Source organism: Pseudomonas kielensis, from assembly GCF_014236655.1.
Classification (GTDB): Bacteria; Pseudomonadota; Gammaproteobacteria; order Pseudomonadales; family Pseudomonadaceae; genus Aquipseudomonas; species Aquipseudomonas kielensis.
Genome location: NZ_JACMYG010000006.1, coordinates 115,344 through 230,686, shown reverse-complemented (window position 1 = coordinate 230,686; position 115,343 = coordinate 115,344). Strand labels below are relative to the sequence as shown.

The following is a 115,343-nucleotide window of genomic DNA, read 5'->3' as shown; positions in this document are numbered from 1 at the left end:
AGCGACCAGGCCTTGGCCGCGTGCATCTGGGCAATCTGGTCGTTGCCGGTCAGGCGCTTGTGGAAGGCCTTGAGCAGGTCGTCGCGCTCGTCCTGTGGGATAGGCGCGATGTAGTCCTGCCAGTAGTCGGGGAACAGACGGCTGGCGCCCGCCTGGTAGAACCATTCGATTTCCTGCGGGCGGCAGAGAAAAATCCCGCGCACGATCAGGCCGTGCACGCGCTCAGGGTGGGTTTGCGCGTAGGCCAGGGCCAGGGTCGAACCCCAGGAGCCCCCGAACAGCACCCATTTGTCGATGCCCAGGTGCTGGCGAATCCGCTCAAGGTCGGCGACCAGGTCCCAGGTGGTGTTGTTTTCCAGGCTGGCGTGGGGCGTGGAGCGGCCACAACCGCGCTGGTCGAAGGTGACAATGCGGTACAGGTTCGGATCGAAGTAACGTCGGCTCATCGCGTCGCAGCCCGCCCCGGGGCCACCATGAATGAACACTACCGGCAAACCTTCCGGTGATCCGCTTTCGTCGACATACAGGGTATGGGTTTCATCGACGGCCAGATCATGCCGGGCGTAGGGTTTGATCTGCGGGTACAAAGTCTGCATTGCGCGCTCCGTAAGGGGTCGAGGTCATCCCTGGGGGGACTTCTATTATTCTGCCGTTGGGCATCATAAACCCGAATAGCGCAATGAGCATGTCCCTGAAGAAAATACGGTTTTGCGGCGCCGGCGAGGGTCCTTTCCCACGCAAACTTGCAGGGCGCATGCACAATCTGCAAACACCCCGAGTCACTGTGGGAAAGCAGGCCGGCCGGTAGACCGCCTCGCCGTGCCCTGGCTCTTGATCTTGATGCACCCGCCCCATCGGCAGGCTGAGCGAAGGCATGCATCCGGGGGGAGGCGCGTAGCGCCGTGCGGCGAAGCCGCCTACATCGAGAGGAAGTGCAGCGCAGCAAACCGGAGGCGATGCCCCCGGATCGATACCGTAGCGAAGGCACCCCGAGCCTGAACGAGGGGCCGTACGTCAGGGGTAAACAACGGATAAACCCACAAACCCAGGATCAAACGATCTTGAGAGCTTCTCCTCAACCGTATCGCTGCCGACCCCAGGCCAACATCCCTTGCAGCAGTTGCTTGAGCACCACCTGGGTCGGGGCCGCCAGGTCGGGGCGGTAGCGGAACGGCTCGAACTCTTCCATATAGGTGCACTGCCCCAGCTCCAGTTGCACCGCATGGATGTTTTCGCCCGGGTTGCCGTAATGACGGGTGATGTGGCCGCCCTTGAAGCGCCCGTTCAACACGTGACTGTAATCGCTGTGACGCGCACAGATCGCTTCCAGCTCGGTGGCCAGCGTCGGATCGCAACTGGCGCCATTGAAGGTGCCGAGGTTGAAGTCCGGCAGCTTGCCCTCGAACAGGTGCGGGATCACCGAGCGGATCGAGTGCGCATCGAACAGCATGGCGTAGCCAAACTCGGCCTTGAGCCGCGCCAGCTCCTGTTGCAGCGTGCGGTGATACGGGGTCCAGACCTGCTCCAGATAGCGTGCGCGCTCCTCGGCAGACGGCTCCAGGCCTTCGCGGAACAACGGCACGCCATCAAACAACGTTGCCGGGTACAGGCCGGTGGTTGCACCGACGTACAACGGCTTGTCGTCGGACGGACGGTTGAGGTCGATGACGAACCGCGAATACTCCGCCGCCAGGGTGCTGGCGCCCAGCTCCTGGGCGAACTCGTAAAGTGTCGGAATGTGCCAGTCGGTGTCCGGCAGGCTTTGCGCGGCGGGGATCAACCCGGCCTCGACAGCCGGCGTCAGGCGCAAACCGGCATGGGGCATGCTGATCAGCAGCGGCACCCGGCCTTGTTGGAAGTTCAGAACCTTATCCACAGCTGTTCTCCTAAATCTCGACTTCAACGCCGTGACGCACGACGCGTTTTTCCAGGTCACCGCCCAACCAGTACGACAGGTCGGCCGGACGTTCGATCTGCCAGGCAACGAAGTCGGCCATTTTGCCCACTTCCAGCGAACCGTGGGTGTCGGCCATGCCCAGCGCCGTGGCGGCGTGGATGGTCGCGCCGGCCAAGGCTTCCTCTGGCGTCATGCGAAAGCAGGTGCAGGCCATGTTCAGCATCAGGCGCACCGACAGGGCCGGCGAAGTGCCGGGGTTGAGGTCGCTGGCGATGGCGATTTTCACCCCGTGCTTGCGCAGGGCATCCATCGGCGGCAACTGGGTTTCGCGCAGGAAGTAAAAGGCGCCGGGCAACAGCACCGCGACAGTACCGGACTTGGCCATGGCGATGGCGTCGTCTTCGGTCATGAACTCCAGGTGGTCGGCCGACAACGCCTGATACCGCGCCGCCAGGCTTGCGCCGTGCAACGACGACAACTGCTCGGCGTGCAGCTTCACGGGCAGGCCCAGCTTCTGCGCGGTGATGAACACCCGCTCCACCTGCGCTGGCGAAAACGCCAGGTATTCGCAGAACGCATCCACCGCATCCACCAGCCCTTCAGCCGCCAGGGCCGGGAGCATCTCGCTGCAGATGTGTTCGATGTAGTCATCGCTGCGATCGGCGTACTCCGGTGGCAAGGCGTGGGCCGCCAGGCAGGTGGTGCGCACGCTGACCGCAAACGCCTCACCGAGGCGCCGGGCGACCCGCAGCATCTTGCGCTCGCTGGCCAGGTCCAGACCATAGCCAGACTTGATCTCGATGCTGGTGACGCCGTCGCGCAGCAGGCTTTTCAGGCGTTTGGCGGCACTGGCGAACAGTTCGTCCTCCGTTGCGGCACGGGTCGCGCGCACGGTGCTGGCGATGCCACCGCCGGCGGCAGCGATCTCGGCATAGCTGACCCCTTGCAGGCGCTGTTCGAATTCGCCGCTGCGGTTGCCGCCGAACACGGTGTGCGTGTGGCAGTCGATCAGGCCCGGGGTCACCCAGGCCCCCGCGAGGTCATGGACCTCGGGGTAATAATCGGACGGCAGCTCGCCACGTGGGCCGATCCACTCAATGTGCGCACCAGACGTCACGATGGCGGCGTCCTCGATGATCGAGTACGTGCCTTGGGCCATGCTTGCAACGTGGCAGTGTTGCCAGAGCGTTTTCATCCCAGGCCTCCGTTAGGTTATCGATGGGACATGGAAGGTTCGCAGGTGACCTCGACCGCCGTTGGGGCAGCGGGCTTGACCCACAATTTATAGGCAATCACCAGCAGGACGATCCACACCGCACCGACCACCAGCGCTGCCTGGGTGTCCGGGAAGTAACCCAGCACACCAAAGACAAACAGCATGAACACAATCGCGGCCGCCGGCGCATAAGGCCAGAATGGTACCGGGAATTTCAGCTCGGCGACTTGCTCGCGGGTCATCGAACGGCGCATGGCCACCTGGGTAACCAGAATCATCAACCACACCCAGACGGTGGCGAAGGTCGCGATCGAGGCGATCACCAGGAACACATCCTTGGGAATCAGGTAGTTCAACACCACGCCGCCCAGCAACGCTGCGCCCATGACCACCACGGTCATCCACGGCACACCCTGTTTCGACAGCCGCGCAAACCCCTTGGGTGCGTGGCCCTGCTGCGCCAGGCCGTACATCATGCGCCCGGCGCCGAAGATGTCGCTGTTGATCGCCGACACGGCCGCCGAGATCACCACGATGTTGAGCACGGTCGCCGCCGCGCCGATGCCCAGGCTGTCGAAGATCTGCACGAACGGGCTGCCCTGGCTGCCAATCTGTGGCCATGGGTAGATCGCCATCAGCACAAACAGGGTCAGCACGTAGAACAGCAGGATCCGCAGGGGCACCGCATTGATCGCCCGTGGAATCACCCGTTGTGGGTCCTTGGCTTCACCGGCGGTGATGCCGATGATCTCGATGCCGCCGAACGCGAACATCACCACCGCCAGGGAGGCGATCAAACCGCCGACGCCATTGGGCATGAAACCACCGTGGGCCCACAGATTGCTCAGGCCGGGAGCCTGTTCAGTGCCGGCCGTGCCGATGCCGAAGAGCATGATGCCAAAACCGCCGAGGATCATCGCCACGATGGCGGCGACTTTCAGCAGCGACAGCCAGAACTCCATTTCGCCGAAGACCTTGACGTTGCACAGGTTCAGCCCGCCGATCAGCAGCACGATGCCCAGCACCCAGATCCAGCGTGCGACTTCCGGGAACCAGAAGCCCATGTAGATGCCGAAGGCGGTGACGTCGGCCAGGCAGACGATGATCATCTCGAAGGCGTAGGTCCAGCCGAGGATGAAGCCGGACATGGGGCCCAGGTAGGTGCTGGCGTAATGGCCAAAGGAGCCCGAGACCGGGTTGTGGACGGCCATCTCGCCGAGGGCGCGCATGACCATGAAGACGGCGGCACCACCAATCAGGTAGGCCAGCAGCACGGCGGGGCCGGCCATCTGGATGGCCGAGGCGGAACCGTAGAAAAGCCCGGTGCCGATCGCCGACCCCAGTGCCATGAAGCGAATATGTCGGGCGGATAGCCCGCGTTTCAAGCCTTTGTCTGGCTGTTGCATTGCTCGTCCCTAATTATTCTTATCGACGCAATAATCGCATCACCAACAAACCCACTCCCACAGGTTCAGCGCAATCCTTGTGGGAGTGGCGGTGCGACGATTCGATTTGCCCGTGATGGGTCCCTTACAGACTTGGCAGCAACTTGGCCGTCACCAGTTCATTCAGGCAGCGCGAAGCCAGCAGCTCGCTGGCCGCGTTGATGTCCGGCGCGAAGAAGCGGTCCTTCTCGTAGAACGGCACTTTGGCGCGCAGGATGGTGCGGGCTTGTTCCAGCTTCGACGAGGTTTTCAGGCCGTCGCGCAGGTCCAGGCCCTGGCAGCCAGCCAGCCACTCGACTGCGAGAACACCACGGGTGTTTTCAGCCATTTCCCACAGGCGCTTACCTGCCGCTGGGGCCATGGACACGTGGTCTTCCTGGTTGGCCGACGTCGGCAGGCTGTCTACCGAGTGCGGGTGGGCCAAGGCCTTGTTCTCGCTGGCCAGGGCCGCTGCCGTCACCTGGGCAATCATGAAGCCGGAGTTGACGCCACCGTTGGCCACCAGGAACGGCGGCAGCTGCGACATGTGCTTGTCCATCATCAACGAAATGCGGCGCTCGCTCAGGGAGCCGATTTCCGCGATGGCCAGGGCCATGTTGTCGGCGGCCATGGCCACTGGCTCGGCGTGGAAGTTACCGCCGGAGATCACATCGCCTTCGCTGGCGAAGACCAGCGGGTTATCGGACACGGCGTTGGCTTCGACGGCCAGCACTTCTGCGGCCTGACGGAACTGAGTCAGGCAGGCGCCCATGACTTGTGGCTGGCAGCGCAGGGAGTACGGGTCCTGGACCTTGTCGCAGTTCTGGTGCGAATCAGACACTTCACTGCGCTCGCCCAGCAGGTCGCGGTAGGCCGCGGCCGCGTCGATCTGGCCTTTCTGGCCACGGGCTGCGTGGATGCGCGCGTCGAACGGCGAGCGCGAACCCAGCACCGCTTCCACGGTCAGGCCGCCCAGGGCCAGGGCACCGGCGAACAGGTCTTCACCTTCAAACAGGCCACGCAGGGCGTAGGCCGTCGAGACCTGGGTGCCGTTCAGCAGCGCCAGGCCTTCTTTGGCGGCCAGGGTCAGCGGCGCCAGGCCGGCGACTTTCAACGCCTCGGTGGCTTCCAGCCATTCACCTTTGTAGCGGGCCTTGCCTTCGCCCAGCAGGACCAGCGACATGTGGGCCAGGGGCGCGAGGTCACCGGATGCACCAACCGAACCTTTGAGCGGGATGTGCGGGTACACCTCGGCATTGATCAGGGCGATCAAGGCGTCGATCACGACCCGGCGAATGCCAGAGAAACCACGGCTCAGGCTGTTGACCTTGAGCACCATGATCAGGCGCACCAGCGCATCGCTGATCGGCTCGCCGACACCGGCGGCGTGGGACAGCACCAGGGAGCGCTGCAGGTTTTCCAGGTCTTCGCTGGCAATACGGGTCGAGGCCAGCAGGCCGAAACCGGTGTTGATGCCGTAGGCGGTGCGGTTTTCCGCGAGGATCTGTTCCACGCAGGCCACGCTGGCGTCGATCTGTGCCGAGGCACTGTCGTCCAGGGTCACACGCACCGGCTGTTGATACACGGCACGCAGTTGGGCAAGGCTCAGTTGGCCTGGGATAAGGTTCAGCGCAGTCACATTCATTCTCCTTTTGAGAGTTTTATTAACCAGACGCTCCGGAAGTGTCCGTTGTCCGTCGCTTCCCGCTTTTGAGGGGTGGCGCCTTGGCACGCTGGCTTTGTTAGAAATCAGTACAAATCGGCAAATGTCTTTTGCAGTAAATCCGGGTCTTTCAACAGCGCGGCGGCACTGGCAATGTCCGGCGCCAACCAACGGTCCTGGTCGTAGGCGGCAACCCGCTCGCGCAACAGGCGCCAGGCGGTATCGGTGCCAACGCCGAAGCCCTGGTCCTTGAGGAATTCAAACGCCTGGGCCGCCAGCAGGTACTCGATGGCCAGGATCTGTGTGCAGTTCTCCAGCACCCCGTGCAGTTTCAGCGCAGCGTTGGTGCCCAGGCTCAGGTGGTCTTCCTGCAGGCCCGAAGTCACGTAGTTGTCCAGTACCGCCGGTTGCGCCAACTGACGGTTTTGCGCGCAGAGCGAAGCCGCGACGTACTGCACGATCATCATCCCCGAGTTCACCCCGGGGTTGGCCACCAGGAACGCCGGCAGGCCACTGACGTGCGGGTTGATCAGGCGGTCGAGACGGCGCTCGGCAATCGAGCCGATCTCCGCCATGGCAATCGCCAGCAGGTCGGCCGCCAGGGCCACCGACTGGCCGTGGGGGTTGGCCTGGGAAACCACGCGGTAATTGTCCGCGGTGCCCAGCACCAGCGGGTTGTCGGTGGCGCCGTTGAGTTCGGTTTCGATCTGTTTGATCGCGTGCACCAGTTGATCGCGCGCAGCACCGTGCACCTGCGGGATCGAGCGGATGCTCAGGGCATCCTGGGTGCGAATGCCTTTGCTCTGGGCGATCACTTCGCTGCCGTCGAGCAAGGCCCGCAAGTTGATCCCGACTTGCTGCATGCCCGGGTGCGACTTGAGCGCGATGATTTCTGCGTCGAATGCATCGATCTGCCCTCGCTGGGCTTCGAAGCTCATGGCGCCGATCACGTCGGCCCATTCCAGCAGGCGCGTGGCATCGGCAATCGCCAGGCAGCTCAGGCCGCTCATGCACGGCGTGCCGTTGACCAGGCACAAGCCGTCCTTGGCCCCGAGCTTGACGGGTTGCAGGCCTTCTTCGGCCAGCGCTTGCTGCGCGGAAACGATCTGCCCGCGATAGCTGACATTGCCCACGCCCAGCAGCGCGATGCCGATGTGTGCCATGTGAGTCAGGTAGCCCACGGAACCTTGTGACGGCACTTGCGGGGTGATGCCCCGGTTGAGCAGCGCCAGCAGCGCTTCGACGACCTGACGGTGCAGGCCGGATTTGCCGTGGCTGTAGTTGACGATGGCCGCGCACATGATCGAGCGGGTCTGCTCGTTCGTCAGCGGCGCACCCACGCCGCAAGCGTGGCTGAGCAAGGTGTTGCGCGACAACTGGCTGAGCTGTTCGTCTTGCAGCGATACGTTGCACAGCGCGCCCAGGCCGGTGTTGATACCGTAGGCACGTTCGCCGCTGGTGACGATGCGCTGGACGATGGCCTGCGCGTTTTCGATGCGCGCCCAGATCGACGCCGACAGCTCGAGCTGTGCACCATCACGGGCGACAGCGACGACGTCCTGCCAAGTTACCTGCGCTTCGGTGATAACGATTTTTTCAGCCTGGGACATCTTCAACCTCGCGTGTACAACCTGAATATTGATGCAGCCCTGCCGACCCCATCGCGAGCAAGCTCGCTCCCACATTTGAAATGCATTCCCCTGTGGGAGCGAGCTTGCTCGCGATGAGACCGGCACAGTCGCCACAAACCTCTTAAACCACCGCCGCCCGCCGCTGCACGAAGCGGTCGACATACTCGTCGGCCGGCGAGTGCAGGATCTCTTTCGGCGTGCCGACCTGGATCAGGCGGCCGTCCTTGAGGATCGCGATGCGGTTGCCGATGCGCACGGCTTCGTCGAGGTCGTGGGTGATGAACACGATGGTCTTGTGCAGCGTCTTTTGCAGCTCGAGCAACTGGTCCTGCATTTCAGCGCGGATCAGCGGGTCGAGGGCACTGAAGGCTTCGTCCATCAGAATGATGTCGGTGTCTGCCGCCAGGGCACGGGCCAGGCCCACCCGCTGACGCATGCCGCCGGACAACTGGTGCGGGTATTTGTTTTCGTACCCCTTCAGGCCCACGGTGTTGATCCAGTGCAGCGCACGCTCGGAGCACATGGCTTTGCTTTCGCCACGGATTTTCAAGCCGTAGGCGACGTTGTCCAGCACGCTCTTGTGTGGCAACAGGCCGAAGCTCTGGAACACCATGCTGATCTTGCGCCGACGAAATTCGCGCAGCGCGTCCATGTCGTATTGCAGGATGTCCACGCCGTCCACCAGGATCGCGCCGCTGGTCGGGTCGATCAGGCGGTTGAAGTGGCGGACCAGGGTCGACTTGCCGGAACCCGACAGGCCCATGATCACGAAGATCTCACCGCTGCCGATACTCAGCGACAGGTCGTTGACCCCGACCACGCAGCCGGTTTCGGCCAGTACCTGGTCCTTGCTCTTGTTCTGGCGAATCATGTTCAGCGCATCGGCGGAACGATTGCCGAAAATCTTGAAGACGTTTTTGACTTCGATCTTGGCTGCGTTGCTCATTTGCTCACCTCATGCCGTGGCCGGCCGTAGGCCTGGGTAATGCGGTCGATGACCACAGCGAGAATCACGATCGCCAGACCGGCTTCAAGGCCCCGCCCAACGTTGAGAGTCTGGATACCCACCAGCACGTCCTCACCCAGGCCACGGGCACCGATCATCGAGGCGATCACCACCATCGACAGGGCCATCATGGTGGTCTGGTTGATCCCAGCCATGATGCTCGGCAGGGCCAGTGGCAGTTGCACACCAAACAGTTGTTGCCAGCGGTTGGCACCGAAGGCGTTGATGGCTTCCATAACCTCGCCGTCAACCTGGCGAATACCCAGGTCGGTCAGGCGGATCAGTGGCGGCGCGGCGTAGATCACGGTGGCGAAAATCGCCGGCACCTTGCCCAGGCCGAACAGCATCAGCACCGGGATCAGGTACACGAAGCTGGGCATGGTCTGCATGATGTCCAGCAGCGGCATCAACACCGAACGCAGGCGGTTGCTGCGCGCCGAGAGAATCCCCAGCGGAATGCCGATCAGCACCGAAATGACCGTGGCCACCATCATCAGCGCCAGGGTCTGCATCAGCTTGTCCCACAGGCCAACGGCACCGACCAGGAACAGCAGGCCGACGATCACGCTCGTGGTCAGCACTTTGCGGGTGGCGTGCCAGGCCACGCCCGCGACGATGGCCAGCATCAGCCACCAGGGCGCCGCACGCAGCAGGCCTTCGAGGTTGACGATGGCCCAGAGCAGGGTGTCGGAGATGTGCCGGAACACATCGCCGTAGTTGGTCACCAGCGAATCGACCCAACTGTTGACCCAGTCGGCGATGGAAAAGGTAAAGCTTTCAGGAAACATAGGAGACTCTCAATCAAGGGGTTGTGATCAAGCGTCCGACGGCCCTTGCAGACCGCCGGAAAGGCTCGAACTACAAGGCCGCGTCGATTTTCTTGGCAGCGTCTTCACTGACCCAGGCGCGCCAGACTTCAGGATGTTCCTTGAGGAAGATCTTCGCCAGTTTTGGCGACTCGATCCGCTCTTTGGTCATGCGGGCCAGGTTCTGGTTCAGCAGGTCGATCGGCAGATTGACCTTCTCCAGCACGGCCACCAGTTCGGGTGCTTGTTCGTGGAAGGTCTTGGAAAGGCCGACCTTGATGTCCACGCTCTTGTCCACACCGGGCTTCTCTTCCAGTTTCACCAGGTCGACCTGGCCCATCAGCGGGGTTGGCGACCAGTAGTAGAACAGGATCGGCTCGCCACGCTTGTAGCTCGACAGCACCGCGGCATCCAGCGCCGGGCCGGTGCCTGGGCGGAAGTTGGTGTAGCTGCTTTCCAGGCCGTAGCTCTTGAGCATCTCGCTGTTGTCCAGCTCGCAGGTCCAGCCGGCCGGGCAGTTGTAGAAACGGCCTTTGCTCGGCTCTTCCTGATCCTTGAACACGCTGGCGTACTTGGCCAGGTCAGCGATGGCCTTGAGGTCCGGCGCCTTGGCTTCCAGCTTGCGCTTGGCATCGCCTTCGATCACGTAGCGCGGCACGTACCAGCCTTCAACGGCGCCGACCACCGGGGCGCCGACACCGACGACCTTGCCGGCCTTCTCGGCCTTGTTCCAGACTTCGCTGCGGCCAACCCACTCCTCAGCGAAGACTTGAATATCGTTGCTGCTCAGGGCGTTTTCCATGGTGATGGAATTGCCTGGCAGGCTGTCTGTCTTGCAGTCGTAACCTTTCTCCAGCACCACCTGCATCACGTCGGTCAGCAGCATGCCGCTTTCCCAGTTCAGCCCGGCGAATTTCACTGGTTTGCCTGATTCACACCAGCCGGCCGCCTGGGAGGCGCCAGCATTGGCCAACAGGCCTACAGCAATCAAAGTGCCCAGCAGAGTCTTGTTGATTTTCATTGTATGACGCTCCTATTCAGGAATTGGCTTACGGCAGTCAAGAGGCATCCAGGCCTGTCCACTTCCAATTGAGCTTCACTGCTGTCATGCGGTGGGCTCCACTCAGCTTTTTATTCGATGACCGCGTAAGTCCACGGTTTCAGCCTGCACAAGCAATCTCTGCCGACATAACTGATGTAGGAGCTGGCTTGCCCGCCGGCTCCTACAGGGAGTGCGTTACTGGCCGGTGATCATCGGCAGGTTCAGGCCCTGCTCTTTGGCGCAGTCGATCGCGATCTGGTAACCGGCGTCGGCGTGGCGCATGACGCCAGTGGCCGGGTCGTTGTGCAGGACACGGGCGATACGCTCAGCCGCTTCGTCGGTACCGTCGCAGACAATCACCATGCCCGAGTGCTGGGAGAAGCCCATGCCGACGCCGCCGCCATGGTGCAGGGAAACCCAGGTCGCGCCGCTCGCGGTGTTGAGCAGAGCGTTGAGCAGTGGCCAGTCGGACACGGCATCGGAACCGTCCTGCATCGATTCGGTTTCGCGGTTCGGGCTCGATACCGAACCGGAGTCCAGGTGGTCGCGGCCGATCACGATCGGTGCCGACAGCTCGCCGCTGCGCACCATTTCGTTGAACGCCAGGCCCAGCTTGGCGCGCAGGCCCAGGCCCACCCAGCAGATACGGGCCGGCAGACCCTGGAAGCTGATGCGCTCGCGCGCCATGTCCAGCCAGTTGTGCAGGTGAGCGTCGTCCGGGATCAGTTCCTTGACCTTGGCGTCGGTCTTGTAGATGTCTTCGGCATTGCCCGACAGCGCAGCCCAACGGAACGGGCCGATGCCACGGCAGAACAGTGGACGGATGTAGGCCGGTACGAAGCCTGGGAAGTCGAAGGCGTTTTCCACGCCTTCTTCCTGCGCCATCTGACGGATGTTGTTGCCGTAGTCGAAGGTCGGAATTCCCATTTTCTGGAAGTCGAGCATCGCCTTGACGTGCACGGCCATCGATTGCTTGGCGGCTTTGATCACAGCGGCGGGCTCAGTCTTGGCACGTTCGCGGTACTGATCCCAGGTCCAGCCGGCGGGCAGGTAGCCGTTGAGCGGGTCGTGGGCGCTGGTCTGGTCGGTGACCATGTCCGGGCGCACACCACGACGGACCAGTTCCGGCAGGATTTCCGCCGCGTTGCCCAGCAGGGCGATGGAGATCGCTTTGCCTTCGCTGGTGTACTTGGCAATACGGGCCAGCGCGTCGTCGAGGTCTTTGGCTTGCTCGTCGACGTAGCGGCTTTTCAGGCGGAAATCGATACTCACTTGCTGGCATTCGATGTTCAGCGAGCAGGCGCCGGCCAGGGTTGCAGCCAGAGGCTGGGCGCCACCCATGCCGCCCAGGCCTGCGGTCAGCACCCAACGACCTTTGAGGTCATCGTTGTAGTGCTGGCGACCGGCTTCGACGAAGGTTTCGTAGGTGCCTTGGACGATGCCCTGGCTGCCGATGTAGATCCAGCTGCCGGCGGTCATCTGGCCGTACATGGCCAGGCCCTTGGCATCCAGTTCGTTGAAGTGTTCCCAGCTGGCCCAGTGTGGCACCAGGTTGGAGTTGGCGATCAGTACGCGCGGGGCGTTGGTGTGGGTCTTGAACACGCCGACAGGCTTGCCGGATTGCACCAGCAGGGTCTCGTCGTCATTCAGGTTGGTCAGGCTTTCGACGATCTTGTCGTAGCATTCCCAGTTACGCGCTGCGCGACCGATACCGCCGTAAACCACCAGTTCTTTAGGGTTCTCGGCAACTTCCGGGTCGAGGTTGTTCATCAACATGCGCAGCGGCGCTTCGGTCAGCCAGCTCTTGGCGGTGAGCTTGTTACCGCGGGCAGCGCGGATTTCAACGTCACGGTATTTCGTAGGCTTATTCTCGGTCACGAACAGAACTCCTCAGCAATCAATCCAAACCAACCCAGGCGGCGGGCGAGCAAGCCGGCGAACAACGATGCGCACCAGCGAATCAGTGGACGATGGTCGAGTCTCCGTGACTCATACGCATACGTCTTTACTTGTACATACAAGCATATGCAATCGAGCGGCCAACTTGCCGGGCAGGCATTCAAGAAAAACGCTGAAAGGGCTGGAGGGCGCCTGAATCAAGGGTTCTTGCGTGGATGATTTTTTTCGCGGGGACGTTTTCGAGGGCATGCCCGTTGTTACTGCAACGTGGTTTTGCGCCACGTTGGGGCGTTCGGTAACACGCACTGCTCAATTCAGCGCACTCCAGAAACACCCTACAACCTCATTAGAAGCGTCCGACTCTACTGCCACCGATCCTCGCCGACTTCATAACCACCCCCCCTTGAAGTCACGCCTGCGAGGAACCCGCAATGAAACAGTGGAAAGTCAGAACCCATCTCCTGCTGCTTGCCGGCACCCTGCTGACCAGCTTGATGTGCATCGGCGCACTCGGGTTGTACGGGATGCGCTCCACGGTCCAGGGACTGGAGACGGTATACCTCGACCGGGTCATCCCGCTGCAGGACTTGAAGAGAATTTCCGAGCTGTATTCCGTCCAGATCGTCGACGCCACACACAAGGCCCGGGACGGCATCTACACCGCCGCACAAGCCGCTGAACAGATCAGCCTCGCGTTACCGGAGATCGAACAACGCTGGCTCAGCTACCTGTCGACGCACTTGATTGCCGACGAAGTGCAACTGATCGGCGAAATCGCCCCGCTGATGCAGGCAACCGAAGCGCCGCTACGGCACTTGCAGGCGCTACTCAACCGCAGCGCTCCTTCAGACCCGAGCCTGGAGCACTTCGCCGCCCGACAGCTCTACCCCTTGATCGACCCGTTGACCTCGCTGTTTTCGCAACTGACCGACGTTCAACTGCAAGAGGCCCGAAAACAGTACGAGCTCAGCCAAGCTCGCTACGAGTTCTACAGGAAGCTGGAGGTCATTGTCCTGGCGCTGACGCTGCTGTTCGCCAGCCTCTACGCCGCGATTTTCTGCGCCAGACTGGTGCGCTACCTCGGTGCCGAACCCCACGAGTTGGCCGCGATCAGCACACACATCGCCCAGGGCCAACTCTTCGAACCGCCCACCTTCAGCGCAACCACTACGGGAGTCATGCAATCCGTCGAGGCGATGCGCCGCAGCCTGCGCAGCATGATCGGCAAAATCCGCGAGGCCTCGCGGCACATCGAGGCCTCGACCAGACGCCTGGGTACCTCGTCCGAGCAAGGCCTGAAACAGGCCGCCGAACAGACCAGTGCCGCGTCTTCCATCGCCGCGGCCGCTGAACAGATGTCGGCCAACATCACCCACATCGCCGAGAGTGCCGTGCAAGCACGCGATACCACGCAAAAAGCCGAACAGATCACCGTCCAGGGCATGACCGCCATGGACCGATCCATCATTGAAATGCAGCAAATCGCGCAGTTGGTGACCCAGACCTCGAGCGATCTCGATCAACTGACCGTGCACTCCAATTCCATCGGGAAAATCGTCGACGTGATCCACAGTATCGCCGAACAAACCAACCTGCTCGCGCTCAACGCCGCCATCGAGGCCGCCCGGGCCGGGGAGCAAGGCCGCGGGTTTGCCGTAGTTGCCGAAGAAGTACGGGAGCTGGCGATCCGCACGACCCGCTCCACTGCCGAGATCGTAAAGCTGGTGAGTACGATCCAGGGCGGCATGCGCAAAGCGAACAACAGCATGAGCGCCGGTCGTGAGCGGGTGCTTCAGGGCCAGCAACTGATCGACAGTGCCGGCGCATCGATGAGTGATGTAAAAAACGCGCTGGATCAGTCACTCGACGCGGTCAGGCAGATTTCCCACGCCTTGCAGGAGCAACGTGTGGCCAGTGAGGACGTCGCGCGCAATGTCGAAACCGTCGCACAGCGTGTGGAGGAAAATGTCGCGGCACAACAGGACGTCGTGACCACCACGCACGCGCTCAAGCGAATGTCGAGTGAACTGGAGGAGACCGTTCGAGGCTTCATCCTCGAACGGGAATAACCGGCATTAGCGCTGCGGCGTCAACTCGATCACGCAGCACGGGCCACTGACGGAGATTTCCAGCAAACCGCGGTTACCGTCCAGTTGCAGGCAATCATGGCGACCCAGTTGCTGGGCACCTTCACTGAGCTTCACTGCAAGCTGTTCGGTGACACTGAACACCAACACAGTGCCCGCTGAAGTAAAGAAACGCTGCTCGCCGTCCAGCCACTGCAACCGCGCGCTGTAACGCTGCGGCGCATAAATCAGGTTGAAGTCACGAATCGCCCCACCCAGCAGTGTGCACGACACCTGGCTCTCGCCGCTGAAGGCAAAGGGGTCCAGCGGTAACAGTGGACGCGTGTCCTGACCATCGACGGTCAAGCGCATGCCGGCGCCTTGCAGCACGGTGATCACCCGCTGATAACCGGCGAAGGTGGAGAACCCGCCCGACTCGCCGATATCGGCAATCGACAGGCGCCAGCCGAAACCGTCCAGGCCGGTGCCGGCATCGCGGGTAATTTCTTCAGTGCTACCGCCGCCATTCTTCCACGGCATGCGCGGATAGTCGGCCGCGCGCAAGACCTTCAACTGACTCATGGGTGCCTCGTGTCTTATTTATGAAACCGCCCTTCCAGGCGATGACGGGAACCGGGGTGGATCAGGCGTGCAGCCGTCACCGGCTGGCGGCCCGACCAGGTGCGCCGACGAATCAGCAGGCACGGCTCGCCCTTTTCGATTTGCAGCAACTTGCACTCGCTGGACTCGGCCAGGATCGCCTCGACCACGTGCTCGCCCTCGGTCAGGGGCGCCACCTGGTTCAGATAGGCGTACGGCGTTTGTTGGGTGAAGTCTTGCTTGAGGTAATCCGGCGCCACCAGGGCGTTCACAAAACGATCCTCGATCTGCACCGGAATATCGTTCTCGAAATGCACGATCAGCGAATGGAAGACCTTCTGCCCTTCGCGCATGTCCAGCGCCAGCGCACGCTCGGAACCGGCAGCCTCTTCTTCCAGGGTGATCACCTTGCAAGTGTGGCGGTGGCCACGGGAGGCGATCTCATCGGCAATGTTGTGCACTTCAAACAGCGCGGACTGGCTCTTGGGTTCGGCGACAAAGGTTCCGACGCCCTGCATGCGCACCAACAGGCCGTCGGCCGTCATCTCGCGCAGGGCGCGGTTGATGGTCATGCGGCTGAAACCCAACTGGCTGACCAGCTCGCTTTCCGACGGCACACGGTAGTGCGGCGGCCAGTTTCCACTGTCGATCTGCTGGGTGATCATCTGTTTGACGCGTGCGTACAAGGGCGCCGGACTGTCGCCCAGGTTGGCACTCAGCGTCGATACTGCAGGCGGAGTCGGCACAGGAAATCCTTGTTGATGGATGAAAGTCACTAGCTTGCCGGAGTTTACCGAGCAGGCAAACGTCTGTATATGTATATACAAATAACACACGATGGGGTGCTGAACCATGTCCGCCTTCTTTGCCGAACGCGCGCTACTGCCTGACGGATGGGCCAACAATGTACGTCTTGAGGTCGGTGCCGATGGCCTGCTGACCCACATCCAGGTCGATGCCAGCGCGCAAGGCGCGGAACGGCTGAGTGGTCCGTTGCTGCCGGGCATGCCCAACCTGCACTCCCATGCGTTCCAGCGGGCGATGGCCGGCCTGGCGGAAGTGGCAGGCAATCCGAACGACAGTTTCTGGACCTGGCGCGACCTGATGTATCGCCTCGTCGGAAAAATCAGCCCGCATCAGTTGGGCGTGATTGCCCGCCAGCTGTACATCGAAATGCTCAAGTGCGGCTACACCTCGGTCGCCGAATTCCACTATGTGCACCACGATCACAATGGCCAGGCGTATGCCGACCCCGCCGAGCTGTCGCTGCAGATCAGCCACGCCGCCAGCGCCGCCGGTATCGGCCTGACCCTGCTGCCGGTGCTGTACAGCCATTCCGGTTTTGGTGGCCTGGCGCCGAACGATGGCCAGCGCCGCTTTATCAACAGCACGCAAAACTACCTCGACTTGCAGGCGCGTTTGCAGCCGATCCTGGCGCAACAGCCGGCACAGCGCCTGGGCTTGTGTTTCCACTCGTTGCGCGCGGTGACACCGCAGCAGATCAGCGACGTGCTGGCCGCCAGCGACCCGCAGTGCCCGGTGCATATCCACATCGCCGAACAGCAGAAGGAAGTCGACGACTGCCTGGCCTGGAGCGGTCGCCGGCCATTGCAGTGGCTGTATGAAAACACCGAAGTCGATCAGCGCTGGTGCCTGGTGCACGCGACCCACGCCAATCCGGAAGAAGTCAGTTTGATGGCCAGAAGCCGAGCCATCGCCGGCCTGTGCCTGACCACCGAAGCCAACCTGGGCGACGGGATTTTCCCGGCCGTGGACTTCCTCGCCCAAGGCGGGCGCATGGGGATCGGCTCCGACAGCCATGTGTCGCTGAGTGTGGTCGAGGAATTACGCTGGCTGGAATACGGCCAGCGCCTGCGCGATCAACGCCGCAACCGCCTGTATGGCGCCGAGCAACCGATGGTCGGTCGCACCCTGTACGACGCCGCGCTTGATGGCGGCGCGCAGGCGCTGGGCCAGCCGATAGGCGCACTGGCAGTGGGCAAGCGCGCCGATTGGTTGGTGCTCGATGGCAATGATCCTTACCTGGCGACCGCCAGTGGCGACGCCATTCTCAACCGCTGGCTGTTTGCCGGCGGCGACCGTCAGGTCCGCGACGTGCTGGTCAACGGCAAGTGGGTGGTGCGTGACGGCCATCATGCTGGCGAGGAAGAGAGCAGCCGGGCGTTCACCCAGGTGTTGCGCGACCTGCTGGGCTGATCGCTGCACAGGTGGGAGCAAGGCTTGCCGGCGATGGCGTCGATACATTCGCCAGCGCCGGCAAGCCTTGGGTCTGCGGTTACTTCGAGGTCTTGGCCATCCGCTCATCCGACACACGCCAGATCAGGCGAGTGGTGTCGTAGCCCTGCTGACGCGCCCTGCTCAGCAGTTCTTCACGGGTCTCGGCGTTGACTTGCGGCTTGCGCGACAACAGCCAGAGGTAGCGGCGGTTGGGGTTGCCGACGATCGCGGTCTGGTAGTCATCGCTGACGTACAGCACCCAGTAGTCGCCCTTGACCACACCTGGCAACAGGCGGGTAAACCAGTTATCGAAATTCACCCACAGCTTGTCGGTCTTGCCCGGCACCTGCGGCGTCGCCGTGCCCCGGGCTTCTTCCCAGGTCCACTCTGGCGTCAGGCAACGGTTGAGCACGCCCATGTCGCCGTCGGGCTTGAGGGCGTAGTGGGCTTCGGACTGGGCGCAGTTGCGCTGGAAGTACATGGGCATGCGCGCCAACTCGTACCATTTACCCTGGTAACGCTTGAGGTCGACGTTATTGGCCGTTTTGGGTGCCAGCGAATCATCGCCAGAGGTGGCACAGCCGGCCAAGAACAGACCGGCTAAAAGAACGAGTACAAACCGCATCATTATTTTTCTCCCGTGGGCGCTTGGCCCCGGTTTACTTCAGGCCTTGCCCGGAAAACATCAACACTTTGTCACCGGCAAATTGCACGCTGATAAAGCTGTTCTTGTCGCCCCAGGTGCAGCTGGACATGCCCAATGCGCCGGAACAATCCGCAGGTTTGCCCAACAGGGTTTCGACCTCGGCCTTGGGCATGCCCGCCGAGAGTTTCGAGTAGTTTTCCTGGTTGACCTTGCTGCATGCGGCCAACAGCACGCAAAACGACAGCAAGGCGATAGATCGCAGCGACATGGTGAAACTCCTGGGAAGAGACGCTGGCATGGCTGCCAATCAGAAGCTTAGAAGAGAAAACCCCCATCTGGTTCCCAGCGCAGGCGGGTATTTCTTGAACGGTCAGATCGGCGCCCAAGGCTTGAATCGGACACTGTTTTGCGCCGTACGACATTTCGTCGTTTTTTGCCAAACCCGTCTCATCTTTGCCGCCGCCCTGTCGACATAGAAGCATCGCCAAGCCCTGCTGTGGCAATTTGACGCCCCCCTCGTTGACCCGTCCTCCCGCGGTAGCTCTCTTAATGACCAGAAACATGAAGTTCAGCCACAAGATCCTGCTCGCCGCTGCCCTGGTGGTGGCCGTTGCATTCGCCTGTTTCATCCTGTTCAACGACTATCGCCAGCGTCAGACCCTGCGTGCCAGCACTGAAGCCTCGATGCAGGAGCTCGGCAGCCTGACCACCAGCAACATCCAGACCTGGCTGGAAAGCCGTATCCAGCTCCTGCAATCGCTGGCCCAGCAGGTCGCGATCGATGGCCCGGCGCCGGCCACGCTCAAGCGCACGGTCGGCCTGCCGGTGTACACCAGCAACTTTCAGCTGAGCTACTTCGGTGGCACCGACGGCCTGATGTTCTCGGTACCGGCCGGCAATCGCGCCGCAGACTACGACCCCCGCAGCCGTGGCTGGTACAAGGCCGCCAACAGCGCCCAGCAGACCATCGTCACCGAACCCTACATCGCGGCGTCCTCGGGCAAACCGGTGATCACCGTGGCCACCCCGGTGCAGCACCAGAACCAGTTGATCGGCGTGGCCGGGGCAGACATCGACCTGGCCAACGTCAGCGCCATCATCAACTCCCTGGACTTCGACGGGCACGGGCACGCCTTCATTGTCAGCGGCGCCGGCAAAATCCTGATTCACCCGGACAGCAAGCTGGTGCTCAAGAGCCTGGCCGAGGCCTACCCCGCCGGAGCACCCAGCGTCAGCGCCGGAATGAAGGAAGTCGAGGTCAACGGCAAGCGCCAGTTCATCTCCTTCACCCACGTCAACGGCGTGCCCTCGGCCGACTGGTACGTCGCCCTGGTGCTCGACCAGGACACCGCGTTCGCGATGCTCAGCGAGTTTCGCACCTCGGCGATCATTGCCATGCTGATTGCCGTGGTGATCATCATCGCGCTGCTGGGCATGTTGATCCGTGTCCTGATGCAGCCGCTGCTGGACATGGGCCGGGCGATGCATGACATCGCCGAGGGCGAAGGCGACCTGACCAAGCGCCTGACCATTCACGGCCATGACGAGTTCGGCGCCCTGGGTGTCTCGTTCAACCGTTTTGTCGAGCGTATCCACAGCTCGATCCGCGAAGTGTCCTCGGCCACCGGGCACGTCAACGAAGTCGCGATGCGAGTGGTCAGCGCTTCCAACTCGTCGATGTTCAACTCCGACCAGCAAGCCTCGCGCACCAGCAGTGTCGCAGCGGCGATCAACCAGCTCGGGGCCGCCGCCCAGGAAATCGCCCAGAACGCCGCCCTCGCCTCGCAGCACTCCAGTGATGCCCGTGGCCTGGCCGAGGAAGGTCAACAGGTGGTGGATAAAACCATCGCGGCGATGCAGCAGCTGTCGGCGAAAATCAGCGACTCGTGCGGCAATATCGAAACCCTGAACAGCAACACGGTGAACATCGGGCAGATTCTGGAGGTGATCACCAGCATCTCCCAGCAGACCAACCTGCTGGCGCTCAACGCCGCCATCGAGGCAGCGCGGGCCGGTGAAGCCGGACGGGGATTTGCCGTGGTCGCCGACGAAGTGCGCAACCTGGCCCACCGCACCCAGGATTCGGCGCAGCAAGTGCAAAAGATGATCGAAGAGCTACAGATCGGCGCCCGCGAAGCGGTGAGCATCATGACCGACAGCCAGCGCCAGAGCGAAAGCAGCGTCGGCATCGCCAACCAGGCCGGCGAACGGCTGGGCAGCGTGACCCAGCGCATAGGTGAAATCGACGGCATGAACCAGTCGGTGGCGACTGCGACCGAAGAGCAGACGGCGGTGGTCGAGTCGATCAACGTCGACATCACCGAAATCAACACCTTGAACCAGGAAGGGGTGGAAAACCTGCAGTCGACCTTGCGTGCCTGCGCCGACCTGGAACAGCAGGCAGCGCGGTTGCAGCAGTTGGTGGGGAGTTTCCGGATCTAGGGCGCTCTCACCGAGCTCATCGCGGGCAAGCCGCAAGCGGGCGCCCGCGATGGCGGCATCAGCAACAACAAGCTAGAACCGCGACCCCGGCTCACGCAAAAACGCGACTTCCTCTGGCGTACTCTCACGCCCCAGGATCGCATTGCGATGGGGAAAGCGGCCAAACCGCGCGATGATCTTCTGATGCCGTTCGGCGTAATCGAGGTTATCGGCAAACACCCCGCGCTGTGCCTGGGGCTGCTCGGCCAGCAAGTCGGCAAAACGCGAAACCGCCTCGTTCTGCACCGCCAGGTGCTCGCAGTGCTCGAACACCAGGTAGATAAAGACGCGCTGGATCGCTGGCAACTGGCGATCGAAATCCGCGGCTATGCCTTGCGCCACAAGCGTTTGGGCACGCGGGTCACCGGAAAATGCAGCGGGGGTATCGCGATAGATCATGCGCGGCAGTTGATCGAGCAACAACACCAGGGCCAGCCAACCTTCGGGACGTTGCGTCCACTCGGTCAATCCGCCGGCCAGTGCCTGGTCCACCAGGTCCGCAAAACGCTCGCGCGCTTCACGGTCCTGGCTGTCACGCTTGCCGAACCACAGACCGCCCTGCTGCGCCGCCACTTCGTTGGGGTTATCGGCTGTACCGAACCACCATTGAAGCAACGGCAACCAGGGCGCGGTCATGGTTTATTCCTTGTGGTAAGCCGTGGCGCGTTCGACTTCTTCTTTCGAGCCGAGGAACACCGCTACGCGCTGGTGCAGGCCTTCTGGCTGGATGTCGAGGATGCGCTGGTGACCGTCGGTGGACGCGCCGCCAGCCTGCTCCACCAGGAACGACATCGGGTTGGCTTCGTACATCAGGCGCAGCTTGCCTGGCTTGGACGGCTCGCGGCTGTCGCGCGGGTACATGAACAGACCGCCACGGGTCAGGATGCGGTGTACGTCAGCGACCATCGCGGCCACCCAACGCATGTTGTAGTTCTTTTTCAGCGGGCCTTCTTCGCCAGCCAGCAACTCGTCCACGTAGCGTTGTACCGGAGCTTCCCAGTGACGCTGGTTGGACATGTTGATGGCGAATTCCTGGGTGGCCGCAGGAATGGTGATGTCTTCGTGGGTCAGCACGAAGCTGCCCATTTCACGGTCCAGGGTGAAGCCCTTGACGCCGTGGCCCAGGGTCAGCACCAGCATGGTCTGTGGACCATAGATGGCATAACCGGCAGCAACCTGCTGGGTGCCTGGCTGCAGGAAGGCTTTTTCGTTCAGGGGTTCGTTCTGGGTCAGGTACTCGTTCGGGCAACGCAGTACCGAGAAGATGGTGCCGACCGGGGCATTGATATCGATGTTCGACGAACCGTCCAGTGGGTCGAATACCAGCAGGTATGCACCTTTCGGGTATTTGCCCGGGATCTGGTAGGCGTTGTCCATTTCTTCGGACGCCATGCCGGCCAGGTGACCGCCCCATTCGTTGGCTTCGAGCAGGATCTCGTTGGAGATCACGTCGAGCTTCTTCTGCACTTCGCCTTGCACGTTTTCAGTGCCCATGCTGCCCAGAACACCGCCCAGGGCGCCTTTAGAGACGGCGTGGCTGATTTCCTTGCAAGCTCGCGCCACTACTTCGATCAGGAAACGCAGATCGGCAGGAGTGTTGTTGCTACGGGTCTGCTCGATCAAATAGCGACTCAGGGTAACGCGGGACATGTAAGGCTCCGGAGAAGTGGGGGCTAAAAACCCGCGCAGTTTAACGCGAGTCGTTACGCAATTGCTCTTATCAGACGAGATTCGCCTGACAGAGTTCATGCGCCGGGATGAGCGTAGTCGCAAAACCGCAGATTCGGATCACGGCTTGACCGCCGGTTTGCGCAACAAACTGAAGGCCATGGCCGCCAGGAACAGCACGCTGAGCAACAGTACAGCCCACAGGCCAAGCCTCTTCCAGTCGGTCCCCTGATTCAGCGGCAGCGGCGTCTGGACCGGTGAAACCACCAGCGTGCCCTCCTCGACCCGGGCCTGGCCAAGGCTCTCCAGGCGCTTGGGGCTGATGTCCGGGATCAGGGTGGCCAACGGCAGGCTCGCGGTTTTTTCGCTGCTGCTGCCCAGCGCCAGGCGGTACGGCCCGGCACCCCGGGCGAGGAATACCAACTGGGTCGCGCGCACCGCATAACGCACGCTGGGCACCTCGGCGCCCAGGCCGCCACCGCGATCATCGACCGTCAACTTCAACTGCTGCACCACCTGCCCCGGCAACTGCAGCTGGTCCTGCACCACGTCCTGGCCATTCTGGGTCAGGCGGTAGAGCAATCCGCTGCTCACGGTCTGCCAGGGCAGGCTGCTGTCGCGACGTCCGGCAAGCGTCACCGGCGCCAGGCTGTTGGCTTCGGTCAATTGCACCTGCAGGCGCTCGACACGCAAGCCCATCGGCAACTGCCAGGTGTACTCACCGGCCTGGGTACGGTTGCCGGCCACCGGCTCGGACCACACCAGGGGCTGCACCGGGCTGCTGGTGGTCAGGCTCTGCAACTGCGCCGAGGTCAGCACCGGGGCCGCCTGCGGGGTTTGCCACAGCAGGCGCAGGTAACGCGCACGCTGGCCGGGCAGTGCGACTTCATGCTGCTCGACCCGCTCGTCGGCAAACGACAGGCGCGCCACTTGCCCTTCCCCCCAGGCCTGCCAATGCTGCAAGTCGTCACTGGCTTCGATGCTGAATCGCTGGAAACCGTCCTGCTCGCTGGACCAGTCGAGGATCAACTGCTGCAACGGCGCCTTGATTGCACTGGCGTCCAGCAGCCAGCCACGGCGCACTTCCTCCCCGGCCTCCAACTGGCTGGACGGTTGCACCTGCACCAGGGTGCCGGCGGCATTGGACTGAACACGCACGTTCGGCACCGCCGAGCCGGCATCGGCCGAGTCGTACAGCGGGAACCACTTGACCTCATGCAGCTGCAGACGCTCACCACTGGGCGCTTGCTCGCGCGTCAGCGAATAGGCCTGCGCTTCACCGGCGGCATTGAACACCCGCACATCCGCCAGGTCGGCCTGCCGGGCATGCAGTTGCACCGCCAGGGGCAAATCGAGGCGGTACCAGGGGCCTTCGCCGCTGAGGGTCAGCGGCACTTGGGTGGCGAAGTTCGCCACGCTTTCCCCGGCCTGCGCCGACAGCACCAGGCAGCATCCAAGCACCGCCAGCCAGCGAGGGCTCACCATCATGTTCAAGAGGACACTCCTTCAGATTCATTGGCCGCTTCATGCGGCTCAGGCGCAGCTTCGACACGTTTGGGCGGCAGCGGCGCGAAGTAGCCGACCACCAGCAGCAATACACCGACGCCGATGAACGACACGATGCGCGCCAACCCACCACGGTTGCTCAGCTCGACAAAGACCAGCTTGGCCACCACCAGCGCGATCAGCGCCGCCCCCACCAGCCAGACTTCCCGACGTTTGCGCAGATGCCCGCCGATCATCAGGCTGAGGGCGATCAGGGTCCAGACCAACGACAGGCTGGCCTGCACCAGCATCGACCCGAGCAATGCATCCAGCTCGTATGGCACGCCGCCCCAATGGTGGGCACTGCGCATCACCACGGCGGTGAAGAACGCGAACAACGACAGCCCAACCACCGCTTCGCTGGCGAGCCCGGCGTGCTCGAAGCGAATCGCCAACTGGCCCTGGGCACTGCGCGACCACGCATAGACGCCAAACAAGGCAAACAGCAGGCCGATATCCAAGGGGTTGAGCAGTGGCAGGTACGGCAACGGCTCGGCGTTGCCCGCGCTGACCGTGTTGGCCAACCAGAACCAGCACAGCATCAGCACCGCCAAGGGCAGCGCGGCGTACAACCGGTACTCGCGGGCATAGGCCGAGACCGGCCACGGCCAGGCACGTGGCGCGGCCATCAGCACCAGGTACAGGCTCGGCAGAATCGCCCAGCCCAGCCAGCGCCAGGCGTTGTACTGCTCGGACAACACCAGCAGGCCATAGCGCAATTCCAGCGCCAACACGCCGATCAACAGCCAGCAGCCCAGCACATGGGCCACGCTCGCCACCGGTGGCGCGAGCATCGGCGCCAGGCGTCGCAACGAGACGAAATGCACGACGAACACCGCCGCCCACGCCAGCCAGCCAAAATCCGCCGCCGGGTGATAACGCCCATGGGACGCCGACCACAGCAACAGGCCGGCCGCCGGGATCAACAGGGTGCACAGGATGCCCAGGGCGGGCCAGTTCAGACGCAAGGCCAGCCACGTCCACAGCGCCACACTCACCGCTGCGCAGCCCAGCAACAGCGCGCCAGACAACGACACTGGCGCAAAACGCAGCACCTCGGTCAGCAGGGCCAATGCCCACCAGGCCGCGCCCCACGCCAGCAGCAATTCGGACAGGCGCCGCAGGCTCAAGGCACCGAACGCACTGGCAGGGTTGCCCAGCTGCAAGCGCCAGGCCCCGACCATGGCCGCCAGCCCCAGCACCATCGGCGTCCAGAACCCGCCATGGGCCAGCGGTCGCAAGCCTTCGTGATCCAGAGGCCCCAACAGGTCCGGGCCGGCAATCAGGAACGCCGCGCCGCCGATCACCTGCAACACCAGGCCAAACACAAAACTCAGACGCTGCTGCAGGTACAGGCTCAACCAGATGATCAACACCCCGCTGGCGGCCCACACCGCGCTCGCGGTTTGCCAGGGCAGAACAAACAGCACCGCCAGGTTGATCAGTGCCAGCCCCGCCAACAACACCAGCGACAAGCCGCGCAGCAAGCGCAGATCACTGCGTACCATGCTGTCGCGGGCGGCGAACAGCATCCCGCCGATCAGCGCCAGGCCAATCAAGGATGCGGCCAACAGACCGCTCCAGCCGGCGCTGAACACTGCCGTCGAATCACTGCTGGCACCTTGCAGGCGCAGCAGGAACAGCACGCCCCCGAGCAGTTGCACGGCAAACGCGGTGAACAGGAAGGTGCGTGACTGCAGACGCAGGCCGACGAACAACGTTGCCAATCCCGCCAGGGCCCAACTGATTGCCGTGCCCTGGGTGAAGAAGAACAGCGGTGCCAGCAAATAAAGGAACGCCAGACCGGCGCAGGCCAGTACCGGCAAGCCTTGGCGTTCCCAGGCTTGGGTGTGCCCAGGCGCTGCAGCGCGCAGTTGATAGAAGGTGAACAGCAACGCCAGGCCGAGCATCAAGGCGCCCAGCGGCGCACCCTCGATCAGGCTGCTGACGCCGACATCCAGCTCGCTGAGGAACGCCAGCGCCGAGCCCAGTTGCAGCAGCAACGCAAAGGCCCGTGCCAGCGGCCGCTGCTGGCGCAAGCCGAGCCAGTAGATACCCGCGCCTTCAACGGCCCAGGCAGCGGCCGTCCAGCGTGCATCCAGGCCCAGGGGAATGGCCAGGCTGGCAAAGATCACCCCCAGCGCCAGGCACGTCTCACCCAGCAACAGCGAGCGACCGCCACTGAGCACGCGGGCCAGGCCCATGTAGATAAAGCCCAGCAGCAGCGCACTGAAGGCCGCCGCGAACTCCAGGTGATGCACCAGCGCGAACTGCAAGCCAAAGCCCACCAACGGCGGGCCGAACAGCAGGGTGCCGTCGACGTAGTCACCCTTGCGCGCCGACCAGTGCAGCAGTGCTTCACGATTGCCGTCCACCGGGGCGTCGCTCATTTCCAGCAGTTTGCGCCGGGCGAACAACAGGCCGATGGCCAGGTACATCAGGAAGAACAGAATCAGGAACGGCTCAGTGCTCCACAGCAGCTGCGGGGTATAGGCGCGCAAGCCCCAGGCCAGGCCAATGCCAAAGGTGCCGACGAAGCCGATCAGGTTCAGCAGGCGCCAGGCCTTGAACCAGGCGATACCGAGGATGCCGGCGTTGAGCAGGGCGAAGTAGCTGAACAGGGCGACGTGGTTACCCGCGCCAGTGGAGGTCAGGATGGGCGCGGCGAATCCGCCCAATGCCGCGGCGCAGGCCAGGGCCAGGGAGTCCTGGGTGATCGCCAGGATCGCCGAAAACACCGTCACCGCCACCAGCAGGCCGAGGGCCGCCGTCGGATCGAGCAATGGGTGCAAGCGCATGGCGGCGAACACGGTCAGGTACAACACGGCAATCCCGGTGCCCTGCAGGATCAACGCGTACTGGGTGTTGCGCAGCCGCAGCCACCACCCCAGACCCAGCAAGACCAGGGCCGCCGCCGCAACGCCGGCATAGCGCAACTCGATCGGCACCACCATGCCCTCGGTGGCGTAACGCAGCAGAAACGCCAGGCCGAAGAACAACAGCACCACGCCCACCCGCAGCACCGTGTTGCCGCCAAACAGCCAGTCACGCGCACCGGCGATGGTGCGGTCGAACAGGTTGGGGGCGCGAGGGGGCTGGGGAACGGCGGATGGCTCAGGTTGGGGCGTCCACAGGTCGACCGGTGCCGGTTCGACACGGGCTTGGGCCATGCTGATCTCAGGCGGTAGCTCCCAGACCAGCTCGGACACGGCAGGCAGCGCCACAGGCGCTGGCGCCTGCGCCGGGACACTCTCGGCATGGGGGAGTGGATCGGCAGCAACGCCGCCCCCCTCCAGCAAGGCCAGGCGCTGCTCAACCGCACCCAGGGCCGTCTGGGCCAGCTTCAATTCGCGCCCCTGCTGAAATGCTTGCGCATTCAAGCGCTGCAGCACAAACGCCTGGCCGGCACCCAACCCGATCAGCGCACCGATCAAGGCGTCGCTGAACGACTCATCGAGCAGCCAGCCGAGCACCAGCCCAATCAGCATGAACATCCATTGCATGGTCGATATCCCTTCGCGTAGGCACTGCCGCAGGCTGCGATTGGCCCGCTATGCCAGTATATCGATCCCCCCCACATGAACGACGAGACTTTTCTTGAAGGCTCCCTACTCCAGTGCCTTCCAGATATCCGTGGCGTACTCACGAATGGTCCGGTCCGAGGAGAACCAGCCCATCCGCGCGCTGTTGAGCACCGCTGAACGCCACCACTCATTGGAGTCGTGCCACAGGGCATCGACGCGCATCTGCGCGGCCCAATAGGCGTCAAAGTCGGCACAGACCAGGAAGCGGTCGTACTCGATCAAGGAGTCGATCAGGCCGGTATAGCGCGCCGGATCATCCGGCGAGAACACCCCGCTGCGAATCGCTTGCAACACGTCGTTGAGCCGGTGGGACGCGGCGATATCCGGGGCGGCGTGGAACTCGTGGTTCTGCTTGCGCGCCTCGACCTGCTGGGCACTCAGGCCAAAGATGAACATGTGCTCGGCACCGATACGCTCGCACATTTCCACGTTGGCACCGTCCAGGGTGCCGATGGTCAGGGCGCCATTGAGGCCGAATTTCATGTTGCTGGTGCCGGACGCCTCGAAGCCGGCGGTGGAGATCTGCTCCGACAGGTCGGCCGCCGGAATGATGCTCTCGGCCAGGCTGACGTTGTAGTTGGGCAGGAACACCACTTTCAGCAGGCCGCGCACAGTCGGGTCGTTGTTCACCGTGCGGGCGATGTCGTTGGTCAGTTTGATGATCAGCTTGGCCTGGTGATAACTGGCCGCCGCCTTGCCGGCGAAGATCTTCACCCGCGGCACCCAGTCGGTCTCAGGCTCGGCGCGAATCGCCTGGTACAGCGCCACGGTGTGCAGCAGGTTGAGCAGTTGGCGCTTGTACTCGTGGATCCGCTTGACCTGCACGTCGAACAGCGCCGCCGGGTTGACCGCAATCCCCAGGCGCTCGTGAATCAGATAGGCCAGGGCCTTCTTGCTGTGCAGGCGCTGCTCGGCGAACTGCTTGCGAAATGACGCTTTCTCGGCAAACGGCTCCAGGCCCTGCAACAGCTGTTCGGGGTTGTCCAGCAGCTCCGGCCCCAGGGCATCGACCATCATCGAGGTCAATTCCGGGTTGGCCTGGTACAGCCAGCGGCGGAAGGTGATGCCGTTGGTCTTGTTGTTGATCCGCTCGGGGTACAGCTTGTGCAGTTCGGAAAATACCGTGCTGCGCATCAGTTGCGTGTGCAGGCCGGACACGCCATTGACACTGTGGGAGCCGAGGAACGCCAGGTTGCCCATGCGCACCCGACGGCCGTTGTCTTCCTCGATCAGCGACACCGCGCGCAGCACGTCGAAGTCGTGGATGCCCTTGGCCCGCAACGAGTCGATGTGCTGGGCGTTGATCAGGTAGATGATCTGCATGTGCCGCGGCAGCATCCGTTCCATCAGCCCTACCGGCCAGGTTTCCAGCGCTTCGGGCAACAGCGTGTGGTTGGTGTAGGACAGGGTGTCGACCGTGACCTGCCAGGCCGCGTCCCACTCCACGTCGTAGATGTCGACCAGTTGGCGCATCAGCTCGGCCACGGCAATCGAGGGGTGCGTGTCGTTGAGCTGGATCGCCGCGTGATCACCCAGGGTCAGCACCGAGCTGTGCATGTTGCGGTGGCGCCGGAGCAGGTCCTGCAGGGACGCGGCGACAAAGAAGTACTCCTGGCGCAGGCGCAGTTCCTGCCCCGCTTCGGTGCTGTCGGCCGGGTAAAGCACCCGAGAGATGCTTTCGGCCCGGGCCACTTCGGCCACTGCGCCCAAGTGATCACCGGCGTTGAAACGCTCCAGGTGCAGGTCTTCCATGGCCCGTGCCCGCCACAGGCGCAAGGTGTTGACGCTGGCTCCGCGCCAGCCGACCACCGGCGTGTCGTACGCCACCGCGCGCACCGTTTCCGAAGGCGACCAGACTTGCTTGCTCTTGCCGCCGGCATCGATGACGGTCTCGACACTGCCGCCAAAACCGATCGGGTAAATCACCTCCGGCCGCTCGAACTCCCAGGGGTTGCCGAAATCCAGCCAGTGCTCGGTCTGCTCCTGCTGCCAGCCGTCGACAATCGCCTGACGGAACAGGCCGTGCTCATAGCGAATGCCGTAGCCATGCCCGGCGATCCCCAGGGTCGACATGCTTTCCATGAAGCACGCGGCCAGGCGGCCGAGGCCACCGTTGCCCAAGGCGGCGTCCGGCTCCAGCAGGCGGATACGCTCCAGGTCGACCCCCAGCTCAGTCAGGGCCTCGCGGGCCACGTCGAGCAGGCCCAGGTTGCTCAGGCTGTCGTAGAGCAGGCGGCCGATGAGGAACTCCAATGACAGGTAGTACACCCGTTTCTGGCCTTTGCGGTAGATCTGCCGGGTATGGTCCATCCAGTGCTCGACCATGTGATCGCGCGCGGCGAGCGCAATGGCTTCGAACCAGTCGTGGTCGAAGGCGTGATCCGGATCCTTGCCGACGGCGTAGGTGAGTTTGGTCAGGACGGCTTCGCGAAATGCGGCCACCTCAGCTTCGCGAACAAGTGGTTCTTGAGTCATCGATAGGGCCTCGGGCGAGCAGGGAATTGACTGAGCCTAGACGGTCTGACAAACGGTGCAGCCGCTCGTTCGGGTGTCTTGCACAATCACCTGAATTGAACGTCTCAGGGACAAAAGGATGCAGGGGGCGTGCCGGAACCTTGAAAAAGTTGTTCAAAAAACCACCAATCCCGTATCATCCCGCGCCCGGATACAACGCTACCCCTTGGAACCCTGATGAAGCCTCAACTGATCGCCGCCGCGGAACTCGACCGTCTCGAGACCTGGCAGAAATACTCCAGCCATATGTGCGGCGGCTGCGTGTCCAGCTGCTGCACACTGCCAGTGGAGGTCAAGATCAAGGATCTGATCCGCATCGGCATCGTCGATGAGTTCGAACGCGGTGATCCGCCGAAGAACATCGCCAAGCGTCTGCAAAAGGAAGGGATCGTCGAGCGTTACAACCAGAAATCGGAAATCTTCACCCTCCAGCGCATGAGCAATAACGATTGCCTGTACCTGGATCGTAAGAGCCGTTTCTGCACTATTTATGACAAGCGCCCGGATACCTGCCGCAACCACCCCAAGATCGGCCCACGGCCGGGCTACTGCGCCTACAAACCCAAGGAAGTGGTGCGCGATACCCAACGGCGGACGCTGGACAAGTTCTGATCTGGATTTTGTATGGCTCCAAAGGCCCTCATCGCGGGCAAGCCCGGCTCCCACAGGGGCCGAGCTGCCTGGCTGAACGCGGTAAATTGTGGGAGCTGGCTTGCTGGCGATAAGGCCCACACAGTCATCACATAATCCCAGACAAACAAAAACGCCCCCGACCTTGCGGTCGGGGGCGTTTTTTTGCCCGCTAACTAAGTGACTTAGTTATTGGACTTCTTGGCAGCGCGGGTACGCTCGCTTTCGCCCAGGATCTTCTTACGAAGACGGATGGACTTAGGCGTAACTTCACACAGCTCGTCTTCTTGTACGAATTCCAGAGCTTGCTCCAGAGTGAAACGTACAGGCGGAACCAGAGCGATGGTTTCGTCTTTACCCGAAGCACGCATGTTGTCGAGCTTCTTGCCTTTAGTCGGGTTAACACCCAGGTCGTTGTCGCGGCTGTTCAAGCCAACGATTTGACCTTCGTAGATGTCCTGGCCGTGTTCGATGAACAGCTTGCCACGCGACTGCAGGGTTTCCAGCGAGTAGGTCAGCGCCTTACCGGTAGCAACCGATACCAGCACGCCGTTCTGACGGCCGGACATGTCGCCGGACTTCATCACGTCGTAACGGTCGAAGATCGAGGTCAGGATGCCTGCACCGGAGGTCAGGGTCAGGAACTCGTTACGGAAACCGATCAGGCCACGGGCCGGGATGTTGTACTCAAGGCGCACACGGCCCTTGCCATCCGGAACCATGTTGGTCAGGTCGCCCTTACGGATACCGATCTGTTCCATGATCGAACCTTGCGATTCTTCTGGCAGGTCGATGGTCACGTTTTCGTACGGTTCGTGCTTGACGCCGTCAACCATGCGGATGATCACTTCCGGACGACCAACACCCATTTCGAAGCCTTCGCGACGCATGGTTTCGATCAGTACCGAGAGGTGCAGCTCACCACGGCCGGAGACTTTGAACTTGTCAGCCGAGTCGCCTTCTTCAACGCGCAGAGCAACGTTGTAGAGCAGCTCTTTGTCCAGACGTTCCTTGATGTTACGGCTGGTCACGAACTTGCCTTCTTTACCGCAGAAAGGCGAGTCGTTTACCTGGAAGGTCATGGAAACGGTTGGTTCGTCAACGGTCAGCGGAGTCATCGCTTCGACGTTCAGTGGGTCGCACAGAGTGTCGGAGATGAACAGCTGGTCGAAGCCGCTGATGCAGACGATGTCGCCGGCAGCTGCTTCTTCAACGTCGATGCGGTGCAGACCGTGGTGACCCATCAGCTTGAGGATACGACCGTTACGCTTCTTGCCGTCGGCGTCGATAGCCACGACCGGAGTGTTCGGCTTGACGCGACCACGAGCGATACGGCCAACACCGATAACACCCAGGAAGCTGTTGTAGTCCAGAGCGGAGATCTGCATCTGGAACGGACCGTCACGGTCGACTTTCGGCGCAGGTACGTTGTCGACGATCGACTGGTACAGCGGGGTCATGTCTTCAGCCATGTCGGTATGGTCCAGACCTGCAATGCCGTTCAGGGCAGAGGCGTAAACCACTTTGAAGTCCAGCTGTTCTTCGGTAGCACCCAGGTTGTCGAACAGGTCGAAGATCTGGTCCAGAACCCAGTCCGGACGCGCGCCTGGACGGTCAACCTTGTTGATCACCACGATTGGACGCAGGCCGGCTTCGAAAGCCTTCTTGGTCACGAAACGGGTTTGCGGCATAGGGCCGTCTTGAGCGTCAACCAGCAGCAGAACGGAGTCAACCATCGACATTACACGTTCAACTTCGCCGCCGAAGTCGGCGTGGCCCGGGGTGTCCACGATGTTGATGTGGTAGCCGTTCCAGTTGATGGCGGTGTTTTTCGCCAGAATGGTAATACCGCGCTCTTTCTCCTGGTCGTTGGAGTCCATCACGCGCTCGTCGTTGAGCTCGTTGCGCTCCAGGGTGCCGGATTGACGCAAGAGTTTGTCTACCAGGGTGGTCTTACCATGGTCAACGTGAGCAATGATGGCGATGTTGCGTAGATTTTCGATCACTTGTGTATCTCGATCAGAGGATTCGGTGTGCTGACAGGTCGTGGCAGCGATTTACAGTAGAGTCAGGCCTTGCCGTTACAGCTTGACGGCAGAGTCGGGGGGCCGGTGACGCAGGCCACAGGCAAACAGCCCCGGGCTCTTAGCTCGGTCGATAAACGCGCACATTGGCATGCCCCTCACTGAGCAAATGGTGGGCATGCAGGCGACTCATCACGCCTTTGTCGCAATACAGCAGGTACTGGCGAGTAGGGTCCAGTTCCTTGAAACGAGCGTTCAGTGCATAAAACGGCATCGTTTGTACCTCGACGCCAGCCAGGGCGAGCGGGTCGTCTTCAGCGGCATCCGGGTGACGGATGTCGATGACGATCTGACCTGCCAGCGCTTCGCTGACTTCTTCAATTTGCACGTCCTGGCCCAACTCGTCGATGACCCGATCGATCGGCACCAGTTTGGCGTTCTCGAGCGCACGCTCAAGGACGGCCATGTCGAATTCTTTCTCTTCATGCTCCACGCGCGGACGCTTGGCGTGGGTCTTGGGGTTCACCGAGATGACCCCACAGTACTCCGGCATGTGCTTGGCGAAGTCGGCGGTGCCGATTTCGTTGGCCAGGTCGATGATGTCCTGCTTGTGACTGGCAATCAGCGGGCGCAACACCAGCTTCTCGGTCACGCAGTCGATCACCGACAGGTTCGGCAGCGTCTGGCTGGAAACCTGGGAGATCGCCTCACCCGTCACCAGCGCCTCGATCTCCAGTCGATCGGCGATTCTCGACGCAGCGCGCAACATCATACGCTTCAATACGACGCCCATATGACTGTTATCGACTTTGCCGAGAATTTCTCCCAGCACTTCCTCGAACGGCACACTGACAAATAGCACGCGTTGCGAGCTGCCGTACTTCTTCCAGATGAAGTGCGCCACTTCCATCACGCCCAATTCGTGGGCACGCCCGCCGAGATTGAAGAAGCAGAAGTGCGCCATCAGCCCGCGGCGCATGATCTGGTAGGCCGCCACCGTGGAATCGAAACCGCCGGACATCAGTACCAGGGTCTGTTCCAGGGCGCCCAGCGGGTAACCGCCGATGCTGTTGTGCTGGTTGTGGATCACAAACAACCGTTTGTCGCGAATTTCGATGCGGACTTCGATTTGCGGGTCTTTCAGGGAAATTCCGGCGGCGCCGCACTGGCGACGCAGTTGGCTGCCGACGTATTTCTCGACATCCATGGAGCTGAATTCGTGCTTGCCGGCCCGCTTGCAGCGCACCGAAAAAATCTTCCCGGCCAGCGCCTCGCCAAAGTGCAGCTTGCACTTGGCGACCACGTCGTCGAAGTCACCCAACGGGTACTCGTCGACCTGCAGGAAATGCGCGATGCCCGGCATGCAGCTCAGGCGCTCGGTCATGTCCTTCAAGGCTTTGGGGTCAGTCAGCTGCGTTTCCAGCTCGAGATTGTCCCACACGCCGTTCACCACCACAGCCGGGTCCAGATCGCGGAGCACGGCACGGATGTTCTTGGCCAACTGACGGATGAAACGCATCCGTACCGGGCGGCTTTTGATGGTGATCTCGGGGAAGACTTTTACGATTAGTTTCATGAAAACAGCGCGCGCTGGGCCAGCCGAAAAAGGGGGGCGCGGATTATAGCGGAAATTGCTCAAGGTTTAACCAGTTAATGTGCAGAAGGTTTTCAATGCACCAAAACAGGTCATTTATGCATTTGAGCGCTACATTAGGGGGCGCGATTTTGCCCTTTTCAGCGCTTTGCACCTTTATAAGCGTGATATTGGGGCGAAAAACCCAACTCGGGGCACTGGCATGCAATTTGCTCCCTTGTGAGGCAGGTTGCCTTGGCAGAGTATTCGCGCCGGCATCACCCACATTCTAAGGGCATCCACTACCCAAGCCCGAAGCCACCCGGAGGACACTATGTCGAAGTCGGTTCAACTCATCAAAGATCATGACGTCAAATGGATTGATCTGCGCTTCACAGATACCAAGGGCACTCAGCACCACGTGACCATGCCGGCTCGCGACGCGCTGGATGAAGCTTTCTTCGAAGAAGGCAAAATGTTCGACGGTTCCTCCATCGCTGGCTGGAAAGGCATCGAAGCTTCCGACATGATCCTGATGCCGGATGACAGCACTGCTGTCCTCGATCCGTTCACCGAAGACCCAACCCTGATCATCGTCTGCAACGTGATCGACCCTTCGACCATGCAAGGCTACGACCGCGACCCACGTGCGATCGCCAAGCGTGCCGAGGACTACCTGAAGTCCACCGCTATCGGTGACACCGTATTCGTCGGTCCAGAGCCTGAGTTCTTCATCTTCGACCAGGTCAAGTTCAAGTCCGATATCTCCGGTTCGATGTTCAAGATCTACTCCGAACAAGGTTCGTGGATGTCCGACCAGGACGTGGAAGGCGGCAACCATGGCCACCGTCCAGGGATCAAAGGCGGCTACTTCCCGGTTCCACCGTTCGACCACGACCACGAAATCCGTACCTCCATGTGCAACGCCATGGAAGAGATGGGCCTGACCATCGAAGTTCACCACCACGAAGTGGCGACTGCCGGCCAGAACGAAATCGGTGTGAAGTTCAACACCCTGGTTGCCAAGGCTGACGAAGTTCAGACCCTCAAGTACTGCGTACACAACGTGGCCGTGGCTTTCGGCCGCACCGCTACCTTCATGCCTAAGCCTCTGTACGGCGACAACGGTTCGGGTATGCACGTTCACCTGTCCATCGCCAAAGATGGCAAGAACACCTTCGCTGGCGAAGGTTATGCCGGCCTGTCCGACACTGCCCTGTACTTCATCGGCGGTATCATCAAGCACGGTAAGGCCCTGAACGGCTTCACCAACCCGGCGACCAACTCCTACAAGCGTCTGGTACCAGGTTTCGAAGCACCAGTGATGCTGGCCTACTCGGCTCGCAACCGCTCCGCCTCGATCCGTATTCCTTACGTGTCCAGCCCGCGCGCTCGCCGTATCGAAGCCCGTTTCCCGGATCCGGCTGCCAACCCATACCTGTGCTTCGCCGCACTGCTGATGGCTGGCCTGGACGGCATCCAGAACAAGATCCACCCTGGCGATGCAGCTGACAAAAACCTGTACGACCTGCCGCCTGAAGAGGCGAAAGAGATCCCACAAGTTTGCGGCAGCCTGAAAGAAGCCCTGGAAGAGCTGGACAAAGGTCGTGCGTTCCTGACCAAAGGCGGCGTTTTCAGCGACGACTTCATCGACGCTTACATCGCTCTGAAAAGCGAAGAAGAAATCAAGGTTCGTACCTTCGTGCACCCACTGGAATACGAGCTGTACTACAGCTGCTAATCCGGTAGCGCTTGCGCAAGCAGCGTGATTCGAAAGAGGCCTCCTTCGGGAGGCCTTTTTTTATGGAAAATTCCGACACCACAAAACATCGACTGCTCGCTGATTCAGCGTCGCGACTGACATCCAGTCCAGGCCCTGGCATCTAGCCTTTCACAAGGCCGCACCGCAACACCCCTGCTGGCCTGGCTCATCGCCCTTGCCCTTACATCAAAAAGGAACCTGCCATGCGCTCATTGAGGTGGTGCCTGCTCATATGGCTCGCCCTGTCTGCCGCCGCGCTGAGCGCACCGCGCCCCACCTACCGCGTACTGAGCCTCAGCGAGTTGACCGACGGCCAGGCCCTGCGCGCCAATAACGGCTCATTCAGCGTCGGCGTACAGATTCAGCCACCTCTGCAGGCCACTCATCGCTTGCGCCTGCTGCTCGATGGCCAACCCTACGGCCCAGCGAGCAACACCACGCAACTGCACCTGCTAAACGTCGATCGCGGCGAGCATAGCCTCGCCGTGCAGGTGCTGGTTAGAGACGAGGTGATCCAACAGAGCCCGACCCTCAGGTTCAATGTGCTGCGAGTCCGCAAGCGCTAGGGCAGGCAAACTCATTTTGCAGTGTTTGAGGCGCTGTTCAGGTTTGCGCACTATATTGGTGCGATTGGTTGCACTCTTGTCATACAGCGACACATTTTGGTTCGAAAATACCCGTAGAAGCTGGCAAAACGCCACGCAACCGAACTTAAAACGCCCGTTCCAGGGGTTTATTGCTTCTTTTCGGAGCCTTGGTTTGGTTTTTGCATTTTCCTCGCAACAGCGCCTCCTTCTCGCGCGCGCCTGCTCCAAAAGAGGTCCTAATGACCATCAGCGACGCACTGCACCGCTTGCTACTCGACAACCTGACGACGGCCACCATTCTGCTCAATGCCGAACTGCGCCTTGAGTACATGAACCCGGCAGCCGAAATGCTCCTGGCCATCAGCGGCCAGCGCAGCCATGGGCAATTCATCAGCGAGCTGTTCACCGAGTCGACCGAAGCCCTGAACTCCTTGCGTCAGGCGGTCGAACAGGCCCACCCCTTTACCAAGCGCGAGGCGATGCTCACCGCCCTGACCGGCCAGACCCTGACCGTCGACTACGCGGTGACGCCGATCCTGAGCAACGGCGCCACCCTGCTGCTGCTTGAGGTGCACCCGCGCGACCGCCTGCTGCGCATTACCAAGGAAGAAGCGCAGTTGTCCAAGCAGGAAACCAGCAAGATGCTGGTGCGCGGCCTGGCCCACGAGATCAAGAATCCCCTGGGCGGGATTCGCGGCGCGGCCCAGTTGCTGGCCCGCGAGCTGCCGGAAGAAAGCCTCAAGGACTACACCAATGTGATCATCGAGGAAGCGGACCGTCTGCGTAACCTGGTAGATCGCATGCTCGGCTCGAACAAACTGCCATCGCTGGCCATGTGCAACATCCACGAAGTGCTGGAGCGCGTGTGCAGCCTGGTGGAAGCCGAAAGCCAAGGCTGCATCACCCTGGTACGCGACTACGACCCGAGCATTCCAGACGTGTTGATCGACCGCGAGCAGATGATCCAGGCCGTCCTCAACATCGTGCGCAACGCCATGCAGGCCATCAGCAGCCAGAACGAGCTGCGCCTGGGCCGCATCACCCTGCGCTCGCGGGCCATGCGCCAGTTCACCATCGGCCATGTGCGCCATCGCCTGGTGACCAAGATCGAGATCATCGACAACGGCCCCGGGATTCCCGCGGACCTGCAGGAAACCATCTTCTTTCCCATGGTCAGCGGCCGTCCGGACGGTACCGGGCTGGGCCTGGCCATTACCCAGAACATCATCAGCCAGCACCAGGGCCTGATCGAATGTGACAGCCACCCAGGCCACACCACCTTCTCGATCTTTCTGCCACTGGAACAAGGAGCCACATCGACATGAGCCGTAGTGAAACCGTGTGGATCGTCGATGACGACCGTTCTATCCGTTGGGTCCTGGAAAAAGCCTTGCAGCAGGAAGGCATGACCACGCAAAGCTTCGACAGCGCCGATGGGGTGATGAGCCGCCTGGCGCGCCAGCAACCGGACGTGATCATCTCTGACATCCGCATGCCGGGTGCCAGTGGCCTGGACCTGCTGGCACGGATTCGCGAACAGCACCCACGCTTGCCAGTGATCATCATGACTGCGCACTCCGACCTGGACAGCGCTGTCGCGTCCTATCAAGGCGGCGCGTTCGAGTACCTGCCCAAGCCGTTTGACGTTGACGAGGCGGTGTCACTGGTCAAGCGCGCCAACCAGCACGCCCAGGAACAACAGGGCCTGGAAGTGCCCGTCGCCCTGACCCGCACCCCGGAAATCATCGGCGAAGCGCCGGCGATGCAGGAAGTGTTTCGCGCCATCGGGCGCTTGAGCCATTCCAACATCACCGTGCTGATCAATGGCGAGTCCGGGACCGGTAAAGAGCTGGTGGCCCACGCCCTGCACCGCCACAGCCCACGGGCGGCCTCGCCGTTCATCGCCCTGAACATGGCGGCGATCCCCAAGGACTTGATGGAGTCCGAGCTGTTCGGCCACGAGAAAGGGGCATTTACCGGCGCCGCCAACCTGCGCCGCGGACGTTTTGAGCAAGCCGATGGCGGCACGCTGTTTCTCGATGAGATCGGCGACATGCCGGCCGACACCCAGACCCGCCTGCTGCGGGTCCTGGCCGATGGCGAGTTTTACCGGGTCGGCGGCCATGTGCCGGTCAAGGTCGACGTGCGCATCATCGCCGCGACCCACCAGAACCTGGAAACCCTGGTCCACGCCGGCAAGTTCCGTGAGGACTTGTTCCACCGCTTGAACGTGATCCGCATCCACATCCCACGCCTGTCGGACCGTCGCGAAGACATTCCGACCCTGGCCAAGCACTTCCTGGCCCGCGCCGCACAAGAGCTGGCGGTGGAGCCAAAGCTGCTGAAAAGCGAAACCGAGGAATACCTGAAGAACCTGCCGTGGCCGGGCAACGTGCGCCAGCTGGAGAACACTTGCCGCTGGATCACGGTGATGGCCTCGGGGCGCGAAGTGCACATCGGCGACCTGCCGCCGGAGCTGCTGAGCCTGCCGCAGGACTCGGCACCGGTGACCAACTGGGAACAGGCCCTGCGCCAATGGGCCGACCAGGCGCTGGCTCGCGGCCAGTCAAGCCTGCTGGACAGCGCAGTGCCGGCGTTCGAGCGCATCATGATCGAAACCGCCCTCAAGCACACCGCCGGCCGCCGCCGCGACGCCGCCGTGCTCCTGGGCTGGGGCCGCAACACCTTGACCCGCAAGATCAAGGAGCTGGGGATGAAGGTCGATGGCGGGGACGATGATGAAGGGGATGAGGGCTAAATCCTTCACCGACTTGTAGATCCATTCGCGGGCAAGCCCGCTCCCACTGGTTTTGCACAATGCCGTGGGAGCGGGCTTGCCCGCGATGCTTTCAGGGCCATCGTGCACCGACTGAATGCACCGTGAACCGCGATCGCGCACGGCAACAGATCCGAAATCCCACCTGCGCTCGCAATCAAACCTCTATCGAAAAAACACCAAAGCCCCGGAATACGGGGCTTTCGACGTTTCAACACAACATTTTGCTTCAACCTATTAAAACCTGGCACGCCCCCTGCAATAGTCCATTCAGTGATTCAGTTCACTACCCGGTTTCGGGGACCTTGGTACAGGCAGGCCGGGGATTCCCCTCTTTACATCGGGCTCACACCGCACAAGCGACGAGCCCAAGCAGTTTTGGGGCCCTTGATACAGGCAGGTCAGGGGTTCCTTCTTTACACCGGGCTCACGACGCAACGCGTGAGCCCATCCCGTTTTGGGGTCCTTGGTACAGGCAGGCCGGGGATTCCTCTTTTATTGCTCCTGGAGATGGATCTCCAACCGCCAGCGATCGCCCACCTCGCTGCCGGCCCAATCGCCCTTCAGCGGCCGGGCCGCCACCAGTGTCAGCAACAATCCCTTGTCACTCAAACGTACCCGCCAGTTCACGTCCTTACCGTTGAGCTTGAGCTGGCCTTTCTGCGCCTGCCCCTGGGCCTCGAACAGCAGCGCGAGGCTGCCGTCGATCAGTTCGCCATGGGTCTTGGGCGCGTTGTTGAACCACACCACCAGACCATCACCGGTGACCTCGACCTGCTGCAACTCGGACGGCTCGGGGGTGGTCAGGCGACCGATCATCAATCCCACCATCAGGCCGACAATCGCCAGCGAGCCCATTACCCGCGGCAATAGCTTCGATCGCCGGTCCACTTCCGGCGTAGAATGCCGTCCATCTTTACCTTCGGAGCCGTGCATGTTTCACGTCATCCTTTTTCAACCAGAAATTCCGCCGAATACCGGCAACGTTATCAGGCTGTGCGCCAACAGCGGCTGCCACCTGCACTTGATCGAGCCACTGGGCTTCGAGATGGATGACAAGCGCCTGCGTCGGGCCGGCCTCGACTACCACGAGTATGCCACCTTGCAGCGGCATGCCGACCTTGCCAGCTGCCTGGAAAGCCTTGGCCATCCGCGCCTGTTTGCGTTCACCACCAAAGGTTCGCGGCCGTTTCACGACGCCAGTTTCGCCGAGGGCGATGCGTTCCTGTTCGGCCCGGAAAGCCGCGGCCTACCGGCCGAGGTGCTGGACGCCCTGCCCGATGGCCAGCGCCTGCGCCTGCCGATGCGCGAAGGCTGCCGCAGCCTGAACCTGTCCAATACCGTGGCGGTGGCCGTGTACGAAGGCTGGCGGCAGTTGGGTTTCAAATAACCCACCGGCGATTTTTCGCCTGGCCAAAACAATCGCGGGCAAGCCCGCTCCCACAGGTTTTGCACAATCCTGTGGGAGCGGGCTTGCCCGCGATGTTGTCAGCCGCGCTGCTTACTGAACGGTCTGAGCGCCGTCCTGCTGCATGCGTTGCACTTCTTGCGCGTACAGCGCATCGAAGTTGACCGGGGCCAGCATCAGGGCCGGGAACGAACCACGGGTCACCAGGCTGTCCAGGGCTTCGCGAGCGTACGGGAACAGGATGTTCGGGCAGAACGCGCCCAGTGTGTGGCTCATCGAACCTTCGTCAAGATTCTTGATCAGGAAGATACCGGCCTGCTGGACTTCGGCGATGAAGGCCACTTCGTCACCGTTCTTCACGGTCACCGACAGGGTCAGCACGACTTCGTGGAAGTTGTCTTCCAGGACTTTCTGACGGGTATTGAGGTCCAGACCGACACTCGGCTCCCACTGCTGGCGGAAGATCGCCGGGCTTTTCGGGGCTTCGAAAGACAGGTCACGCACGTAGATGCGCTGCAAGGAGAATTGCGGTGCGGTTTCTTCTTCGCTAGCTGCAGTGTTCTGTTGGTCAGTCATCTCAGATCCTTTCTGATCTTGGGTCTTATAGGGAAGGAATTAGGCCTTGAGCAGCGCGTCGAGCTTGCCAGCGCGGTCCAGGGCAAACAAGTCATCACAACCACCGACATGGGTGCTGCCGATCCAGATCTGCGGCACGGACGTACGCCCGGCCTTGCTGGCCATTTCGGCACGCACCTGCGGCTTGCCATCGACCTTGATTTCTTCGAAGGCTACACCTTTGTTTTCGAGCAGGTACTTGGCGCGCGAGCAATAAGGGCAGTAATCGCTGGAGTAGACGACGACGCGGGCCATATCACTTCACCAGCGGCAGGTTATCGCCTTTCCAGCTGGAGATCCCGCCGGACAGCTTGGCGGCGGTGTAGCCGGCCTTGAGCAGTTCACGCGCGTGGGTACCGGCTGTCTGGCCCATGGCATCGACCAGGATGATGGTCTTGGCCTTGTGTTTTTCCAGCTCGCCGACGCGGGCAGCCAGTTTGTCGTGTGGAATGTTCAGCGCACCAACGATGTGGCCGGCGGCGAAATCCTTGGTCGAACGGATGTCGATCACCACGCCGGCGTCCTTGTTGACCAGTGCGGTCAGTTCACCGGTGCTCAGGCTGCGACCGCCGCCCTGCATTTGATAAGCGATCAGCAACGCCAGCAGTACGACGAAGATACCGACGAGCAGATAGTGGTTAGTGGCAAATTCAATCAGGTGAGCAACCATCGAAGGAGGTTCCAGGGCGTTAAAATGTCGGCCAGTATACACAGCCACTATGGTGGGCCAAACCCCGTCCGGCGGTGACGCCGCCGGAACTTCGCTTTAAACTGCCACTCCCTTTTTCCATCGCCCCTTTTTTAACTCAGCCACGAGTGGAATCTATGACTACCACGCCTAAACCTTTGGTCCTGATGATTCTCGACGGCTTCGGTCACAGTGAGAGCGAAGAATCCAACGCCGTGTTCGCGGCCCGCAAGCCTGTCCTCGACCGGTTGTGCGCCACCTTACCGAACGGCCTGATCTCGGGTTCGGGCATGGACGTCGGCCTGCCGGACGGCCAGATGGGCAACTCGGAAGTCGGCCACATGAACCTCGGCGCCGGCCGCGTGGTGTATCAGGACTTCACCCGCGTGACCAAAGCGATCCGCGACGGTGAGTTCTTCGAGAACCCGACCATCTGCGCCGCGGTGGACAAAGCCGTTGCCGCTGGCAAGGCCGTGCACTTCATGGGCCTGCTGTCCGAGGGTGGCGTACACAGCCACCAGGACCACCTGATCGCCATGGCCGAACTGGCCTTCAAGCGCGGCGCCGAGAAGATCTACCTGCACGCCTTCCTCGACGGCCGCGACACGCCGCCCAAAAGCGCCCAGTCGTCGATCGAACTGCTGGATGAAGCCTTCAAGACCCTGGGCAAAGGCCGGATCGCCAGCCTCATCGGCCGCTACTTCGCCATGGACCGCGACAACCGCTGGGATCGCGTCTCCCAGGCCTACAACCTGATCGTGGATGGCCACGGCGAGTTCAACGCCGCTACCGCCCAGGAAGGCCTGCAAGCCGCCTACGAGCGTGGCGAGAGCGACGAATTCGTCAAGGCCACCACCATTGGCGAGCCGGTCAAGGTCGAAGACGGCGATGCCATGGTGTTCATGAACTTCCGTGCCGACCGTGCGCGCGAGCTGAGCCGCGTGTTCGTCGAGGACAATTTCAGCGAGTTCGAACGTGCCCGTCAGCCGAAACTGGCCGGTTTTGTCATGCTCACCCAATACGCCGCCAGCATCCCTGCCCCGTCGGCCTTCGCCCCGGGCAGCCTGGAAAACGTGCTGGGCGACTACCTGGCGAAAAACGGCAAGACCCAACTGCGGATCGCTGAAACCGAAAAATACGCCCACGTGACCTTCTTCTTCTCCGGCGGCCGTGAAGAACCGTTCCCGGGTGAAGAGCGCATCCTGATCCCTTCGCCAAAAGTCGCCACCTACGACTTGCAGCCAGAGATGAGCGCGCCGGAAGTGACCGACCGCATCGTCGAGGCCATCGAGAACCAGCGTTACGACGTGATCGTGGTCAACTACGCCAACGGCGACATGGTCGGCCACAGCGGCGTGTTTGCCGCAGCGGTCAAAGCGGTTGAGTGCCTGGACCTGTGCGTCGGCCGGATTGTCGAAGCCCTGGAAAAAGTCGGTGGCGAAGCGCTGATCACCGCCGACCACGGCAACGTCGAGCAGATGTCCGACGAATCCACCGGCCAGGCCCACACCGCCCACACCACCGAGCCGGTACCGTTCATCTATGTCGGCAAGCGTGATTTCAAGGTCCGCGAAGGCGGGGTCCTGGCCGACGTGGCGCCGACCATGCTCAAGCTGCTGGGGCTGGAGCAACCGCCCGAAATGACCGGCACTTCGATTCTGGTGTAAGCAGCCTCTTCAAACACCGCCAAACCCTGTGGGAGCGAGCCTGCTCGCGATAGCAATCTGACAGCCAACATCTTTGTTGAATGTACTGATGCCATCGCGAGCAGGCTCGCTCCCACATTGGTTTGCGGTGTTTTTCAGCCCGGTTATCACACCGCCCTAATTGGGCGTTTTTTTTGCAACGCTTGGCGGGCATACTAGGCTGTCTTTTTTCCCCCGGTGTCGCCCACCTTTATGCTCCGCGTCCTGATAGCCCTAGCTCTGACCTGCCTGCTCCAACCGGCCTTTGCTGACGAGCGCGCGCAAACCCAACAACAGTTGGACGCCACGCGTCAGGATATTGCCGAGCTGAAAAAGCTGCTGGGCAAGCTGCAGGAAGAAAAGTCCGGGGTGCAGAAAGACCTCAAGGGCACCGAGACCGAGATGGGCAAGCTCGAGAAGCAGGTCGATGCCCTGCAAAAAGAGCTGAAGAAAAGCGAATCCGAGCTGCAGCGACTCGATGCCGAGAAAAAAAAACTCCAGAGCGCGCGCACTGAACAGCAACAACTGATCGCCACCCAGGCCCGCGCGGCCTATCAGAACGGCCGCCAGGAATATCTCAAGCTGCTGCTCAACCAGCAGAACCCGGAGAAATTCGCCCGCACCCTGACCTATTACGACTACCTGAGCCAAGCTCGCATGGAGCAGCTGAAGAATTTCAACGAAACCCTGCGCCAACTGGCCAATGTCGAGCAGGACATCGCCCAGCAGCAAGCCCAACTGCTGGTGCAAAAAAGCAGCCTCGACAGCCAGCGCGACGAACTGGACAAGGTCCGCAAGGAGCGCCAGCAAGTCCTGGCCAAGCTCAACACCGACTTCAAGGACCGCGACCAGAAGCTGCAGGCCCGCGAGCAGGATCAGGCCGACCTGTCCAAAGTTCTGAAAACCATTGAGGAAACCCTGGCACGCCAGGCCCGGGAGGCAGAAGAAGCGCGGCAAAAAGCGCTGATCGCCCAGCAGGAAGCGGAAAAAAAGCGTTTACGTGAGGCACAGGCCGCGGCAGATGCCCCGACCGATGCCCCACGTAAAATCGCCAAACCGACACCCGGCGCCCTGGTCTCCAGCGCTGGCGAAACCTTCGGCGGTGCCTTTTCTGCAACACGGGGAAAACTTCCTTGGCCGGTCGATGGTCGATTGCTTGCCCGCTTTGGCGAAAGCCGCGGCGACGACGCCCGCACCAAGTGGGACGGCGTGATGATCAGCGCCTCCGCCGGCAGCCAGGTACATGCCGTGCACGGCGGACGCGTGGTGTTTGCCGACTGGTTGCGTGGCGCCGGCTTGCTGGTGATTCTCGACCACGGTAACGGTTTCTTGAGCCTGTACGGCCACAATCAGACGCTGCTCAAGTCGGCGGGCGACGTGGTCAAGGCCGGCGAGTCCATCTCCACTGTCGGTAACAGTGGCGGCCAGGACACGCCAGCGCTGTATTTCGCTATTCGTCAGCAGGGTCACCCGAGTGATCCAGCACAATGGTGCCGTGCGCAAGGATAAGCGCACCATCTAACTCAGGAGTTCGTTCGACATGCTGCATTTGTCCCGCCTCACTTCGCTGGCCCTGACGATCGCCCTGGTGATCGGTGCGCCCCTGGCGTTTGCCGCTGAACCGGCCTCGTCGACCTCGGCTGCGACCACCAAGGCGCCATTGCCGCTGGATGAGTTGCGCACCTTTGCCGAGGTCATGGACCGGATCAAGGCCGCGTATGTCGAGCCGGTGGACGACAAGACCCTGCTGGAAAACGCCATCAAGGGCATGCTCAGCAACCTCGACCCACACTCCGCCTACCTGGGGCCGGAAGACTTCGCCGAGCTGCAGGAAAGCACCAGCGGCGAGTTTGGTGGCCTGGGCATCGAAGTCGGCTCCGAAGACGGCTTCATCAAAGTGGTGTCGCCGATCGACGACACCCCTGCCTCCAAGGCAGGCATCCAGGCTGGCGACTTCATCGTCAAGATCAACGGCCAACCGACCCGAGGCCAGAGCCTGACCGAAGCCGTGGACCGCATGCGCGGCAAGATCGGCGAGAAGATCACCCTGACCCTGGTCCGCGACGGCGGCACCCCGTTCGACGTGACGCTGGCCCGTGCGACCATCCAGGTCAAGAGCGTGAAGGCGCAGTTGCTGGAGTCGGGCTACGGCTACATCCGCATCACCCAGTTCCAGGTCAAGACCGGCGAAGAGGTCTCCCAGGCCCTGGCCAAGCTGCGCAAGGAAAACGGCAAGAAGCTCAGCGGCATCGTGCTCGACCTGCGCAACAACCCGGGCGGCGTCCTGCAATCGGCGGTGGAAGTGGTCGACCACTTCATCACCAAGGGCCTGATCGTCTACACCAAGGGCCGGATCGCCAACTCCGAACTGCGCTTCTCGGCCACCGGCAAGGATGAAAGCGAAGCAGTGCCGATGGTGGTGCTGATCAACGGCGGCAGCGCCTCGGCCTCGGAAATTGTCGCCGGCGCCCTGCAGGACCAGAAACGTGCAGTCGTCATGGGCACCACCAGCTTCGGCAAGGGCTCGGTGCAAACCGTGCTGCCGCTGAACAACGACCGCGCGCTGAAGATCACCACCGCACTGTACTTCACCCCGAACGGGCGCTCGATCCAGGCCCAGGGCATCGTTCCGGACATCGAAGTGCGTCGGGCCAAGATCACCAACGAGCAGGACAGCGAGTACTTCAAGGAAGCTGACCTGCAAGGCCACCTGGGCAATGGCAACGGCGGCGCCGACAAGCCAAGCGGCTCCGGCGGCAAGGCCAAGCCGATGCCACAGGACGACGACTACCAACTGGCCCAGGCGCTGAGCCTGCTCAAGGGCCTGAGCATTACCCGCGGCCGCTGAGATGCGCCTGCGGTGGTTCCTCGGCCTGCTGTGCTGCCTGGCCGGCGTTGCCCATGCGACGCCCGGGCAGGCGCCACCCCACAAGGCCTACCTGAGCCTGATCATCGATGACCTGGGGCAGAACCTGCCCCGGGATCGCCGCGTCCTGGCGCTGCCCGGGCCGGTCACCGCGGCGATCATGCCCGACACCCCCCATGCCACCGAATTTGCCCGCGAGGCCCACCGCGCAGGCAAGATCGTCATCCTGCACATGCCCATGGACCCGGCCACCGGCCCGTTCGCCTGGCACCCCGAGCTGCCCATCGAAGAGCTGCGCAAGCGCCTGGACGCCGCGTTCAAGGCCGTCCCCTACACCGCCGGCATCAACAATCACATGGGCAGCCGCATGACCGCCCAGCAGCCGGCCATGGCCTGGTTGATGGCCGAGTTGCAACGCCGGCACAAGCTTTTCGTCGACAGCCGCACCAGCGCCCAGACCGTCGCCGCCGCCGAGGCGCAGAAGATCGGCCTGGCCAGCGTTTCACGGGATGTGTTTCTCGATGACGAACGCAATGAAGCCGCGATCTACAACCAACTGCAGAGCGCCATCAGCCTGGCGCGCAAACAGGGTTCGGCGGTGATGATCGGCCATCCCTACCCCCAGACCCTGGCGGTGCTCGAGCGCGAACTGCCCAAGCTCAAGGCCCAGGGCATCGACTGGATCAACATCCGGCAGATGATCAGCGTGCGCAGCAATCGCGCCATGGCCGCCCATGGCAAAGACGGGACTTATCGCCAGTAAGCAGCAGCGGGCCACTACATAGTTACCGCCAGCCGCCTCATCCAATTCTGGATATTGAAATCCGCAACCCGATCGGGTTGCCTTTCAATGACCAGGAATGACCATGAACCCACATGACGATGACGCGGCACTCGCAAGGCCAATGGAATCAATAAAAGTTGAAAACCTGCTGATCAACTTTACGACCGAGTTTCACCGGATCTGGGATAACAAAGGCTCACGCTCCAAACCCGGTGGTTTTTGGCGTCCCAGCCCCGCCCCTGATTTGCTGCCGGGCTTTTTCCCACTCGGCGACCTCGCCGTCTCCGGTCACGACAACATCAACCATCGAAGAGTGGTGGCCGTGGTTTGCGAAGGCGAGCTGCCCAGTACGGCCGCCAACCCAGGCAAGGCCCTGAGCAAGCCCGATGACTTTGAACAGGTCTGGAAAGACAAGGGTTCAGGCGCCAACACCGACTGTTCGATCTGGCGTCCCATTGCACCTGATGGCTACGTGGCACTTGGCCTGGTGTGCGCTGACGGTCTCGACAAACCTTCGGTCAACTCCGTGCGGTGCGTGCGGGCGGACCTGGTCGTGGCGTCATCCATCGACAACATGATCTGGAGCGACAAGGGCAGTCGTGCCAAGCAGGACTTCAGCGTCTGGAGCGTCCGCCCACCTGCCGCAGCGGCGGGAGAGATTCATTTTGCGCCGGGCACATTCGTGGGCGTCAACAGCTATACCAAACCCGTGATGCACACCGGCGCGTACTGCCTGCGAATGCGGCTTTCGCTCAAAGCCGAACCTGCGCCACTGCCTCCGTCCCTCACCGGATACGAACCACCCGCCTCAACGCAACCGGCCACCGTCACCCTAACGGCACGGCTCCCCTGGTTCGCAATCAAAGATCCCGACCTGAGTGCGTTCGAGCAGTTTCGTACGAGCCCCTACTACCACGTGCTAAAAAAAGAGCAGTACGTGCTGATCGGTTACGGCCATAACACCAGCTCCGCAGGGCAAACCTTCAAATGGTTTGACGAGGTACAAAATGCCGATAGCCTCGCAACATTCTCTCGCCTGACCTCTGTCGAGGTGGGCGCCGAATGGAACTCCAGGTTGCCGGAGTTTTCCATCTCGCTGCCTCCAACCTTCTCTGTCGCATTCTCGGCGAAACTGGGCAGCAGCTTCTCCCCCCTCGACGCCGACACTCAGCGCAGCAGGTTGGTCGCTCCCCTGTCGGCTCACGTCGTCACCATCGTGGCGAAGAAGCGCATCGTGGCGGTTTACCGCACACAGTTCGACTACCAATTGCTACGCAGCAACGGCACACAAGTGGCACACGAGGGCAGCTACTCCGACTACGACAAACTGCATGTGAGCGAATATCCGCCGGAGCAATAGCGGATCGTCAAAAACCTACAGGTACCGCCCCATGATCTCGTCGACCCCGCCTTCCTTGCGCAACTGATCGAGCGCTGCCTGCAATTTGGCGACGGTTTCGTCAGGCACCTCGCGGTTCAACGCCAGATACAGTTGCGCACTGTTGAAACGCAGGACCGTCTTCAAGCCGGTGACCCCCTCCTGGCGCGCCAGATAGCGCCCGGCTGGGTCGCCGGTGGCCCACAGATCGATCTGGCCATTGAGCAGCTTTTTCGCGTTGTCCTGATCGCGCAGTACCACGACCGGCTTGAGCCCCTGCTTGGCCAAGGTCTCGGCAATGGCGTCGCCCTTGTAGGCGCCGATCTTGTATTGGCGCGCGTCTTCCAGGGACTGCAGGGTGATTTTGCTGTCAGCCTTGGCCAGCATGATCCAGTCGTCCGGACCAATGGGGCCGACCCACTTGAAGAGTTTTTCGCGGTCGGGCAGGCGCGCCATGACGAACACCCCGTAACCGGGATTTTCCAGGGCGAGTTTGTAGACGCGCTCCCAGGGGAAACGCAGGGTCAGGCTGTAGGTGATGTTGGCCCGCTTTGATATCTCGCGGACGATGTCCACGGCGATGCCATTGATGTTCTCGTCCTGAGCGAAGTTCTTGCCGTTCTTCGCCATGTTGTAGGGCGGGAAGTTTTCCGTCAGCAAGACCAGGTCGATATCGGTTTTTTCAGCGGCACGTAGCACGCCGCTGAACAGTAACGAAGCACTGGCAAGAACGAGGAATAGGCGTCTGAGCATGTCGGCTACCGCAGTCCATTGGCGTGCCCAAGCTTGCCTTGAGCCCGCCATGCTGTCCACTGGCCTTTATCGAACCACGATACCGCGTGCTGCCATGTAGGCCTTCGCTTCCGGCACGGTGTACTCGCCGAAGTGAAAGATACTGGCCGCCAGCACTGCGCTGGCGTGACCGTCGAGGATACCGTCCGCCAGGTGCTGCAGATTGCCGACGCCGCCGGAAGCGATCACCGGGATCCCCAGGGCATCGCTGATGGCGCGGGTCACGCCCAGGTCGAAGCCGTTTTTCATGCCGTCCTGGTCCATGCTGGTCAGGAGGATTTCCCCTGCCCCCAGGCCTTCCATCTTCTTCGCCCACTCCACCGCATCCAGCCCGGTGGGTTTGCGCCCGCCGTGGGTGAAGATTTCCCAGCGCGGGGTTTCGCCCGGCAGGGAGACTTTCTTGGCGTCGATGGCCACGACGATGCACTGCGAGCCGAAATGCTGCGCGGCTTCGCCGACGAACTCCGGGTTGAACACCGCCGCGGTGTTGATCGAGACCTTGTCCGCACCGGCATTGAGCAGGTTGCGAATGTCTTGCACGGTGCGCACACCACCGCCCACGGTCAGCGGGATGAACACCTGGCTGGCCATGCGCTCGACGGTATGCAAGGTGGTGTCGCGGCCATCGACGCTGGCGGTGATGTCGAGAAAGGTAATCTCGTCGGCACCCTGCTCGTCGTAGCGACGGGCAATTTCCACCGGGTCGCCGGCGTCACGGATGTTCTCGAACTTCACACCTTTGACGACCCGGCCGTTGTCCACGTCCAGGCAAGGGATGATGCGTTTGGCCAGCGCCATGGTCAGTCCTCAGCCTTGGTACGAGTCGCAGAAGGCTTGCGCCTCGGCGACGTCGAGGGTGCCTTCGTAGATCGCCCGGCCGGTGATGGCGCCGATGATGCCCGGTGCGCGAGCGTCGAGCAGCGACTTGATGTCACCCAGGTTGTGGATGCCACCGGAGGCAATCACCGGGATCCGGGTGGCCGCCGCCAGGGCCGCGGTGTACGACACGTTGCAACCCTGCATCATGCCGTCTTTGGCGATGTCGGTATAAACGATGGCAGACACGCCATCGGATTCGAATTGCTTGGCCAGGTCGATGACGTTCACGGTGCTGATTTCGGCCCAGCCGTCAGTGGCGACAAAACCGTCCTTGGCGTCCAGGCCAACAATCACCTTGCCCGGGAACGCGCGGCAGGCTTCGGCAACGAACGCCGGATCCTTCACGGCCTTGGTGCCGATGATCACGTAGCTCACGCCCGCCTTGACGTAGTGCTCGATGGTTTCCAGCGAGCGGATACCACCGCCAATCTGGATCGGCAGGTTCGGGTAGCGCTTGGCGATCGCGGTCACCACTTCGCCGTTGACCGGCTGGCCTTCGAACGCGCCGTTCAGGTCGACCAGATGCAGACGACGGCAACCGCCCTCTACCCACTTGGCAGCCATGCTCACCGGGTCATCGGAGAACACTGTGGAATCTTCCATGCGGCCCTGGCGCAGACGTACACAGGCACCGTCTTTGAGATCGATAGCGGGAATAATCAGCATCTGGCAAACCTTCAAATTCGATTTTTCAGCATTGCTCGGAAATCAGTTTTTCTCGAGCGCCCACAGGTCGCTTTCGATGCTTTCAAACCTCTCTTTGAGGTGTGTCTGCACATCGAAAATCGCCCTGTTGTAATAGTGCGGAGCAATTTCGCGGGTAAACAGCTCAAGGATTTCGGCCGCTTCGAAGGAACCCAGGTCCAGTTCGAAGCGGTCCTCCATGAAGCGCTTGATCTTGTGATTGGCCTCGTTCTCCTGTTCAGGAGTGAGGGTCAGGATCGGTGGCTTCTTCTTGACGGCCATTTACCAGCGACCATCCCACGCCGCGAAGTTCTGCAGCAATTGCAGGCCATGGGTATGGCTCTTCTCGGGGTGGAACTGCACCGCGAAACGCGAGCCTTCGGCCAGCGCAGCGGCGAAGTCGACGCCGTAGTGACCGCCACCGACCACCTGCCGCGGGTTACCGGCGGCGATGTAGTAGCTGTGCACAAAATAGAAGCGCGCCAGGTCCGGAATGTTGTGCCACAGCGGGTGATCCACCACCTGCTTGACCTCGTTCCAGCCCATGTGCGGGACTTTCAGGTGTTCGCCGTCTTCATGCAGGCCCTTGCCGAAGAACTTCACCGCGCCCGGAAACAGGCCGATGCAGTCCACGCCGTCATTCTCTTCACTGTGTTCGAGCAAGGCTTGCATGCCAACACAGATGCCGAGGAACGGACGGTCCTGGCTGACTTCGCGCACCAGCGAGTCGAAGCCCAGGCGACGGATCTCGGCCATGCAATCGCGAATCGCACCGACCCCGGGGAAAACCACCCGGTCGGCTTCGCGAATCACATTGGCATCGCTGGTGATCAGCACCTTGCCGGCACCTACGTGTTCGAGGGCCTTGGCCACCGAATGCAGGTTACCCATGCCGTAATCGATAACCGCGACCGTCTGCATTACAGGACGCCCTTGGTCGAAGGCATTTGCCCGGCCATGCGCTCATCGAGCTCGACGGCCATGCGCAGGGCGCGGCCGAAAGCCTTGAACACGGTTTCGATCTGGTGGTGGGTGTTGGTGCCACGCAGGTTGTCGATGTGCAGGCTGACGTTGGCGTGGTTGACGAAGCCCTGGAAAAATTCCTGGAACAGGTCAACGTCAAACCCACCCACGGTAGCGCGGGTATAGGGAACATGCATCTGCAGGCCAGGACGGCCGGAGAAGTCGATCACCACGCGCGACAGCGCTTCATCGAGCGGCACATAGGCGTGGCCGTAGCGACGGATGCCTTTCTTGTCGCCGATGGCTTTGCTGAAGGCTTGCCCCAGGGTGATACCGACGTCCTCCACGGTGTGGTGGTCGTCGATATGCAGGTCGCCCTTGCACTCGATATCCAGGTCGATCAGCCCGTGACGGGCGATCTGGTCCAGCATGTGCTCAAGAAAAGGTACACCGATATTAAATCGGGCCTTTCCGGTGCCATCCAGGTTGATCGAGGCTTTGATCTGGGTTTCCAGAGTGTCGCGCTCGACGGACGCCATACGTTCGGCCATCACCAGCTCCGCAAAATCATTGGGCGAAAAAGGCATCCATTATAGGCACGGCTGCGGCAAACAGAAACACGCCAAGTGATATCCCTGACGGGTTGAAGCCAACGTGGCCGGGGATATACCTGTCATGACATGTAGGAACCTGGGTGCAACCGAGCCCCTGTTGGCACGGGCTTGCCCGTGAACGCGGTGCAACCGGCACACCGCGCGAACACGATGAATCAGTGGAACAACACGGCCGTCTTCTGCAGCGTCACCCACACGCCCCACGCCAGCGGAATCCCCACCACCAGCCAGGCCGCCACGGCCAACGGCACACTGGCCGACGACGCCTTCCACTCCAGCACCGTGGTGCTGTTGGCGCCCTTGTCGTGACCCAGGGCCTGTTCTGCCGCCAGCTCGGCATCGGTCATGAAGTACTTGTCTGCCACTGGACGCACCAGCAGGTTGCAGAGGAACCCCAGCACCAACAGGCCGGCGAGAATGTACAAGGTGATGTCATAGGCCGCTGCGCGCTCGACGCCGATGCTCAGCTGATACTCACGCAGGTAGTTGACCAGCACCGGGCCGAGCACCCCCGCCGCCGCCCAGGCCGTCAGCAGGCGACCGTGAATCGCCCCGACCATCTGCGTACCGAACAGGTCGGCCAGGTAAGCCGGCACCGTGGCGAAACCGCCGCCGTACATCGAAAGGATGATGCAGAAGGCCGCGACGAACAGCGAGACATTGCCCAGATGCCCGAGGTTCGGGATCAGCGCATACAGGGCAAACCCCAGGGCGAAGAACACAAAGTAAGTATTTTTGCGCCCCAGATAGTCGGAGAACGACGCCCAGAAGAACCGCCCGCCAATGTTGAACAGACTCAGCAACCCGGTAAAACCGGCGGCAATGGCCGCAATCGAAGCCAGTTGCCCGGCATCCAACTGACCGAATGCCAGCTCGTTACCCAGCAACTTGCCGCCAAACACTTCCTGCAGCAGCGGCGAAGCCATGCCCAGAATGCCGATCCCGGCCGATACGTTGAGGCACAACACCAGCCACACCAGGCGGAACTGCGGGGTTTTCCACGCCACATTCACGTGCACGTGACGATGGGTAATCATCGCGTTGGCCAGTTTTTTCGCCGGCGGGGTCCAGCCCTCAGGCTTCCAGCCGGTCGGCGGCACGCGGTACGACAGCGCCCCGCCGATCATGAACACAAAGTAAATCGCCGCCATCACCAGGAAGCTCTGCCACACACCGACTCCGTCTGGCGAGGCGAAATGCCCCATCAACGCGGCCGCCAGTGGCGCGCCCACCATGGCCCCACCACCAAAGCCCATGATTGCCATGCCCGTGGCCATGCCGCGCTTATCCGGGAACCACTTGATCAGGGTCGACACCGGGGAGATGTAGCCCAGGCCCAGGCCGATCCCGCCGATCACCCCGGAGCCGAGCCACATCAGCCAGATCTGGTGGGTATAGATGCCCAGTGCGGAAATCAACAACCCCCCGCACCAGCACAGTGCCGACACCACGCCGGCCTTGCGCGGCCCGGCATGCTCCAGCCAGCCGCCCCAGATCGCCGCCGAGCAACCGAGGAAGATGAAAAACAGGGTGTAGATCCAGCCGAGCATCGAGATGGGCCAGTCGCACTGGGACGAGAACACCTGAGCGATAAAGCCCATGTCTGGCGCGCACGCCACGGGCGCGGTCACACCCAGGGCCTTGGACAGCGGCAACCAGAACACCGAAAAGCCATAGGCCATGCCGATGCACAGGTGGATGGCCAGTGCGGCCGGCGGCACCAGCCAGCGGTTGAAGCCGGGCCTGGCGATGATGCGCTCCTTGGACAGGAACGTCGGCGGTGGCGCAAAAATGCCCGCCTCGGTGCTCGTGCTCATGTGTTTCCCCCAATTATTAGTATGGTTCGCCCGCCCCCCGTCACCCACAGCCTCAACTGCGCGTTGGCATGGCTGTTTTATCGAGTGAAGTTCCATTTAGCGCGACAACCGGTCGCAGCACGGCAGGCGGACGGGCGAAGATTACCATTTGCCCATAATAGAAAAACCAGTCTGATCTGGCGTTTTGCAGGCGATCTGCTCCGATCAGGCGGCCAACGGGCTTTTGATCACTGGCCGTTTCGCTGACCGCTGCTCGGCGCAAGCCACCCACCCAGGCACCGCCAACCAAGCCGAAACCGCCACGGGACATAACCTGAAGCGATCGCTGACCAGTCGTCAGTTTCGGAGCGCTATACTCCCCGGCTAAATTTCGAATTTGACTCTCTACAAGGACTCGCCCCATGAAAGCGTTCGGCAAAATCCTGGGTCTGGTACTTCTCGGGCTGTTACTGGTCATCGTGGCCCTGGGCTTTGCCCTGACCCACTTCTTTGATCCCAATGACTACAAAGACGAGATTCGCCAGATTGCCCGCGACAAGGCCCACATTGAGCTGACGCTCAATGGCGACATCGGCTGGAGCCTGTTCCCCTGGCTCGGCCTGGAACTGCACGAAGCCAGTGTCGCGACCCTGAGCAACCCCAAGGCGCCGTTCGCCGACCTGCAAATGCTCGGCCTTTCAGTGCGAGTCCTGCCGCTGCTGCGCCGCGAAGTGCAGATGAGCGACGTCCGGGTCGAAGGCCTGAACCTGCGCCTCAACCGCGACAAGGACGGCCACGGCAACTGGGAAGACATCGGCAAGGCCGTGCCGGTCGCGGGCCAGCCCGAAGTACCGGCGACTACCCGCGACACCGATGGCAGCGCTCCTGCCCCGACAGAGAAACCCGCCCAGCCGATTCGCCTCGACATCGACAGCCTGACCGTCAATAACGCCCGGGTGGAGTACACCGACGAGCGCACCGGCAAACAATTCAGCGCCGAAAGCATCCAACTGAGCACCGGTCCCGTACACGATGCGACCAATATCGACGTCAAGTTGACCGCGTTCCTCTCCAGCAACCAGCCGGTGCTGCGAGTGCGTACCGAGCTCAATGGCGAACTGCGCTTCGAACGCGCGCTGCAGCGCTATAAGTTCGAAGACATGAAGCTGTCAGGCGAACTGACCGGCGAACCGCTGCAAGGCAAGGCCGTGACCTTTGCCGCCCAAGGGCAGGTATTCCTCGATAAAGCGGCGAACGTCGCCGAATGGACCGGCATCAAGCTGTCCATCAATCAATTGCGCGCCCTCGGCGAACTGAAAGCCAATGACCTCGACAAGACCCCGCAAATCAGCGGCGCCCTGTCGATCGCCCAGTTTGACCTGGCCAAGTTTGTCGACAGCATCGGCCAGAAACTCCCGGCCATGGCCGAGGGCAGCCTGAGCAAAGTCGAATTGGCCAGCCGCCTGGCCGCGACCCCCACCAGCCTGTCGCTGGACAACATCAACCTGAAACTCGACGACAGCACCATCAGCGGCCGCATCGCCATCGAGGACTTCGCCAAGCAGGCCCTGCGCGTGCAGCTCAAGGCCGACACCTTCAACGCTGATCGCTACCTGCCGCCCAAGTCCGCCGACGCCAACAGCGCAGCGGTGGCCCGCCAGGCGGAAGTCAGCAGCACCGAAGCCGACGCCCTGGCTGGTGCCGGCAGCACGCCCCTGCCCAACGCCCCGACCAAGGGCGCGTGGAGCAACGACAAGCTGATCCCGGCCGAACGCCTGAGCAAGCTCGACCTCGACGCCGACCTGAGCTTCGGCCAACTGACCCTCAGCAAACTGCCCATTCACAACGCGGCCCTCAAGGCCACTGGCCAGGGCGGCTTGCTGACCCTGCAAAACCTCAGTGGCGAGCTGTACAACGGCACCTTCAACACCAAGGGCACCCTCGATGTGCGCCAGCCAGTACCGGCCTTGAGCATGCAGACGGCGATCAACCGGGTGCCCGCGGAAAAAATCCTCGAGAGCCAAGGTAAAAACCCACCGGTCAAAGGCCTGATCACGCTCAACAGTCAGCTCACCGCCAGCGGCAACAGCCAGAAAACCCTGATCGACAGCCTCAACGGCAACGCCAGCTTCGTGATCAACAATGGCGTGTTGCTCAACGCCAACCTCGAACAGCAGCTGTGCAAAGGCATCGCCACCCTCAACCGCAAGACCCTCAGCGGCGAGCCTCGAGGCAAGGACACCCCGTTCCAGGAGCTCAAGGGCAACCTGACCCTGCGTAACGGCGTCGCCAGCAATCCGGACCTGAAAGTGCGCATCCCGGGGATGACCATCAACGGCAACGGCGACGTCGACCTGCGCGTACTGGGCATGGACTACCGCGTCGGCATCATCGTCGAAGGCGACCAGCGCGACATACCGGACCCGGCCTGCCAGGTGGGCGAGAAATTCGTCGGTATCGAATGGCCACTGCGCTGCCGCGGCCCGCTGGAACTCGGCGCCAAGGCCTGCCGCCTGGACAACGAGCGCCTCGGCCAGGTCGCCAGCAAACTGGCCGGCGACAAGCTCAGCGAGAAAATCGATGAAAAACTCGGCGACAAAGTCAGCCCGGAACTGAAGAACGCGCTCAAGGGGCTGTTCAAGCGATGAAAGCCGAGCAATTTTCAACGGCGGTGCTGGACTGGTACGACCGCCACGGCCGCCACGACCTGCCCTGGCAACAGGGCATCACCCCCTATCGGGTGTGGGTCTCGGAAATCATGTTGCAGCAGACTCAGGTCAGCACCGTGCTGAACTACTTCGACCGCTTCATGGCGTCATTGCCGACGGTCCAGGCCCTGGCCGCCGCGCCGGAAGACGAAGTGCTGCACCTGTGGACCGGGCTGGGCTACTACACCCGCGCGCGCAATCTGCAAAAGACCGCGAAGATCGTGGTTGAGCAGTACGGCGGCGAATTTCCCCAAGACGTGGAAAAACTCACCGATCTGCCGGGCATTGGCCTGTCCACCGCGGGCGCCATCGCCAGCCTGAGCATGGGCCTGCGGGCGCCGATCCTCGATGGCAACGTCAAACGGGTGCTGGCGCGCTTTACCGCGCAAGAGGGCTACCCGGGCGAGCCCAAGGTCGCCAAACAGCTGTGGGCCACCGCCGAGCGCTTCACCCCCCACGACCGCGTCAACGCCTACACCCAGGCGATGATGGACATGGGCGCCACGCTTTGCACCCGCAGCAAGCCAAGCTGCCTGCTGTGCCCGCTGGAAAAGGGCTGTGAAGCTCACATGCTGGGCCTGGAAACCCGCTACCCGATTCCCAAGCCGCGCAAAGCCGTGCCCCAGAAGCGCACACTGATGCCGCTGCTGGCCAACCGCGACGGCGCCATCCTGCTTTACCGACGCCCCTCCACGGGCCTGTGGGGCGGTTTATGGAGCCTGCCGGAGCTGGATGACCTCGGCGACCTGGAGCACCTGGCCCTGCAACACTCGCTGCAACTGGGCACCCAGACCGAGCTGCCGAACCTGATCCACACCTTCAGCCATTTCCAGTTGGCCATCGAACCCTGGCTGGTCAGGGTCCAGGAGGCCGGCCATCACGTGGCCGAGGCCGACTGGCTCTGGTATAACCTCGCCACCCCGCCGCGCCTGGGCCTCGCCGCCCCGGTGAAAAAACTGCTCAAGCGCGCGGCCGACGTATTAAACGCAGGAGAGTCGTCATGACCCGCACCATCATGTGCCGCAAGTACAACGAAGAACTGCCGGGCCTGGAGCGCGCTCCCTTCCCGGGCGCCAAAGGCCAGGACATTTTTGACCACGTTTCGCAAAAGGCCTGGGGCGACTGGCAAAAACACCAGACCCTGCTGATCAACGAAAAACGCTTGAACATGATGAACGCCGAAGACCGCAAATATCTTCAGGGCGAGATGGACAAGTTCTTCTCCGGCGAGGATTACGCCAAGGCCGAAGGCTACGTGCCGCCGGCTGAGTAATCCCTTGGATACGGGGGTTGGATCGTAAGCGACGGTAATAATTAAATATTTTTTGATAACTTGCTTGACGACCCCCTGAAAAACCAGTTTAATGCGCCCCGTTGCCCAGATAGCTCAGTCGGTAGAGCAGGGGATTGAAAATCCCCGTGTCGGCGGTTCGATTCCGTCTCTGGGCACCAAATACCGAAAACCCTGAATCGCAAGATTCAGGGTTTTTTTATGCCCGCAGGAAACCGCGGGATGCCCGAACAGCACCGCAGCTACTGGGCATCATTCCAGTGGAAGACCAGATTGCTTGCGCCGCCACTGCCGATATCCGCAACATCACGCCGCTCCTCGCCATGGCGCGTGGCGATGACCGAATACTTGCCGGCGGGCAGTTTCATGTAGACCAGGGGGCCGGCGTTATCCAGCGTCAGCAAGGCCTGTCCTGGCGCCTTTTGCACCACGACATCGACGTCGGCCGTGTATTGATTCTGTGGGCCTACGGCAAAGGTCATGTGCAGGTTGTAGCCCTGGGCTTGCTCAATGGTTCGGGACTCGTCGAGGCCGATACCGCCTGACAGGTAGGTAATCCCGTTTTGCTGCTGTGGCTGGGCTTGCACCCCGGCGCTATCGATCGGCTCATAACTGGCGGCTGGCACCAGCGTTGGGAACAGCAACAAGCCGACCGCCGCGAGGGGCAACAGGAACAAACGAACAGGTTTCATGATGACAACTCCCGGGCTCTGTCGAACCCAATCGTTACCCTCTTTGGATTTCAGCCGACACCGCCAAGTTTCAGACCGATTTGAGCTTGAGCCCACCACGAAAAGGACTACAGGACTCACCGGCAGGGCATCGCCCCTTCTGGCTGGATTCCAGCGCACCCACAGGTCTTTCCTGCAGACTTCCAGGCCCCGCCCTGCATCCAGCCCCACCCCACTGCTGAGAAGCTCTCCCGCCTGTTCTTCCCAACGCGGAAACCCTCATGAGCGTCATCGAACCCCAGGCTACTGAGCCACAACTTGCCTCACTGCTGGGCAACCTTGGCGACTTGATCCGCGAGGCGCGGCGCAAGGTGTTGCGCGCAGTCGATACCACCCAGGTGCAGACCTGCTGGCAGATCGGGCAGCATATCGTCGAGTACGAGCAGCAGGGCGCCAGGCGGGCGGGGTATGGCAAGCAACTGTTGGCGACGCTGGCGAGCGTGCTGACGGCAGAGTTTGGCAAAGGCTTCGACAGCTCAAACCTTCGCTACATGCGCCTGTTCTACCAGGCATTCCCAATATGTGACGCACTGCGTCACGAATTGAGCTGGACCCATTACCGCGCCTTACTACGCGTCGAAAACGACCACGCCCGCCATTGGTACATGAACGAATCCGCCACCCAGAACTGGTCGACCCGCGCCCTGGAACGCCAGATCAGCACGCTCTACTACGAACGCCTGCTGGCCAGCCGCGATCGCTTGACCGTGAAGCAGGAAGCCACGACCCATATCCAGCAACTGCCGACCTCCCCCCGGGACTTCATCCGCGACCCGGTGGTGCTGGAGTTTCTTGGCCTGCCCAATGCCGGCTCGGTACTGGAAACCGATCTGGAACAAGCCTTGATCAACCAACTGCAAGGCTTCCTGCTCGAACTGGGCAAGGGTTTCGCCTTTATTGCCCGCCAGCAACGCATCAGCACCGACAGCAAAGATTTCTACATCGACCTGGTGTTCTACAACTACCTGCTCAAGTGCTTCGTTATCTTCGACATCAAGCGCGGCGAACTGACCCACCAGGATGTGGGCCAGATGGACATGTACGTGCGCATGTACGACGACCTCAAGCGCGGTCCGGAAGACAGCCCCACCGTGGGCATCATCCTCTGCGCACAACGGGATGAGTCGGTGGTCCGCTATTCCATGCTGCAAGGTCACGAACAGCTCTTCGCCAGCAAGTACAAACTGGTGCTGCCCAGCGAGGAGGAACTGCGTGCGGAACTGGATCGCGAACGGGTCATGCTGGAGCAACGGCCGATCAACCAAGGCCACTGACCACCGGGGCGGATTGTCGACCCGCCCCAGGCAGACTATGGTTGGCAGCTATCCGCAAAGGTTGCGCGCCAATGAATTTGCAGGAAAGCCCTTCACTGACACCGACTCAAATCGAGCTGGAACTGCCGGCCAAGCCGCTGATGACGCCCTTCCGGGAGCCTGCCGCCGACGGTTTTGCCCTGGGCGGTTTCACCTGGCGGCACGCCACTGCCGACCGGTCCCGGGCCGTGGTGATCATCAACGCCGCCACGTCGGTGCGCTGCCGCCACTATTCACGCTTTGCCGAATACCTGTGCGCCCATGGCTTCGACGTCATCACCTATGACTACCGGGGCATCGGCGAGTCGCGACCGACCTCGATGAAAAACCTCGACGCCAGCTGGTCGGACTGGGGCTACCTGGATTTCGAGGCCATGCTCAAGCGCGCCCAGCGCGAGTTTCCCGGCCAGCCCATCGATGTCGTCGGCCATAGCTTTGGCGGCTGCGCCGCGGGACTGGCGAGTTCGGGGCCGCTGATTCGACGCCTGGTGACCGTCGGTGCGCAGTTCGCTTACTGGCGCGACTACACCCCCGACCTGCGCTGGCGGATGTTCGGCAAGTGGCATGTGGTGATGCCGCTGGTGACCTGGTTCTGCGGTTATTTCCCCGGCAAACGCCTGGGCTGGCTGGAAGACACCCCGGCCGGCGTCGTCCGTGACTGGAGCCGATCCGCGCCGCGCTTCGAGCAATGCCCCAGCGGCCGCGTGCTGGCCGCCAAGGTCGGCCAGCTACCTTTCGCCATCGTTACCGCGAAAACCCTGGCAATCAGCCTCAGCGACGATCCCTACGGCACCGTTGCTGCCATCGAGCGCCTGCTGAGCTACTTCAGCCGCAGTGCCAACACCCACCTGCGAATCGACCCGCAAGACATCGGCGAGCAACAAGTCGGACATTTCGGCTTTTTTCGCAGCCCATACCAAGCCACACTATGGCCCATTGCATTGTCCTGGCTGCAACATGGCGAACTGACCCCCGATCATCCCGGGCGGCAAGTCCCCCGAAGCTGACCGGCCTGCACCCTCTCGACGAAATACGGAACGACGCCCATGGCATCCGCGAACAAGCAGCAAAAACGCGCCACCCGCGCCAAAGCCAAGGCCAAGCAGAACCGCACCCAACGCGCAGCCGCGCCGGTGGAGCTGGACCCGAACGACGATCGCATCGACTTCGAGTCAGTGGACCTGACCGAGCTGTTCAAGAAAATGATCGACGCCGAAAAGACCAGCCAGCAAGCCATGTGCAGCGCCTTCCTCGAAGACCCGCTGCTGGAACTGGTGTACGAGCAGGAAGGCGAAGAAGGCGCCATGGACTTCATCCTGGCGGCCCTGATCGAATATCGCCAATGGTCCACCGAGACCGACGAAGCCGGCGCCCTGGCGTGGATCGAATCGCCAGCCTTCCAGGCTGACTACGTGGCGGCGTCCGACGCCATCGCGGCCAACACTCAACACAAAGCGAACTGAATTACATGGCATCCCCGAACAAACAGCAAAAACGCGCCAAACGCGCCAAGGCCAAGGCCAAGCAGATCCGCATGGTTGGCCGCAAGCCGCTGGCCCTGGACGACGAGACAGGCCACCTGGACGCGCCGATCCCCGAGTACACCCTGGCAATGTTCAGCAAGATGCACGCCGCTGAGGCCATCAGCCGCAACGACATGCTGCTGACCCTGCTGTCGAACCTCAGCGAGATCATCAACGAGCACCCAGACCTGCTGGACATGGAAAACGCCGAGAACGAAGCCATGGCCGCCACCCACCTGGCCGCCGACATGCTGATCGACTACCGCATGTGGGCCGACGGCATGGACCGCGAAACCGCCCAGGCCTGGCTCACCGAACCGCAGTTCATCAGCGACTTCGGCAACGCCCTGGACAGCTACCGCGAATCCCTGGGTGAACCGGACGACAAGGCCGAGTAAGCCGCGCAGTGCGCCAAGCAAAACGGCCGCTCGTCATCCCTGACAGCGGCCGTTTTTCATTCTCCCGGATCGACTCAATGCCATTGCCGGGCGGCGCTTCTCACGAAACCAACCTGTCGCGTCTAATTCCGCACGAAACAATTGCGCCAAAATGTTTCACCCCCCACTTTCCACGGCCTGCACAAAGACCGAGCCTCAATCCTAAGTCATTGAAATCAATGGCACTTCGCCAGCGCATGAGCGTACCCCCCAGTCACCGGACGAGTCGGCGCACCAAAAACACACAGAAAAAACCACTGGTGCACAATAAACGTGCCGATCTGGTACGAATGTCCGCTTTGCGCTTCCAACACCCGGCCAAAGCTGGCACCATCGCGCCTTTTTTTACGCTCCCCCCACGCAAACATGGCTTCAAACAGATGTTCGGTTGTTGATAGCGCGACAGTCTGCTGCGTCGATGCGACAACCGCGCACCACTTCCCGTGTGCACCCCGTGGGGCTGTTGGCCGCCGTTCCAACGCTATGCTAGCTTGGCGCCTCGCCAGGTAGGCTGCCCAACAGCACAGGCACAACCGAACACAATGAGGACCGTACATGGCTGAGGCCACGCCCGCGCTTGAAATCCGCAACTTGCACAAACGCTACGGCCAGCTGGAGGTGCTCAAGGGCGTCTCGCTGACCGCACGCGACGGCGACGTGATCTCGATCCTGGGTTCCTCCGGTTCCGGCAAGTCCACGTTCCTGCGCTGCATCAACCTCCTGGAGAACCCCAACCAGGGGCAAATCCTGGTGGCTGGCGAAGAGCTCAAGCTCAAGCCGGCAAAAAACGGTGAACTGGTGGCCGCCGACGGTCGGCAGATCAACCGCCTGCGCAGCGAAATCGGTTTTGTGTTTCAAAACTTCAACCTGTGGCCGCACATGAGCGTGCTCGATAACATCATCGAAGCGCCGCGCCGCGTGCTGGGGCAGAGCAAAGCCGAGGCCATCGAAGTCGCCGAAGCCCTGCTGGCCAAGGTCGGCATCGCCGATAAACGCCACGCGTACCCGGCGCAGCTGTCCGGCGGCCAGCAACAACGCGCGGCCATTGCCCGCACCCTGGCGATGCAGCCCAAAGTGATTCTGTTCGATGAGCCCACTTCGGCACTTGACCCGGAAATGGTTCAGGAAGTACTAAACGTGATCCGCGCCCTGGCCGAAGAAGGCCGCACCATGCTGCTGGTCACCCATGAAATGGGCTTCGCCCGCCAGGTCTCCAGTGAAGTCGTGTTCCTTCACCAGGGCTTGGTAGAAGAGCAAGGATCGCCACAGCAGGTGTTTGAAAACCCGCTTTCGGCGCGCTGCAAACAATTCATGTCCAGCAACCGCTAACGGAGCTACCCGCATGCAGAACTACAAGAAATTCATCCTGGCCGCGGCCGCCACCCTGGTGTTCTCGGCCAACGCAATGGCTGCCGAAAAACTCAAAATGGGCATCGAGGCGGCCTACCCGCCGTTCAACAACAAGGATGCCAGCGGCCAGGTAGTCGGTTTCGACAAAGACATCGGCGACGCCCTGTGCGCCAAGATGAAAGTCGAGTGCGAAGTCGTCACCTCCGACTGGGACGGCATCATCCCGGCCCTCAACGCCAAGAAGTTCGACTTCCTGGTGTCTTCGCTGTCGATCACCGACGAGCGCAAGCAGGCCGTGGACTTCACTGACCGCTACTACTCCAACAAGCTGCAGTTCATCGCACCGAAAAACGTCGACTTCAAGACCGACAAGGCCTACCTCAAGGGCAAGACCATCGGTACCCAGCGCGCGACCCTGGCCGGCACCTGGCTGGAAGACACCTACGGTGACGACATCAAGGTCAGCCTCTACGACACTCAGGAAAACGCCTACCTGGACCTGACCTCCGGTCGCGTCGACGGCATCCTGGCCGACAAGTACGCCAACTACGACTGGCTGAAAAGCGATGCCGGCAAGAACTACGAGTTCAAAGGCGACCCCGTGGTGGAAAGCGACGAAATCGGCATCGCCGTGCGCAAGGGTGACAACGAGCTGCGCAACAAGCTGAACGCCGCCATCAAGGAAATCGTCGCTGACGGCACCTACAAGAAGATCAACGACAAGTACTTCCCGTTCAGCATCTACTGATCCTGACGTGCCTGACCGGCGCGCCCACCCCGGCGCGCCGGTCTTTAGCAAAGCCTGCTGCAACTTGAATAGACCTCCATGATTATCGAACTCCAAGGATTCGGCCCGGCGCTCGCCGCTGGCGCGCTGATGACCGTCAAACTGGCTCTCACGGCCTTAAGCCTGGGACTGGTGCTCGGCCTGCTCGGCGCCTTGGCCAAGACTTCCCCGTACAAGTCACTGCAGTGGCTTGGCGGCACCTACTCGACCCTGGTGCGCGGCATCCCGGAACTGCTGTGGGTGCTGCTGATCTACTTCGGCACCGTCAACCTGATGCGGGCCCTGGGCGAGTTTTTCGGCAAGCCTGACCTGGCGCTCAATGCCTTTGCCGCCGGCGTGATTGCCCTCGGCCTGTGCTTCGGCGCCTATGCCACGGAAGTGTTCCGTGGCGCGATCCTGGCCATTCCCAAGGGTCACCGCGAAGCGGGTATGGCCCTGGGCCTGTCGAAATGGCGGATCTTCACCCGGCTGATCATGCCGCAGATGTGGCGCATCGCCCTGCCGGGGCTGGGCAACCTGTTCATGATCCTGATGAAGGACACCGCCCTGGTCTCGGTGATCGGCCTGGAAGAAATCATGCGTCACGCGCAAAACGGCGTGACCATGACCAAGCAGCCCTTCACCTTCTACATGGTCGCCGCCTTCATGTACCTGGGGCTGACCATCATCGCCATGATCGGCATGCACCTGCTGGAAAAACGCGCCGCTCGCGGCTTTGCCCGGAGCACCCAATGAACTGGGAAGTGATCATCAAGTGGCTGCCGAAACTGGCCCAGGGCGCCACCCTGACCCTGGAACTGGTGGCCATCGCGGTCATCCTCGGCCTGCTGCTCGCCATTCCGCTGGGCATCGCCCGCTCGTCCAAACTCTGGTACGTGCGCGCCCTGCCCTACGCCTACATCTTCTTCTTCCGCGGCACCCCCCTGCTGGTGCAACTGTTCCTGGTCTACTACGGCCTGGCGCAGTTCGATGCGGTGCGCAACAGCGCGATGTGGCCGTACCTGCGCGATCCGTTCTGGTGCGCCACCGCCACCATGACCCTGCACACGGCCGCCTACATCGCCGAGATCCTGCGCGGCGCGATCCAGGCCATCCCACCGGGTGAAATCGAAGCCGCCCGGGCGCTGGGCATGTCGCGGCCCAAGGCGCTGTTCTACATCATCCTGCCGCGTGCCGCGCGCATCGGCCTGCCGGCCTACAGCAACGAAGTGATCCTGATGCTCAAGGCCAGCGCCCTGGCCAGTACCGTGACCTTGCTCGAACTGACCGGCATGGCACGCACCATCATTGCCCGCACTTACTTGCCCGTGGAGATCTTCTTCGCCGCCGGCATGTTCTACCTGCTGATGGCCTACGTCCTGGTCCGCGGTTTCAAGTTGCTGGAGCGCTGGTTGCGCGTCGATGCCTGCCAGGGACGCTGAGCCGTCGGTGCTGACGGGCGAGCACCTGCTCGCCCGCTTCAACGCCCTCGACGCCTTCCTCAGCGAGCACCAGGCACTCTGGCGCCCGCGCCCGTTTACCCAACGCCAGTTGTCGTGGGAAACCGACCACCCGCAACTGGCCCAGTGGCTACGCCAGCGCTCGCTGCAACACGCCGAAGACAGCCACAACCACCCTGAACAGCTACTCGCCCCGGCGCCCTTCCCGGCGCTGGCGGCGCAGTCCGCGGCCCTCAGCGCACTCGCACAGCTCCCTGCCCACGCCATCGATCCCGCCGCGCCGCGCCTGAACGTCGACGTTCCGGGGCGCAAATGGCAGCAGATCGAAGCCTTTGCCGCCTGCCTGCAGTTCGCCAACCACCCCCGGCACTGGCTGGACTGGTGCGCGGGCAAGGGCCACCTGGGCCGCCGCCTGCTGCAAGCCGGCCAGCACCTGACCTGCCTGGAACATGACCCGGCGTTGATCGCCAGCGGCCAGGCCCTGAGTCAGCACCATCGGTTGCCGGCCCGGCATCTGCAGCAAGACGTCCTGGCGGCCGATGCGGTGGCCCAAGTCAGCGCCGACCTGACGCCAGTGGCCTTGCACGCCTGTGGCGACCTGCACGTGCGCCTGTTGCAACTGGCCAGCGCCGCCGGCTGCCCACAACTGGCCATCGCCCCGTGCTGCTACAACCGCACCCACGCCAGCCACTACCAAGCCCTGTCCAGCGCCGGCAAAGCCTCCAGCCTGCAACTGTCCCTCGACGACCTGGCCCTGCCGCTCAGCGAGACCGTGACCGCCGGCGCCCGGGTTCGACGCCAGCGCGACAGCTCCATGGCCCGCCGCCTGGGGTTCGACCTGCTGCAACGGCAACTGCGCGGGCTGGATCAGTACCTGCCGACACCGTCACTGCCCAGCGCCTGGCTGGACAAACCCTTCGCCGACTACTGCCGCGACCTGGCCGCGCTCAAAGACTTATCCACCGTCGGCACCCAGGACTGGCCGGCACTGGAAGCCGCCGGCTGGCAACGCCTGGCCGAGGTGCGCAACCTGGAATTGGTGCGCGGCCTTTTCCGCCGCCCCCTGGAACTGTGGCTGGTCCTCGACCGCGCCCTGTTCCTCGAATCCCAGGGCTACCAGGTTCGCCTCGGCACCTTCTGCGAAAGCACGCTGACACCGCGCAACCTACTGCTACTAGCCGAGCGCCATTAAGGGGCGTTTTGTCGCACCACAGCCTGTGGATAACTCTGTTGATGAAAATCCATCACAGCCTTTGGATCCAAGGCTTTTAGGGCTAAAAGTCTCTTGGTCATTTTTTGTTCACATTAAAAAACGAACGAAAAAACAGCCAGTTGCGATTTGTTGAGAATTCCTGCAAAAAATCCGTCATCCAGACCGCCAAACAACTGCCCGTTGTGCATAAGCGTTAAAACCAAAGGACATAACTGCCGAATCCCGGCACCCAACCGGCCAACAATTGCGCACATCAGGCGCAGTTGCTATACACAGTCATCGGGCGCCCAGCGGGTGCCATGGATCGCCGTAGCCGACTGACAGGAAGCGCCCGTGACGTTCATTTCTTATGCACAGAACTTCGAAGACATTCGCCTGTGGCGCGCCCTGAAGCACTTCGAGAACGGCTTCTACATCGACGTCGGTGCCAATCAGCCCACCGTGGACTCGGTCACCAAGGCGTTTTATGAGCGCGGCTGGACCGGCATCAACATCGAGCCGGTGCAGGTCTACCACGACGCCCTGTGCCAGGAGCGGCCCAAAGACATCAACCTGCAATGCGTGGCCGGCGACAACGCCGAGGCCCTGACCTTCTACGCCATCGCCGACACCGGCCTGTCGACCGTGGAAGCCAGCGTCGCCAAACAGCACCGCGACGCCGGCATGGACGTGCGCAGCCACACCGTCCACTCCCGCACCCTGACCTCGATCTGCGAAGAACACGTCAAAGGCCCGATCCACTTCCTCAAGATCGACGTCGAAGGCCACGAAGAAACCGTGCTGCGCGGCATGGACTTCAGCCAATGGCGCCCCTGGATCATCCTCATCGAAACCCCCTGGACCCGCGACCAGACCTGGGAACAACTGCTGCTCGACGCCGGCTACCACTCGGTGTTGTTCGACGGCCTCAACACCTTCTACCTCGCCGAAGAACACCTGCACTTCAAGGGCGCCTTCGAACTGGCCCCCTGCAACCTCGACGAATTCCAGTTCTGCTACGGCCACAGCTTCAGCTACCCCCTGACCGACCTGGAAACCGCTCTGCACCACGAACGCCAACGCGCCGACCGCGCCGAAGCCGAACTCCACGCCCTGCGCAACAGCCGCTCCTGGCGAGCGGTCGAAACGCTCAAGAAAGTGCTGCGCAGGGCCTGACCCTGAGCGCTACGCAAAAATAGTCAGAATTCAGGGGTTTACAGACGCAAAGCAATCGCTATAATCGTCGCCCAACACGCCGGTATAGCTCAGTTGGTAGAGCAACTGACTTGTAATCAGTAGGTCCCGGGTTCGACTCCTGGTGCCGGCACCATACGCAGTACCAAAAAAGGCTCACCGAAAGGTGGGCCTTTTTTGTTTCCGTGATTTGGAACACATCCCCTGCCCGTTACATTTGCATGCCAGCGCGCCGTTGACGGGCTTTTGTACCTACCTATAATGCCCCCCAACACACCCGCCAAGCCTAGGTTGACCCCGTCAGCAAGCTCAAATCGTGCGGGTTTTTTTTGCCTGGAGAAAACTACATGAGGCCCTTCGACAAGCCGGCTCTCAGCGTAGAACAGCAATTGGAACTGCTAAAGCAACGCGGCCTGCAAGTCAGTAACGACGACCATGCCATGCGTTTCCTCGAGGTGGTCACGCTGTTTCGCCTGAGCCCCTACATGCGCCCGTTCCAGGAGCAAGGGCCTGAACACACATTCAAACCCGGCAGCACACTGAAGGCCGTCGTCGACATCTACCGCTTCGACAGCTCGCTGCGACACATAATCATGGAGGCCATCGAACGTGTTGAAGTCGCCACACGAGCGACTATCAGCAATCACATGTGCCCAAAATACGGGCCTGATTGGATAGCTGACGCATCCGTCTTCTCCTCGTCGTATGCACATGACCATCTACTGCGCCCCCTGCGAGATCAGTTGGACAAGGAACGGAAAAAACTTCGACGTGAAATTGAGCGCATACAAACAAGCAGCCAGTTTGATGAGGTCCAGCAACACCGCATTGAAAATCGCATGCGCGACAACTACTTCCGATTCTACGGAGCGACTTACACCCACCCTGAGTTTCCACCCGCCTGGGCTGTCCTGGAAGAACTCAGCCTTGGAGCGGTATCCACGCTCTTCAATGCCATAGGCAAAAGCGCCGACAAAAAAGCGATAGCCAGCCGATTGAATTTGCCCTTCGAGGTATTGGCCTCCTGGCTCCACACCCTGACCTTCATCCGCAACTGTTGCGCCCACCACTCCCGGTTATGGAACCGAGAACTCTCGATTCGACCCACCCTGCCAAAAGATTGGATCGTCGCGAATGCGCCCGCCGACCGTCCTCAGCCTAAGCAACGCCTGTACATCGTATTGACGATGTTGGCTTACCTAACCGACCTAATCAGCCCAGAGAGTCAATGGAAGCTTCGCCTGACCGAAATCATGGATCATCTGGACCCGGGGTACTTTAGGCTGATGGGATTTCCAGATGACTGGAAACGTCATCGGCAGTGGTATTTGGGAGGAAATTGGCGCCTTGATCAGAATTATCCACAGGCGTAGAGGAAATCGGGCAAAGCGCTGTCGTTGACAGCAGCCCAGGTAGCCAGAACCTTTAAGGCTACGCCACACCGTGGTGGTTCTCCCAAAGTGCGATTAGCGTCCGGTGGCTCGCACGATCACTCACTGAGTGATGGATGCCCACTCCAGATCATTGCCATTGCGGCATACATCCCCCTACCCAACTGCCCTGCAGCAACCTATCCGCGTGGCCATTTCATTGCGCCAACCTGCGCCCGTCTCTTTCTCCCGGAAAGAGACGGACGCTCCTACCACTGCTGCCGCCCAACTCGTACAAGGCATTGCGGCATTTCCCCTCGTGACAATCGGCGTGACAAACACCGAAATCACCAGCAACAGCGATCCAGATGATGGTGCCGCAGCCCACGGAATGGACTGCACCTGACTGACAGTCAGGCATGCCCCAGTCATCGCATCCCTGCCCTCACCCGACTCAGGATCTCGCGGCGCCGGACTCGTCAGCCAGCGCAGCCTCCACCCGCCCACTTCCTCGGAAGTGCTCAGGAGGCCAGATCATGAGATGCCCAAGCTCTTGGCCGTAAGGAGCCGCCAGTCCCGCGTTAGTGGACAACCCTCACAGGTCGCAGGGGCCTTGATCCCTGATAGCACTCAACATCCATGGCGGGATGACGTGGGGAAGTTTTTAAAAGTTTGGCTTCGAGAGGAGTTTGATCATGGCATTGGTCGGTAGACGGGACGGGCGAAATTTTGGATGGGGCCGGCAACTGAGTTATGCCGGACCACAAGCATTGCGCGATATGTTTGGCGGCGGGCATTACGGGACCGTCAAGGCACACAGTGACCGCTGGCAGGCTTTCGTGCGGTGGTGTCGGTCGGAGGATGGGCCGGGCTTTAACGATGCACGAAAAATTGATCGGCAGACCTTGCTGGACTACGCCGGACATCTGCGCCTGCAAGTTGATCAAGGGGCTATCTGCATCGCCACCGCGCAAAACCGGTTATCCAGCGTGAACCGGACCATGGCCGCGCTTCGCGGTGATCAGTATGTGACAGTGCCGAGTCCGAGCAAGACGCTAGGGATGCAGCGCACCAGTGTTCATCGCTCGGTACCGCAAGGCCAAGACCGCGAACATGTGAAGCAGATCGTCGACGTGCTCTGCGACCACCAAATGCCGCGCACCGCGGCCATCGCGCAGTTGGCGCGAGCCACCGGCATGCGCTTACGCGAGGCCATTTTGGCCGACCTACCACGTCTAAAACGTGAGGCCGAACAATACGGCAAGATCAACATCCAGGACGGCACCAAAGGTGGCCGCTCCGGTGCGTCGGCACCTCGCTGGATTTGGGTGGATGATCATATTCGCGAGGCGCTCAGGTACGCCGAACAGGTCTCTCCCGACGGTAGCCGCAACCTGCTGGCACCGAACGAAAGCTACCTTGATTTCCAACGGATAATCGTCCGACCCGCCCGACACCTCCTCCATCAGCACAACCTTAAAGGCTTGCACGAACTGCGCGCGGCCTATGCGTGCGAACGTTATGAGCAGATTACCCATCATCCCGCCCCCATCAACGGTGGCGGGTGCCGGCGGCTAAATCCACGCCTTGATCGAGAGGCACGCTTACAAATCAGCTATGAGCTGGGACACGCTCGAATCGACGTGGTATCGGCGTACATCGGTGGTCGGGTATGAATAAACCATTCGATATGGAGATCTTCTTGGCTGGAGCACTGACTGGAGCACATGCCACACGCGAACGTCACATCCACCAAGCCAAGACTATTCAAGCAGCCATTTTTGAACGCTGGAACCGAGATAATCCATGGACATGGCACAGAAAACATCTCGCTTGGTTTTTAAACCACCACATGAACTCTAGCTCGAAATCGACGCGCTACTACTACCTGCTGACCACAAACCTTATCACTCTGCGCCTAGGAAAATTTTGGAGTTTTCAACGCTAGCCAAATCTGCACAATAAATACCCTACTGCACGCCTACATACGGCGGAGCTTAACGCCTTTTCCACCGGAATACAGCTGCTAGGCTTATTCACATCTGCTGATGTAAAAATCAGAAATCCGCCATGGATAAATTTCCAGTCGAATCAGTTTTCATTCAGCACCAACACTGAAAATTTATCTTTATAGATTGATCGCCAAGAAACGACAAGCAAATATCACCCACCATAAAATAAAAATCCCGTAACGCAAAAAGCAATACGGGATTTTATTTTATGTTTGATACTAGAGCCGGTAAAAACTTTCAGATTTTCCAATCCTATATAAATCTTCGATTTTATAGTGCAACTTAAAGCCCGATTTTCTTAAAAGAGGAAATAACTCAGCTTCCCGCTCTTCAGACACGGAAATCATCATCTCACGACCATTATCTAAAAATGAAATCGACCTATCAATTAAGTCCTTACCTATATCGTTATCGCGAAAGGAAGGGAACACGTAGAAAGTACAAATTTTATTCTCAACACTTGTACGCTTCAACAGCGCCAAGCCAGCGATTTCATTACCGCTATAGGCGACTATAACTTCACGAACGCCCCGTGCAAACTCAGGCTTAAATGTAAAGTAAAGCCACTCTTTAAATCCTGGATAAAGACCTGCGACTGCCGAGAGGTGCTTTGCAAGAAATATGAAATCCACACTCATCTCGCTAAATAGCTTATAGCGTATGGCCGGCTTCATTATAATTGCAATCATTTCCCTATCCCCTAACATAATACCTCTATTCGTGCATTTTAGCATTTTCAGTGGTTTTTGCAAGAATTTTAAACAAGCAAGGTTATTTGCTTACATGAAGCCCATAGAAATAACTAACGTAATTTAAAAAAGCTCCACCAGCATCACGTACAAAATTATAAAGGACATTCCCCATCGCACCAGACACGGCTCCTATGAGCAGAGCAAACATCACAAACAATAAAAGATTTTTATAAGTTACAGTTATCTTGCTAAACTTAGCAAAAGCTGTAAACTTTTCTATAGATGCATAAGCCTCTTTAGGGGCAGGCTTCTTTTTCCTACTTGCAATTTCCAGCTTTTTGCCTGATTCCTTCCAGTGGTAAATTAACATTTGTTTAGGAGCCATATTCTCCTTGAGATCTAGACTTAGATACTCATTCCACAATTCCTTTTCCAACAATCTGCATCTATGAAAATTAGCATGTGCTTGTTTATATTCAGAATCGACCTCCCTAATCAAAAAGAAATGAATATTCTTTATACCCGCTCCGATTAGATCTTTGGACTGAATTATCCCAGGCAAATCTCTAACTTCGTTCAATCGAAAATCTACAATTTCAGTAGACTCAAGCCGACTGAGTATAATGCTATCGGTATGCTTATAGCTTTGCGATATAACTTTAGTTTCATTCGAATTTAGTTTAATCCTGAATCTAATATAGCCTGGAAGAGACTCAGATTCTGAACCAAAATTAGTAGCAACCTTCCTGGTCGTGTTGAATAACTTGAGAGGGAATAGCAGAGTAGATCCCTCATCCGTATCTACTATTCTCACACCACCATTTTCTGGACTGCATGAGATTTGAGTAAAGACGCGTAAAACGCCCTCTTTTTCGCTCTCGAATTCAATATCAACTGAGGTATTTGAGCTGTTTACTGTAGATTTGTGTCGAGAATTAAATATTGTCTGGATCAAGTCCGTCCGCGAACACACGAGCTCTCCCAAATTGGGATAGTAATTTTCTTTATTGACTTTAAAAGGGAAATATATATTTATCGAGCCTTTGTCTTTCCCTCGAACATCATGCAACCCCTGAAATTTCACCCCAATATCTAAATAACTTAGCTCACGATCAGTATTCTGATGCAGCAACCAATAATTTACATGCAAATCGATATCGGGTTTAGCCCCCTTGATTCCTTCAAGCCAAAACGCTAGGCTTTTAGCCATACACCCTATTCCTTAAAGACAAGAATTGCCATGAGAGAAATCATTATAAGCATCAAACCTCATTATAGCTCATTAATTTTTAGCGGAGCTAAAACAGTAGAGCTTCGCAAAAAAATTGGATCCGAGTTTAGGACTGGTAAACAAATATATATCTACTCTAGCTCTCCCGTAAAAATGCTATCAGGGGAAGCTACAATAGCATTTACCCAAACTGGCAGTCCAACTGAAATAAAAGCCTTAGCTATAGAAAAAGCGTGTATTTCAGAAGAAGATTATGATGCTTATTTCTCACACCACAAAAAGGCTTATGCAATCCACCTAACTGATGTGATTGAATATGAAAGAAAAATCCCTTTGCTGAGCTTACGCAAAGCAGGCATCACGCCACCTCAATCATATTGCTATGCGGAACGAAGAACCATTCTTAACTTGTTTGACTGAGAGAGTGATATGCATATTGCAATTTTTGGATTATCCGGCTCCGGAAAAACCTCACTCACTAACCAGCTAACATCTCTTCACCCAAAATATTATGGCACTTCGGCCTCTAAACTACTAAAAGAGGAAGGGCGCCCCGTCGAACTGAATTCATTAGAAACAAAAGGTCTTTCACAAAACCAAGATCTATTGATAATGGCTTACGAAAAGTTAAAAGCAAAACACACAAATACCATAGTTGAATTTCACGCCGTGATAGAAACTAACACTTCGGAATTTTGGGTCGAGACAACGCTACTGAAACAAATAAAAGCTGACGTAATATTTTTTATCCATGCATGCCCCTCTGAGATTTTGCGGAGACGAATGAACGATAAGTCAAAACAACGTAAAATCACCACAACAGAAAAAATATCTGAACTACAAACGAAAGCAGTCGACCATCTAATTGAAGCATACGGGAAGGAGCATGTAATAATTTTAGATGAGCAATACGCCGCCGAATCAATCACCAGTAAAATATTATGACGTAAGGAAAATCTTAGATAACCGCAAACTTTCCGCGCGAGCCCTGCCACCTTACAAATTATGATGGCCATGTTTGCTTACGAAAATATTACCGTAAAATTCACGCTCATTTGACCTGCTCGACCCACTACTACTCAAACAACGAATAATAATAAACACACCCCTCTCTGCTGAGTCAACGCCCCGTATATCAGCAGAAACTGCCCACACCTATTTAGCCAAGGGCTCATCCTCTCATATCCCTTACAGTCTTTTATCAGAGTCAGCTTGCTTATACTTATAAATAAAATCAACAAAATTACTCAATTAAGTAGTAACTCTAGCAACCTATAAATATCCAGTTATGCCGCAGAAATATTATTCCACACCAAACAAGCAACATATTAAATTGGGGCACGCCCTCGACATTGTACTTGAGTACTGCTACTTTTGGGGAGCAGTATTCCACTGCCACCTCATTCAGACAACGCAAGCCAGGCAAACGACAACGGAGGTTGTTATGTCAGATCACCAAATCATGTGCATCAGGAAATCAGACCGTATGAGCGCTCACGAGCGCATCACATCAGTAGGCGGTTTGAATGCAGATGGTACACGCTGGAGAATCACTCTTAACGTGGCAATAGATGGCATAGAGTCTCGAAAATGGCGATTCTATGTCAGTGCCGGAGGAAAATCAGTTTGGGTTACCATTGCGACCAGTGCTGCCGGCCATAAATATCTAAAAACTGAAAATGATGGGGAGCAACCAAACAATTTGCTAAGTTTGCCTGAGTGTCCGTGACTCGAAGGGGCTGTTTGGGGGGCGACCATATCCAGCCTAAAGCTTCAGCTTTGATTGTGGAGCCTACGATGCAGTTATTGAGTTTGTTAACTACGAGTTTTGCCCTTAAGGATACCCCAAGGGATAGTAATATAACCTGCAAAAATCAAATTCAACCGATATCAAATAGTTAGACTCTTATTCGACTCTTGGTGCCGCACCATACAAGGCTCCAGAGAAGGCTTTCAAAATCTCTGCCCCCCCCTGCGCCCTCGCCCCCCAACCCAAAAAGCCTGTCAAAAGTCAGATTTGTCGTTTTTCAACATATCACAATGCCACTATTGTTCATTTTCCCACTATCATGTGCCCATTACCCTCGATCCCATGGCTGACGGCCCTGGTGTGCTAGATTTGTCGCCTCACAGCGGCACCTACGAACACGGACGTCCCGGCCTTTAACGCCTGGCACTTATACGGATATTCCCCTCCATGGGCTTTTGCCTGGGTCACTGCATCACCTGTTTGCCTGGAGTCCTGCGCACTGCACGCGGCTCGGGCTTTTGCGCGCCTGTCGTTTGTGGCCGCAGGTTTTCGAGAACGCGCACTGCGATCGATCAACAAGCCCCGCGGCGATTTTCAGTTGCCTGCGGGGCGTCACTCATTCAGCTGCTGGGCTGACAAGAATTTCCGTCTGATGGGCGGGTTAAGGAATGGGGAAAAGGACATTGGCATGCGTGTAAATGGAAGAGTGAAACCTACGGCCCTTGCGGTGGCGGTAGCGGTCGGCCTGAGTGGTTGTGCGCAGATCGACAATTACATGGGCGAGTCGTCGGGAACCACTGCCTGTATGACGGGCGCCGCCGTGGGTGCGTTGGTGGGTGTGGCTGTCGTGGTACTGACCAAAGGCGACGGCAAGGACATGGTGGTCGCCGGGACCGCTGGCGCAGGTGCCGGTTGTGGTGTGGCCCTGCTGTACCGCGACCGGGTGCAGAAACTGCAGGCCGTGGCCAAGCAGGAAGGCCTGGTGATGCAGGTCAATGAGTTGAACGCCAATGTCGCCGCCACGCCGAGCGCCGCGCCGAAGTTGCAAGCCGTTGGGGTTGAAGCCCAGGTCCAGTCCTCGGAGATGTTTGCCGTGGGTTCGGCAGAGCTGACCCCGGCCGGTCGTCGCCAACTGACGTCGCTGGCGACGGCACTGACAGACAAGCAAGCGGACAAGGCGCCGGCCACGAAGAAAATCCTGGTGGTCGGGCATACCGATGCCACGGGCTCGGCTGATTTTAATCAGAAGCTGTCGGAGCAACGCGCGCGCGCCGTAGGCCAGATCCTTGCCGATGTCGGTATTCCCCGTCAGAACATTTACTACCAGGGCGCCGGTGCATCGCGTCCGCTGGCCAACAACGCCACCGAGCAAGGGCGCACCGAGAACCGCCGTGTCGAGTTCGTCGAAGTGCAGAGCGAGCAGTTGCTGGTGGAGCGCGTGCGCAATGAGCGCAGCAACGCCAAGTACCTCGCCCACGGCACCGCGCCTGCAACTACCGCCAAGCCGGCGACTACCAAGCCTTCGAGCAAGCCTGCGGTCGTGGCCAGCAAACCTGCGAGCAAGGCCCCCGCGCCAGTTGCAACGCCTGAGGTGAAGGCGCCTGTGGTTGTCGACAGCTCGCCGAATGTGCCGCTCAGCGGCAAGGGTGGCGTCGACTTCGGTGGCCGTCCAGTGACCGATACCCGCTCGCAGTTGGCCATGGGCATCACGCCGAAAAGCTCGCCGTTCGCCATCATCGGCACCGCCAACGCGGCGGCCCCGCTCAGCTCCTGCGTGGCCGACCTGCCGCGTGTCGAGGGTCAGGTCAAGAGTCTGGCGGACGACAAGCCGCTGAAGGAATTCGCCACCACCGAGTTTTTCCCAGGCCTGAACGGCAAGCCGTGGGCCACTGCGGTGAATGGTCACTCCGTGGCCGTGGGCCCCATTGCCGTGCTGCGTGACGGCGCCAAAGTGGCCCAGGCACCGAAGATGCAATTGATCACCGACTTTGCCGGCGCCCAGAAAAAGCAGAGCCCGAGCTACGCCTCGGTGGCCAACACCTACGAAGGCGAGAGCCAGATTCTGTACCGCGTGTTCGCACTCGATCAGCAAAAAGCCCCGTTGAGCTGCATCGACATCGTGTTCGACAAACGCGCCGGCAATGCGGTCGCCGGTGAAATCTATTACCCGAAACAGGGTGACGCTTACGTCGCTCAGTTCACTCCCAAGCGTCGATAAGTAGAAAGGAACCCACCCATGCTCGAGATTTTCCGCGCGTTTTTTACCGCGTACTGGTATGTGATCATACCGGTCGTGTTCACCACGCTGATGGCCATTCCGGTCATTGTTTACTGGTCTTCCTTCAAATACTGGTGGATGAACCTGCGCATTCGCATGCCGGGTTTTGGCCGGATTCGCCACTGGGTCAAGAACCCAGGTGAAAAAGAAAAGGCCAGCGAAACCAACCTCAAACCCCTCGGCTTCCTGTCGTCTGAGAGGGAGTTGTGTGGGTTCTACGAGGCCTACTATCGTCAACACCAACCGTCGGAAGCCGCCTTCCGCCGCAACCAGGACTACCTGGGCAAGATCCACGAAGACGGTCGTCGCGAGAAAGGGATTGGCCTGTGGACCTTGATCGTGGTGCTGATGCTGATCGAAGCCACGGCCTTCGGTTTCGCCCTGGCGCCATTTGCCCTGACTCTTGCCACGCCTAACACGGCACTGGCCGGCGCATTCGCCATCGGCCTGGTGATTTCGATTATCGGTTTGTTCCTGTCCGAGTTTGCCGGCCGCGCGCTGTACAAAAACCGCGTCGTTGACCACATCATGTCCTACGAGAACCTACGTCGCAGCGGTGCCGGTGGCGACATGATGAGCACTGCTGTCATCACACTCGACAACACCAACATCGATGACGCAGACGCGCAATATCAACAAATGCTCAACCGGGTCAAAGTGGACAAGGACGGCGACAAGCCGGCCAAGCGCTACACCATGCTGATCGGTTATGGGATTTTCATCCTCGGCCTGGCCATTGCTGCGTTCTGGGTCCGTACTGAAACCCTCAATGCCCAGGAAACCGACCTGATCGCCAACCCGCCAGCCGTGAGCCAGTCGGCCGACGACTTCCCGGCCAACGATGGCGTTCCGCTGCCGGACGACATGCAGGCACTGTCCGATAACGCCGCTGGCAAATCGGCGCAGGATCAGATCGATGCCTTGCACCGTGCATCCCTGGTGACCTTTGCCGTCTTGAGCGGGCTGTTCATCTTCATTCAGGCGAGCTCCACTTACCTGGCGTTCATCTTCGGCTTTGCCGGCACGCATTCGCGCAAGGCCTGGGAGCTGACCCACAAGTTCTCCAGCGCCAATGACTACATGCGTTATCACGCCAACAAAGCCCGCTGTGTCGCCAACGACGCGCAAGCTTCGCTGGGTACGCTGCAAGGCCTGCAATTGAAAGTGTTCCGTGTCAGCGGCACCGACCAGGAAAAACTGCGCTCCGATCTGCTGAATCGCACCTTCGAGTCTTACATCCACCAAGAAGACGAAAAGGCGGCGACCAAGGAAAAAACAGACGCCAAAAAAGAAACCGACAAGCAGAATCGGCAGGTCATCGTCGACTACATGTCCAAGATCGTTAAGGAACTCAAGGCCGCCATTGATGCGGGTGACGATGACAAAATCAACGACTTGATTGCCAGGGCCAACCCGCGCTTCGAACAGATCAATGACAACGATCCGGAACTGAGCGACTACAAAAAGAGCTTCGCCGCCTTGAAGATCTTCTACGTTGCTCCCGCTCCGGCACCAGTCGCCGCTCCAGCACCCGCCCCTGCCCCTGTCGTCGCCCAGGTCGTGGCCGCAACCGTGGAAGCCGCCCCGGCCCCCGAGCCAGCGCCTGCCCCCGTCGCCGCACCAGCACCAGCAGCACCTGCTCCATCGGCCACCGGCTTCGACCACAATGCCTTCGGCGACCTGACCGCCTTCGATGAAGACGACATCGATTACGTGGCCAACAAAAAAGGCGTGGACGCCGCCACTATCCGTCGTGCGCGCAAGCTGCAAATGCTCGACAAGCAGGAGGTCTGATGAAGTTCAAGAGCCTGTTGCTGGCTCTGGCATTCGTGCCCGCTGCCCTGGTGGCAGCGGAGCGCAATGATGTGCCGAGCTGCTACGCCCAAACCAAGATCGAGCAGTTTCGCAGTGCGCCTTCCGGGCGCATGTTGACGGTGGTGGTCGACCAGACCACACCGCTGACCCAGGACCTGCAGAAAACCGCCTGGGGCCACATCAAGCGTTTCCTGCAGCCGGGCGACAAGCTGCGCCTGTACTCGTTCAGCGCCTACCTCGACGGCCATTACACGCGCCTGCAGTTTGCCGGCGAGCTGGAAAAGCCGATCGACCCGGCCGTGCTCGGCGATGTGCCGATGATGGCCAGCCGCAAGTTCGACAGCTGCATGAAGGGTCAATCGAGCGCCTTCTATCAGCGCTTCGGCAAGGCTTTCGCCAACGCCATGGGCAAGTCCAGCTCGGACATCCCGCGCAGTGAAATCCTGTTCAGCCTGAAGTCCATCAGCGACGACCTCAAGAGCGCCGAAGGGGTCAATGAGAACGTCATCCTGTTGATGTCCGACATGCTCGAGTACAGCGACTTCGGCAGCTTCTACAGCAACAACGGGATCCGCGAGATCAACCCGCAGGTGGAACTGGCGAAGGTCGAAAAGCAGAACCTGCTGGCTGACTTTGGCGGGGCCCGGGTCTATGTGCATGGGGCGGCCTTCGTGCCCACCCAGATCAAGAACGGCTACCGCAGCGGCAAGATGATCCAGAACCTCGAAGGCTTCTGGAGCCAGTACTTCGCCAAGTCCAACGCAGCACTCAAAGGCTTCGGTAACCCCGAGCTGACGAGCGCTGTCGAGTGATTGATCGGCCGCCTGCAACGGGAAAACCGTGCACGATCGCAGGCGGCCTTTTCATAGGTAACGGATGAGGAATGACGCATGAGCCTGTGGAACGACCTCAAGCAGAAAGCGATCGATGCCAACCCTGAGCTGGCGGCCAAGGCCACTCAAGCCCTGAGCAAGGCCAAGGACCTGGCCGTCGAGGCTGGGCACAAAGCCGCGCCGGTGCTCAAGGAGGCGACCGAAAAGGCCGCCGCCTATGCCCAGGAAAAGACCCCGATCGTCAAGGCGCAAGCCCTCAAGGCCATCGACGACGCCAGGATTCGCCGGGCCGAACTGCAACTGCGGGCGAAAAACGACAAGGCGGCGCGGGATGAAATGATCCGCACCATGTATGACATCAGCCTGACGCCCGAAGACGATCTGTTCATCGACGAACCGTTCAACCACTACGAGCGCTCGTTCAACTTCTTCGTGGTCAGCGGCGAAGTGCTGGACAGCCAGAAACGCAACCAACTGCACCTGCAGGCCGGTCACTCCCACAGCTCGGGCGGTGGCTACATCAGCAATGGCAGTGGCTACGTCGGCGGCGGTTCGTCATCGTCCTACGTCAGCAGCCGCAACGTTCACGAGCACGAGTTCTGGGTGAAATTGCGCGACGGCAAGGAAGCCTGCTTCCAGTTGGCCGACAAGAACGTGCGGATCCGCGAAGGCCAGTCCATCAGCATGCTGTTCATGCACCCGGCCGACACCACCACCGGGGAAATGGTCGCGCTGTACAACCACAGCTCCGCGCAGAACTGCATCATCTGCTCACCGGCGCAGATCAACCGAATGTTCAACCTCTACACCGTGGAGCCGGGCTTCTTCAACAAGAGCGAAGTACAGGCCACCCGCAATCGCCTGTTGCTGGCGTTGGAGCAGCGCCTTGAGCAACTGGCAGCCTATATGGACCGGCAGGGTCGGCCTGTGGCCATGATCGAGGCGATAGAAGGCCAGCGACACGACTAGCCCTCACCGCCCATGAAAAAGCCCCGAACCAGTCGGGGCTTTTTTGTCAGCCTGGTATCAGGCCGCGATCACGCACGCTGTATCAGAACACGTTGATCGGGTAATCCACGTACACCCGCAGCTCGTTGCCGCTGACGTTGTATTCGCTGGATTTCTGCGACACACGCAGGATCGAGCTACGCAGCTTCACGCTCAGGTCTTTGGCCGGGCCGCTCTGGACCACGTACTTGAACTGGTTGAAGATTTCGCGCTCGGTGCCACCGGTGCTGGTGGAGGTGGTGATGTTGTCGCCACGCACGTAAGCCACGTTGTAGGTCAGGCCAGGCACGCCGAAAGCGCCGAAGTCGAGGCCGTAGCCCAACTGCCAGCTGCGCTCGTCTTCAGCGTTGAAGTCGGACCAGTAGGAGTTGGCCAGGTAGATGGTGTTGCCACCGTCACCGACACGACCCTGGTCTTTCTGGTAGCCGCCGTAGGCGTAGCCCAGGTTGCTGTCACCGGTGCTGCGCTGGTGCGCCAGGGTGAACGAGTGCGGGCCGGTGGCGAAGGTGGCGGCCAGGCTCCAGATCTTGTTATCGTCGCCTGTGGCGCCGCTTTCACGAACGTAGGAATCTTCCAGCTTGGTGCGGTAGCCGTTCAGGTCCAGGGTCAGGGACTGATCGCTGGCCAGCGGGAACACGTAGTTCAGGTTGATGTACTGCTTCTTCAGCACGTCTTCGACGTCGGAAGCGTACAGCGCGCCCTTGAACTGCTCGGTGAACTGGTAGCTACCGCCCAACACGTTGATCGACTTCAGACCACCGCTGTCACGGCCTTCCGCGCTTTTACGCGACTCGGCAGTGAAACGACCGGCGTTCAGTTCCAGGCCTTCGATATCTTTGGAAGTGATCAGGGTACCGGTGTAGCTTTCCGGCAGCAGGCGGGAGTTGTCGTAGTTCAGCACCGGCAGGGCCGGCATCTGGTCACCGTAGGTCAGCACGGTGCTCGACAGACGGAATTTCACCGCCGCGCCAGCCTTGGACAGGTCGTTGGCCGCAGCGCCGCTGTCGCCTTGCTTGAAGAAGTCGATACCACCGGCACCGCTACGGCCTTTGCCGCCGTCCAGGCGCAGAGCGTACAGACCGAAAGCGTCCACGCCGACACCTACGGTGCCCTGGGTGAAGCCCGAGGAGAAGGTGCCAATGGCAGCCTGGCCCCATTCGGCCTTGTCGTCGTTACCATCCTTGTAATCGCGATTGATGTAAGCGTTGCGCAGCAGCACTTTCAGGCTGCTGTCTTCAACAAAACCCTTGGACTCAGCTTGGTCATTGGCCATTGCTTGAGTCGCGCTCAACATCCCCAGTGCGATCAGACTAATACGCTTATTCAACATGTTATTTTCCTTATTACGGGTTGATACGCGCTGTGACCGCTGGCTGAAATGGCTGCTTTTGCGCTCTTTTTTCATCCCTAAACAAAAGGGCCCGCCCACACAAAAGCGTGGCGGGCCCTTTTTATTGTTTTGAGTCGTGGCTACGTGCCACAGGCGTTGGCGCGAATCCTAGCCGCGCATGTAACAGTGTGTCAATTTCGTGAATCGTCTGTAATAAGACGAAAATTGTCTAAGAAATCAGTTGCCAAGCGCACTCGCAGGCCCTCCGACGAACGGCCGAGCCCACTCGATCAATGACTACAGCCGTCCAGCCCGCAGGCCGGACCCGCCGCCGCACGATCACCTTCAGGCTGTTTCAGCGACTGGCCCAGCCATTGGGCAAAGGCTTCGGGTTGGCCCAGCCAAGGGCCGATATCGATCAGGGAAAACTGGCCATCGTGCTCCAGCACCAGCGTCGGAAACCCCTGCCCGCCGACCTCTGCCAGCAGCGACCGGCTGTGCTTGAAGTGGACCTGCAACTCGTTGGCCACCACCTGCTTGAACTCGGCGTCAAAGGCCTCGGCGTCCAGCCCAATAGCGGCGGCCAGTTCCCGCAGCACCGCCGCGTCGGCAATGCGCCGGCCGTGCACATAGTGCGCGCTCTGCAGGCACCCGAGCAGTTCCAGGCCCCGACCACCCAGACGCTGCGCCGCCAGCACCGCCGCGGTCGGTGGCGCAGAATCGAAGACTGCCGAGTGATCGCGCAGCAGCCCATCGAAATACGCCTGGCCAAACGGCTGCCCGCTGTACTCGGCAATTCGCCGGTCGTGGGGCATCACGTAGTCGCGCAGTTGCGCACTCACCGGCTGCCGGTTGGCGCCGGTCATCATGCCGCCGCCGTGCAGCAACACCGGCAAAACCGCCTGAGCGGCCTGCACCAGGGGTTTGGCGCCATAGCACCAGCCACACAAGGGATCGTAAATGTAGTGAAGGGTCGGGCCAGACATGCAGGGCTCCAGCAAAGGCTCAGAATGGGAGGGCAGCAGGTTATGCCTGGCGCATGCCTGGAAAAACCTCACCCCGCGATTTGGTGTGTTGCGCAGAGCGGTCGAATCCCTAAGAAATAATTAGAAACAATCAATCCGTGTAACGCTTCAGGAATAATTAACGGAAGTAAATAGCAAGCATTACCATTCGCACCCTCGAATGACCCACCCCTTCGGATGCGTTTCAAATGCCTGCCCCCTTTCGTCTTACGTCCGTCACCCTGGGCCTGTGCGCCTCGTTGACCGGCGGTTTTACCTGCGCTGCCACCACTGAATTGCCCGCCACCTCGATCAGCGCCGAAGTGGGCGAAGTCGACGATCCACGGGTCAAGGAAGTCAGCACCGCGACCCGCACCGCCACCCCGGTGCGCTACGTCCCGCAGGCCATCGACTCGATCAAGACCGCCAACCTCTCCGACTACGGCACCAACGACCTGGGCACGGCCCTGGGCGGCATCCCCAACGTCAGCAGCGGCGCCGACACGCGCTTCGACAGCTTGCGCATCCGCGGCTTCGACGCCAGCAACGACTTCTACCTCGACGGCATCCGCGACGACAGCCAGTACGTGCGCGACCTGCACAACATCGAGCGCATCGAAGTGCTCAAAGGCCCGGCCGCGGTGCTGTACGGCCGTGGCAGCCAAGGCGGGATCGTCAATCGGGTAAGCAAGTTGCCAGAATTCGGCCGCCGCTCGACCATCGAAGCCCAGGGCGGCAGCGAGGACATGCGCAGCCTGTATGCCGACCTGAGCACCGACCCGAGCGAAAACCTCAGCCTGCGCCTGAACATGGGCAACCTGGATGAAAACAGCTTTCGTGACGGCGTCAGTGGCAGCCGCCAACTGTTCGCACCGTCGATGAGCTGGCAACTGACACCGGACCTGAACTGGTTGGTGCAATACGAATACAGCCGCTACAACCGCACGCCCGATCGTGGCATCCCGGCCATCAACGGACGGCCCGCCGACGTCGGCCGCGATACCACCTACGGCACCGATAACGACTTCATCGATGACAAGTCGCAGTCCCTGCGCTCGAAACTCAGTTACGAGCTTGCCGACAACTGGCAACTGCGCCACACCCTGGGGGTGTTCAAGCTCAACAGTGATTTCGACAACACCTACGTCACCAATGTGAACACCACGACCAACCAGGTGGTTCGCCAGCATTGGCAGCAGGACCTGACCACCCGCAATGTGTTCAACAACCTGGAACTGGAAGGCGGCTTCAGCACCTTCGGCCTCGAGCATCGCCTGCTCAGCGGGCTGGAGCTGGGCAGCCAGCGCCGGGATCCGAAGCTGTACAACGCGGCCACCACACCACCGGGCAACAGCCCGGTGCCAGGCCTGGACCTGTACAACCCGGACCGGAATATCGTGCACACCGGGCGCATGCAGGTCTTCAGCGACTCCCACACCGAAGTCGAAAGCCGCGCCATTTACCTGCAGGACCAACTGCGCCTCAACGATCAATGGCAACTGCTGGCCGGCGTGCGGTATGACACCTTCGATGTCGACTCGACCAACCAGCTCAAGAACCTCTCCGAAGACCGCGACAGCCACAGCACCAGCCCACGGCTCGGCGTGGTCTGGACCCCGCTGCAGAACCACTCGTTCTACGCCTCCTGGAGCAAGACCTTCTCGCCCGTCGGCGGCGGCCTGATCGGCATCACCCCGGGCCTGACCACCAACGTCAACGACCTGAGCCCCGAGCTGACCAAGCAAAAGGAAATCGGCGTGAAGAGTGACTGGCTCGATGACCGCCTGAGCACGACCCTGGCGATCTACGAGCTTGAGCTCTACAACCGTCGCACCAGCGATCCCAACGATCCGACCGTGACCCTGCTGACCGGCATGCAACGCTCGCGCGGCATCGAACTGACCGGCGCCGGGAAAATCACCGGCAACTGGTATCTGCGAGGGGGCATGGGCTTTCAGGACGCCACCGTCGAGAAGGACAACAACGGCTTTGAAGGCAAGCGCATCAGCAACGTCGCCAAGCGCAACGGCAGCCTGTTCATCACCTGGAAACCGGAGATGGGCTGGTACGCCGAGACTGGCCTGACCCTGGTGGGCGATCGTTACGCCGACAACCTCAACACCACGGTCCTGCCCGGTTACGGCCGCTGGGACGCCCTGGCCGGTTTCCGCCAGAAAGACTGGGACCTGCGCGCGGCGCTGAACAACATCAGCGACAAGACTTACTACGAGTCGTCGACCAGCGCCTACCAGATCCAGCCAGGGGCACCCCGCAGCCTGGTCGTCACCGGGACCTACAGTTTCTAAAGGGCAAAAAAAAGCGCTGCCATCCCGGCAGCGCTTTACCAATCCCTTGTTGTCTATCCTTGCATCACATCCCACAGCGCTTCGAGTTCCGCCTCGCTGAACAAACCAGCGGGGTATCGCTCGATCATCATCCTGCGCGGGTCAGAGTCTCTGACCTGTCGCGTTCCATTAGACTTCAACCATTGCGCCAGCACCTGCAGCGACTCGCCATTCAGTGCCAAGGGATGCGCTGGCTGCTCGCTGACCCTGTTCATTGCAGCGCTCTCTCCCGGTTCTTGAGCGGCCAACTTATCCAAGGTTTATGACAGAACAACGCCGTTCTACATTCCCGAGAATTACTCACGGGCATATACAAGAGCTATGCCAAGGCGACTGGCAGCCCGACGTGCGGCAATAAAAAGCCCGCAGGCCTTCCGGGCTGCGGGCTTGCTGGGCATGACTCGATGTCGTGGGCTAAAAAACCCGGTCATCGCTCGCCACAGGCTGTTACATCTTCACTCAACCTTTGTGCGGTGCAGGCTGCTGTTGGGTCAGGCAATGAATGTTGCCGCCACCCAGTAACAGTTCACGCCCCGGCACCATCACCACTTCATGCTGCGGGAACAGGTTCTGCAGGATTTCCTTGGCCGGGCCATCCAGCGGATCGTCGAAGCTCGGGGCAATGATGCCGCCGTTGACGATCAGGAAGTTCACGTAGGAACCGGCCAGGCGCACCGTAGGATTACGCTCCTGGGTGCCGTCTACCGGATCAACCCCGGCACACTCTTCCTCCGTGGCATACAGCGGCCCCGGAATCGGCATCTTGTGTACGACAAACGGGCGACCCTTGGCGTCGGTGCTGTTTTCCAGGACCTTCATGGCCGCCTGGCAACGTGGGTAGTTCGGGTCCTGCGGGTCGTCGGTCCAGGCCAGCAGCACTTCACCGGGACGCACGTAGCAGCAGAAGTTATCCACATGGCCATCGGTTTCGTCGTTGTACAGACCGTCCGGCAGCCAGATGATCTTATCCACAGCCAGTTGCGCGCTGAGCACCGCTTCAATTTCGCTGCGGCTCAGGTGCGCGTTGCGATTGCGGTTGAGCAGGCATTCTTCGGTGGTGATCAGCGTGCCTTCGCCGTCGACGTGGATCGAACCGCCTTCGAGCACGAAGCCCTCGGTGCGGTAACGCGGACTGCGCTCGATCTCGAGGATCTTGCCGGCAACTTGTGCGTCACGGTTCCACGGCGAGTACAGGCCGCCGTCGAAACCGCCCCAGGCATTGAAGTCCCAGTGCACTCCGCGTACTTCACCGCTGTTGTTGATGACGAACGTCGGGCCGGTGTCCCGCACCCAGGCGTCATCGCTGGACATCTCGACCAGGCGAATATTCGGTACGTCGAGGCGGGCCCGGGCGTTTTCGTATTGGCCGGCGGACACGGCAACGGTCACCGGTTCGAAGCGGGCAATGGCCTTGGCCACCGCCACGTGGGCCGCTTGAGCGGGCTTGCCGCCCAGGCGCCAGTTGTCCGGGCGCTCGGGCCAGACCATCCAGGCCTGGGTCTGGGGGGCCCATTCAGCCGGCATGTAGAAACCGTCGGCGCGGGGGGTGCTGTGCAAAGTGGTCATAACAATCAGGACTCCAGGGAACCGTCTAGGGTTTTCAGCGGGCCATACAGGTTCGGACGCCGATCACGGAACGAACCCCAGGCGCTGCGGATGTGCTCCAGCTCATCCAGATCAAAACTGTGCACCAGTATGCCTTCTTCGGTCTGGTTGAGCTCCTCGACCTTCTCGCCGAACTGGTTGGCGATGAACGAAGAACCGTAGAAGGTGATGTCGTAGCCGTCCTGCTCTTCGTTGCCGATGCGGTTGCTGGCGATCAACGGCATCAGGTTGGCGCCGGCATGGCCCTGTTGCACGCGCTGCCAGTGGTCGCGCGAGGAGATGCTCTTGTCGTGCGGTTCGCTGCCGATGGCCGTCGGGTAGAACAGGATCTCGGCGCCGAGCAGCGCCATGCTGCGGGCGCACTCCGGGAACCACTGGTCCCAGCAGATGCCCACGCCGATTTTCGCGTAGCGGGTGTTCCACACCTTGAAGCCGGTGTCGCCCGGGTTGAAGTAATACTTTTCGTGGTAGCCCGGGCCATCGGGGATGTGGCTCTTGCGATAAATCCCCAGGTTGCTGCCATCGGCATCGATGATCGCGATGCTGTTGAAGCGCGCCCGGCCCGCCAGCTCGTAGAAGCTGATCGGCAGGACCACCTGCAACTCCCTGGCGACTTTCTGGAAGTGCTTGATGGCCACGTTGTCTTCAACGCGGCTCGCCAGTTGCAGGTAGTCCGGGTTCGGCTTCTGGCAGAAGTACGGGGCTTCGAACAGCTCCTGGATCAGGATGATCTGCGCGCCCTTGCCCGCGGCCTCACGGACCAGCTTCTCGGCGGTCTCAATGTTGGCTTCAAGGTCCCAGGAACAGGCCATCTGGGTAGCGGCGACAGTAACGATACGACTCATGAATCATCTCCCGGGCGGGTGCAGGGGGCCGAGCGTGGCATCGACCGATGACAGAAAGAGGTTCGGCCGGGCGCAGAAATCCACAGCGCGGCGTCAGGCGACTTTATAACCGATAAAAATCGGCTTTTAAAGGGCCTGATATGCGCATTTATATTTTTCTAGCTGTTAATGCCGATAATAATCGATATTTATGGAGGGTTTACTGGCCCTATCGCGGGCAAGCCCGCTCCCACGGAGCTCATAGGTTTTGCAGACACCCATCAAACCTGTGGGAGCTGGCCTGCCAGCGATGGCGGCCGAACGGCCACCCTCGCCAGCGCGGGCTTACAACCCTTCGTCCAGCACCTTCGCCAGCATGTCGACAAAAAAGTCGACACTCTGGCGCGACGTCACCATCGGCGGCTTGATCTTGAGGACGTTGAGGTAGTCTCCGGTCGGTTGCATGAAGATCCCCAGCTCGCGCAGACGGTCGCACAGCCGGGCGGTTTCTTCGGTGGCCGGCTCCAGCGTCTCGCGGTTGCGGACCAGTTCGACCCCCAGGTAAAAACCGGAGCCGTGCACGGCACCGACCAACGGATGATGCTCGATCAAGGCTTCCAGACGCTCCTTGAAATGACCGCCAACGACCTGGGCGTTTTCCCACAGCTTTTCTTCTTGCATCACATCCAGCACCGCCATGCCGATGCGGCAACTCACCGGACTGCCACCGGCCGAAGAGAAGAAATACCCTTCAGCTTCCAGCGCTTCGGCAATTTCCCGCCGGGTAATCACCGCCCCCAACGGCTGGCCATTGCCCATGCCCTTGGCCATGGTGATGATGTCCGGGACCACACCCTGCTCCTCGAAGCCCCAGAAAAACTTGCCCATGCGCCCATAACCCACCTGCACCTCATCGGCGATGCACACCCCGCCGCGGGCGCGGACCAGCCCATAGACCTGCTGCAGATACCCCGCTGGCAACGAGATGCCACCGGCATTGCCATACACCGGCTCGCAGATAAAGCCCGCCAACGGGCGCTTCTGCTCGTCCAGCCGAGCCAGGTGGTGCTCGACACTGCGCACGTAATCCGGCGCACTGTCGGGCCCACGGAACTCACCCCGGTAGGTGTTGGGTGCGGTAACCGGGTGCACCCAGTCCGGGCGGCTGCTGAGTGCTTTGGGGTTGTCGGCGATCGAGGTCGACACCGCGTCCGCCCCCACCGTCCAGCCGTGATACGCCTCCAACACACTGAGCATGTCGCGCGCGCCGCTGTAGGCCCACGCCAGGCGGATCGCCAGATCGTTGGCCTCGCTGCCGCTGTTGACCAGGAACACCCGGTCCATCGAGTCCGGCGCCAGCGCCAGCAAGCGCTCGGAGAACTCGGCGATGGCCGCATAGTGAAAGCGTGAGTTGGTGTTGAGCAGCGACCACTGCCGGCTGGCCTCGGCAGCCATGCGCGGGTGACCGTGGCCGAGCACCGCGACGTTGTTGAGCATGTCCAGGTAGGAGCGGCCCTGCATGTCGATCAGGTGGTTGCGCCAGCCCCGCTCGATGCGTGGCGGATCGACGTAATAGTGCTTTTGCGAACGGGCGAAGCTGGCATCCCGGCGGGCCAGCAACGTGCGTGGATCAAGCTCGGCCTCAGCATCGCAGGCCAACCCCAGCAACGCCGCCGGCGACGGGCACAACGCCTGCCAGGCCGGGGCCCGGGACGGCGTGCAGAACAGCGGCGGATCAAGTTCGGCGCCACGACACAATTGCACCCGCAATGCGCCGCTGGCCTCCCCCAGCACCTGGCCCTTGATCACCGCGGCACCGCTGTGCAGCAACGGGCTGACGCCCCACAGGCGCACGCTCAACTGGGCACTGTCGAGTTGCAGGCGGCCATCGGTGCTCAGGTGGACGACACCGGCAAACGGCGCCTCGACCGCAGTGCCCGCCGGCACCTGCAAGTCAACGTGCAGCGGGTAAGTGTCCGGTTCCTGCGCACTGTCCGGGCGGGTCCGGGACAAGCGGTACTGCCCGTAGCGACTGGCCGCCAGGCCGTGGGCTGACGCCGCTTCCAGCAGCAGACGCTGATCGATCCCCTCCTGCTCCCAGTTGCCGGCTTCGAAATGGGCACTCAGCACGCCCAGGTCGATCAGGGCGAACTCGCGTCCCACCAGGCTCGGCAGCAAGGGGGCAAATCCCTGGCTGGCGATCACTGGCAGCGACTCGCCGGCCGTCACCAGGATCGCCGCCTCCATCAGCTCGAACGGCACCGAGGTGGCAACACGGAAGATCTCCCACTCGTGGCTCAGGTTGTCGCGGCTGTACTGGTTCTGCGGATCGATGCTCACCTGCTGCTCACCGCTGAGCACCAGCACCGCGGCCCGCGCCACAATTAGCGGCCACAGTGCCTGCAACTCTTCACGCTGCAGCGGATTGACCGCGTGGTAGGCGTGCACCGCCGGCAGGATCACCATCGGGTCGCCATCGGCATGGTGCAGCAGCGCCGCGCAGGTCACCGACAGATCGGTGATGCGCCAGGTGCGGATCAGGTCGCCGAAGTCGATGACTCCCTGCATCTGCCAATGGCGTTGCGCGTCCCGCGTCCAGACCACGTTGTCGTCGGTGATGTCCATGTGGATCGCCTGCACCGGCAGCTTCGCCTGCAGGGGCAACAAGCGTCGCTCGGCGTGCAAGGCGGCGGCGCTGATCAGCTCGCGCTGTTGCGGGTCGCCGATCACCGGCAGCAGGTGTTCGATCAATGCGCTGGCATGCCGGGCATCCCACTGCAACGTGCGCTCCAGCCCCGGGTGGGTGAAGCCGGCGAGGGCCAGGTCCATTTCGCCGCAGAGCCGACCGAAACCGGCCACCACTTCATGGCCCAGGTGATCGAGGTGGGTCAGGGATTGTCCGTCGATGTAGTCGAGCACGCGCACGTGCAGGGACTGGCCGGCCAGCTCCAGGGTCAGCAGGTCGGCACCGTTCTTCGCCGCGATGACCCGCGGGACATGCAACCCGGGACGTGCCGCCAGGTGTTTGAGCGCGGCGTGCTGGGCCTCGAGCTCCAACGCGGCGTAGTCGCCCCGGCAGATTTTCAGGACGAAGCGCCCCTGATCACTGTCGAGCCGATAGTTGAGATCCTGCTGGCTGCCCAGTGACTGCAGCGTCCCGCTCAGCCCGTAGTGTTCACGCAGCAGCTCCAGTGCTTGCTCTGCGGTGACTTGCGGACTGGCCAGACTGGCGCGGTGAATCAACGTGGCGAGCAACATACAACAACCCCTGGCATTTTTATAAGACGTCTATATCGCCACTGCGCAGGGCGATACGCAACCCCCGGCAGCGGTCAGTGATCGGCCAGCGTGACGTAACGCGTTGCGCGAGTGTCTCGCCGCGCAAGCCTAGGCATAATGCAGTGGTACCCCCAGGCGATCCCCGATGCCCATGACTCCAGCCCTCCCCCGCAGACCCCGTTGGCGCAGCCTGGCCCTGCTTGCCCTGTGCCTGGCACCCTTGTTGTGGCCGCTGGAGCACCTGGCCGAGCGTTATTACCGCAGCGAACTGGCCGGCCAGAACCGCCAGACCCTGGACCTGTACGTCGCCAACCTGCTGGGTACCCTGCACCGCTACGAGGTGTTGCCGCAGATCCTCGGCGACCTGCCCGCCTTGCGCGCCGTCCTCGGGGCGCCGGACGATGGCGTGACCCAGGGCAACGCCAACCGCTTCCTGAAAAACATCAGCGCCCAGACCGGGGCCGAGGTCATGTACCTGATGGACGTGCGCGGCAACACCCTGGCCACGTCGAACTGGGACAAGCAGGACAGCTTCATCGGCCGCAACTTCGCCTTCCGCCCCTACTTCAGCGAAGCGATGCAGGGTCGCCTCGGGCGCTTTTTCGGCCTGGGCACCACCTCCACCAAACGTGGCTATTACTTCGCTGCCGCCGTGCGCGAAGGCGAACAGATACTCGGTGTGCTGGTGATCAAGGTCGACCTGGACCACACCGAAAGCCTGTGGGGCAAAACCCCGGAACAACTGCTGGTGACCGATCACAACGGCGTGGTCATCCTCACCTCGCGGGCGGACTGGCGCTTCCGTGCAAGCCGGCCACTGACGGAGGATGAGCGCACCGCCATCGCCGCCGTGCAGCCCTACCCGACCCTCGATCCACGGCCCTTGCAGATCGACCAGAATGCCTGGTTGACCCAGACCCAGCAGATCGACGAGACCGGCTGGCGCGTCAGCATCCTTGCGCCCAGGACCCTGATCGACCGCCCCGTGCGCACCGTGGTGGCCACCGGCGGTGCGACGCTGCTGGTGCTGATGTTGCTGCTGGGGCTGATGATGCAGCGCCGCCGCCACTACCTGCAGCGCATCGACTTCGAAGCCAGGACCCGGCGTGAACTGGAAGTCCGGGTGGCTGAGCGGACCAGTGACCTGGAAGGCCTCAACCGCCGGCTCCGGGAAGAAGTGCTGGAGCGTGAGCAGGCGCAACAGGAGCTGGTACGCGCCCAGGACGACCTGGTCCAGGCCGGTAAACTCTCGGCGCTGGGCACTATGTCGGCGAGCATCAGCCACGAACTCAATCAACCGCTGGCGGCCATCCGCAGCTACGCCGAGAACGCCGAGGTGCTGCTCGATCATCAACGCACCGACGATGCCCGTGGCAACCTCAAGCTGATCAGCGAACTGACCGGGCGCATGGCCTCGATCATCGCCCATCTGCGCGCCTTTGCCCGGCGCGACCGCCACGCCCCGGAAAGCGTCGCCCTGCAACCGGCGCTGGACGACGCCCTGGCGTTGCTGGCCAAGCGTCGCCGCAGCATGGAAGTGGAACTGATCCGCGACCTGCCAGCCGCCGCGCTGTGGGTCGAGGCCGGCGAAACCCGGCTGCGCCAGGTGCTGGGCAACCTGCTGGCCAACGCCCTCGATGCCCTCACCGAAAAAGGTCCGCCGCGCAAACTCTGGTTGAGTGCCGAAACCACCGCCGAGGGCGTCAATCTGTACATTCGCGATAACGGCCCGGGGTTCTGCATGGAAGCCCTGAGCCGCGCCAGCGAGCCGTTCTACACCACCAAGACCCGCACCCAGGGCCTTGGCCTGGGGCTGGCCATCTGCGAAACCCTGATGCGCGCCTTCGGCGGTGAACTGTCGTTCGCCAACCACAAGGAAGGCGGCGCCCTGATCACCCTGCGGCTGCGCGCTGGCGCACCCGGTGTAAGCCTGCAACCGTCCGAGGACCGCAGTGAATGAGCAACCTGATCGACAATCGGATTGAAGTGGTACTGATCGACGACGATCCGCACCTGCGCCAGGCCCTGAGCCAGACGCTGGACCTGGCCGGGCTGAAGATCCTGCCGCTGGCGCAAGCCCAGGGCCTGGCCGCGCGGCTGGAGCGCGACTGGCCCGGCGTGGTGGTCAGCGACATTCGCATGCCCGGCATGGACGGTCTGGAGTTGCTGGCCGAACTGCACGGCCAGGACCCGGAGCTGCCGGTCTTGCTGATTACCGGTCACGGTGACGTTCCGTTGGCGGTGCAGGCGATGCGCGCCGGGGCCTATGACTTCCTCGAAAAACCCTTCGCCAGCGATGCCCTGCTCGACAGCGTGCGCCGGGCCCTGGCCCTGCGCCGCCTGGTCCTGGAAAACCGCAGCCTGCGCCTGGCCCTGAGCGATCGCAATGAACTGAGTACGCGGCTGATCGGCCAGTCGCCGTCGATGCTGCGCCTGCGCGAGCAGATCGGCGCGCTGGCCCCGACCAAGGCCGACGTGCTGGTCCTCGGTGAGACCGGCGCCGGCAAGGAAGTGGTGGCCCGCGCCCTGCACGACTTGTCGAACCGCCGCAACGGCCCCTTCGTCGCGATCAACGCCGGGGCGTTGGCCGAGTCGGTGGTCGAGAGCGAGCTGTTTGGTCACGAACCGGGGGCGTTCACCGGGGCGCAGAAGCGGCGCATCGGCAAGTTCGAATTTGCCAATGGCGGCACGCTGTTCCTCGATGAAATCGAAAGCATGAGCCTGGACGTGCAGGTCAAGCTCCTGCGTCTGCTGCAAGAGCGGGTGGTGGAACGGCTGGGGGGCAATCAGTTGATCCCGCTGGACATCCGCATCATTGCCGCCACCAAGGAAGACTTGCGTCAGTCCGCCGACCAGGGGCGTTTTCGCGCCGACCTCTACTACCGCCTGAACGTCGCGCCGCTGCGCATTCCGCCACTGCGCGAACGCGGCGAAGATGCCCTGATGATGTTCCAGCACTTTGCCGATGAAGCCAGCGAACGCCATGGCCTGGCGCCCCACGAACTGCTCCCGGGGCAACGGGCGCTGCTGCTGCGCCATCGCTGGCCGGGTAATGTGCGCGAGCTGCAGAATGCCGCCGAGCGTTTTGCCCTCGGCCTGGAACTGGCGCTCGACCCCACGGCCGCCGATGGCAGTCCCGCGCCGCTGAGTGCCGAACCCAGCGGCAACCTCAGCGAGCAAGTGGAAAACTTCGAGAAAAACCTGATCGCCGCCGAACTGGCGCGCTCCCACAGTTCCCTGCGCAGCGTCGCCGAAGCCCTCGGGGTACCGCGCAAGACCCTGCATGACAAGCTGCGCAAACACGGCCTGAATTTCGCCGACGCCGCCGGCGCCCACAACAGCGCCGAGGAACTCGATTGAGCCGCATATCGCCATCTGTCATCCCGGCAACCCACCCTGAGGTCCGCGCATGAACCACGACAGTCGTTACCTGGAATCAATCCTGCACCACGACATCCCCCTGACGCAGGAGATGGGCCTCAAGGTGCTCGACTGGCAGTCCGGGCAATTACGCCTGCAGCTACCGTTGGCAGCCAACGTCAACCACAAGAGCACCATGTTCGGCGGCAGCCTGTACTGCGCCGCCGTGCTGGCGGGCTGGGGCTGGTTGCACCTGCGCCTGCGTGAAGCCGGCATCGAGGACGGGCACATCGTGATCCAGGAAGGGCACATCAGCTACCCGCTGCCGGTGACCACCGACGGGATTGCCCTCTGTGAAGCTCCGAGTGCGGCGGTGTGGAAGAAATTCCTGACGATGTACGAACGCTACGGCCGGGCACGATTGACGCTGCATGCGCGGATTGTGAATGCCGGGAGTGATGAGGATGCGGTGACGTTTACCGGGCAGTATGTGCTGCATCGCTAGCACTGGCTGGCTATCAAACCTGACGATGACGCGACTGCCCTCGGCGTCATCGTTCCTGCCAACCCCCGCACTAAACGACAGCGACGATCAGTCAGACTTTGGAAGTTTGTCGTACGTCACCACCACATTTGCCGAACCGTCGGCAACGAGTTGCTTGTTCGACTTAAATTCTCCATTGCGACAGGTCACAGACTGATAACCAACCAGTTCAATCGTGACGCTATAACCCTGGGTACTTTCACTCGAACGACAAAGAGTATCGTTGCTGTGCAGTTGAGTGGTGGTGTTGGGGCGATGATCGACTGACGCCATACCTATTATGTGCGGCGTGCCGTCCACCTCGATTTGCGGTGAGATATTGACCTCGACTTGGGTCTGCGAAGTTAATACCAAGTCCTTGTCGCCATGCTTTACAACCCCGCTTGTCGTCAACAACGTCAAGCCCTCTGGCGGGGACTTGATCGTGACAGTCCCGGCGGACGCGCTCCCGAAATAAAGTGAAAGTCCAACCAATAAAAGCACTTTATCGATTTTCATTTGAACCTCAGCCCCATCAGCCACCTACCATCATCAGGTGTGTTGGATGCTAGCACTCAGCCCCCTACTTGAAACCTGTCATATCTGACAGTGTGCAAACATACAGTGATCAAACAGGGGATGACTTTACAGGCTGACTGTTCAGTTTGAACTCAAGCTCAATAACTTCTCTCGCCATGACACGCCCGCAGGCAATGCCAAAAAGTAGTTGTTAAGCAGCGACTCCCGCGCAGGATAGCTGAAGCGTTCGCCACTCAACTCCAGCACTTCGCCGCCCGCGCCTTCGAGTACGCCTTGGGCTGCCGCGGTATCCCACTGGGAAGTCGGCGCCAACCGCGGATAACAATCCGCCGCACCTTCGGCCAACAGGCAGAACTTCAACGAGCTGCCGATGTTCGCCAGCTGCAACTCACCCAGGCTGGCACTCAAGCCCGCCAGCAAGCGCTCTTGTTCCGGGCTGGAATGGCGGCGGCTGGCAACCACGGTAAAGGCTTCGCCTGCGGCCGGCGCCAGGCGGACCTGGATCGGTTGCGCGGCGCTGTCTTGGTCGGCGCGCCAGGCGCCGAGCCCGTCACCGCCGAAATAGCAGCGACCGTTGGTGGGCATCGACACCACCCCAAACACCACGCGCCCCTGCTCGATCAACGCGATGTTGACGGTGAATTCTTCACTGCCGGCGATGAACTCCTTGGTGCCATCCAGCGGATCCACCAGCCACCAGCGCTGCCAGCCGGCGCGCACGGCTTGAGGGATATTGGCGTCTTCTTCCGAGAGCACCGGGATGCTCGGATCAAGCGCCGTCAGGCCCGCGAGAATCACATGGTGTGCAGCCAGGTCGGCGGCGGTGACCGGCGAATCGTCGGTCTTGGTCATCACCTCGGTTGCGGTGCGCCAGAACGGCAGGATCGCCTCGCCAGCCTGCAGCGCCAGCTCGACCACCGGCGCCAGCAACGGGTGTGCCTGGGGAAAATCCTTCATGGCTGGAACGCTCCGCGCTGGGTCAGCAGGTCACGGGCCAGGTACAGCGCCGCCAAGGCACGGCCTTCGGTGAACTGCGGGTTTTGCGCCAGCGCCGACAGTTCGCGCAGATTGACCCGATCAACCCGCATCGGCTCCGGCTCGTCCCCTTCCAGGCGCTCTTCGTAAAGCTCGGTGGCCAGCACCACCTGGATTTTCTGGCTCATGTAACCGGGCGACAGCGACAGCTCGGTCAGGTGCTCCAGTTGCCGCGCGCCAAAACCAGCCTCTTCCTTGAGCTCGCGCTCGGCGGCGGCCAGCACATCCTCGCCCGGCTCGATCAGGCCCTTGGGCAATGACATTTCATAGGCGTCGGTGCCACCGCAGTACTCTTCGACCAGCACCGCGTGGTCGGCATCGAGCATCGCCACAATCATCACTGCGCCATACCCGGCGCCCTTGCCGACCAATCGCTCGTAGGTGCGCTCCACGCCATTGGAGAAGCGCAGTTGCACCTCTTCCACGCAAAACAGGCGGCTGGTGGCGACGATCTCGCGGGCTAGGACTTCGGGTTTTTGGCGCATAGCGGCTCCTTGGCGTGAACGGGTTACTATACCCGGCCTTTCCTGATTGTTTATGCCGGATATCTGTTTCCCGCTGGAGAAGCCTGCAATGCCCACACTGCCCTGGCGCGACATCGATACCGTTCTGTTGGATATGGACGGCACCCTGCTGGACCTGCACTACGACAACCATTTCTGGATGGAGCACCTGCCCCAGCGCTATGCCGAATTGCACGGCATCAGCCGGGCCATGGCCGAGCTGGAAATGCAGCCGTTGTTCGAGCGCAACGCCGGACAGTTGCAATGGTATTGCCTGGATTTCTGGAGCAGCGAACTGCGTTTACCCGTGCGCGAACTGAAGCTGGAAACCGCCCACCTGATCGCCCTGCGCCCGGATGCCGATACCTTTCTGGCGGCGATCAAACAGGCCGGCAAACGGGTCATCCTGATTACCAACGCGCATCGCGATTCGTTGTCGTTGAAACTGGAAAGGATCGAGCTGGCGCCCTACTTCGAGCGCTTGATCAGCTCCCACGACTATGGCTTTCCCAAGGAGAGCCGACAGTTCTGGGATGCGTTGCAGGCCGACATCGGCTTCGACCCAGGCCGCAGCCTGTTCATCGATGACACCTTGCCGATCCTGCGCAGTGCGCGGGAGTTTGGTGTGGGGCATTTGCTGGCTGTCAGCGTGCCGGATAGCCGCAAGGGGCCTAAGGACACCGCCGAGTTTGCCGCGGTGGGGGACTATCAAGCGCTTATTGCAGGACTGTAGACCTGGTCGCCTGCATCGCGATGCAGGCTCGCTCCCACGGGGTTGATGCGACCCTGGTGGGAGCGAGCCTGAGCGTTACTCAGGAATGCGCAGCGTCTGGCCCGGATAGATTTTGTCCGGGTGCGACAACATTGGCTTGTTGGCCTCGAAGATTTTGTTGTACTGGTTGGCAGAGCCATACACCGCCAGGGAAATCGCGCTGAGGGTGTCGCCTTTCTTCACCACTACAAAACGTGCAGCAGCCACCACTGGCCCGCTCACCGTGATCTGGTCATCGACACTGCCGACGCCGGCAATGTTACCCACCGCCAGGAGGATCTTCTCTTTCTCTTCCTGACTGCTGACTTCACCCGTCACAGTTACCTTGTCGCCCTCCACCGTGGCCTGCACATTCGGGTTGCCCAGGCCGACCTTCGCGATGTGATCCTTCAACTGCTCGCTCGCATTGGCGTTACCCGGTGTCAGCAGATCCAGCAGTTTTTCGCCTGCTTCTTTGACAAAGCTCAAAAGACTCATGGTGCACTCTCCTTGGGTTTAATAGGTCCGGTCGCGAAAGACTAGACCAACTCTGCGCAATGCGGTTCCCAACCGACCAATGACGCAGGTCAACCCAACCGCTAGAATTCGCTCCTCACCGCGCCCAGGAATGAAGATGGACATCAAACAGCTGAAATTCCTCATCGCCCTCGACGAAACCCGCCATTTCGGCCAGGCCGCCGCGCGCTGTCACATCACCCAGCCCACCCTGTCGATGCGCTTGCGCAGCCTGGAAGAAGAACTGGACCTGCCGCTGGTCAATCGCGGCCAGCGCTTTGAAGGGTTTACCGCCCCCGGTGAGCGGGTGCTGGCCTGGGCGCGCACCGTGCTGGCGGCCTATGACGGCCTGTATGCCGAAGCCGCAGCCTGTCGCGGCAACCTGGTCGGCACACTGCGCCTGGGGGTGGTGCCGCTGTCGAGCTTCGATCCGCTGCCTTTGTTGCACCAGTTGCACGGCGAACACCCGAACCTGCGCTTCGAGCTGTCGGCCCTGAGCTCCGAGCAGATCCTCGAACAACTGGCGAACAACCGCCTGGATCTGGGCGTGTCCTACCTCGAGCGCCTGGATGGCGAGCGCTTCGACTCTCTGGCCTTCAGCGAAACCCGCATGGGCCTGCTGTATGACCAGCGTTTCTTCAGTTTCGGCGAGACACCCTTGAGCTGGGAGGCGCTGATCGAGTTGCCACTGGGCATGCTCACCAGCGGCATGCACTTTCGCCAGTCCATTGACCACAACTTCCACAGCCGGGGCCTCAACCCGCAACCGCTGCTGCAGACGGACGCCGTTCATCAATTGCTGCAGGCGGTCCATGGTGGCCTGTGCTGCGCCATCATGCCCCTGGAAGGTGGCCTGGAAGCCCTGACCGAACACCTGCGCCTGCAGCCGATTGAAAACGCGCAAACCCTCGGCCGCCTGGGGCTGATCATGCGCCGCAGCGCACCGCGCTCGGCATTGGCGGAAGCCTGTTTTGCGATTTATCAGAGATCACAGACCGGCTCTTGATCGACGCCATCTATCGGTAGATCAGTATTAGCGATTAGACGCGACACTTTGCCGCGCCTAGGCTTAAAGCTGGATAACCCGCCGGTACAGCCCCATGAACGCCAAGCGCCCGACCTGCGCGGCGCCCGCCCTCGACACGCCCGCGCCCGCCGCCAGTCAGAGCTATCAGTATTGCAACCTCGACCTCAGCGCCAGCGCCAGCACCGCGCTCGCCGAAGAGGTCGCGCTGGCGATTGCCTACAACGGCATCAGCCAGGCAGTGATGCTGGTAACCCCTACCGATCTTGAAGACTTCATCGTCGGCTTCAGCCTGGGCAGCGGGATCGTCAGTGAGCGCAGCGATATCTACGACCTGCAGCTCAGCGGCTCGGGTTCTGCGATGTACGCCCAGGTCAACATCGCCAGCCGTGCGTTCTGGAACCTCAAGCAGCAGCGTCGGCAACTGGCCGGTACCAGCGGCTGCGGCTTGTGTGGCGTCGAAGCCGTGGAGCAGGCCTTGCCGCAACTGCCCGTCTTGCCGGGAGCGCCCCTGCCGCCGGCCGAATGGCTGGACGGCCTGCGCCAACGCATCAATGCCTTCCAACCCCTGGGCCAGCACTGCGGTGCGGTGCACGCGGCGGTGTTCATGAATAACCAGGGCGAGTTGCTGCTGGGCCGCGAAGACATCGGCCGGCACAACGCCCTCGACAAGCTGATCGGCGCCCTGGTCCGGCAGGACATCCCGACAGCGGGCGGGGTGGCGATTGTCACCAGTCGCTGCAGCCTGGAACTGATCCAGAAAGCCCTGCGCGCCGGGATCCAGACCCTGGTCAGCCTGTCGTCGCCCACCGGCCTTGCCCTGCAGTGGGCGCGCCGACACAACCTCAATCTCATCCACCTGCCGCACAAAAGTGCGCCGCGGGTGTATAGCCCTGCGATGGAGAATCAAGCGTGAGCACTCATCATCAAGCCGACCAGACACCCACCCCACGCTACAAGCCCTACAAGGGCCCGGCCGGTGGCTGGGGCGCGCTGATCAGTGTCGCCCAGGCGTGGTTGACCAGCGACAACGCGCTGAAGAACATCCGCATGATGCTCAAGACCAACCAGAACGGCGGGTTCGACTGCCCGGGCTGTGCCTGGGGCGATTCGCCGGAAAGCGGCATGGTCAAGTTCTGCGAAAACGGCGCCAAGGCGGTCAACTGGGAAGCCACCAAACGCCGTGTCGACGCGGCATTTTTCGCCAAGCACAGCGTCAGCGCGTTGCTGGAGCAGAGCGACTACTGGCTCGAGTACCAGGGCCGCCTGACTGAACCGATGAGCTACAACGCCGAGACCGACCGTTACCAGCCCATCAGCTGGGAGGCCGCGTTCACGCTGATCGGCCAACACCTGCGAAACCTGGCGAGCCCTGACCAGGCCGAGTTCTACACCTCGGGCCGCGCCAGCAATGAAGCGGCCTATCTGTACCAGTTGTTTGTCCGCGCGTTTGGCACCAACAACTTCCCGGATTGCTCGAACATGTGCCACGAAGCCAGTGGCGTGGCCCTGGCGCAGAGCGTCGGGGTCGGCAAAGGCACCGTGACCTTCGATGACTTCGAACATGCCGACGCGATTTTCGTCTGGGGCCAGAACCCCGGGACCAATCATCCGCGGATGCTTGAGCCGCTGCGTGAAGCGGTAAAACGTGGTGCGCAGGTGGTCTGTATCAACCCGCTCAAGGAGCGTGGCCTGGAGCGTTTCCAGCACCCGCAGCATCCGATCGAAATGCTCACCAACGGCGACAAGCCGACCAACACCGCCTATCTGCGCCCCGCGCTGGGTGGCGACATGGCGTTGTTGCGCGGCATGGCCAAATTCCTCCTGCAGTGGGAACGCGAGGCGCAGGGCAGCGGCGCGCCTTCGGTGTTCGACCATGAGTTCCTCAACGAGCACACGGTCAACCTCCACGACTACCTGAGCCAGATCGACGACACCCCGTGGGCGCAGATCGTCGAGCAGTCCGGGCTGAGCCTGGAAGACGTCGAGCAAGCCGCGCGCATGTACGCGGCCGGCAAGAACGTGATCATGTGCTGGGCCATGGGCATCACCCAGCACCGCCACTCGGTGCCGACCATCCAGGAAATCGCCAACCTGATGCTGCTGCGCGGCAACATCGGCCGTCCGGGCGCGGGCCTGTGCCCGGTGCGTGGCCACAGTAACGTGCAAGGCGACCGGACCATGGGCATCAACGAACGGCCACCCGTGGCGTTCCTCGATGCGCTGGAGCGGCGCTTCCAGTTCAAGGTGCCGCGCGACAATGGCCACAACGTGGTCGAAGCCATCCACGCGATGCTCGAAGGTCGCTCCAAAGTCTTTATCGGCCTGGGCGGCAACTTTGCCCAAGCCACACCGGACAGCCCACGGACCTTCCAGGCCCTGAGCAACTGCGACCTCACCGTGCAGATCAGCACCAAGCTCAACCGCAGCCACCTGGCCCACGGTAAAGCCGCCTTGATCCTGCCGTGCCTGGGCCGTACCGACATCGACCTGCAAACCGAAGGGGCGCAAGCGGTGACCGTGGAGGATTCGTTCAGCATGGTCCACGCCTCCAATGGCCAGTTGAACCCGCTGTCCAGGCTGATGCGCTCCGAGCCTTCGATCATCGCCGGCATCGCCGCGGCCACCCTGGGCAGCACCCCCGTGGACTGGAGCTGGCTGGTGGCCGATTACCGACGCATTCGCGAGTTGATCGCCGACACCATTCCAGGCTTCAAGGACTTCAACCAGAAGATCGAGCACCCGGGCGGTTTCTACCTGGGCAACAGTGCCGGCGAACGGCGCTGGAACACCCCGTCAGGTCGCGCCAACTTCCGCGCCAATACCTTGCCCCTCGACCTGGTTCACGAACGTACCCGGGCCACCGGGCAGTTGCCGGACCTGATCATGCAGTCCATGCGCTCCCACGATCAGTACAACACCACCATCTACGGTCTTGATGACCGTTATCGTGGGGTCAAGGGCCAGCGGGATGTGCTGTTCGTCAACGAAGCCGACATCATCCGCCTGGGCTTCAAGCCCGGGCAGAAGGCTGACATTGTGTCGATCTGGGATGATGGCCGGGAGCGTCGGGTGAAGGGCTTCACCCTGCTGGCGTTCGATATTCCGGCGGGACAAGCGGCGGCGTACTACCCGGAAGTCAACCCGTTGGTGCCGCTGGAAAGCACCGGGGATGGCAGCCACACGCCGACGTCCAAATTTGTCGCGATCCGCCTGGAAGCGGCGAGTGCAAGCGGGCTGATCAAGGCCAGGTCGGCCTGAAGCCTGGCGTCGAATTTTCGCTCGCCTGCGCTTAACCAACGCCCACAAAAAAGGCCGCTTTGTTAGCAAAGCGGCCTGTCCCAAGTAGTTAAAGACCTGCAAAAATCAATTAAGTTCCGTAGTAAAAACAACAACTTAGCAAAATGTGAGAAGGTCGTGTTACTCGTCGGATTTCGATTGTAACCATCCCGTCACAGCCTCAGGATCGCGGCGTCATCCCTCTGAGGCTCCTCTATGAAGTTCTCCTCGATTCTCTTGTTGTCCCTTGGCCTGATCAGTGGCGTCGCGTCAGCTGGAGGCACCACCGAAGCCGGTGTGGGCGGCGCATTGGGCGGGGTTCTTGGCTCGGTCGTCGGTCAGTCACTGGGCGGCAGCACTGGCTCAACCATTGGTGCCGCACTGGGCGGTGCGGGTGGTAGTGCGGTGGGCGCCGACAAACGCAGCCGTGGCGAAGCCGCGATCGGTGGTGCGCTGGGCGCAGCCGGCGGCAACGTGGTCGGTCGCAGCGTCGGCGGTACCTCGGGCAGCCTGATCGGCGCAGCAGCCGGCGGCGGTGCCGGTGGTGCGCTGGGTAACTACATGGGTAATAAAAGCTATGACGACGACCGTGACGATCGTGATGATCGTCGCTACCGCGGTGGTCGCGATGACCGTCGCTACTACCGTCACGGCCACCCGGGCCGTGGCCATGCCTATGGGCATCGCAAGCACAAGCATTATCGCGACTGACCCCGTCGCCTCACGCAAATCCCGCGTAAAGAATCGCAGCCCTCGGGCTGCGATTTTTCGTTTCAGGCCAGCAATCGCTCCAGCGCCTCACGCAGCCCGGCAGGAATGGTCACCGGCTGGTTCGAGGCCCGATCGACAAACACGTGGACAAAGCGCCCCGCCGCACAGGCGTCCTCCTCACCGGCCTTGAACACGGCCAGTTCGTACTGCACCGAACTGTTGCCCAGCTTGCCGACTCGCAGGCCAATCTCGATGCGCTCGGGGAACGCGATCGAGGCGAAGTAATCGCACGCCGAGCTCACCACAAACCCGACCACTTCGCCGTCATGGATATCCAGGCCACCCACTTCGATCAGGTAGGTGTTCACCGCCGTGTCGAAGAAGCTGTAGTAGGTCACATTGTTCACATGGCCATACACATCGTTGTCGTGCCAGCGGGTAATGATCGGCTGGAAATGCCGGTAGTCGGCACGTTGGGGCATGCGGTCAGTCATGGGGTTTCTCGTGCAAAGGGGCTGGCAGTGTAGTGGCTGCGCGGCGTTCAGTCAGCCTGGTACCGCGCCAGCTGTGCGCCGCTGGCGGCCAGTTCGCGGATGATCCCGGCAGGTTTCCACAAGGCGCCCTGCTCGGCCTCAAGACGCAACAGTCGCGCCTCGATAGCGGCCAGCCCTTGCTGGTCAGCCCATGCCATCGGCCCGCCCTTGTCCGCCGGGAACCCGTAACCGTTCAGGTAAACCAGGTCGATGTCCCGCGCAGATTCGGCGATGCCTTCCTGGAGAATCTTGGCCCCCTCGTTGACCAGTGCCAGCAGGCAGCGCTCAAGGATCTCTTCGGCGCCGATCTCGCGGCGTTGATACCCGAGCTGCTCACTGACCCGCAGGACCAGCGCGTCTACCTGCGGATCGTGCTCAGCCTGACGGCTGCCCGGTTCGTAGTGGTAGTAGCCATTGCCGCTCTTCTGCCCGAAACGTCCTTGCTCGCACAGGCGGTTATCCACCTGGATTTCATCCTCATCCTGGCCGACACCGGCCAACTCGCGGGCGCGCCAGCCAAGGTCGATGCCGACCACGTCGTACATGCGAAACGGCCCCATGGCAAACCCGAAACCTTGCAACGCGGCATCGACCTGGTAGGGAAACGCGCCCTCGAGCAACATTTTGCGTGCCTCGAGCACGTAGGTATTAAGCATCCGGTTGCCGATAAAGCCGAAGCAGTTACCCGCCACCACACTGACCTTGCCCATGCGGTCGCCCAGGGCCTTGGCGGCTTGCAGCACCGCCGGGGCGGTTTGTGCACCACGGACGATTTCCAGCAGTTTCATGATGTGCGCCGGGCTGAAGAAGTGCAGGCCCAGTACCTGTTGCGGGCGCTGGGTGACCGCGGCAATGGCGTCGATATCCAGGGCCGAGGTATTACTGGCCAGGATTGCCTGGGGCTTGAGCAGACCGTCGAGCTGGCGAAAGATCTGCTGCTTGAGTTCGAGGTTTTCGTAGACCGCCTCGATCACCAGGTCCACCTCGCTGATCGCCGCGTAGTCCGCAGCGGCCGTGACCCTGGCGATGCGCGCGTCCGCCTCGGCCTGGTCGATGCGGCCCTGACGCACGTTGTGCGCCCAGGTCTGGGCGATGGCCGTCAGCGCCTGGTCGAGCATCTGCGGATTGTTGTCGACCCACTGCACCGGCACCCCGGCATTGGCCAGGCACATGACGATGCCACGGCCCATGGTGCCGGCGCCGATCACGGCGGCACGCTGAATCTGGAGTGGCGTCTGGCTCATTGTTTGCTCTCTTGTTGGTGAACCTTGGACAGCGATCACCATAGTCAGCTGAGCAGGCTTTTTGAAGCCTATTGCGCTGATGGGCGACATTCAGTAAATGGATGTTCCTGCGGGCAGATGGTGCTCGATCCAACTGCGCACCTCGGCGTAGGGGTAATCCTCCAGCGCCGCAAACCCCGGAATGGCCCGGGCCTTGAGCTTGGTAAACAGCGGTACGCTGATGCCACACAAAAACCGCGTCAGCCGTTCCGCGCTCGGCACCTGAGCGTTGAAACCCTGGTGCCTGCGGATGAAGTCGCCGCACAGGGCCTCGAAGTCTTTATCCGCCAGCGCCGGCAATTCGGGGGGAGCCGGCAGGCGGGCAACCTGGCCATGGCACACCGAGCAATGCCCACATTGCTGCGGCGCCTGGTTGTCACCGAAGTACTGCGCCAGGCGATAACCCAGGCAATGTTCAGTGGCGAACAACTCGAGCATGGCGTGGATCCGCGCAACTTCCGTACGTTCGTGCCGGGTGAAATAGCCATGCAGTTCCAGGCTCAGCGCCTGCGCATCGAAATCGTTCTGGAGCAGGCTGTAGACCTCGGTCGTCTGCTTGCTTTCCAGCTCGATCCAGCCTTGCTCCTGGCAATAATCCAGGGCCTTGACCACCCGGTTGCGCTCCGCCTGGTGCTGCAGGTACAGCGCGTCGAAATTGACCGTGACCCAGGTTCGCGCGCGGCTTGAGGTCTGGATGATGGCGTCGACAAAGTCTCGGCGCTCGCCGGTAAACCGCGCCAGCAGCGCCTCGGGCTCCAGTACAAACTTGAACCGGTACTCGGCAAAGTAGGCATAACGCGCAGCGATCAGGCGCTTGAGTTCCAGTTGAACCAGCAAGGTCTTGAGCGGCAACTGGCGGATGTTGCTGTGATCGGCCAGCGGCCCCAGCAAAAACTCCCATTGCCCGTCCGGCGCGCAGGCTTGCAGTTCATCGAGCACACAGCGGATGCCATCGAGTTCCGGGGTGTCGCCATAGACGAAGTTTTCCAGCACGTTGAGGCTGTCTCGATTGGCCAGCACCAGGCAATCGGAGGGCTCGCCGTCACGTCCGGCCCGACCGATTTCCTGGCTGTAGTTTTCGATGGATTTGGGCAGGTCGAAATGCACCACGTTGCGGATGTCGCTCTTGTCGATCCCCATGCCGAACGCGATGGTGGCGACAATGCAATTGGACTGGCCAGCCATGAACCGGCGTTGTATCGCTTCGCGCTGATCATGGGGTAACCCGGCGTGATAGGCCTCGGCCGCGAGCCCGTGCTGGCTCAGGTGCTGGGCGATCTGTTCGGCGGTTTTCTGCAAGGTCACGTAGACGATGCTGGGCTGCCCGGCCCGCTCGCCCAACCACTGCACCAGACGCCGCCGCTTGTCCTGGCCACGCACCGGCTCCACCAGCAGATTGAGGTTGGCCCGGTAGAAGCCGGTGGTGACCACATCGTCGGCAGCAATGGCAAACCTGGCCTGCATGTCGGCGATGACCTTGGGCGTGGCGGTAGCCGTCAGCAACAGGGCCTGGGGGATATTGAACTGGCGCTGGTAGTCCGGCAGCTTCAGGTAGTCGGGGCGAAAGTTATGACCCCACTCGGAAATGCAGTGCGCCTCGTCCACCACCAGCAGCGAGATCGGCACCTGCTGCAGGAAATTGCGAAACCGCTCGTTCTTCAGGCGCTCCACGGAAATCATCAGGATCTTCAACTCGCCACTGCGCGCCCGCGCCATCACGTCGCTGGCGTCATCACGGCTCTGTGCCGAATCGATACTGGCGGCGGCAATGCCGTGGCGTTGCAGGAATGCCAGTTGATCCTGCATCAGCGCCAGCAGCGGCGAGACCACCAGTGTCAGGTGGGGCAACAGCAGGGCCGGCAACTGATAACACAAGGACTTGCCGGAACCGGTGGGGAAAATCGCCGCCGCCGAGCGCCCGGCCAGCACCGCGCTGACCGCCGCCTCCTGGCCGGGACGAAACTGTGGATAACCGAAGACCTGTTCGAGGGTGTTGTGCATGAGCGGTCACTCCATTGACGGCTGCAGTGCCAAAAGCCTAGCGGGCGAGCGCAGCACGTCGAGAAAAGGTCGGGGATAAAAAGATACGGAATGATACAGGGAGAACGTCCCACTTCCCGCGACGCTGCAACTCTCACGAGTCACGCATTTCAATGCGAAACATCCTACTCAACTTTGTCGAGCTGACGCCGTCACACCAGGCTTCAATCCTGCCCGACACGTGGGAAACCCGAGTCGTGGCCAACCGCCCAAAAAAACCGCGAAACGCCTGTAGGCCGGCGTCCGATCGTCGTGTAAATCCCCTACAACAGCCGTCCATGCAGGCCATCTTGCTGCGCCTTGCCAGCACTCCCTATAGTTTGCTGCACGGCACAACCGCCCCTTGCCGCGCGATGTCGCAAATGCCTACCGGAACCGAGCCCATGAGCACCTTAACTCCGTCTTTCGAGCGCTATCGTCAGCTGAGCTCTACCGCCGGCGATACCCCGGTCCTGGTCATCGACACCCAGGCCACTCCCCAGGCCCTGCTTGAGGCCGCTCAACAACGCATCCGCGCGGCCAGCAACTTGCTGGAAACTTTTTACTGCCTGTGTTTCAACCAGGCGGACGTCAAGGATATTCCGCATATCGTGAACGCGTTATACCTGTTGATTCAAGACGGCAGTGACGTGCTTGAAGTTTTGCAACAACGCCTGCCAAAACAAAACTGAAGTTATCCACAACACACTAAAAATCCAGCAACACTAAGCACCTTCCATGCTGAGTTGTTCAAACTTAATCTGCCCATTCATTAAATAGATGAAGGCAACTTCCAATGACTACATTGACCGTATATTTCTGCGGTACCGGCTCGACTAAATTTGACGCTACGAATACTACGTACTGGAATGGCGAACTTGTTTCCACCCTCGCCAACCACGAGCGTGGCCGTGAGTTTGCCGAATGGGCGGTGATCGACGGCCCCGGCACCAGCAACTTGCAAGCCGATGAAATGTTTTACAAGTCCGAAGAGTACGGCATCTCCGGAAGTCTGTTCGGCAGTGGCTGGGAAGAAAACGTCAAGCACGCCCTGCAACTCATCAAGGGCAAGACTTCCTGGCAACGACTTGAACTAACCAAAGAAGAATACGACCGTCTGAAAGCTGCCGGCATTCCCATTGAAGACGTTGAAACCGTCGGCTCATGGTTCTGGCGCAAGTACAACTACGGCGAACGGACTGTCACCCAACAGGCGTTACAGGAGCAGATCATCAAGTTGTTCCGCAAGGACGGCATTATCCCCACTTGCGTCAATCTTGTTGGCTGGAGTCGCGGCGCAGTAAGTTGTCACATGCTGGCCAACATGATGCTCAATGATCCTGAACTGAAACAGGTGCCGGTCAATATATTCGCCGTCGACCCCGTACCCGGCCCCATGAACTTTCAGCCTGAACGAGTGACACTTGGCGCCAACGTCAAAGAGTATGTGGGGTTCTTTGCCCGCGACGAACGCTCCAAAGGGTTTTCCTGCGTCGTCCCCCTCACACACAGCAACACCAGGACCCATGTCTACCCCATGGCCGGTCGCCACGGAACATTGGTCGGGAACGCTTCCCTCAAGGGCACCTCTGGCCCGAAACAATTACCGGAGCCAGGCCTGATCGTGCGCCACTTCGCCGAGCGCTGCCTGACCCGCTGGGGCGTGAAGCTCGACAAGATGCTTAACCTTACGACTGCCGATCTGCAGAACCACCACAACGCCATCAGCCAAGCCGACGCCCATTACGTGCTGATGCGCCAAGAGTCCTACACCTACTTCACCGAACAGGAACAAGGCGAGCGTTACGTCTCCCATGGCAGCAACGGCACTGCCTTCTCGTCGGTCCAGGGCGCGCCCCTGCAGCCAACGGCAGGGCTGGGTGCGAAACTGACATTCGAGCAGTCCAGCTACCTGGATATCCGCTGAGTGTGCAGCGCTTCGATCACAGGCACAAAAAAGCCGCCCCCTAGGGGCGGCTTTTTTTGCATCAGACCAACACTTACAACTTAGGACCTGCAGCCTTGATGGCGTCGCTCACGTCGAACTTCTTGAAGTTCTCGATGAACAGGCCGGCCAGGGCCTTGGCAGCTTCGTCGTAGGCGGCTACGTCAGCCCAGGTGTTGCGTGGGTTCAGCAGGCCAGTCTCAACGCCCGGTACGGCCACTGGCACGTCGAGGTTGATGGTATCCAGGTGCTCGGTCTCGGTACCGATCAGAGCGCCGCTCTGGATCGCTGCGATCACCGCACGGGTAGTCGGGATGTTGAAACGCTTGCCGACGCCATAGCCACCGCCGGTCCAGCCGGTGTTGACCAGGTAGACCTTGGAGCCGAAGCCGCGGATGCGCTTGATCAGCAGCTCGGCGTATTCGCCAGCCGGACGCGGGAAGAACGGTGCGCCGAAGCAGGTGGAGAAGGTCGACTTGATGCCGCTGCCCGAACCCATTTCAGTCGAGCCCACCAGAGCGGTGTAGCCGGACAGGAAGTGGTAGGCCGCTTGTTCTTCGTTGAGGATCGAGACTGGCGGCAGGACGCCGGTCAGGTCGCAAGTCAGGAAGATCACAGCGTTTGGCTCGCCACCCAGGTTCTGCTCGGAACGCTTGGCAACGTGCTCCAGCGGGTACGCGGCGCGGCTGTTCTGGGTCAGGCTGACATCGGCGTAGTCGGCGTGCTTGGCGTCGTCGATCACGACGTTTTCCAGGACTGCACCGTGCTTGATGGCTTTCCAGATAACCGGCTCGTTCTTCTCGGACAGGTCGATGCACTTGGCATAGCAACCGCCTTCGATGTTGAACACCACGCCTTCGCCCCAGCCGTGCTCGTCGTCACCGATCAGGTAACGGCTTTCATCGGCCGACAGGGTGGTTTTACCGGTGCCCGACAGACCGAAGAACAGGGTCACGTCGCCTGCTTCGCCGATGTTGGCGGCGCAGTGCATTGGCAGCACGTCAGCGGCTGGCAGCAGGAAGTTCTGTACCGAGAACATGGCTTTTTTCATTTCACCGGCGTAACGCATGCCGGCGATCAGCACTTTCTTCTGGGCGAAGTTGATGATCACGCAACCATCGGAGTTGGTGCCGTCACGCTCTGGCACGCACTCGAAGTTGGCCACGTTGAGCACTTGCCACTCATCACGACCGGCCGGGTTGTACTGCTCCGGGTTGATGAACAGGCAACGACCGAACAGGTTCTGCCAGGCAGTCTGGGTGGTCATCTTCACGGCCAGGTAGTGGTCTTGGGCAGCACCAACGTGGACGTGGGAAACGAAATGCTCTTGCGCGTTGTTGAATGCCTCAACGCGAGCCCACAGGGCATCGAACTTGTCGGCCGGGAACTTGCGGTTGATGGGGCCCCAGGCAATGGCATCCTGGGTGGTTGGCTCTTCCACGATGAAACGGTCAACTGGCGAACGGCCGGTACGGTGACCAGTACGAACTACCAGCGCGCCGGTATCGGCAAGCTCGCCTTCACCGCGACTCAAGGCTTCTTTAACCAGATCATCAACACTCAGATCGGTGTACACGGCGTTATTGGCTTGCGTCATGAGGTTCCCCGTCGGCCAGTGGCCGAGTGCTCCAAACGTTTTGTAGTAGAAAGTCCTGCACTACTACCGCGAAAAAAGTGGGCCGGATTATGCCAGAAAAGCCTGAAAAGAGTAGGGTCCTCCCGTCAGTACGGCGTTAATCCGGCACAAAGCAGTGAATTCACCTGCGCTGAAACGTTTTAGTGGCGAGTATCTGACGGTGTATCCACGCCCGCACCGGCGAACAATTGACCGATATCCGCCGAGTCAAACAGGTAGCGTTCGTTGCAGAACTGGCAATCGATCTCGATATTGCCGCCGTGTTCGACGACCAACGCCTGGGCATCTTCCAGGCCGAGGCTGACCAGCGCATTGCCGGAACGCTCGCGGGAACAGCTGCAACGAAAGCGCAATTTCTGCACATCAAACAGGCGCACCTGCTCTTCGTGGTAGAGACGGTGCAGCACGGTTTCGTTGTCCAGGCTGAGCAGTTCATCAGCGGTCAGGGTGCCGCCCAGCGCCGTGATGTGCTGCCAGCTGGCGGCCCGCTCTTCCTCGTCTTTCAGGCGGTCGGCCGGCAGTTGCTGCAGCAGCAGGCCACGGGCGCGACGGCCATCGGCATGCAGCCAGAAGCGGGTGCCGACCTGCTGGGACATGACGAAGTAATTGGTGAAGCATTCCGACAGGGTCGCGCCATCGAGGTCGACGATGCCCTGATAGCGCTGGCCCTGGGTCGGGTCGACGGTCAATGCCAGGACGCCGTTGGGCATCATGTCTGCCAGGGTCGCGTCAGGGGCGATCTGGTCGGCTTCATAACGCGCCAGGCCACGGATTTCCCGCTCGCTCGAGCACTCGATCATCAACAGCGGCACCGGGCCTTCGGAACGCGCCTGAAGGATCAGCAAACCATCGAACTTCAAGGTGCCGACCAGCAACGCCGCCGCCGCCATCAGCTCGCCAAGCATCTGCGCCACCGGCTCCGGATAGGGGTGTTTAGCGAGGACTTCGGCATAGCTGCGCTCCAGCGCAACCAGTTCGCCACGGGTATCGCTGTCATCAAAGATGAAGCGCTGGGTGTAGTCGGTATCCGGTAGATCAGTCATAGGTCTGGGTATCTGAAGTGATGACAAAATGTGTGCAAGGGCCGAAAATCAGTCCTTCGCACTATTTTGGTGCGTGATTTATCGCCATGGGAGGCATTTTATGAACAATCCGAGTCTGTTCCAAGCAAGGTGGGACCTCGGCCGATTGACGCTGTGTAATTTAGTCCCGTTGGCCCTGCTGGGTTTCTGGTTATGGCCTGCGGGACAGATGCTGTGTGTGATTTTCGACGAGTGGCTTTTTCATTTACTCAATGACCCCCTGGCAACCAGCCCAACCTGGTTGCACATCTGGGCGGTCGCCAGCCTCAGACCCTTTGACGCAGTGGTCGGGATCATCCTGCTGGCACTGTTGATTCGCGGCAACTGGGTGTTCAAGGCCGGCGATGTGCGCCGTGCTTTTTTCGGCTTCTTCGCCATTCTGCTGCTGATGCTGGTGATCCGTACCCTGTTCTCCAAAGTCGCCGCGCACCTGGGCTGGCAACACCAGAGCCCATCGATGGTGATCACCGGCGCGGTGCAAATGAGCGACTACTTCCCGGGCCTGGAAAAGACCTGGGAGCTCAAGGACCGTTCCAGCCAGAGCTTTCCCGGGGACCATGCCTCGGTGCTGATTATCTGGGCACTGTTCATGAGCCTGTTCAGCCGGACTCTGGGGCAATGGCTGACGATCTGGAGCCTGGCCCTGCTGTTCATGCTGCCGCGCCTGGTAGCTGGCGCCCACTGGGGCCAGGACGATTACATCGGCGGTATGCTGCTGGCGGTCTGGGCATTGGGCTGGGGTTACTACACGCCATTCGCTGCCAGGGCGTCCGAGTTCTTTATGCGGCTGACCGCGCCACTTTTCAAGTTGCTGGGCCAGTTGCCGGTGATTTCGCGGATGAGCGTGGTGCGAAACGTTCCTGCCGGCTGAATGAATGATCACTGCAAGGATCGCCACCTGCTGGTGGCAATCCTTGGTTCACTATTCGTGGCTACTGCCATGAAACTTGAACAGGTCACGACGCTGTTTCTTGCTCGGCTTGCCGTCGGTGGTGACACTCAGGGCGCCGGCCTTGCGCAGTGCCGCGGCATTCTCGCGCTTGGTGATGCTGGCGTCGGTCTCTGCGTACAAGGCCTGGGCCTGCGGGGCACCACGCCGAACGATCGATAGTGCCTGCACCACCACCGTGCGCTCTTCAAACCCGACGCGGATCTGCAATTCGTCACCGATGCGTGGCTCCTTGCCCGGCTTGCAGCGCTCCCCTCGACAATGCACCTTGCCACTCTCGATGGCGGCCTTGGCCAGCGCGCGGGTTTTGTAAAAGCGCGCCGCCCACAACCACTTATCGAGACGGACTTTGTCGTCCTCTTCGCTTTTTTGTGCCATGGGTTTTCCTCATTCTGAAATATTTCTGAACTGTACTACCGTTTCTGTCATGCCATGAATTTCACCGCCGCAGCATACAATGCACCACCTCCTCGGGCCGCACATGAGGAGCGGCAATCCGGGCTGTAGATATCTGTCGCCTTTTAACCACTATTCTGCGTGAATACCGCCCATTCGGCCGCGTTGCGGTGCGAGCGGGTATCTCACCGGTTGAGCACATTTGAAGACATTTGACCATTTGACCGTTGTCGGTCTGCGCGAGTGGGTGGCGCTCCCTGATCTGGGGGTCGCGGGCCTGCGCGCCAAAATCGACACCGGTGCCAGCACCTCCAGCCTGCACGCCACCGAGATCGAGCCATTCGAGCGCGACGGCGAGAAGTGGGTGCGATTTACCGCACACTTGGGCACGGTGGTGCAGTTGCGCCATCGTCGCTGTGAAGCACCGCTGGTGACACGAAAAACCATCAAGAGCTCCAATGGTCACGCGCAGGTGCGCTACGTGATCAGCACCACCCTGGCACTCGGCGATCGGGTCTGGCGAGTCGAGTTCACCCTCGCCTGCCGCAAATCCATGCGCTATCGCCTGCTCCTCGGCTCCAAGGCTCTGGTCGACGGCCAGTTGGTGGTCAATCCCGGCATCAAGTACGTTCAAGACAAGCCGGTGTTCCCGGTGTCCACTCTCTCCTCCACAGGTGTTGCATGAAGATCGCTGTGCTGTCGCGGAACCCGCGTCTGTATTCCACTCGTCGTTTGGTTGAAGCCGGGACCGAACGCGGCCATGAGATGGTGGTGATCGATACCCTGCGCGCCTATATGAACATTGCCAGTCATAAGCCGCAGATCCACTACCGCGGCAAACCCCTGGAAGGGTTCGACGCCGTGATCCCGCGGATCGGCGCGTCGGTGACTTTCTATGGTTGCGCGGTGTTGCGCCAGTTCGAAATGATGGGTGTGTTCCCGCTCAACGAGTCGGTGGCCATCGCCCGTTCGCGGGACAAGCTACGCTCGCTGCAACTGCTGTCACGCCGTGGCATCGGCCTGCCGGTCACCGGTTTTGCTCACTCCCCGGACGACATCCCTGACCTGATCGACATGGTCAATGGCGCGCCGTTGGTGATCAAGGTACTGGAAGGGACTCAAGGCATCGGCGTGGTGCTGTGCGAGACGGCGACCGCCGCCGAGTCGGTGATCGAGGCGTTCATGGGCCTCAAGCAGAACATCATGGTCCAGGAATACATCAAGGAAGCCGGTGGCGCGGACATCCGCTGCTTCGTGGTCGGCGACAAGGTGATTGCAGCGATGAAACGTCAGGCCAAGCCAGGCGAATTCCGCTCCAACCTGCACCGGGGCGGCAGCGCCAGCCTGATCAAGATCACACCCGAAGAACGCATGACCGCATTGCGTGCGGCCAAGGTCATGGGCCTGGCGGTGGCCGGGGTCGACATCCTGCGCTCCAACCACGGACCGCTGGTGATGGAAGTGAACTCCTCGCCGGGCCTGGAAGG

At 60.9% G+C, this 115,343-nt stretch carries 102 protein-coding genes, 2 tRNA genes and 1 pseudogene (2 of these 105 cut by a window edge); 54 read left to right on the top strand and 51 right to left on the bottom strand.

Features of this window, described 5'->3' with window-relative positions; all coding sequences use genetic code 11:
- The 10 genes from pip to hutU all read right to left on the bottom strand — a co-directional run.
- Window positions 1–596: the 5' portion of a prolyl aminopeptidase gene (gene pip / locus H7995_RS08625; RefSeq protein WP_166592159.1), read on the bottom strand. The gene continues 376 nt to the left of window position 1, outside the view; the window shows 596 of its 972 coding nt (coding positions 1–596); the start codon lies at window positions 594–596; its stop codon lies off the left edge, out of view.
- A gap of 479 nt (window positions 597–1,075) precedes the next feature.
- On the bottom strand, window positions 1,076–1,876 hold the full coding sequence (gene hutG, locus H7995_RS08620; RefSeq protein WP_166592158.1) for an N-formylglutamate deformylase: 801 nt from the start codon (window positions 1,874–1,876) through the stop codon (window positions 1,076–1,078).
- A 10-nt stretch (window positions 1,877–1,886) separates the two neighbouring features.
- Window positions 1,887–3,092 (bottom strand): imidazolonepropionase, encoded by a 1,206-nt coding sequence (gene hutI, locus H7995_RS08615; RefSeq protein ID WP_166592157.1) that lies wholly within the window; start codon window positions 3,090–3,092, stop codon window positions 1,887–1,889.
- Window positions 3,093–3,109: 17 nt separating this feature from the next.
- Complete coding sequence (locus H7995_RS08610) at window positions 3,110–4,519, bottom strand: amino acid permease (RefSeq protein ID WP_166592156.1); 1,410 nt, start codon at window positions 4,517–4,519, stop codon at window positions 3,110–3,112.
- Between the two features lie 124 nt (window positions 4,520–4,643).
- Window positions 4,644–6,182, bottom strand: coding sequence for a histidine ammonia-lyase (hutH, locus tag H7995_RS08605; protein WP_185818243.1), 1,539 nt, complete (start codon window positions 6,180–6,182; stop codon window positions 4,644–4,646).
- Window positions 6,183–6,286: 104 nt separating this feature from the next.
- Window positions 6,287–7,810: an HAL/PAL/TAL family ammonia-lyase gene (locus H7995_RS08600; RefSeq protein ID WP_185818242.1), complete on the bottom strand. Its 1,524-nt coding sequence runs from the start codon at window positions 7,808–7,810 to the stop codon at window positions 6,287–6,289.
- 142 nt (window positions 7,811–7,952) lie between these two features.
- Window positions 7,953–8,777: a quaternary amine ABC transporter ATP-binding protein gene (locus H7995_RS08595; RefSeq protein ID WP_166592153.1), complete on the bottom strand. Its 825-nt coding sequence runs from the start codon at window positions 8,775–8,777 to the stop codon at window positions 7,953–7,955.
- Window positions 8,774–9,625, bottom strand: a complete 852-nt coding sequence (locus H7995_RS08590; RefSeq protein WP_166592152.1) for an ABC transporter permease — start codon at window positions 9,623–9,625, stop codon at window positions 8,774–8,776. The genes H7995_RS08595 and H7995_RS08590 overlap by 4 nt, the downstream gene beginning before the upstream one ends.
- 70 nt (window positions 9,626–9,695) lie before the next feature.
- Window positions 9,696–10,664 carry an ABC transporter substrate-binding protein gene (locus H7995_RS08585; protein WP_166592151.1) on the bottom strand — a complete coding sequence of 323 codons (969 nt, stop codon included), beginning with the start codon at window positions 10,662–10,664 and terminating at the stop codon, window positions 9,696–9,698.
- Window positions 10,665–10,880: 216 nt separating this feature from the next.
- Window positions 10,881–12,563, bottom strand: coding sequence for a urocanate hydratase (hutU, locus tag H7995_RS08580; RefSeq protein ID WP_166592150.1), 1,683 nt, complete (start codon window positions 12,561–12,563; stop codon window positions 10,881–10,883).
- Window positions 12,564–13,015: 452 nt separating this feature from the next.
- On the opposite strand from hutU, the gene H7995_RS08575 reads away from it, so the two are divergent.
- Window positions 13,016–14,653, top strand: coding sequence for a methyl-accepting chemotaxis protein (locus tag H7995_RS08575; RefSeq protein WP_166592149.1), 1,638 nt, complete (start codon window positions 13,016–13,018; stop codon window positions 14,651–14,653).
- Between the two features lie 6 nt (window positions 14,654–14,659).
- Here the strand turns inward: H7995_RS08575 and H7995_RS08570 are convergent, their stop codons facing one another.
- The gene (locus H7995_RS08570) at window positions 14,660–15,232 is read right to left on the bottom strand and encodes a HutD/Ves family protein (protein ID WP_182343145.1); all 573 of its coding nucleotides are present in this window, start codon (window positions 15,230–15,232) and stop codon (window positions 14,660–14,662) included.
- A gap of 14 nt (window positions 15,233–15,246) precedes the next feature.
- Window positions 15,247–15,915 carry a histidine utilization transcriptional repressor HutC gene (gene hutC / locus H7995_RS08565; protein ID WP_232534619.1) on the bottom strand — a complete coding sequence of 223 codons (669 nt, stop codon included), beginning with the start codon at window positions 15,913–15,915 and terminating at the stop codon, window positions 15,247–15,249.
- 187 nt (window positions 15,916–16,102) lie between these two features.
- Between hutC and H7995_RS08560 the strand changes: the two genes are divergently transcribed.
- Window positions 16,103–17,467, top strand: a complete 1,365-nt coding sequence (locus tag H7995_RS08560) for a formimidoylglutamate deiminase (RefSeq protein WP_166592147.1) — start codon at window positions 16,103–16,105, stop codon at window positions 17,465–17,467.
- A 79-nt stretch (window positions 17,468–17,546) separates the two neighbouring features.
- On the opposite strand, the gene H7995_RS08555 is transcribed toward H7995_RS08560, so the two are convergent.
- The gene (locus tag H7995_RS08555; protein ID WP_166592146.1) at window positions 17,547–18,116 is read right to left on the bottom strand and encodes a lipocalin family protein; all 570 of its coding nucleotides are present in this window, start codon (window positions 18,114–18,116) and stop codon (window positions 17,547–17,549) included.
- A 31-nt stretch (window positions 18,117–18,147) separates the two neighbouring features.
- On the bottom strand, window positions 18,148–18,402 hold the full coding sequence (locus H7995_RS08550; protein WP_095167330.1) for a hypothetical protein: 255 nt from the start codon (window positions 18,400–18,402) through the stop codon (window positions 18,148–18,150).
- 281 nt (window positions 18,403–18,683) lie between these two features.
- On the opposite strand from H7995_RS08550, the pseudogene H7995_RS28975 reads away from it, so the two are divergent.
- Window positions 18,684–19,718 (top strand): annotated as a pseudogene (locus tag H7995_RS28975) (HAMP domain-containing protein); the annotation flags it as partial.
- A gap of 63 nt (window positions 19,719–19,781) precedes the next feature.
- A complete protein-coding gene (locus tag H7995_RS28970) occupies window positions 19,782–20,576 on the top strand; it encodes a methyl-accepting chemotaxis protein (RefSeq protein WP_457810071.1) in 795 nt (264 codons plus the stop codon).
- Between the two features lie 72 nt (window positions 20,577–20,648).
- On the opposite strand, the gene H7995_RS08540 is transcribed toward H7995_RS28970, so the two are convergent.
- The 5 genes from H7995_RS08540 to H7995_RS08520 all read right to left on the bottom strand — a co-directional run bounded on the left by H7995_RS08540 (window position 20,649) and on the right by H7995_RS08520 (window position 29,887).
- Entirely contained in the window at window positions 20,649–21,251 is a 603-nt protein-coding gene (locus H7995_RS08540) for a DUF924 family protein (protein WP_166592457.1), read from the bottom strand.
- A gap of 3 nt (window positions 21,252–21,254) precedes the next feature.
- Entirely contained in the window at window positions 21,255–22,265 is a 1,011-nt protein-coding gene (locus H7995_RS08535) for a class 1 fructose-bisphosphatase (protein ID WP_166592456.1), read from the bottom strand.
- Between the two features lie 138 nt (window positions 22,266–22,403).
- Entirely contained in the window at window positions 22,404–23,771 is a 1,368-nt protein-coding gene (locus H7995_RS08530; RefSeq protein ID WP_166592458.1) for a DUF3999 domain-containing protein, read from the bottom strand.
- A 2-nt stretch (window positions 23,772–23,773) separates the two neighbouring features.
- Entirely contained in the window at window positions 23,774–27,331 is a 3,558-nt protein-coding gene (locus tag H7995_RS08525) for a DUF2339 domain-containing protein (protein WP_185818240.1), read from the bottom strand.
- Window positions 27,332–27,436: 105 nt separating this feature from the next.
- On the bottom strand, window positions 27,437–29,887 hold the full coding sequence (locus H7995_RS08520; protein WP_166592454.1) for a glycogen/starch/alpha-glucan phosphorylase: 2,451 nt from the start codon (window positions 29,885–29,887) through the stop codon (window positions 27,437–27,439).
- Window positions 29,888–30,103: 216 nt separating this feature from the next.
- Between H7995_RS08520 and H7995_RS08515 the strand changes: the two genes are divergently transcribed.
- A complete protein-coding gene (locus H7995_RS08515) occupies window positions 30,104–30,538 on the top strand; it encodes a YkgJ family cysteine cluster protein (RefSeq protein ID WP_095167337.1) in 435 nt (144 codons plus the stop codon).
- Window positions 30,539–30,741: 203 nt separating this feature from the next.
- On the opposite strand, the gene typA is transcribed toward H7995_RS08515, so the two are convergent.
- Entirely contained in the window at window positions 30,742–32,562 is a 1,821-nt protein-coding gene (typA, locus tag H7995_RS08510; RefSeq protein ID WP_095167339.1) for a translational GTPase TypA, read from the bottom strand.
- Window positions 32,563–32,701: 139 nt separating this feature from the next.
- Window positions 32,702–34,156, bottom strand: a complete 1,455-nt coding sequence (thiI, locus tag H7995_RS08505; RefSeq protein ID WP_166592453.1) for a tRNA uracil 4-sulfurtransferase ThiI — start codon at window positions 34,154–34,156, stop codon at window positions 32,702–32,704.
- Window positions 34,157–34,487: 331 nt separating this feature from the next.
- On the opposite strand from thiI, the gene glnA reads away from it, so the two are divergent.
- From glnA to ntrC, 4 genes are all read left to right on the top strand, one after another.
- The gene (gene glnA, locus H7995_RS08500) at window positions 34,488–35,894 is read left to right on the top strand and encodes a type I glutamate--ammonia ligase (protein WP_166592452.1); all 1,407 of its coding nucleotides are present in this window, start codon (window positions 34,488–34,490) and stop codon (window positions 35,892–35,894) included.
- A 224-nt stretch (window positions 35,895–36,118) separates the two neighbouring features.
- Window positions 36,119–36,481 (top strand): hypothetical protein, encoded by a 363-nt coding sequence (locus H7995_RS08495; protein ID WP_185818239.1) that lies wholly within the window; start codon window positions 36,119–36,121, stop codon window positions 36,479–36,481.
- A gap of 260 nt (window positions 36,482–36,741) precedes the next feature.
- Window positions 36,742–37,827 (top strand): nitrogen regulation protein NR(II), encoded by a 1,086-nt coding sequence (glnL, locus tag H7995_RS08490; RefSeq protein ID WP_159993222.1) that lies wholly within the window; start codon window positions 36,742–36,744, stop codon window positions 37,825–37,827.
- Complete coding sequence (gene ntrC, locus H7995_RS08485; RefSeq protein WP_095167349.1) at window positions 37,824–39,260, top strand: nitrogen regulation protein NR(I); 1,437 nt, start codon at window positions 37,824–37,826, stop codon at window positions 39,258–39,260. Before glnL ends, ntrC begins: the two co-directional genes overlap by 4 nt.
- Window positions 39,261–39,773: 513 nt before the next feature.
- Here ntrC and H7995_RS08480 read toward each other — a convergent pair.
- Window positions 39,774–40,214: a hypothetical protein gene (locus H7995_RS08480; RefSeq protein WP_166592450.1), complete on the bottom strand. Its 441-nt coding sequence runs from the start codon at window positions 40,212–40,214 to the stop codon at window positions 39,774–39,776.
- Between H7995_RS08480 and H7995_RS08475 the strand changes: the two genes are divergently transcribed.
- Window positions 40,213–40,668 carry a tRNA (cytidine(34)-2'-O)-methyltransferase gene (locus H7995_RS08475; RefSeq protein WP_032862277.1) on the top strand — a complete coding sequence of 152 codons (456 nt, stop codon included), beginning with the start codon at window positions 40,213–40,215 and terminating at the stop codon, window positions 40,666–40,668. The genes H7995_RS08480 and H7995_RS08475 overlap by 2 nt on opposite strands.
- 111 nt (window positions 40,669–40,779) lie before the next feature.
- Here the strand turns inward: H7995_RS08475 and secB are convergent, their stop codons facing one another.
- Genes secB through H7995_RS08460 form a run of 3 tightly spaced genes read right to left on the bottom strand, consistent with a single transcriptional unit; the run spans window position 40,780 to window position 41,971 of the window.
- The gene (secB, locus tag H7995_RS08470) at window positions 40,780–41,262 is read right to left on the bottom strand and encodes a protein-export chaperone SecB (protein WP_095167353.1); all 483 of its coding nucleotides are present in this window, start codon (window positions 41,260–41,262) and stop codon (window positions 40,780–40,782) included.
- A 39-nt stretch (window positions 41,263–41,301) separates the two neighbouring features.
- Complete coding sequence (grxC, locus tag H7995_RS08465; protein WP_166592449.1) at window positions 41,302–41,556, bottom strand: glutaredoxin 3; 255 nt, start codon at window positions 41,554–41,556, stop codon at window positions 41,302–41,304.
- Between the two features lies 1 nt (window position 41,557).
- Entirely contained in the window at window positions 41,558–41,971 is a 414-nt protein-coding gene (locus tag H7995_RS08460; protein WP_166592448.1) for a rhodanese-like domain-containing protein, read from the bottom strand.
- 155 nt (window positions 41,972–42,126) lie between these two features.
- Here H7995_RS08460 and gpmI point away from each other — a divergent pair, with 155 nt between their 5' ends.
- From gpmI to H7995_RS08435, 5 genes are all read left to right on the top strand, one after another.
- A complete protein-coding gene (gpmI, locus tag H7995_RS08455) occupies window positions 42,127–43,656 on the top strand; it encodes a 2,3-bisphosphoglycerate-independent phosphoglycerate mutase (protein WP_166592447.1) in 1,530 nt (509 codons plus the stop codon).
- Window positions 43,657–43,887: 231 nt separating this feature from the next.
- Window positions 43,888–45,183: a murein hydrolase activator EnvC family protein gene (locus H7995_RS08450; RefSeq protein ID WP_166592446.1), complete on the top strand. Its 1,296-nt coding sequence runs from the start codon at window positions 43,888–43,890 to the stop codon at window positions 45,181–45,183.
- A gap of 31 nt (window positions 45,184–45,214) precedes the next feature.
- Window positions 45,215–46,522, top strand: coding sequence for a S41 family peptidase (locus H7995_RS08445; RefSeq protein WP_166592445.1), 1,308 nt, complete (start codon window positions 45,215–45,217; stop codon window positions 46,520–46,522).
- 1 nt (window position 46,523) lies between these two features.
- Window positions 46,524–47,303, top strand: a complete 780-nt coding sequence (locus H7995_RS08440) for a divergent polysaccharide deacetylase family protein (RefSeq protein ID WP_185818238.1) — start codon at window positions 46,524–46,526, stop codon at window positions 47,301–47,303.
- 103 nt (window positions 47,304–47,406) lie between these two features.
- A complete protein-coding gene (locus tag H7995_RS08435) occupies window positions 47,407–48,684 on the top strand; it encodes a Vps62-related protein (protein WP_166592443.1) in 1,278 nt (425 codons plus the stop codon).
- Window positions 48,685–48,699: 15 nt separating this feature from the next.
- On the opposite strand, the gene H7995_RS08430 is transcribed toward H7995_RS08435, so the two are convergent.
- The 7 genes from H7995_RS08430 to H7995_RS08400 form a co-directional block, all read right to left on the bottom strand.
- Window positions 48,700–49,455, bottom strand: coding sequence for a substrate-binding periplasmic protein (locus H7995_RS08430; RefSeq protein WP_166592442.1), 756 nt, complete (start codon window positions 49,453–49,455; stop codon window positions 48,700–48,702).
- 66 nt (window positions 49,456–49,521) lie between these two features.
- Window positions 49,522–50,292: an imidazole glycerol phosphate synthase subunit HisF gene (gene hisF, locus H7995_RS08425; protein ID WP_166592441.1), complete on the bottom strand. Its 771-nt coding sequence runs from the start codon at window positions 50,290–50,292 to the stop codon at window positions 49,522–49,524.
- A 9-nt stretch (window positions 50,293–50,301) separates the two neighbouring features.
- Window positions 50,302–51,039, bottom strand: coding sequence for a 1-(5-phosphoribosyl)-5-[(5-phosphoribosylamino)methylideneamino]imidazole-4-carboxamide isomerase (gene hisA / locus H7995_RS08420; protein ID WP_166592440.1), 738 nt, complete (start codon window positions 51,037–51,039; stop codon window positions 50,302–50,304).
- 42 nt (window positions 51,040–51,081) lie between these two features.
- On the bottom strand, window positions 51,082–51,339 hold the full coding sequence (locus H7995_RS08415; RefSeq protein ID WP_008024930.1) for a DUF2164 domain-containing protein: 258 nt from the start codon (window positions 51,337–51,339) through the stop codon (window positions 51,082–51,084).
- Window positions 51,340–51,978 (bottom strand): imidazole glycerol phosphate synthase subunit HisH, encoded by a 639-nt coding sequence (hisH, locus tag H7995_RS08410; protein ID WP_166592439.1) that lies wholly within the window; start codon window positions 51,976–51,978, stop codon window positions 51,340–51,342.
- Entirely contained in the window at window positions 51,978–52,571 is a 594-nt protein-coding gene (gene hisB, locus H7995_RS08405) for an imidazoleglycerol-phosphate dehydratase HisB (protein WP_095167520.1), read from the bottom strand. Before hisB ends, hisH begins: the two co-directional genes overlap by 1 nt.
- 218 nt (window positions 52,572–52,789) lie before the next feature.
- Window positions 52,790–54,451, bottom strand: a complete 1,662-nt coding sequence (locus tag H7995_RS08400; RefSeq protein ID WP_185818237.1) for an OFA family MFS transporter — start codon at window positions 54,449–54,451, stop codon at window positions 52,790–52,792.
- A 401-nt stretch (window positions 54,452–54,852) separates the two neighbouring features.
- On the opposite strand from H7995_RS08400, the gene H7995_RS08395 reads away from it, so the two are divergent.
- The 4 genes from H7995_RS08395 (at window position 54,853) to H7995_RS08380 (ending at window position 58,590) form a co-directional block, all read left to right on the top strand.
- On the top strand, window positions 54,853–57,078 hold the full coding sequence (locus H7995_RS08395; protein WP_185818236.1) for an AsmA family protein: 2,226 nt from the start codon (window positions 54,853–54,855) through the stop codon (window positions 57,076–57,078).
- The gene (gene mutY, locus H7995_RS08390; RefSeq protein WP_166592436.1) at window positions 57,075–58,142 is read left to right on the top strand and encodes an A/G-specific adenine glycosylase; all 1,068 of its coding nucleotides are present in this window, start codon (window positions 57,075–57,077) and stop codon (window positions 58,140–58,142) included. Before H7995_RS08395 ends, mutY begins: the two co-directional genes overlap by 4 nt.
- Window positions 58,139–58,411 carry an oxidative damage protection protein gene (locus H7995_RS08385; protein ID WP_166592435.1) on the top strand — a complete coding sequence of 91 codons (273 nt, stop codon included), beginning with the start codon at window positions 58,139–58,141 and terminating at the stop codon, window positions 58,409–58,411. Before mutY ends, H7995_RS08385 begins: the two co-directional genes overlap by 4 nt.
- A 103-nt stretch (window positions 58,412–58,514) precedes the next feature.
- Window positions 58,515–58,590: transfer RNA gene (locus tag H7995_RS08380), tRNA-Phe, on the top strand.
- Window positions 58,591–58,671: 81 nt separating this feature from the next.
- Here H7995_RS08380 and H7995_RS08375 read toward each other — a convergent pair.
- Window positions 58,672–59,121 (bottom strand): carboxypeptidase regulatory-like domain-containing protein, encoded by a 450-nt coding sequence (locus H7995_RS08375; protein WP_166592434.1) that lies wholly within the window; start codon window positions 59,119–59,121, stop codon window positions 58,672–58,674.
- 260 nt (window positions 59,122–59,381) lie between these two features.
- Between H7995_RS08375 and H7995_RS08370 the strand changes: the two genes are divergently transcribed.
- The 14 genes from H7995_RS08370 to H7995_RS08305 all read left to right on the top strand — a co-directional run bounded on the left by H7995_RS08370 (window position 59,382) and on the right by H7995_RS08305 (window position 71,713).
- The gene (locus H7995_RS08370; RefSeq protein ID WP_185818235.1) at window positions 59,382–60,434 is read left to right on the top strand and encodes a PDDEXK nuclease domain-containing protein; all 1,053 of its coding nucleotides are present in this window, start codon (window positions 59,382–59,384) and stop codon (window positions 60,432–60,434) included.
- Between the two features lie 71 nt (window positions 60,435–60,505).
- Entirely contained in the window at window positions 60,506–61,480 is a 975-nt protein-coding gene (locus tag H7995_RS08365) for an alpha/beta hydrolase family protein (protein ID WP_185818234.1), read from the top strand.
- A 39-nt stretch (window positions 61,481–61,519) separates the two neighbouring features.
- On the top strand, window positions 61,520–61,936 hold the full coding sequence (locus tag H7995_RS08360) for a hypothetical protein (protein WP_185818233.1): 417 nt from the start codon (window positions 61,520–61,522) through the stop codon (window positions 61,934–61,936).
- A 5-nt stretch (window positions 61,937–61,941) separates the two neighbouring features.
- Window positions 61,942–62,394 (top strand): hypothetical protein, encoded by a 453-nt coding sequence (locus H7995_RS08355; RefSeq protein ID WP_166592987.1) that lies wholly within the window; start codon window positions 61,942–61,944, stop codon window positions 62,392–62,394.
- Between the two features lie 594 nt (window positions 62,395–62,988).
- Window positions 62,989–63,762 carry an ABC transporter ATP-binding protein gene (locus H7995_RS08350; protein ID WP_095167396.1) on the top strand — a complete coding sequence of 258 codons (774 nt, stop codon included), beginning with the start codon at window positions 62,989–62,991 and terminating at the stop codon, window positions 63,760–63,762.
- Window positions 63,763–63,775: 13 nt separating this feature from the next.
- On the top strand, window positions 63,776–64,531 hold the full coding sequence (locus H7995_RS08345; RefSeq protein WP_166592988.1) for an ABC transporter substrate-binding protein: 756 nt from the start codon (window positions 63,776–63,778) through the stop codon (window positions 64,529–64,531).
- Between the two features lie 78 nt (window positions 64,532–64,609).
- Window positions 64,610–65,305, top strand: coding sequence for an ABC transporter permease (locus H7995_RS08340; RefSeq protein WP_166592989.1), 696 nt, complete (start codon window positions 64,610–64,612; stop codon window positions 65,303–65,305).
- Complete coding sequence (locus H7995_RS08335; RefSeq protein WP_166592990.1) at window positions 65,302–65,991, top strand: ABC transporter permease; 690 nt, start codon at window positions 65,302–65,304, stop codon at window positions 65,989–65,991. Before H7995_RS08340 ends, H7995_RS08335 begins: the two co-directional genes overlap by 4 nt.
- Window positions 65,972–67,201: a methyltransferase gene (locus H7995_RS08330; RefSeq protein WP_185818232.1), complete on the top strand. Its 1,230-nt coding sequence runs from the start codon at window positions 65,972–65,974 to the stop codon at window positions 67,199–67,201. The genes H7995_RS08335 and H7995_RS08330 overlap by 20 nt, the downstream gene beginning before the upstream one ends.
- A 354-nt stretch (window positions 67,202–67,555) precedes the next feature.
- Entirely contained in the window at window positions 67,556–68,377 is an 822-nt protein-coding gene (locus tag H7995_RS08325; RefSeq protein WP_185818231.1) for an FkbM family methyltransferase, read from the top strand.
- 78 nt (window positions 68,378–68,455) lie between these two features.
- Window positions 68,456–68,531: transfer RNA gene (locus tag H7995_RS08320), tRNA-Thr, on the top strand.
- Window positions 68,532–68,742: 211 nt separating this feature from the next.
- Window positions 68,743–69,768, top strand: a complete 1,026-nt coding sequence (locus H7995_RS08315) for an Abi family protein (RefSeq protein ID WP_185818230.1) — start codon at window positions 68,743–68,745, stop codon at window positions 69,766–69,768.
- A gap of 692 nt (window positions 69,769–70,460) precedes the next feature.
- The gene (locus tag H7995_RS08310) at window positions 70,461–71,441 is read left to right on the top strand and encodes an integrase domain-containing protein (RefSeq protein WP_185818229.1); all 981 of its coding nucleotides are present in this window, start codon (window positions 70,461–70,463) and stop codon (window positions 71,439–71,441) included.
- Complete coding sequence (locus H7995_RS08305; RefSeq protein ID WP_185818228.1) at window positions 71,438–71,713, top strand: hypothetical protein; 276 nt, start codon at window positions 71,438–71,440, stop codon at window positions 71,711–71,713. Before H7995_RS08310 ends, H7995_RS08305 begins: the two co-directional genes overlap by 4 nt.
- 282 nt (window positions 71,714–71,995) lie before the next feature.
- Here the strand turns inward: H7995_RS08305 and H7995_RS08300 are convergent, their stop codons facing one another.
- Window positions 71,996–72,466, bottom strand: a complete 471-nt coding sequence (locus H7995_RS08300) for a GNAT family N-acetyltransferase (RefSeq protein ID WP_185818227.1) — start codon at window positions 72,464–72,466, stop codon at window positions 71,996–71,998.
- An 82-nt stretch (window positions 72,467–72,548) separates the two neighbouring features.
- Complete coding sequence (locus H7995_RS08295; RefSeq protein WP_185818226.1) at window positions 72,549–73,679, bottom strand: hypothetical protein; 1,131 nt, start codon at window positions 73,677–73,679, stop codon at window positions 72,549–72,551.
- Window positions 73,680–73,709: 30 nt separating this feature from the next.
- On the opposite strand from H7995_RS08295, the gene H7995_RS08290 reads away from it, so the two are divergent.
- The 7 genes from H7995_RS08290 to H7995_RS08260 all read left to right on the top strand — a co-directional run bounded on the left by H7995_RS08290 (window position 73,710) and on the right by H7995_RS08260 (window position 81,345).
- Entirely contained in the window at window positions 73,710–74,120 is a 411-nt protein-coding gene (locus H7995_RS08290; protein WP_185818225.1) for an ASCH domain-containing protein, read from the top strand.
- A gap of 9 nt (window positions 74,121–74,129) precedes the next feature.
- The gene (locus H7995_RS08285) at window positions 74,130–74,645 is read left to right on the top strand and encodes an AAA family ATPase (RefSeq protein ID WP_185818224.1); all 516 of its coding nucleotides are present in this window, start codon (window positions 74,130–74,132) and stop codon (window positions 74,643–74,645) included.
- A gap of 499 nt (window positions 74,646–75,144) precedes the next feature.
- Window positions 75,145–75,429, top strand: coding sequence for a DUF3892 domain-containing protein (locus H7995_RS08280; RefSeq protein ID WP_122310355.1), 285 nt, complete (start codon window positions 75,145–75,147; stop codon window positions 75,427–75,429).
- A gap of 709 nt (window positions 75,430–76,138) precedes the next feature.
- Window positions 76,139–77,668, top strand: coding sequence for an OmpA family protein (locus H7995_RS08275; RefSeq protein WP_182343119.1), 1,530 nt, complete (start codon window positions 76,139–76,141; stop codon window positions 77,666–77,668).
- 18 nt (window positions 77,669–77,686) lie between these two features.
- Window positions 77,687–79,522: a hypothetical protein gene (locus H7995_RS08270; RefSeq protein ID WP_182343117.1), complete on the top strand. Its 1,836-nt coding sequence runs from the start codon at window positions 77,687–77,689 to the stop codon at window positions 79,520–79,522.
- Window positions 79,522–80,355, top strand: a complete 834-nt coding sequence (locus tag H7995_RS08265; RefSeq protein WP_232534575.1) for a hypothetical protein — start codon at window positions 79,522–79,524, stop codon at window positions 80,353–80,355. The genes H7995_RS08270 and H7995_RS08265 overlap by 1 nt, the downstream gene beginning before the upstream one ends.
- 78 nt (window positions 80,356–80,433) lie before the next feature.
- On the top strand, window positions 80,434–81,345 hold the full coding sequence (locus H7995_RS08260) for a hypothetical protein (RefSeq protein ID WP_182343115.1): 912 nt from the start codon (window positions 80,434–80,436) through the stop codon (window positions 81,343–81,345).
- A gap of 82 nt (window positions 81,346–81,427) precedes the next feature.
- On the opposite strand, the gene H7995_RS08255 is transcribed toward H7995_RS08260, so the two are convergent.
- Window positions 81,428–82,714: an OprD family porin gene (locus H7995_RS08255; protein WP_185818223.1), complete on the bottom strand. Its 1,287-nt coding sequence runs from the start codon at window positions 82,712–82,714 to the stop codon at window positions 81,428–81,430.
- Between the two features lie 290 nt (window positions 82,715–83,004).
- Complete coding sequence (locus H7995_RS08250) at window positions 83,005–83,700, bottom strand: DsbA family protein (protein ID WP_166590318.1); 696 nt, start codon at window positions 83,698–83,700, stop codon at window positions 83,005–83,007.
- A 227-nt stretch (window positions 83,701–83,927) separates the two neighbouring features.
- On the opposite strand from H7995_RS08250, the gene H7995_RS08245 reads away from it, so the two are divergent.
- Window positions 83,928–86,024, top strand: coding sequence for a TonB-dependent receptor (locus H7995_RS08245; protein WP_185818222.1), 2,097 nt, complete (start codon window positions 83,928–83,930; stop codon window positions 86,022–86,024).
- Window positions 86,025–86,077: 53 nt separating this feature from the next.
- Here the strand turns inward: H7995_RS08245 and H7995_RS08240 are convergent, their stop codons facing one another.
- The 4 genes from H7995_RS08240 to H7995_RS08225 all read right to left on the bottom strand — a co-directional run bounded on the left by H7995_RS08240 (window position 86,078) and on the right by H7995_RS08225 (window position 91,750).
- Entirely contained in the window at window positions 86,078–86,278 is a 201-nt protein-coding gene (locus H7995_RS08240) for a hypothetical protein (protein WP_182343109.1), read from the bottom strand.
- Window positions 86,279–86,522: 244 nt separating this feature from the next.
- Window positions 86,523–87,629, bottom strand: coding sequence for an agmatine deiminase (gene aguA, locus H7995_RS08235; RefSeq protein WP_166590315.1), 1,107 nt, complete (start codon window positions 87,627–87,629; stop codon window positions 86,523–86,525).
- 5 nt (window positions 87,630–87,634) lie between these two features.
- Entirely contained in the window at window positions 87,635–88,513 is an 879-nt protein-coding gene (aguB, locus tag H7995_RS08230; RefSeq protein ID WP_166590314.1) for an N-carbamoylputrescine amidase, read from the bottom strand.
- 324 nt (window positions 88,514–88,837) lie between these two features.
- Window positions 88,838–91,750 (bottom strand): aminotransferase, encoded by a 2,913-nt coding sequence (locus tag H7995_RS08225; RefSeq protein ID WP_185818221.1) that lies wholly within the window; start codon window positions 91,748–91,750, stop codon window positions 88,838–88,840.
- Between the two features lie 172 nt (window positions 91,751–91,922).
- Here H7995_RS08225 and H7995_RS08220 point away from each other — a divergent pair, with 172 nt between their 5' ends.
- Genes H7995_RS08220 through H7995_RS08210 form a run of 3 tightly spaced genes read left to right on the top strand, consistent with a single transcriptional unit; the run spans window position 91,923 to window position 95,636 of the window.
- A complete protein-coding gene (locus tag H7995_RS08220) occupies window positions 91,923–93,731 on the top strand; it encodes a sensor histidine kinase (RefSeq protein WP_166590327.1) in 1,809 nt (602 codons plus the stop codon).
- Window positions 93,728–95,131 carry a sigma-54-dependent transcriptional regulator gene (locus H7995_RS08215; protein WP_185818220.1) on the top strand — a complete coding sequence of 468 codons (1,404 nt, stop codon included), beginning with the start codon at window positions 93,728–93,730 and terminating at the stop codon, window positions 95,129–95,131. The genes H7995_RS08220 and H7995_RS08215 overlap by 4 nt, the downstream gene beginning before the upstream one ends.
- A gap of 49 nt (window positions 95,132–95,180) precedes the next feature.
- Window positions 95,181–95,636, top strand: a complete 456-nt coding sequence (locus H7995_RS08210) for a YiiD C-terminal domain-containing protein (RefSeq protein WP_166590311.1) — start codon at window positions 95,181–95,183, stop codon at window positions 95,634–95,636.
- 87 nt (window positions 95,637–95,723) lie between these two features.
- Here the strand turns inward: H7995_RS08210 and H7995_RS08205 are convergent, their stop codons facing one another.
- The 3 genes from H7995_RS08205 to nudE all read right to left on the bottom strand — a co-directional run bounded on the left by H7995_RS08205 (window position 95,724) and on the right by nudE (window position 97,714).
- Window positions 95,724–96,173 carry a hypothetical protein gene (locus tag H7995_RS08205; RefSeq protein WP_185818219.1) on the bottom strand — a complete coding sequence of 150 codons (450 nt, stop codon included), beginning with the start codon at window positions 96,171–96,173 and terminating at the stop codon, window positions 95,724–95,726.
- A gap of 141 nt (window positions 96,174–96,314) precedes the next feature.
- A complete protein-coding gene (gene cysQ / locus H7995_RS08200; protein WP_182343099.1) occupies window positions 96,315–97,151 on the bottom strand; it encodes a 3'(2'),5'-bisphosphate nucleotidase CysQ in 837 nt (278 codons plus the stop codon).
- Window positions 97,148–97,714, bottom strand: coding sequence for an ADP compounds hydrolase NudE (gene nudE, locus H7995_RS08195; protein WP_166590308.1), 567 nt, complete (start codon window positions 97,712–97,714; stop codon window positions 97,148–97,150). Before nudE ends, cysQ begins: the two co-directional genes overlap by 4 nt.
- 88 nt (window positions 97,715–97,802) lie before the next feature.
- Here nudE and yrfG point away from each other — a divergent pair, with 88 nt between their 5' ends.
- The gene (gene yrfG, locus H7995_RS08190) at window positions 97,803–98,465 is read left to right on the top strand and encodes a GMP/IMP nucleotidase (protein WP_166590307.1); all 663 of its coding nucleotides are present in this window, start codon (window positions 97,803–97,805) and stop codon (window positions 98,463–98,465) included.
- A 75-nt stretch (window positions 98,466–98,540) separates the two neighbouring features.
- On the opposite strand, the gene lysM is transcribed toward yrfG, so the two are convergent.
- Window positions 98,541–98,981 (bottom strand): peptidoglycan-binding protein LysM, encoded by a 441-nt coding sequence (gene lysM / locus H7995_RS08185; RefSeq protein WP_166590306.1) that lies wholly within the window; start codon window positions 98,979–98,981, stop codon window positions 98,541–98,543.
- Window positions 98,982–99,117: 136 nt separating this feature from the next.
- Here lysM and H7995_RS08180 point away from each other — a divergent pair, with 136 nt between their 5' ends.
- From H7995_RS08180 to H7995_RS08165, 4 genes are all read left to right on the top strand, one after another.
- A complete protein-coding gene (locus H7995_RS08180; protein WP_166590305.1) occupies window positions 99,118–100,005 on the top strand; it encodes a LysR family transcriptional regulator in 888 nt (295 codons plus the stop codon).
- Between the two features lie 94 nt (window positions 100,006–100,099).
- Complete coding sequence (fdhD, locus tag H7995_RS08175) at window positions 100,100–100,939, top strand: formate dehydrogenase accessory sulfurtransferase FdhD (protein ID WP_166590304.1); 840 nt, start codon at window positions 100,100–100,102, stop codon at window positions 100,937–100,939.
- Window positions 100,936–103,284 (top strand): FdhF/YdeP family oxidoreductase, encoded by a 2,349-nt coding sequence (locus H7995_RS08170; RefSeq protein WP_166590303.1) that lies wholly within the window; start codon window positions 100,936–100,938, stop codon window positions 103,282–103,284. The genes fdhD and H7995_RS08170 overlap by 4 nt, the downstream gene beginning before the upstream one ends.
- A gap of 234 nt (window positions 103,285–103,518) precedes the next feature.
- A complete protein-coding gene (locus tag H7995_RS08165; protein ID WP_159993148.1) occupies window positions 103,519–104,013 on the top strand; it encodes a glycine zipper domain-containing protein in 495 nt (164 codons plus the stop codon).
- 62 nt (window positions 104,014–104,075) lie between these two features.
- Here H7995_RS08165 and H7995_RS08160 read toward each other — a convergent pair whose 3' ends face one another.
- From H7995_RS08160 to H7995_RS08150, 3 genes are all read right to left on the bottom strand, one after another.
- Window positions 104,076–104,507 carry an acyl-CoA thioesterase gene (locus H7995_RS08160; RefSeq protein WP_166590302.1) on the bottom strand — a complete coding sequence of 144 codons (432 nt, stop codon included), beginning with the start codon at window positions 104,505–104,507 and terminating at the stop codon, window positions 104,076–104,078.
- Between the two features lie 47 nt (window positions 104,508–104,554).
- The gene (locus H7995_RS08155; protein WP_166590301.1) at window positions 104,555–105,790 is read right to left on the bottom strand and encodes a 3-hydroxyacyl-CoA dehydrogenase; all 1,236 of its coding nucleotides are present in this window, start codon (window positions 105,788–105,790) and stop codon (window positions 104,555–104,557) included.
- 90 nt (window positions 105,791–105,880) lie between these two features.
- A complete protein-coding gene (locus H7995_RS08150; RefSeq protein WP_185818218.1) occupies window positions 105,881–107,830 on the bottom strand; it encodes a RecQ family ATP-dependent DNA helicase in 1,950 nt (649 codons plus the stop codon).
- Window positions 107,831–108,252: 422 nt separating this feature from the next.
- Between H7995_RS08150 and H7995_RS08145 the strand changes: the two genes are divergently transcribed.
- A complete protein-coding gene (locus H7995_RS08145) occupies window positions 108,253–108,540 on the top strand; it encodes a hypothetical protein (protein WP_166590326.1) in 288 nt (95 codons plus the stop codon).
- Window positions 108,541–108,644: 104 nt separating this feature from the next.
- Window positions 108,645–109,775 (top strand): hypothetical protein, encoded by a 1,131-nt coding sequence (locus H7995_RS08140; RefSeq protein ID WP_182343093.1) that lies wholly within the window; start codon window positions 108,645–108,647, stop codon window positions 109,773–109,775.
- Between the two features lie 73 nt (window positions 109,776–109,848).
- Here H7995_RS08140 and H7995_RS08135 read toward each other — a convergent pair whose 3' ends face one another.
- On the bottom strand, window positions 109,849–111,390 hold the full coding sequence (locus H7995_RS08135) for a phosphoenolpyruvate carboxykinase (protein ID WP_166590298.1): 1,542 nt from the start codon (window positions 111,388–111,390) through the stop codon (window positions 109,849–109,851).
- Window positions 111,391–111,569: 179 nt separating this feature from the next.
- Window positions 111,570–112,472, bottom strand: a complete 903-nt coding sequence (gene hslO / locus H7995_RS08130; protein WP_166590297.1) for an Hsp33 family molecular chaperone HslO — start codon at window positions 112,470–112,472, stop codon at window positions 111,570–111,572.
- A 100-nt stretch (window positions 112,473–112,572) separates the two neighbouring features.
- Here hslO and H7995_RS08125 point away from each other — a divergent pair, with 100 nt between their 5' ends.
- Window positions 112,573–113,382 carry a phosphatase PAP2 family protein gene (locus H7995_RS08125; RefSeq protein WP_185818217.1) on the top strand — a complete coding sequence of 270 codons (810 nt, stop codon included), beginning with the start codon at window positions 112,573–112,575 and terminating at the stop codon, window positions 113,380–113,382.
- 51 nt (window positions 113,383–113,433) lie between these two features.
- Here the strand turns inward: H7995_RS08125 and H7995_RS08120 are convergent, their stop codons facing one another.
- Window positions 113,434–113,838, bottom strand: a complete 405-nt coding sequence (locus H7995_RS08120; RefSeq protein WP_166590295.1) for an RNA-binding S4 domain-containing protein — start codon at window positions 113,836–113,838, stop codon at window positions 113,434–113,436.
- 220 nt (window positions 113,839–114,058) lie between these two features.
- Between H7995_RS08120 and rimB the strand changes: the two genes are divergently transcribed.
- A complete protein-coding gene (gene rimB, locus H7995_RS08115) occupies window positions 114,059–114,541 on the top strand; it encodes a retropepsin-like aspartic endopeptidase RimB (RefSeq protein ID WP_166590294.1) in 483 nt (160 codons plus the stop codon).
- Window positions 114,538–115,343, top strand: partial view of a 30S ribosomal protein S6--L-glutamate ligase gene (rimK, locus tag H7995_RS08110; protein ID WP_166590293.1) — the 5' portion only. The gene runs 100 nt beyond the window's last position; the window shows 806 of its 906 coding nt (coding positions 1–806); it begins with the start codon at window positions 114,538–114,540; the stop codon falls past the right edge of the window. The genes rimB and rimK overlap by 4 nt, the downstream gene beginning before the upstream one ends.

Excerpts from the sequence above, each read along its gene's own strand:
- hutI (WP_166592157.1), bottom strand. The coding sequence starts at position 3,092 with ATGAAAACGCTCTGGCAACACTGCCACGTTGCAAGCATGGCCCAAGGC.
- H7995_RS08610 (WP_166592156.1), bottom strand. The coding sequence starts at position 4,519 with ATGCAACAGCCAGACAAAGGCTTGAAACGCGGGCTATCCGCCCGACAT.
- hutH (WP_185818243.1), bottom strand. The coding sequence starts at position 6,182 with ATGAATGTGACTGCGCTGAACCTTATCCCAGGCCAACTGAGCCTTGCC.
- H7995_RS08600 (WP_185818242.1), bottom strand. The coding sequence starts at position 7,810 with ATGTCCCAGGCTGAAAAAATCGTTATCACCGAAGCGCAGGTAACTTGG.
- H7995_RS08595 (WP_166592153.1), bottom strand. The coding sequence starts at position 8,777 with ATGAGCAACGCAGCCAAGATCGAAGTCAAAAACGTCTTCAAGATTTTC.
- H7995_RS08590 (WP_166592152.1), bottom strand. The coding sequence starts at position 9,625 with ATGTTTCCTGAAAGCTTTACCTTTTCCATCGCCGACTGGGTCAACAGT.
- H7995_RS08585 (WP_166592151.1), bottom strand. The coding sequence starts at position 10,664 with ATGAAAATCAACAAGACTCTGCTGGGCACTTTGATTGCTGTAGGCCTG.
- H7995_RS08575 (WP_166592149.1), top strand. The coding sequence starts at position 13,016 with ATGAAACAGTGGAAAGTCAGAACCCATCTCCTGCTGCTTGCCGGCACC.
- H7995_RS08570 (WP_182343145.1), bottom strand. The coding sequence starts at position 15,232 with ATGAGTCAGTTGAAGGTCTTGCGCGCGGCCGACTATCCGCGCATGCCG.
- hutC (WP_232534619.1), bottom strand. The coding sequence starts at position 15,915 with ATGATCACCCAGCAGATCGACAGTGGAAACTGGCCGCCGCACTACCGT.
- H7995_RS08560 (WP_166592147.1), top strand. The coding sequence starts at position 16,103 with ATGTCCGCCTTCTTTGCCGAACGCGCGCTACTGCCTGACGGATGGGCC.
- H7995_RS08555 (WP_166592146.1), bottom strand. The coding sequence starts at position 18,116 with ATGATGCGGTTTGTACTCGTTCTTTTAGCCGGTCTGTTCTTGGCCGGC.
- H7995_RS08550 (WP_095167330.1), bottom strand. The coding sequence starts at position 18,402 with ATGTCGCTGCGATCTATCGCCTTGCTGTCGTTTTGCGTGCTGTTGGCC.
- H7995_RS28970 (WP_457810071.1), top strand. The coding sequence starts at position 19,782 with ATGCGAGTGGTCAGCGCTTCCAACTCGTCGATGTTCAACTCCGACCAG.
- H7995_RS08540 (WP_166592457.1), bottom strand. The coding sequence starts at position 21,251 with ATGACCGCGCCCTGGTTGCCGTTGCTTCAATGGTGGTTCGGTACAGCC.
- H7995_RS08535 (WP_166592456.1), bottom strand. The coding sequence starts at position 22,265 with ATGTCCCGCGTTACCCTGAGTCGCTATTTGATCGAGCAGACCCGTAGC.
- H7995_RS08530 (WP_166592458.1), bottom strand. The coding sequence starts at position 23,771 with ATGATGGTGAGCCCTCGCTGGCTGGCGGTGCTTGGATGCTGCCTGGTG.
- H7995_RS08525 (WP_185818240.1), bottom strand. The coding sequence starts at position 27,331 with ATGCAATGGATGTTCATGCTGATTGGGCTGGTGCTCGGCTGGCTGCTC.
- H7995_RS08520 (WP_166592454.1), bottom strand. The coding sequence starts at position 29,887 with ATGACTCAAGAACCACTTGTTCGCGAAGCTGAGGTGGCCGCATTTCGC.
- H7995_RS08515 (WP_095167337.1), top strand. The coding sequence starts at position 30,104 with ATGAAGCCTCAACTGATCGCCGCCGCGGAACTCGACCGTCTCGAGACC.
- thiI (WP_166592453.1), bottom strand. The coding sequence starts at position 34,156 with ATGAAACTAATCGTAAAAGTCTTCCCCGAGATCACCATCAAAAGCCGC.
- glnA (WP_166592452.1), top strand. The coding sequence starts at position 34,488 with ATGTCGAAGTCGGTTCAACTCATCAAAGATCATGACGTCAAATGGATT.
- H7995_RS08495 (WP_185818239.1), top strand. The coding sequence starts at position 36,119 with ATGCGCTCATTGAGGTGGTGCCTGCTCATATGGCTCGCCCTGTCTGCC.
- glnL (WP_159993222.1), top strand. The coding sequence starts at position 36,742 with ATGACCATCAGCGACGCACTGCACCGCTTGCTACTCGACAACCTGACG.
- ntrC (WP_095167349.1), top strand. The coding sequence starts at position 37,824 with ATGAGCCGTAGTGAAACCGTGTGGATCGTCGATGACGACCGTTCTATC.
- H7995_RS08475 (WP_032862277.1), top strand. The coding sequence starts at position 40,213 with ATGTTTCACGTCATCCTTTTTCAACCAGAAATTCCGCCGAATACCGGC.
- H7995_RS08480 (WP_166592450.1), bottom strand. The coding sequence starts at position 40,214 with ATGCACGGCTCCGAAGGTAAAGATGGACGGCATTCTACGCCGGAAGTG.
- secB (WP_095167353.1), bottom strand. The coding sequence starts at position 41,262 with ATGACTGACCAACAGAACACTGCAGCTAGCGAAGAAGAAACCGCACCG.
- grxC (WP_166592449.1), bottom strand. The coding sequence starts at position 41,556 with ATGGCCCGCGTCGTCGTCTACTCCAGCGATTACTGCCCTTATTGCTCG.
- H7995_RS08460 (WP_166592448.1), bottom strand. The coding sequence starts at position 41,971 with ATGGTTGCTCACCTGATTGAATTTGCCACTAACCACTATCTGCTCGTC.
- gpmI (WP_166592447.1), top strand. The coding sequence starts at position 42,127 with ATGACTACCACGCCTAAACCTTTGGTCCTGATGATTCTCGACGGCTTC.
- H7995_RS08450 (WP_166592446.1), top strand. The coding sequence starts at position 43,888 with ATGCTCCGCGTCCTGATAGCCCTAGCTCTGACCTGCCTGCTCCAACCG.
- H7995_RS08445 (WP_166592445.1), top strand. The coding sequence starts at position 45,215 with ATGCTGCATTTGTCCCGCCTCACTTCGCTGGCCCTGACGATCGCCCTG.
- H7995_RS08440 (WP_185818238.1), top strand. The coding sequence starts at position 46,524 with ATGCGCCTGCGGTGGTTCCTCGGCCTGCTGTGCTGCCTGGCCGGCGTT.
- H7995_RS08435 (WP_166592443.1), top strand. The coding sequence starts at position 47,407 with ATGAACCCACATGACGATGACGCGGCACTCGCAAGGCCAATGGAATCA.
- H7995_RS08430 (WP_166592442.1), bottom strand. The coding sequence starts at position 49,455 with ATGCTCAGACGCCTATTCCTCGTTCTTGCCAGTGCTTCGTTACTGTTC.
- hisF (WP_166592441.1), bottom strand. The coding sequence starts at position 50,292 with ATGGCGCTGGCCAAACGCATCATCCCTTGCCTGGACGTGGACAACGGC.
- hisA (WP_166592440.1), bottom strand. The coding sequence starts at position 51,039 with ATGCTGATTATTCCCGCTATCGATCTCAAAGACGGTGCCTGTGTACGT.
- H7995_RS08415 (WP_008024930.1), bottom strand. The coding sequence starts at position 51,339 with ATGGCCGTCAAGAAGAAGCCACCGATCCTGACCCTCACTCCTGAACAG.
- hisH (WP_166592439.1), bottom strand. The coding sequence starts at position 51,978 with ATGCAGACGGTCGCGGTTATCGATTACGGCATGGGTAACCTGCATTCG.
- hisB (WP_095167520.1), bottom strand. The coding sequence starts at position 52,571 with ATGGCCGAACGTATGGCGTCCGTCGAGCGCGACACTCTGGAAACCCAG.
- H7995_RS08400 (WP_185818237.1), bottom strand. The coding sequence starts at position 54,451 with ATGAGCACGAGCACCGAGGCGGGCATTTTTGCGCCACCGCCGACGTTC.
- H7995_RS08395 (WP_185818236.1), top strand. The coding sequence starts at position 54,853 with ATGAAAGCGTTCGGCAAAATCCTGGGTCTGGTACTTCTCGGGCTGTTA.
- mutY (WP_166592436.1), top strand. The coding sequence starts at position 57,075 with ATGAAAGCCGAGCAATTTTCAACGGCGGTGCTGGACTGGTACGACCGC.
- H7995_RS08385 (WP_166592435.1), top strand. The coding sequence starts at position 58,139 with ATGACCCGCACCATCATGTGCCGCAAGTACAACGAAGAACTGCCGGGC.
- H7995_RS08375 (WP_166592434.1), bottom strand. The coding sequence starts at position 59,121 with ATGAAACCTGTTCGTTTGTTCCTGTTGCCCCTCGCGGCGGTCGGCTTG.
- H7995_RS08370 (WP_185818235.1), top strand. The coding sequence starts at position 59,382 with ATGAGCGTCATCGAACCCCAGGCTACTGAGCCACAACTTGCCTCACTG.
- H7995_RS08365 (WP_185818234.1), top strand. The coding sequence starts at position 60,506 with ATGAATTTGCAGGAAAGCCCTTCACTGACACCGACTCAAATCGAGCTG.
- H7995_RS08360 (WP_185818233.1), top strand. The coding sequence starts at position 61,520 with ATGGCATCCGCGAACAAGCAGCAAAAACGCGCCACCCGCGCCAAAGCC.
- H7995_RS08355 (WP_166592987.1), top strand. The coding sequence starts at position 61,942 with ATGGCATCCCCGAACAAACAGCAAAAACGCGCCAAACGCGCCAAGGCC.
- H7995_RS08350 (WP_095167396.1), top strand. The coding sequence starts at position 62,989 with ATGGCTGAGGCCACGCCCGCGCTTGAAATCCGCAACTTGCACAAACGC.
- H7995_RS08345 (WP_166592988.1), top strand. The coding sequence starts at position 63,776 with ATGCAGAACTACAAGAAATTCATCCTGGCCGCGGCCGCCACCCTGGTG.
- H7995_RS08340 (WP_166592989.1), top strand. The coding sequence starts at position 64,610 with ATGATTATCGAACTCCAAGGATTCGGCCCGGCGCTCGCCGCTGGCGCG.
- H7995_RS08335 (WP_166592990.1), top strand. The coding sequence starts at position 65,302 with ATGAACTGGGAAGTGATCATCAAGTGGCTGCCGAAACTGGCCCAGGGC.
- H7995_RS08330 (WP_185818232.1), top strand. The coding sequence starts at position 65,972 with ATGCCTGCCAGGGACGCTGAGCCGTCGGTGCTGACGGGCGAGCACCTG.
- H7995_RS08315 (WP_185818230.1), top strand. The coding sequence starts at position 68,743 with ATGAGGCCCTTCGACAAGCCGGCTCTCAGCGTAGAACAGCAATTGGAA.
- H7995_RS08310 (WP_185818229.1), top strand. The coding sequence starts at position 70,461 with ATGGCATTGGTCGGTAGACGGGACGGGCGAAATTTTGGATGGGGCCGG.
- H7995_RS08305 (WP_185818228.1), top strand. The coding sequence starts at position 71,438 with ATGAATAAACCATTCGATATGGAGATCTTCTTGGCTGGAGCACTGACT.
- H7995_RS08300 (WP_185818227.1), bottom strand. The coding sequence starts at position 72,466 with ATGATTGCAATTATAATGAAGCCGGCCATACGCTATAAGCTATTTAGC.
- H7995_RS08295 (WP_185818226.1), bottom strand. The coding sequence starts at position 73,679 with ATGGCTAAAAGCCTAGCGTTTTGGCTTGAAGGAATCAAGGGGGCTAAA.
- H7995_RS08290 (WP_185818225.1), top strand. The coding sequence starts at position 73,710 with ATGAGAGAAATCATTATAAGCATCAAACCTCATTATAGCTCATTAATT.
- H7995_RS08285 (WP_185818224.1), top strand. The coding sequence starts at position 74,130 with ATGCATATTGCAATTTTTGGATTATCCGGCTCCGGAAAAACCTCACTC.
- H7995_RS08280 (WP_122310355.1), top strand. The coding sequence starts at position 75,145 with ATGTCAGATCACCAAATCATGTGCATCAGGAAATCAGACCGTATGAGC.
- H7995_RS08275 (WP_182343119.1), top strand. The coding sequence starts at position 76,139 with ATGCGTGTAAATGGAAGAGTGAAACCTACGGCCCTTGCGGTGGCGGTA.
- H7995_RS08270 (WP_182343117.1), top strand. The coding sequence starts at position 77,687 with ATGCTCGAGATTTTCCGCGCGTTTTTTACCGCGTACTGGTATGTGATC.
- H7995_RS08265 (WP_232534575.1), top strand. The coding sequence starts at position 79,522 with ATGAAGTTCAAGAGCCTGTTGCTGGCTCTGGCATTCGTGCCCGCTGCC.
- H7995_RS08260 (WP_182343115.1), top strand. The coding sequence starts at position 80,434 with ATGAGCCTGTGGAACGACCTCAAGCAGAAAGCGATCGATGCCAACCCT.
- H7995_RS08255 (WP_185818223.1), bottom strand. The coding sequence starts at position 82,714 with ATGTTGAATAAGCGTATTAGTCTGATCGCACTGGGGATGTTGAGCGCG.
- H7995_RS08250 (WP_166590318.1), bottom strand. The coding sequence starts at position 83,700 with ATGTCTGGCCCGACCCTTCACTACATTTACGATCCCTTGTGTGGCTGG.
- H7995_RS08245 (WP_185818222.1), top strand. The coding sequence starts at position 83,928 with ATGCCTGCCCCCTTTCGTCTTACGTCCGTCACCCTGGGCCTGTGCGCC.
- H7995_RS08240 (WP_182343109.1), bottom strand. The coding sequence starts at position 86,278 with ATGAACAGGGTCAGCGAGCAGCCAGCGCATCCCTTGGCACTGAATGGC.
- aguA (WP_166590315.1), bottom strand. The coding sequence starts at position 87,629 with ATGACCACTTTGCACAGCACCCCCCGCGCCGACGGTTTCTACATGCCG.
- aguB (WP_166590314.1), bottom strand. The coding sequence starts at position 88,513 with ATGAGTCGTATCGTTACTGTCGCCGCTACCCAGATGGCCTGTTCCTGG.
- H7995_RS08225 (WP_185818221.1), bottom strand. The coding sequence starts at position 91,750 with ATGTTGCTCGCCACGTTGATTCACCGCGCCAGTCTGGCCAGTCCGCAA.
- H7995_RS08220 (WP_166590327.1), top strand. The coding sequence starts at position 91,923 with ATGACTCCAGCCCTCCCCCGCAGACCCCGTTGGCGCAGCCTGGCCCTG.
- H7995_RS08215 (WP_185818220.1), top strand. The coding sequence starts at position 93,728 with ATGAGCAACCTGATCGACAATCGGATTGAAGTGGTACTGATCGACGAC.
- H7995_RS08210 (WP_166590311.1), top strand. The coding sequence starts at position 95,181 with ATGAACCACGACAGTCGTTACCTGGAATCAATCCTGCACCACGACATC.
- H7995_RS08205 (WP_185818219.1), bottom strand. The coding sequence starts at position 96,173 with ATGAAAATCGATAAAGTGCTTTTATTGGTTGGACTTTCACTTTATTTC.
- cysQ (WP_182343099.1), bottom strand. The coding sequence starts at position 97,151 with ATGAAGGATTTTCCCCAGGCACACCCGTTGCTGGCGCCGGTGGTCGAG.
- nudE (WP_166590308.1), bottom strand. The coding sequence starts at position 97,714 with ATGCGCCAAAAACCCGAAGTCCTAGCCCGCGAGATCGTCGCCACCAGC.
- yrfG (WP_166590307.1), top strand. The coding sequence starts at position 97,803 with ATGCCCACACTGCCCTGGCGCGACATCGATACCGTTCTGTTGGATATG.
- lysM (WP_166590306.1), bottom strand. The coding sequence starts at position 98,981 with ATGAGTCTTTTGAGCTTTGTCAAAGAAGCAGGCGAAAAACTGCTGGAT.
- H7995_RS08180 (WP_166590305.1), top strand. The coding sequence starts at position 99,118 with ATGGACATCAAACAGCTGAAATTCCTCATCGCCCTCGACGAAACCCGC.
- fdhD (WP_166590304.1), top strand. The coding sequence starts at position 100,100 with ATGAACGCCAAGCGCCCGACCTGCGCGGCGCCCGCCCTCGACACGCCC.
- H7995_RS08165 (WP_159993148.1), top strand. The coding sequence starts at position 103,519 with ATGAAGTTCTCCTCGATTCTCTTGTTGTCCCTTGGCCTGATCAGTGGC.
- H7995_RS08160 (WP_166590302.1), bottom strand. The coding sequence starts at position 104,507 with ATGACTGACCGCATGCCCCAACGTGCCGACTACCGGCATTTCCAGCCG.
- H7995_RS08155 (WP_166590301.1), bottom strand. The coding sequence starts at position 105,790 with ATGAGCCAGACGCCACTCCAGATTCAGCGTGCCGCCGTGATCGGCGCC.
- H7995_RS08150 (WP_185818218.1), bottom strand. The coding sequence starts at position 107,830 with ATGCACAACACCCTCGAACAGGTCTTCGGTTATCCACAGTTTCGTCCC.
- H7995_RS08145 (WP_166590326.1), top strand. The coding sequence starts at position 108,253 with ATGAGCACCTTAACTCCGTCTTTCGAGCGCTATCGTCAGCTGAGCTCT.
- H7995_RS08140 (WP_182343093.1), top strand. The coding sequence starts at position 108,645 with ATGACTACATTGACCGTATATTTCTGCGGTACCGGCTCGACTAAATTT.
- H7995_RS08135 (WP_166590298.1), bottom strand. The coding sequence starts at position 111,390 with ATGACGCAAGCCAATAACGCCGTGTACACCGATCTGAGTGTTGATGAT.
- hslO (WP_166590297.1), bottom strand. The coding sequence starts at position 112,472 with ATGACTGATCTACCGGATACCGACTACACCCAGCGCTTCATCTTTGAT.
- H7995_RS08125 (WP_185818217.1), top strand. The coding sequence starts at position 112,573 with ATGAACAATCCGAGTCTGTTCCAAGCAAGGTGGGACCTCGGCCGATTG.
- H7995_RS08120 (WP_166590295.1), bottom strand. The coding sequence starts at position 113,838 with ATGGCACAAAAAAGCGAAGAGGACGACAAAGTCCGTCTCGATAAGTGG.